This is a genomic window from Pedobacter sp. R-06 (assembly GCF_049913135.1).
Classification (GTDB): domain Bacteria; phylum Bacteroidota; class Bacteroidia; order Sphingobacteriales; family Sphingobacteriaceae; genus Pedobacter.
Genome location: NZ_CP183977.1, coordinates 1,095,755 through 1,211,097, shown reverse-complemented (window position 1 = coordinate 1,211,097; position 115,343 = coordinate 1,095,755). Strand labels below are relative to the sequence as shown.

Genomic DNA, 115,343 nt, shown 5'->3' with positions numbered 1-115,343 from the left:
CAGCCGAACGCTGCCACAGCCCAATGGTTAAAACTGCAACAACAATTACAAAAGCCGACCAATACAGCATATACCAGTTGAATGCGCTGGCATAATATCCAAAACCGTTAAAATAAGAATGTAGTAAATCAGGTACTGTTGCAAATCGGAGAAGATAATGTTCCAGACCGAAGCGCTCCGCATATGAGATTAAGAAAACGACTACCATACTTAGTAACATGCCGAGATATTTGTTCGCACTCAAATTCTGAATAAAAATAATGAGTACCACAAAAAGCAACAAAGGGAATGCACTGTAATAGTACAACGATAAATATAGGGGCAATTCGATCTGGAAATAGCCATGTGTAAGCTGCAGTACAATGCCGATCCCAATATTTAAAGTGACGAGGATGAAAACCAGCGCAAAAAGACTCATGCTTTTCGCCATCCAAAATGCTGAATTCTGAACAGGTGTACTGTAAATTAACGAATGAATATTTACTGCTTTTTCTCTGCTAATGGTTTCTGCTGCGTAAAAAATAATCAGGATCAGTCCGAATTTCATTGAACGTATTTTTTCGATGATAATACCTGTTGCCGGATAGCTGTGAATACCATAAACACCACTGAATAGCTCGTCTTTTAACTCTACCCCGAATATAAAAACCCACAACAAGAGCATTACCATAATAGAGATGTTTTTAAACAGGAATATCATTTCGAGTTTAAACTGCGCAAAGAACGTGTTCAGATGATAACGAAAGCCATTTGACAATACGGCTAAAGCACGATAAGGGATTAATTTAATCTGTTCTACTTTAACTGTCTTAATTTTTACCTGTCGTGGCTGATGCAAACGAAAATTGAATAAACGATAGGTAATCATCATTAGAAAGGCAGTAAAACCAAGCCACAGCAGCCTGTTGAGTAAAAATGCACCATCTAATGGGAATAATTGTTGATTGCGCTGTAGATCGGTCCAGGTTCTGGTTTCGCCAAAAAACGAGGCTAAAGCAAAAGGATCTAAAAGTATAGGTAAAATATCCGGGCTACTTGCTTTCATTGTCGAAGTGGCCAACAATGGCGAATTGCCAAATATCGAAGCGAGCATATACAAAATGTAAATTAACACACCTACCACATAAATTGCCCGTACATTTTTGGTTAATATGGCAGTACAGAATAAAATACCTGCAGCGAATAGCACATTAGGTAAGGCAAAAATTAAAAGCGGCTGTAAAAAATAAGTAATATGAAACCCACCTAAACGATCGGCATCGATAAATAAAGTGCCTGCATAAATACCCAGGGCAACCAGCAGCAATAAGCTAAAAACCGCAATCAGCAAGCCCAAAAGCCTTATAACAAAATAAGGAAGTTTTTTGATCGAAGTAGTAAAAACAACTGCTTCCATTTTATACATACTATCTCTCAGTACCACATTAGCACTAAATAAGGTGCCCGAAAAGATAGAGAAAAGTGAAAGCAGGGCGATGATATTGGTGATGACATAAGGTGAATTTTTATGCACCTCTTCAGAACCAAATCCACCCTGTACTACACAGAAATACCCCAGAATAAAAAACAAAAGCGCAGCCACTTTGAACGATATCTGCCCGAAATGGTATTTCAGTTCAAATTTTAGTAAATCTATAATCATAACCCAACCTCCGGATTTTGATTGGCAGAGCCAAATAATGAAGAAAAATATACCTCTTCAAGGCTAGGATAAACCGCTTCGAAAACGTGTGCAGGACATTCATCAGCCAGCACGAAAATGTGGAACTTACCCGAAATAATTTTCGTAGAAATTACATTAAAAACGGATGAATATTGTGCCAGATCTGCCTTATCGATTACCCTTCGCCAGATTTTCCCATTTAACTTTTGAGTTAAATCTGAAGGTTTACCTTGTAAAATCAACTTGCCATTGGCCATTACGGCCATTTCAGCGCAAAGGTCGTTCACATCCTCTACAATGTGAGTGGATAAGATAACCACACGGTTGGCACCGATTTCACTTAACAGATCGTGGAACCTGTTCCTTTCCTGTGGATCAAGACCTGCGGTGGGCTCATCAACAATAATTAACTGCGGGTTGCCCAATAAAGCTTGCGCAATGCCGAAACGCTGTCGCATACCACCAGAAAAAGTGCTGACAGACCTTTTTCTTACTTCAAATAAATTGGTCTGTTGCAGAAGAGAAGTCACCTGTTCTTTTCTTTCATTTTTATGCTGCAGGCCTTTTAAAACGGCCAGGTGGTTTAACAGATCAAGCGCTGAAATTTTAGGATAAACACCAAAATCCTGCGGTAAATAACCCAGTTTATTCCGCATTTCCTGAGGATTTTGCAGCACATCATGTCCATCAAAATGAACCTGACCAGCGTCTGGTAGCTGTAAGGTTGCAAGTGTGCGCATAAGCGACGATTTACCTGCGCCATTCGGCCCCAATAAGCCAAACATGCCATTTGCAATGTTCAGGGTAACATCATCAAGGACCTTTACCCCATTTTGATAAGATTTCGTAAGTTGCCGTATTTTAAGCCGTACCATGTTAAATAATTAAGATGGATGCAAATTAGACAGGCAAAACCACAGCAAATAATTTAAGTGACCAACGCATTTAAAATGATGATGAATGCATAAAACAGGATTAGAATTCCTTTCATCATCAAAAACATGCCTTTCATCATCTAAATTTTACGCGGACTTCAAACTTTCATACCTTTAAATATTGTTTAAAAGATTAGTCACGCTGAGATTGTCAGGCTAAGTGGAGTCGGAGTCCCATACAATTAGATCAATCAAAAAAAGCTTATCCTTCGACTACGCTCACCACAGGAGTCCTTTGGACAGGATGACATCTTTTTAAATAACATTATCCTATTTAACAAAATGCTCAGTACAAAAAACTTTAGCTACAACTATAAATACCAGGATTTTTTCATATTTATTGGCCTTTTGTTGTGGATAGCCATTTTTAACACTTACAGCGTAACCACTAATATTTGGCGTACCTATGCCAGCTGTATTTTGGCTTTGGGTTTCTGTTTGCTCCCTGTTCTTATTTTTTCTTTTCTTAAAACCAGACTAAAAAACGTCCTCAGTCGAAATCGATATGTTGCTCACTGGTGCACTTGCTTCTTTATCCTGCTTCCGCTTTTTACTGACATTGCATTTTACCTGCAAATTGCGAAGCTTGACAATGCTGTTTTTATTTCAACAGCTTTGGCGGCAGTCGCCCTCGAAATCATGTTGATTGCCAATCAGTATTACCAGAAAAAAGTACAGCACATTAAATGGATCAAAAAAATCGGTCTGGAAAATGCCGTCCTCATTACCATCATTTTACTCGCTGCAACCATTTCGGTAATGGCTGTTTCGAGCCTGGACAATCCGATCTACCAAAGGAAGGGTTTCCGTTTGGTTGGTTTCGAATTCAACATTAAAATGCTATTGTTCAATTTTGGAACATTTTTAGGCTTCTTTTCACAATTCCTGATCATGTATTTATGCGGATACCTGCTTTTCCTGATCAATAGCTGTTTACTCGTATCTAAAATCCTTAAAGAGAAGGGTTTGTTCATTTACCTTTTAACACTTTCAGCCACCATTGCTGTTCTATATCCCTTATTGGCCCAATTGTTAATTTCGTTACCCATTAACACGGTTTTTGGCCGAAGTATATTCGTACCCAACCCTTTCGAATTGGAAAATGCTTTTGGCGCCTTTGCCATCATGCTCATCAGCTTGCCGGTGGTTTTGGCGTTGCAATGGGGAAAACAGAACAACAGGATTCTCTCTTTAGAAAAGGAAAAATCGCAAACTGAACTCGATTTATTAAAACAACAGCTTAATCCACATTTTTTCTTTAATACCCTTAACAACCTTTATGCATTAAGCTTGCAAAAATCGGATAAAACACCAGAAAGTATTTTGCAACTATCAGAACTGATGCGGTATACGATTTACAAGGGGCAGGAAAAAACAGTTAAACTTTCGCAGGAGTTAAATTATATTGATGATTATATTCAATTGCAACAAATCCGCTTGCAAAAAACCTTACATTTTGAATTTGATAAACAGGTTAAAAATGATCAGGTAGATATTGCGCCCCTCTTGCTAATTGTGCTTATCGAAAATGCTTTTAAACATGGTATAGAACCTGCGGATGATACTGCCAGTTTGAAACTATCATTAATCAGCAATGATACCACGCTTATTTTCAGTTGCGAGAACTCCTTCGACCCTGAAGAAGTAAACGGAATTAAAGGAATTGGGATTGATAATTTAAGAAAGAGACTAGAATTGCTTTATCCTAATCGTTATACATTGGAAATGACCGCCATTGCTAATATCTTTAGGGCAGAACTCAAACTCCAGTTAACATGAGCTTACGTTGCTTAATAGTAGATGATGAACCTCTTGCACATGGCGTAATAACCGAATATGCGAAAGATATTCCTTTTATTAACATTGTTGGTGATTGTTACCGCGCTACAGCGGCTTTAGATTTTTTGAATAAACAGCAGGTAGATTTAATTTTCCTGGATATCCGGATGCCCAAACTAAACGGCCTGGATTTTTTGAGGACCTTACCGCATAAGCCGCTTGTAATTATTACTTCGGCATACGAAGAATACGCTTTAGAGAGTTTTGATCTGGCGGTTTGCGATTACCTGTTAAAACCCTTCCGGTTCGACCGTTTTTTAAAAGCCGTTAACCGGGCGCTGGAATTGTACAACCTTAAAAAACAAACTGCAGGCCCCATTGAAACCGAAAAAACAGAACCCAAAAGTTATGGGCAAATCGCTATTAAAGCAGACAAAAAACACATCCTGGTAAAAACCGAAGAAATACAATATTTAGAAAGCCTGGGTAATTATGTAAAGGTTTGGAAAAACGGTGATTTCCTGCTAACGCCCAGAACATTGGCCAGTTTTGAAGATCAGTTACCAGCCGATTATTTTATCCGAATTCATAAATCTTTTATTCTCAACAAAAAATATGTCGACTATTTAGAGGGCAACACCATTGTGCTCAAAAACGGTCAGGAGGTTCCTGTCGGTAAAAATTATAAAGGGATGATCAAACAGTTGCTCGATATTGAGGATTGAATTAACCAATCTTTAGCCAGCCCGTAATGCTCATCCTCTGTTTATTGGTAAGTAATACTTCGTGTGCCAGGTCTGAACTTTTAAAGAAAACACTTTTACCGTTATTAGGCGAGATATTCTGCTCCTCATTAACATGATAAATGCGTAGCTCTCCCCCATCTCCTACTTTCCAGTCGCTGTTCAGATACATAATCATCGAGTATTGCCGGCTTCCGTTGTTCTGAAACTGATCGATATGTTTTTTGTAGAACGTGCCCGATTCGTAAAGTGTATAATGAAATTCGTAGCCGGTAATGCCCGTATAACAGGTGCGGTTTAAATAAACTACAAATTCGTCCATCAGATCGAAGAAATCATTTTCGTGTTGGTTGTTATGCTTTCTATCCAACCAGTAAATCACGTCGCTTCTAATCAACTTATTTTGATTCACAACCTGATCGTTTCCTACACCAGCATTTAAAAGTTTTTTGTTTTCAAATAACCCGATCAGGTTATCTTTAAGGTGCGTTGCTAAAGAAACACTTAAAAAGTTCTCGGCTATCCCTACTTTATCTTTGATAAAACTATCGATAAGGCAATCAAATATTTTTTCCAACAGATTAGATTAATCTTAAAACAGCTCGCCTAAGGGGTGTAAGATAGCCTTATTTAATGGTTAAGATCTCATTTCTAAAATTTATATTTGAAATCCCAAGGCGCTACTTATGAACATTTTCCCTGCACAATACTCCACTTTATCTGCCACTGCTTTAAAAGATTATTTAATTGATGCATATCAGTTAGATCCATCTACAACATGCCGTTTACTCATCAGAAATGTAAGCGATACTTATATTCTGGAAAACAAAAGCCAGAAATATATTTTCAAAATCTACCGCGATGCACACCGTAAACGCAATGAAATTGAAGCTGAAGTAGAATTGCTCAATATTTTAAAAGCAAATGAAAATTCGGTTTCTTACCCTATAACCGATGTAAATGGGAAACAAATTCAACAGTTTAATGCCATTGAAGGCTTAAGAAACGGCGTACTGTTTTCTTTTGCTGAAGGAAAAGTGATTTTGGATCTTGAAAATGTACACCTTATCCAATTGGGACTAGACGTTGCTAAATTACACCAAACTACTGCTTCAATTAAGCTCAGTAATCCACGTCCTGCATTTAACTTTGAAACAACGTTATTTGAACCTTTGCGCGATTTAAAACCTCATTTTGCAGAAATGCCTGAGGAATTTGAATACCTGACGAACATCGCCGATAAAGTGGCAAAAAAGTTCGAAGGATTTGATACCTCAAAATTCAGTTATGGTTATTGCCACTATGATTTCTTTCCTAAAAACTTCCATTTTGATGAAGCAGGAAAAATTACCTTTTTTGATTTCGATTTTGCAGGTGAGGGATTTCTGATCAACGATTTAATGTCGTTCCTTAACCATTATTTCTTCCATCAACTCAATAATTTAATCTCAAAGGAACAGGCAGCAGAAGATTTTAATACCTTTTTAAATGCTTACCAGGAAGTTAGGCCCTTAACTGACGATGAATTAAAAGCCATTCCTTATCTGGGGATCGCCTTTCATATTTTCTTCCTGAAATTCTTTTATGATAATTACGATGATTGGTCTAATACTTTCTTGACCCCTCGATATACGAAACACCGTGTAACACTGATTAAAAAATGGGAAGAAATGTATTGTAACTTTTAGGCAATGCTACCTCAAATCTCGACATCCTTGTTTATCTTGTATGGTAATTCAAAATCAATAAGATGGATCAGAAAATAATCAACCTGTACGATGAATATACCCACAGTCAGGTAAGCAGAAAAGATTTTATGAGAAAACTGGCTATCCTGGCAGGCAGCACGGCATTGGCCATGACTATTCTACCCATGCTAGAGAATAATTATGCCGCTGCAGCAGATTTTAACAGTGATGATATCGAAGTTGAAAATATTACCTACGCTGGCGTTGATGGTGAAATGAAAGCTGTTCTGGCCAAGCCAAAAGGCAAAAAGAACTTAGGCTGCGTACTGGTTATTCATGAAAACAGAGGTCTGAATCCACACATTATTGATGTAACCAAACGTGTTGCCGCCGAAGGTTTCCTGGCCCTTGGTGTTGATGCGCTTTCGCCACTTGGTGGAACCCCAACTGATGAAGATAAGGGACGCGAACTAATCGGCAAATTAGATCCCGAAAAAAATCTACAGAACTACTTAAAAGGATTGGACTATTTGCGCAATAGAAAAGACGGCAATGGTAAAGTAGGCTGTGTTGGTTTTTGCTGGGGAGGTGGGATGGCCAATAAATTAGCAGTTAACGATCCTAAATTGCAGGCAGCTGTTGCATATTATGGGGCCCAGGCCAATGTGGCAGATGTTCCTAAAATCAAAGCGAGTTTAATGCTGCATTATGGCGGCCTGGATGAACGCATCAATGCCGGGATTCCAGCTTATGAGCAAGCTTTAAAAGACAATAAAATTGATTACAGAATTTACATCTACGATGGTGTAAACCATGCCTTTAACAACAATACCTCACCTACGAGGTATAACGAAGCCGCAGCAAAACTGGCCTGGAGCAGAACAATTGATCTTTTTAAACAGAAACTGGCGGTGTTAACGCGGTAAATCCGTTATTGCAGACTGAACTCCCACTAGTTTCGTCATTTCGAGCGCAGCGCAGCGAAGTCGAGAAATCTTTTAAAGGCGCTATAAAACAACTCCAAGGATTTCTCGACCACGGTCGAAATAAAGATTTTTCTTCTTAAATTCAGTATATGGAACGCGGAGGGTGCATCTACATCATGACCAATTATCAAAAAACAACTTTATATATTGGTGTTACTTCTGATTTAAGAAGCCGTATTTACGAACATCAGAATAAAATTTACCCCAAATCCTTTACGGCAAAGTATAATCTCATTCTTTGTGTTTATTACGAAGTTTATATATCTATAGAAGAAGCTATTGATCGGGAAAAGCAACTAAAAAGGTGGAATAGAGCGAAAAAAGATGCGCTAATTAATAGTTTTAATGAAAACTGGGATGATTTGACAAAAATTATAAATGAGTGGGATGAGTAAGGATTATAGCTCGTCATTTCGAGCGCAGCGCAGCGAAGCCGAGAAATCTTTTAAAGATGCTATAAAGCTGTGGACACAGATTTCTCCACTACGGTCGAAATGACGATACCCATAGAGATTTCTCCATCCAATCATCCGTCATTTCGAGCGGAGCGCAGCGAAGTCGAGAAGTCTTTTAAAGATGCTATAAGCTGTGGACACAGATTTCTCCACTACGGTCGAAATGACGATTTATCTATAGAGATTTACGTAGAATGGAAAACCAATCTAAAACAAATCCGTCTTCAACATGGTCTTCAAAATATTCGATTGTACATCGAAATTATTGAGGTGGTTCAAGAAATTGATGTCAGATATTTTACTGTAACTATCTTCTAACAAATTAACAATCTCATTAGGAATTGCCGTTTTTAAAACCGCAGCATTACTTTTTAACTTATCGTTTTTATATTGCAGTTCTTGTACAATCCGTTCCCGTTCTGAAAGATTATTAGACATATCCAAATCTTTCAAAATGGTTAAATCGCAGAACAAAAACAGGTTTCGGCTTGGAAAAAACAGGTAATAACTGTCTATATCCAAAAATTTATATACTTCAATTACCAGCTCACCCGATTTTAAACCAATATAAAATTCAGTCCGAAAATCGTACTTGCACAATTTGCCCATCAGTTTTTTCTCGATGGTTGCGTAAACATTGGTATAAACCTGCTTACTTTGAAAATCAATCAGTTTAGCAAATTGATCCGGTTTGAGATCGAAATAAAAATCGTTCGCGTATCTGGAGCTAAAAACGTTAATGTTTTTGGAGAAAGGAAAATCGGAACTGAGATCAGAAAGCACACTGAATAGTTTCCTCAGCGATAGATTTACTTTTAACGATTGCTTTTGTTTATCCTGCTGAAAACTTTTCTGATCAATAAGCGCACTTACCATCCGGTCGATCAGCTCTTCATTCAGGTCAATTTCATCGTAAATAAGCGATACGTTTTTCTCATTGCTCTTTTTAATCTTTTTGAGCAGTTCGATCACGCTATCGGTAAACTGAAGATGGAAAAGATCTAATTTTTCGATCTCTAATTCTTCGTTGTTGGCAAAAAGTTGATGAATAACCTGGCTTCTTAAATAAATTTTATAAATCACCTCATCATCAAAAAACACAGAGAGCAACTGTAAACGGTTGATCTCTGCGCTTGATTTTTTGATAATATTTAAACGGTATTCATCCATATTTTAATTAACTCACCCTCGTCACGTTCTTTTTCAACTCTGTTTCCAAAGTTTTAAGTTCGCCATCCAGCACTCTTCTGCTCTGAGCACCCGCTTCATGGATCTGTTTAACCTCATTAAGCGTTTCAATCAACGATGAAGTGGTTCGTTTCAAGGTTTCCAAAGATACTACTGTTTTTTCATTCTCTTTGGCTACATCGATACTGTTTTGTTTCAGCATCTCTGCATTTTTCTGCAAAATGGTATTGGTGGTATCCGAAATCTTCTTCTGCATCTCTACGTTGGCTTTTTGCCTTTGTAAAGCAACAGCAATGGTCAATTGGTTTTTCCACACCGGAATGGTTGTAGATACAATCGATTGTGCTTTTTCTGCAATTGAAGTATTGTTGTTCTGCACTACACGGATCTGCGCTAAAGATTGCAACATAATGAAACGAACAATTTTCATGTCGGCCAGTCTTTTATCCAAGCGGCTTATGAAATCCCTTAAATCGGCAATTTCATAATCCTGGTAATCGGCAGGCCGGCCTTCCATCTCAGCAAGTTTGATGTTCAGCTCGTTGTATTTCATCTGTCCGGCAATAATCAGTTCTTCCATTTGGTGGATGTAACCAACATTGCTATCGAACATGGTTTGCAGCGAACTGTTGTCTTTAATTGAATTTAGTCTTCCAGCTTTAATTTTATTGGTGATTTTATCAATATTATTCACCACAACATCATACTTCTGGAAAAGTTTTTTCACATCAACAACCAGGCTCTTTAAAAACGGAATTTTAGAAATAAAGTTTTTAAACGCACTTTGCTCCAATTCTGAAACATCAATATAATTCAGTTCGGTAAGCAGTTCGTTAATTAAACCGCCAACTTCCCCACTGTTATAGGTCCGTACAGACGATAAAAATTCGTTACTGTATTTCTCCATTGAGTTTTGGGCATCGCTTCCGTAATTCAGGATAGAATTTACATCTGATGGTTCTAACGATTTTCCAATCTCATTGTATTTAAGTGCCTCCTCTGAGGTTATTTTCTCGAGATCCACATTGCCATCTTTATCCAGTTTAACCGGAGTAAGGGCTTGGGTAACGTTTGGGTTGGTTTCCATAGTTTGATTTATTACCAGCTTTACGGCCTATAAATGGTTTTGAGTTACGGTTTTAACGGTATCTTCTAATTTTTTATCTTTGGTTGGCTCGCCAATGGCATTAAATTTCCATTCGCCGTTTTTCTTGTAGAAAACGCCCATTACCATCGATACGTGACCAGCAAAGTTGGCTCCGTTAGCAATATCGAATTTAGCAAAAACCTCGTTAACACGTTTTGTTGTGCCTTCATAAATGCGGATTGAAGCAAAAGGGATCGTACCAAAATCATGACCTCTAAAACTATTCAATACAAAGGCAACATAGTTTACATTGGCATCCAACTGAGAGAAATCAAGCGTGATGATCTCGTTATCTAAGCCATCATCGCCGCCCATATCGCCGGTTAAATCATCGCCGCTATGTTTTACAGAACCATTTTTTGATTTTAGGTTACCAAAATAAACTACCTCTAAAAGTTGTTTGTTTTCATTATATAATGCACAACTTCCATCTAAATCTACCGCTTCTTTTGATGATCCGAAACCGAAAAGGCCTTTCTTTTCAATGGCACCCCAGTTAATACCTACACAAACATTCTGAAGTTTACTACCATTACTTTTTTCCAGACTGATACGCTGTCCTTTTTGAAGATTGATTGCCATAATATTATTGATATTTGTTTAAATAATCCTGTAAACCGCCTTTCATACCTACGCCAACGGCTTCAAATTTCCATTTGCCTTCGCGTTTGTAAATTCTTCCAAATTCTACTGCTGTTTCAATAGAGAAATCTTCTTCCAATTCGTATTTTAAGATCACCTCATTGGTTACGGCATCAAAAATACGGATGAACGAATTTCTAACCTGTCCAAAATTCTGTCTCCTGTTGTCAGCATCATGGATGGTCACCACAATACAGATCTCGTTTACTTTAGCATCAGCTTTGGTTAAATCAATTTTGATCTGCTCATCATCGCCATCTCCATCACCGGTTAAGTTATCGCCCGTATGTTCTACCGAACCATCTGGAGAAACCAAATTGTTGTAGAATACAAAGTTTTCATCTGAAATCAGTTTTTTCTGATCGTTTAGTATAAAAATTGAAGCATCTAAATCGAATGCAGAACCAGTTGAAGAGCTGTTGGTATCCCAACCTAAACCTATTGTAAATTTAGGAGCATCGATATTTTCTCTTTGCCCCTTTTGCAAATTAATAGCCATATTTAAATTAATTTATAATTATTGTTTTTGATATAGTCTTTTATAAGATGTAAATTTTTAGAATACGCCTCTATGGTATGGTAGTTATTCCCCAGGGATAGATCGTAAAGCTGATTGATAAAATCGGTACTTCTACGTTCTAAAAATAGATTAAAACTGTTCGAAGTCGTATTTAAAATGTATTTTACAATACGGGTATTAAACCTGAAATTGCCGCTATCGATAATTTCTTCCAGATCAAAAATAGATTTTATCTGATGGTAATTCAGGAAATTTTCTACATTGGGATGGATATTTTTATTCACGAGTTCGGCGAAATAAAGCATATACATTTCGTTCTTTAAACCGTATTCCTTAGCCATTTTTAAGATCATCCGCTCATGGCTTCCGGTAATTCTAATATCATCCAGAAATAAAAGTGTTTTACCAGCAAGAAAATCTTTATCGATATGAAATGAATCGTTTCCAATCAGTGAAAGCCTTTCTTCTGCACTTAACTCACCGTAATCTTCCTTATAAGTAATGGTTCTATGCACTTTGGTTTCCTGTACTGCCAAACCACCATTTTCGACCAGCCAACGGTTAAGCTGGCAAACGAAATAGTTTTTCATGGCGAAGGTTGCCGTCGGAATAAAACTATAAGGACTAGAGATAACCACAATCTGATCGGTAATCACATTATCAGCTAAATAATAGCGGATAAAGCCATCGGCAAGGTCTTTTCCGAAAGACCGGGCCACCAGGTCATCGCCAAACTTAAAGCGGCTGTAATCGTCGGCACTAAAGCCAAAATCGACTGTATTGTCTATTTTATGGAGTGAGAAATTATACGGTATCATAGAGTAGGTTTGAGATAGATAGGTGATTGGAATTGATGAGCATGCTGTTAATGCCCATTGCTTCCGCTCCACGAACATCAGCATGCGGGTTATCACCAACATGGATTACATCTTTTAACAATAGTTCAGGATGCTTTTCCCTGTCGATGGTATCTAACATCAACTGGAAAAATCCGGTATTGGGTTTAGACATCCGTACTTCATCAGAATACAGTTGAAAATCGATAAACTGATCGATACCCAAATGGTTGATTACTTTTTTTAAGGTTTTCCCTTTTATAAAACCAGTATTGCTTAAAATATTGGTCGAACTTAAACCTGTTGATTTAAGCTGCTCCAATACGGTTAAGGAACTATCGCTATACAGCAAAGGCATGTGGGTAAAAACCAGTTGCTCCATGTCGTGATCAATCTCCTGCAGATCCACATCATGAAAATTGAAATCGTAATCATTGATCATACCGATGATCATTAAATACATTTCATCAGCATCTACATTTTTCCCTGTCCGCTCATTAATGGCGTTTACCATTAAATCTACCTGGCGAAAAATGACAGCAACTTCTGCTAAATTTTTATGCTTAATATTAAATTTCTGGTAAAAATATTGAGTCCGCTCCTGTTTATACGCTGGATTTGATTTAATCAACGTTAACCAAAGATCGAATGAATAATGTTTGTAAAAAGCCATTGCACCCTGTTTCCTAATCGGTTTATAGATTATAATATTACCAATGTTTAATTTTAAGATTTATCCAATACCTTTTCGGCATCGTCCGAAATGATAATATCACTTTTGTGTTTTTTGGGATAGTTAAACAATAAGGATGTTAATACTGGTATAATGAAAATGGCTACCGTAAAAATAGATACAAAAAGATCTGTTTTTTCACCTTCTATAACGTGAGAAATAGGCGATTCGGGATAAAAATGCGTCACTAATGATGAAGTAAGTTTAATCCCTAAAACACCAATTACAATGAATGCTACCGTTTCTAAAAAAGTAAATTTCTCCATCAGTTTCACAAATGCCTGCGCTACAAAACGCATGGCCAAAATCCCGATAAAAACACCGATATATATTAACCAGATATGATCGGTAAAAGCCACAGCAGCAAAAACATTATCGATAGAGAAGGCTAAATCCATTACTTCTACTAAAGCAACGGTTGCCCAAAAAGTTCCCATTACACCAACAGTAGATCTATATATCCAGCTTTTGCTTTTGTCTACCTGCTCTTCTTCTTCCTTGCCCTTATTGTTCTTTTTTCTAAAATAATCGAAAGCCAGGTACAACAGGTATAGACCGCCAAGTGGTTTCAACCACCAGATTTTAACCAACCATGCAGCCAGGAACAAACAGATCCCTCTAAAAACATAAGCGCCAATAATGCCATATTTTAACGCTTTTTCTCTTTGCGATTTTGGCAGATCCATTACCATCGTTGCCAAAACAGCAGCATTATCAACAGAGAGCAAACTCTCAATCACAATTAAGTTTAAAATAATTAATAATCCGGCCTGTATATCGTCACCTAAAATCGTGTGCAAAAAATCCATTGAGCGAGTGTGTATGTTTTAAATTAAAGTTTTAGTTAACAGCAAAGAAACAAAATTTTATCAATCCCAATGCTTCAATCTTTTTTATTTATTGAATCGTTTTACTGATTAGATACTTAATCAATAAAACTGTTACGTAATAGAGCTGAAATTTTATTAATGGGTTTTCTACAAATTCCACGACCTATCGTCACCCTGAATTTATTTCAGGGGCTTTCTTGCTAAAAAGATGCTGACCACGAAGTAGCTATTAGGCCTTTAAAACAATAAAAACTGCTAATAAAACAAGTTCAGCAGGACGATGAGGTAAGATAAAAATGAAATTTGTCATGCATCCTTTATCAATTTGTAGTTAACTGATAAATCGCACCCTTTTCTCCAGCCAGGATAATCAGTTTCCCTTTTTTGGATTTTTGAACAGCATTAAAACTTTTATCGGAAATATGTTTCCAGTTTTGGCCACCATCAGTAGAAATATCTGTACCTGAAGTGCCCGTAGCAATTAAGGTTTTAGTATTAATATAGGTTACGCCCGAACGGAAGCCTAAAACCGGGCTAGCTGGCTTTTGCCAGGTTTTGCCGCCATCATTGGTTAAAAGAATATTATTGGTGTTTTCTTTATCTTTTACATAGTTTCCACCAACTGTTACACCAATTTTTTCATTCAAAAAATCGATAGAGAAAGGACCTGTACTATTCTCTCCCTGTAAAATCGGGCATTTAAATACCTGCCAGGTCTCGCCATAATCTGGAGAAAAGTAAATGTTAGATACTGTTCCGCCTGATGCAATCCAGGTTTTACCACCGGGCAGTGCTTTAATAGTTGTACCGCTGGCCGCAAAACTCGCTTCGCCTTTTGTTAATTTAGTTTTAAGGTTTGCAGATATATCCTGCCAGGTCTTGCCTGCATCCTGGGTTTTAAGCAACTGCATATGATCATTAATAGGATCACCAAAAACGAGCCCTTTATTTTTATCCCAGAAACTTAGCCCGTCCAAAAATATGGCAGAATCTACATTTTTATAATTTTCGGTCCAGGTTTCACCACCATCTACAGTTTTCAGAATGTATGCCGGCGATGCAATGCCCACTGTAATGGCCTGCTTATCGTCGAAAGCTTCAATATCCCTGAAATCGATTTTTTCGTAACCTTTTGGTTTTAACCATTTCCAGGTTATACCACCATCAGTAGTTTTACCTACCGATCCATTACTACCACTAACCCAGATAACCCGATCTGATACGACACTTAAACCCCGTAAACTGGTTTTGGTATTCTCGTTTAAGGGTTTAAACGAATACGACTGCGCAGCGCAAAAAAAAGGTGCCATTAAAAGGCACCATATTAATTTTTTCATCTATTAATTATTTTACTCGTCTAAAAGTTTCTGATCTTCCTAAAAGAGAAATACCTACATAACCACGAACATTTAACACATCGTTACTTTTTAAAGACATATTACAACTGTATGTTTTGCCGCTTTTTGGATCGTAAATCGTTCCATCAGTCCACTTACCATCATCGTAAACAAAATCCTTTAATATTTCCAGATTCAATAAAGCACGCTTCTGTAGCTTTTCGTCAGGATTTTTAGCATCTAACTTAGGCTTACCATTTAAATTGGGTTCCTTCATCCAGGCTAATTTCCCATAATATTTATCGCCTTTTTTATAAATTTCTATTTGCCCCTCACCCGATGGATTAAGCCATTTGCCCACAATAGCATCTTTGTTCTGTGCAAATGCAGAAAACGATACTGCAACAAAAAGCAGCATTAAAAATGGTAACTTTCTCATATTTTTTATTTCTAGTTAGTTTTTAAAGATAATAATTACACCTTATATCGAAACACTAAATAAAGAGAAAAAGTATGAGAATTGTTGAAAATCCTAAAATTTACTTTGAAACGATTGGTAGATACTTGGCACGATACGTATAAAGCAGGAACAAATTAAACAATAACATCACTGCTGACATCGGAAGATCTTTAGGCTGCGCCAAAAACGCGGTATACAAAAAGATATTCAAGGTAACAGGAAAAATGATGATTGAAGCGAGCGGCGCAGTTCTGCCAATCAATAACATTACACCACATATCAGTTCCGTGATCTTGATTAAAGGAAAAAGATACACTGAGGCCATTATACCCGTCATAAAGCTGGTTTGTGCCGCTGTCATTTCTGGCGCCTTAGGCATTATATTAAGAAAATAGCTTACAGAAGCAAAAAGATACATAGCGGCTAGAAGCACGCGTACAATAATAACTGCAATTTTCATAGTGTTTTAATTTTTGGTTTCTATATTTAAAAATAATAATAATAATTTATAGTTCATTAGTCATTGGTACATTGGTGTAATAATAAGTTAACCTATTTTGGTTGATGGTTTTATGGTCAATAGCCATAATCCATTAACCATGCGCTATTAATCAGGATCTAACCAGACTCTAAAGATGCAGAAACGGGTTCATCATTACATTGCGGGAGAATTTTCGTTAGTTTGATATCCATCCATGGAATCCAGTTTTTACCATCAAACTGTTCCCACAATCCTTCGATGGTATTGGTTTTGAAATTCCCTTTAAATCTTTCTGTATCGGCAAATATTAAAATAATATCATCGTAAATTTTAAGGGTAGATATTGAAATATTGCCTTCATTATCGAAAGATTGCGACCGAAAAACATCCTCCATATCATCATAGTGTGTAATTTCTAACGATCGGATCTTTTTATCGCCAAACATAACATCTACCTGATGCACTAAGAAAAAACCGCCATCAACCCACTCGTAGGTATCAGTCCCAGTGATTATATCACCTGATTTTGTTAAACCTTCTGTTTTCCATTTGCCGATATAGGGATTTAGCAGATTAAGCCTGTTGTTTCTCATAAATTTAATTAAAAATCAATTGCTATCCAGCTCATTGTAAATATTCTTTAACTGGTAAACATGTCTCTGTGTATGATAAATCACGAAATAAATTGCCTCCAACCGGGTTAGAAAGCCATATCCGGGCAGCTCATAAGCAGTACATGTTTTAGTTAAATCTAAACCAATTATCGCATCTGATACCCCCTGTCTGATCTGCTTTAAACTTTTTAATAATTCAGGTTGATTATATGTCCTGTCTTCAGGATAGATCTCTTTAGGAGAATCGTACTTCACATTGAAATTCAAAAAATCTTTTCTAATTTCTGTTACCATTAAATCTGCCGGTTTATCTGTTTCGGCTACCGGCCCATTAATTACTTCGAGGAAACCCGAATTAGACAAAACCAGGTGCTCAGCCAATTGACCTGCAGTCCAGCTTCCTTCAAAAGGCACTTCATTAATCTGTGGGGTATCAAATTTTGAAAACTCATGTTCCAATGCTGTTAAAGTTTCATTGGCTTCTCTAATTATCTTTTCCATAGTTTACATATAATTCATTCCAGGATAGTTTAATAATCTGCGCCATAGGGCAATCTGCCCGATGCAATTGGCTTCCCGATAACTGCTGAAGCTGATCATTTCAAACAGTGTGATCTCCATTCCCGGGATATTGAGTTTCTCTTCCAGTTTCTCGTCAGTAGCCTGGGTTAAAGCCTCCTGTAACTTTGGAGAAATTGCTGCCCAATCTTTAATAAAATCTTCAAGCAATGGATAAGTGGCATCATCCACAATTCCTTTGTTATCGGCAAAAAGTTCGTCAGTGACAGATGGAAGATCGATACCGAATGATTTGGCCAGAAAATAGCGGCCATGCACCACACTCCCGGTAATCCAGGCAATGTGATTTGCTTTCGTATCCAATCTTTTCTGTGCGTCCTTTTGGTCTATCCCATCTAAAGCCCTTAGTAAAAAATCTGTTTGCATTTCGTACAGCACTATAAAGCCGTACATTCTGCTACTCTTTGGGGTGGTTTTCATATGTTTATTAATTAGTTGATTAACTGGAATAAAGTTAATTGTTAATTCAACCGGACACCGTTGCCGTAAAAGTCAATCTTAAGGGGCATTTCAGACAATTTTTATATATTTACGATACTTAAATTTTTAACCAAATGATACAAGTAGGTGTTTTACTGCCCCAAAATTTCAGATTATTAAGCATAGCGGCTATTTTGGATGTATTTGATACTGTTAATGGATTTTATCGGAAAGATGAGCTCGAAACCCCGTTTAATATTAGTTTAATTACACTGGACGATAAAAATTACAATTTTAGTGAACATCCTTGTGTGCCCTTACAAAAAGCTGCACATCTTGATCTCATTTTAGTGCCTTCATTTGCAACCAATGATATTAAAGATTGTATCGGAGCCAATAAAGGCTATATCCCATGGTTAAACAAACAGCATGCAGCAGGCGCAGAAATTGCTACTTTCTGTACTGGCGCATTTTTACTTGCAGCATCGGGACTGTTGGATGGTAAAGCTGCTACCACACATGTTGACGCCTGTTCTGCCTTTTCTACGGCATTCCCCTTGGTTCATTTAAAGGCTGATAAAACCGTAACACAGGATGGGAAGTTATTTACAAGTGGTGGTGCAACTTCTACTTTTCATTTATTGTTGCACCTTTTACAGCTTCATTGTGGAAAAGATATGGCTGTTAAGGTGGCCAAGATTTTTGCAATCGATATGGACCGGGTAAACCAATCGTACTTTAGCACCTTCCGGCCTATACGTCATCACAACGATGATATTGTTGCCTCTGCACAAGAAAAAATTGAAAATAATTATCAGGATGTAGCTACCATCGAAGAGATGATTAAAGATATTCCTTCCAGTAGAAGAAATATTGTGCGGCGCTTTAAACAGGTAATCGGCATTACCCCTATCGAATATCTTCAACAAACCCGTATCGAGGCAGCTAAAAAATTATTAGAGCAAACTGCCCAGCAAATGACAGAGGTAATTTATAACTCTGGCTACAATGACCCTAAAGCATTTAGGAAAGTTTTCAGAAAATCAGTTGGGATGACGCCGACTCAATACCGCGATAAATTCCAAGCAAGGTAAGCAGATAACTGAGCAACAGCAGGATAGTAAACCGGCATTACAAAACAAACTAAATAAATAGTTTTCAACACAAAAAAATAATTATGTTAATAATTAATATAAAATAAATGCATCGCCCTATATAATTTAAGATAACTTAACGTTATAATTACACTAACCAAATAACTATTTATATGAGCACATTCCTTTTAATCACAGCGGTATTTTATATTGTTTCCTTTGGATTAATGTTGTACTGCTATTTCTCCGCTGAGCAGATTCCCAGCGATGATGAAAAATTTTAATCAGTTCTTTTCCCGTCATCAAAATTAACGTCTCCCTTTAAGCCAATACATGGAACTTTCTCACAGAAAGACAATGAAATGTTATGGTCAAACCAACTTCTTTAAAAACATCTTTTCTATTTATTGGCGATCCACTTAATTAAGTAAGGAGCGGCTCCTGTATACCATAAAACTGCAGAAATTAAAAATATAGCTATCAGGATCCATAAAATCGGCCATCCTTCAAATTTATGCTTTGAACCAGGGGTGTAAGGCTCATTAAGGTTATTATGGTCATTGTCCATCCTATCGCCCTTTTTCACCGGTTTCGGATTAGAGATATTGCTCATAAAATATTCAGTTAGAAATACAAACTTAAGCTATAAACCTATAAATCAAAAATTAGTTTTAACATTCTTGTGTTTTAAAATAGATAAATGATAAAAGTCATTAAAACTTCAGCTATTTATATTTGGTTTAAACAAAAAAAATAGAAAAACTTAAATAAATCGGCAAATGTTGTAGAATTAGGAAGTCAGATTTTAAAAATAGAATTCATTCGCTATAACTATTGTTTAGAAAAGGCTTGTTGATATTTTAGTGGGGTTTTTCCCGTTATTTCTCTAAAATATTTATGGAAGCTGGTGAAATTATAAAATCCGCAGTCGTAGCAGATTTCTTTAACGGTTAGATCATTTTCGATCAATAATTTACAGGCCTGCCCTACCCTAATCTCGTTCAGAAACTGTGTATAGGTTTTTCTACTTTTAGTTTTAAAGAATTTACAGAAAGAATTGGGGCTAATTTTAGCTACCGCAGCAATTTCCTTTAGCTCTATTTTATTTTTGTAATTGCTGATGGTATAGTTATAAATAGATTGGATCCTGTCTTTTTCGTTCTTCAGAAAGTTTGGCTTAAAGCCTAGCGAAACCAATATGTTTTTTTCTTCACAATTGGCTATTTCAGTTAACACTTCGAGTATTTTTATGATCCTCATGGTGCCTGTAGCCTCAATAATCTGTGGCATCAAACCGGCAATTCTCTCTTTTGAAGTTCCTTGTAACTGAATTCCCTGTCGCGATTGAAGTAAGGCTTTTTTGATTTCCTGATTTTCGGGAAGGTCGAGAAAATCCTTACCCAAAAAATCCTCCTTAAAATGAATCGCATAAACATCAACCGGTTCACCAGCGGTTTCATCAAAAAATTCTGGGTCAAAGCGCCAGTAGTGCGGCAAATTGCTTCCAAGTAAAACAACATCTCCATCCTTAAAATTTTTGATGCTATCGCCAATAAACTGCGTTCCCCTGCCTCTTTTAACGTAGATCAGTTCTAATGCAGAGTGGTAATGCCAACGGTTGTTTATATCGGGCATAATGTCTCGTCGAGCGCTAAAAGAGTCTACCGAATTAGTAGATACATTAAGTAAATGCGGTTTCATAAAATCTTAAAAAATCAATCTAATATGCAAAATTATTTTGCAATGTAAAAAATCGGGCTAATATCATTTAATAATTAGATCATAAAGTTAAATTTTTATTAATGCTTAAGGGTTTAATTTGTAATACAACAACTAACCAAAAAGAACCTGCTTAAACCATTATAACCAAACAAAACATGAGTCACACGCCATCAACGAACTTTCAGGTATCCGATACGCCAAAAAACGGTAAGGGATATTTATTTCCATTAATTTTGGTCACCAGCCTCTTTTTCTTCTGGGGTTTCGTCCACAATCTCGATCCTGTATTAATTCCACATCTACGCAAAGCTTTTCAACTAAATGTTTTCGAATCTACCCTGGTCGATTCTTCGGTTTTTATCGCCTATTTTCTATTGGCTTTACCTGCAGGCTACATTATGCGCAAGTATGGGTATAAAAGCGGTATTATATTAGGTCTTGTTTTATTCGCCATCGGCTGTTTACTATTTATACCCGCAGCCAATACTGCACAATATATATTTTTCTTAGGCGCGCTTTTTATTATCGCCTGTGGTTTAACCTTCCTGGAAACAGCAGCAAATCCTTATGTTACCGTACTGGGGCCACCAGAAACCGCTACACAACGTTTAAATTTCTCCCAGTCTTTTAATGGTTTAGCTGCATTTTTAGCGCCAATACTTGGCGGTAAATTTATTTTTACCGAAGTAAAATATACCGATGCCCAATTGACCAAAATGTTGCCTTTAGAAAAACAAGCTTATATGCTCGAAGAGGCATCAACAGTAAAAGCACCTTACCTAATTTTGGGTATCCTGATTATAGTAGTAGCCATCCTGTTTATTTTCACCAAACTACCTGACATTAAAGAGGAAGAAAATGCTCAGGAAAAAAGCAGTTTTGGGCATGTGTTGAGCCATAGCCATTTGCGCTGGGCAATTATTGGACAGTTTTTTTATGTAGGCGCACAGGTTTGCGTATTGAGTTTATTCATCAGCTTTGTCACCTCATCAGCAAATATCAGCCAGGATCAGGCAGCATGGTATTCGGGCGCCGCAGGTTTAGCTTTTATGGTTGGCCGGTTCGCCGGAACTTTCTTTATGAGATACGTAGCTGCCCATAAACTATTGATGCTTTACGCCTTAATTAGTGCTGCTCTTACCCTCGTATCTATTTTTGCAAGCGGCATGATTACCGTTTATGCTTTAATCGGTGTTGCCTTTTTTATGTCGATCATGTTCCCAACCATATTCTCATTGGGTATAGCAGGTTTGGGTAAAGATACAAAACTGGGCTCATCGTTAATTGTGATGTCTATTGTTGGCGGTGCCTTTTTACCACCGGTATTAGGTTTGATATCAGACGCCACACACAATATACAATATGGGTATTTAGTACCATTTATATGCTTTTTAGTGGTTTTCTACTTCGGATGGAAAGGATGGAAACCCAATCACATTGAAAAAGAAATTAGTTTAGATTATAAAATTGACAATGAAAAAATTAGTCATCAAGATTAACAATGCTGATAATGTTTTGGTTGCGTTACAAGATTTACCTAAAGATACCAAAATAGTGCATGAAGGAAATACCTACGTTACTGTTGATGAAATCCCTGCCAAGCATAAATTTTTTATGCAGGATATGAAAGCTGGCGATGAGGTAATGATGTACGGTGTTTTGGTTGGAAAGGTACAGTTTGATGTAAAAGCGGGGATGAGAATGAGTGTGGAGAATACCAAACATGCTGCAGAGCCATTTGCCTATCGCAATGTTAATTACAAATGGGAAGCACCCGATGTAAGTAAATACGCCAACCGCACTTTTAATGGTTATCACCGTAAAAATGGTGAAGTGGGCACTGCAAACTATTGGTTGTTTATCCCGACTGTATTTTGCGAAAACAGAAATCTTGATATTATTAAAGAATCACTTTATAGTGAGTTGGGTTATGCGGTAGATGATAAATATAAATCTTACACCCACAAACTGGTTCAGGCCTTTGAAAAGGGAGAAGACATTAATAATATTAGTTTTGAACCTAAAGTAGATAAAGCCAGCCGCACCTTTAAAAATGTAGATGGAATTAAGTTCCTCAATCACAACGGTGGTTGTGGTGGAACACGTCAGGATTCGGATACCTTAAGCAAATTATTGGCGGCTTATGCCCATCACCCCAATGTGGCCGGTATAACGGTTTTAAGTTTGGGTTGCCAACATTTGCAGGTAGAAGATTTTAAACGCGATTTATTTGCCCTTGATCCTGATTTTGATAAACCACTTTTAATTTTCGAGCAGCAAAAAGCACAAAGCGAAGAACAACTGATCCAAAATTCGATCCGCAGTACTTTTGAAGGATTGATGTTCATTAATAAACAAGAACGTGCAGCAGCCCCGCTAAGCAAAATGTGTGTGGGTGTAAAATGTGGTGGTAGCGATGGTTTTAGCGGTATCTCAGCTAATCCGGCTGTTGGTTATTGTGCCGATTTATTGGTAGCCTTAGGCGCCAAGGTCTTATTGGCCGAGTTCCCCGAGCTTTGTGGCGTAGAACAAGAAATGATCGATAGATCCGTTGATCAGCCAACTGCCGAAAAATTTATCCGTTTAATGACAGAATATGATGATCTGGCGCATAAAGTTGGCTCTGGTTTTTACATGAATCCTTCTCCAGGCAATATTAAAGATGGTTTAATTACCGATGCAATTAAGTCGGCTGGTGCTGCACGTAAAGCGGGCTCCTCTCCTGTTGTAGACGTTTTAGATTATACCGAACCCGCTACTAAACCTGGCTTAAGCTTGGTATGTACCCCAGGGAATGATGTAGAAGCGACTACAGGTAAAGCAGCTGCCGGAGCAACCTTAATTTTATTCACTACCGGTCTGGGCACGCCAACAGGAAATCCAGTTTGCCCTACCATTAAAGTAGCTACCAATTCTACCCTGGCCAAACGCATGAGTGATATTATTGATATCGACACAGGAGCAGTGATCAATGGCGAAAAAACCATTAACGAAATGGGCGAAGATATATTGGAATACTGTATTAAAGTAGCCAGTGGCGAAGAAATCCCTAAAGCGGTACAGCTTAATCAGGATGATTTTATCCCATGGAAAAGAGGGGTTAGCCTTTAGCCCATGGAAGATGGACAATCGATCCGTCATTTCGACTGAAGCGCAGTCCCGAACTTTCGGGAGAGAAAGCTATAGAAGCAAGGCTTAATACCCCCTCTATGTTCTCTGAGGCCATAATAACAAAACAAAAATATTAACCAAATATGAATTTAAATTTAGACGACAAAATAATCCTGGTAAGTGGTGGGGCAAAAGGTATTGGTGCCGCAATTGTGAAAGCTTTGGCTATTGAGCATGCTTTCCCCATTATTATTGGCCGTAATGAAAATGATAACCTGAAAATGCTGCAGGAAATAACAGATTTAGGCTTAAAAGCAGCTTATTTTACTGCAGAACTCACTGCACCTGAAAGCTGTAAAACCATTGTTGATGCGATATTGGCAAAATACGGCAGAATAGATGGCTTAGTAAACAATGCGGGTGTTAACGATGGTGTTGGTCTCGAAAACGGCACTTACGAAGGCTTTATGGAATCGCTGCATAAAAACGTGGTGCACTATTACCTTTTAGCCAAACATGCCCTGCCAGCGCTTAAATTGAGCAAGGGTTCGATTTTAAATATTGGCAGTAAAACTGCAGAAACGGGACAAGGTGGAACATCTGGTTATGCAGCGTCTAACGGTGCCAGAAATGCTTTAACCCGCGAGTGGGCAGTAGAGTTATTGCCTTTTAGCATCCGTGTTAATGCGATTATTGTTGCCGAAGCCTGGACGCCGCTATACGAGAAATGGATCAATTCTTTTGAAAACCGTGATGAAAAACTTAAAAACATTACCGATAAAATCCCTTTCGAAAACAGAATGACCAGCGTGGATGAAATCGCCAGTATGGCCGTATTCTTATTGTCTGATAAATCGAGTCATACCACGGGCCAACTGATCCATGTTGATGGCGGTTACGTGCACCTGGATAGGGCTTTGTTGTAAAATATTTATACTCAATTCAGCAAGATGCATCACTCCCGCGCACGCGGGAATCTTAAAGCACTGGTATTCGGCATTAACACGCTTAACTAAGCTATTTCTTTTTCCTTCCTTCCAAGTAAGCATGCCATAACAACATTGTAGCAATGGTGCGGTAAGGTCTAAACTGATCTGCCGCCGCCAATACCTGTTCTTTACCTACTTCAGCTGCCAGACCTTTTATTTTCTTTAAGGAGTTTACAGCAGCCAGATCACCCACCGGGAAAATATCCGTATGGTGCAGCATAAAAATCAGGTAAATATCTACCGTCCAATCACCGATACCTTTAATACTTTTAAGCCGGTTTCTAATAGTTACATCGTCCATTGTTTCCATTTTGCTTAAAGACAATGTTCCACTGATCAGGCTTTCGGCCAAATGACGGACATAAATTGTTTTTTGCCGGCTAAAATAACAATCTCTTAATTCCTGATCGGTAAGTAACAAAAAGCGTTCAGGCCTAACTTCCCCTATTTTTTCTTTCAGTTTATTTAAGGCAGCCAATGCCGAAGCCAAAGAAACCTGTTGTTCTAAAATAATATGCACCAATGATTCAAAGGTATTTGGTCTCGACCAAAAAGGCGGATAATCATATTGATCTAAAATCAACTGTAAATCTGGGTGACGGCTACCCAGTAAATCACAAAGTTGATGATAATTGGTCTGATCAAATTTTTCGAACATAGACATGTTTTTATTCAAATATAATAAGGATGGTTCGATCGTACCGGAAAAAATACATTGAGGGATGGATAATAAAAAATATAAGATGGATGATAACTTATCCATAAAATAACGTCATTTCTAGCCGATGCAACAAAGTCTGGAAACATGCAATAATCAGTGAAGCTAAACCTGTTTAGGCAGATCTCTCCGCTATGCTTCGGCCGGGATGATGATTTCAGCCCCCCCACGCTTCTGCTTAATTGCGGTTAGAAAGCCCCGGCTACTTAAGCCCACTGATATACTTTTTGATCAACGCCACCCCGTCCTTATCAATAACAGTTGTTCCTAACTTGGGCATATGGAATTCGCCCATCTGGTTTGTTCTGATAATGATATTGCTTTTATTAAATTTGATTCCGGTATGTTCTAAATCCGTCCTGTAATCGAGGTTTAATGTGGTATTCCCAGCAAACCCACCTGCTTGATGGCAGTGCGCACAATTAATATCCATATAAGCTCTTGCCCTTTGCTGAACAGGCAATGAGGTATCATGATAATCCGGAAGGTGGTTTAAAGAATCAACTTTAATCTTTTTTATCGCACCTCTTTTCATCAGGTAACTTAACTGGTTAATATTTCCATCACGCCTTTCAACGCTGAAATTCAGATTTCTTGCTTTCGGGCCAATTGGAATGATTAGGTCGTTTTGCCTGTGGCAACTGGCACATTCCTGTTTGGTGGGAATATGATAGGAAATTTTTCTCCTTTCACCATCCAAACCCGTAAAATCAATCGGAACATCTGCACCGCCGGTAATCAGCTCTGCTTCGTTTTGTAGTACATTCCAGCGGAAAGTAGCCACGTTCCAGTTTGATTGATGCAGGACCAGTAAACGTGTTTCTATAATCTCCCTACCCTTTTTAGCAACTTTTGAATAATAAAAGGTTTTGGCTATAATAGTTCCTTCAGGGAAAACGGGCAAACCTTCTCCATTTAACACCATTTGTTTTCCCTCCGGTAATTTAATCAGCCGTTGCTTTTCTGCATAATCCGTAAAAAGTGTAGAAGCAAGTTCAAACATTTCTACACCGTCATTCGGTTTAAGCTCAGCCATTTTCCCTTTAAAAAGCTGGTAAGAAGATAGTTTAGTTTTAAAACTGATCCCGTTATCAATGTTCCTCCTCCCAAAGCTGTTACAAGACCATACATAAACAATCGGGCAAACCAAAACAGCAATAATGATGCTGTACTTTTTATATTTCATGCGATACCATTAACTCAAGTTATCTTCTCCTTCATGCATGAGCGATTGTGGGATCAGGATATATTTATCAATATAAAAAGTACCAAAAGGGATAATGCAGGCTAAAAGCACTTTCCAGGTTATTTTAGAAAATGCCCATTTATAAACAACACTTACACTGAAAGCAATAAAAACAAAAAGACAAAAAAGTAGCCCGTGGATTGGTCCCATCAGTTTTACCAGTTCGGGTCTGTGCATAATGTATTTTAGCGGTACCGCAACAAATACCAGTACCAATAATGAGGTTCCTTCCAGAAAACCGATAATCCTTAATCTTCCGATTGGCGTTTTTAACAGATTTAACATAATGATTCGATAATTTTAAAATGATCTTAAAAATGGACGATTAGCAAAGGGCGAAAATGGCCACGGAATTGCAACAAGTATGACCAAAAGGGCCAGGCAAAACCAAAATAGCATGGTAGAAAATTTTTGGGTATCGGTTTCCATCCTTTTTGCCTTTGCCGACCCAAGCGTAACCAACACCACCGCCGTGGCCATAAGCCAGATATGGATATACTTAAAAAATACATGTTCGGAAACCAAATGGCTGGTATCGCTTTCCGCCATGGCATACTTTACCACCGGACTGATCATGTACAAACTTAATCCCAGCAAGAGCTGAACCTGGGAAACGGTGGCCGTAGTATGCCGCATAAAATTGGCATGAGCCGTAAATTTAAGGTGCTGCAAACGCCCCCTTGCAGCAAGGTAAATGCTGTAGAGCAATGATAAAAGTACAAGCCACCGGTTAATTGAATGTAGGCTTAAAAGAGTCTGGTGCATATTGAAAAAAATTAAACATACTAATTAGTATGTTATGGTATAAAAAAAACTAAAGATTTGTTAAATAGGTTTTAAGCCCTTTTAAGTAGGTTTTGTAACTCGATTTCCCTAAAGCCTTGCCGATATTTCTCACACCGCCATAACCTGAAATCACTACCATGGCCACTTCTTCCGGTACAAAAGTATCTGCTAAGATATGGCTTGTTTTCCCCTTATTAAGTGCAGCTACAATTGCATTTTGCCACTGTATAATCAATTTGGAAAGTGCTTTTTTAAATGCCGGATTCATCGGCGACATCTCTTCGATCAGGTTAATGGCCGGGCAGCCATAATCAGGATTAAAAAAAACAAAATCGTTCAGCAGGTTTTCCAATACCTCGTAAATATCCTTTACGGGATCCTTTCCTTCTTCCAAAGGCTTAATCATTACTTTATACATGCCAGGGTAAAGCAATTCGTTGATCAGGCTTAATCCCATATCATCTTTAGTTTTAAAATGATAATAAAAGGCCCCTTTTGTTACTTGTGTGGTGGCAATAATTTCATCAATACTGGTCGACTGGTAGCCCTTTCGGTAAATCAGTTCGAAAGATTTCTGTAAAATCATCATCCGGGTATCGGCTGCCTTAGACATAACATACTAATTGGTATGTTGGCAAATATAGAACGATTGAGGACTAAGAATTTAATTGATATGTCATATTTTAAGTATAAAAAATGATCTCGTGGAAGTCTATATTGGTATTTTCTCATTTTGGCTACAAAAGCACCCGATTAGGCTACAAATAACACGTTAACCTTGCCCACATTTGATCCATCATTTATTCAGATAAAAATTATGGAACATCAACAAAAAAATCAAGGTACAAATACCCCAATAGCCAATAAGGTCTGGTTTATTACAGGTGCATCGCGTGGATTTGGGCGTGTGTGGGCAACTGCCGCGCTTGAACGTGGCGATAAGGTAGCTGCAACAGCACGGACGCTATCCAGCATTGCCGATCTTCAGGAAAAATACAAAGAAAATGTATTGACACTGGAACTGGACGTGACCAATTATGAGCAGGTAGAAAAAACTGTTCAACAGGCCCACAAACATTTTGGGAGACTGGATATTGTTTTAAATAACGCTGGTTATTCGCTTGTTGGCACTATTGAAGAAGCCACCATTGAACAGGTGAAAGCCATGTACGACACCAACATTTTTGGAGCGGTGGCTGTTATACAAGCCGCCCTGCCTATATTACGCAAGCAGGGTTACGGACATATTTTAGGTACATCGAGCAACCTCGGCCATGTTGTTTTACCCGTTATCGGTTATTATAGCTCATCAAAATGGGCATTTGAGGCCATCCACGAAAGCCTGGCAGCAGAGGTAAAATCTTTTGGGATCAAAGTAACCATTATCGAACCCGGGGCTTATGCCACTGAATTCGGAAGTCAGGCGTCTTTAAAGTTTGCTGATGGCATGGAGGAGTACACCGGCTTTAAGGCTCAGTTTTTTGAAGGTCTACAAAACATGGAAAGGGGTAATCCGGAGGCTACACCTGCTGCAATTTTTAAAATTGTTGATACGGAAAATCCACCTTTACGTTTATCCCTCGGTAGCCATAACCTAACCTGGGTACGTACGGCTTACGCTGAGCGTATAGCAAGCTGGGAAGAATGGGAAGCAGTATCGAACGCAGCACAGGGTTAATCAAATAGAAAATTATCCATATAACCGATAAACAAAAGCTTATCGGTTATATTTGTATTACATCAATATGAAAAAGGAAGATAACAGCCCTTATAAATTCAATTCTTTATCGGAAGCGCACCGGATAATGGGTCTGCCCCAACCAAAACATCCGCTGATCAGCCTCATCAATAATGAAAATCACCCGGTTGAAATGAGTGGACAGCCCAATTCACACATCCTTAATTTTTATAAAATCTCCTACAAGCCAAAATTAAGCGGCAGGCTAAAATACGGGCAGAGTTATTATGATTTTGATGAAGGTGGTTTGTTGTTCGCTGCTCCGAACCAGATTATCGGTCATGAACAGGATTTAGAATCAAGTGTTTGCTCATTATATACCTTATTGATCCATCCTGATTTTTTATTGTCGTACCCAATCGCCAAAAAAATCAAAAATTATGGTTTCTTTTCTTATTCCGCTAACGAAACATTACACCTATCAGAGAAGGAAAAGGCAACCATTATTGCTATTTTTAAAAATATTGAAGAAGAATTGAACAGCAGAATTGACGATTTTAGTCAGGATGTGATTATTACACAGATCGAATTGCTGTTGAATTACAGCAACCGTTTTTACAAACGCCAGTTTATTACACGCAAAGTGCTTAACAAAGATCTTTTGCAAAAACTGGAAGAACTGTTGGAAGCTTATTTTAATGATCGAACGCCGATGCTAAAGGGTTTACCAACCGTGCAGTATCTTTCCGATCATTTAAACGTTTCGCCAAGTTATTTAAGCGATCTGCTCCGTTCGCTAACCGGACAGAATGCACAACAGCATATCCATCAAAAACTGATAGAGAAAGCAAAGGAAAAGCTATCGGGCACCAGTTTGTCGGTGAGCGAAGTAGCTTACGAACTGGGCTTTGAACATTCGCAATCTTTTAACAAACTCTTTAAGGCAAAAACCAAGATCTCACCATTGGCATTTAGAAAAATGTTTAATTAACAAAAGACAATTCTTAAGTAGCGTTTTTGGTTTCTGTACCGTATAAGCTGTAAATTAAAGCTTTATGAAAAAGGTATTATTGATTCTCCTCTCCCTTGCAAGCATTGTTTATGTATCCTGCAAAAAAAACAACAACAACGGCAGTAATAACGATGGGCCGGGTGAAGTTTACGGCAAATGGAAACTGACTGAGGTGATGGAGGATCCTGGTAATGGAAGTATCGGAAAATACCAAAAAGTATCCGGGCAGGTTAAATACCTCACTTTAGATAAATCAGGTAAATTTGAAGGTGATGCTATGCCGGAATTATTGACCTATAAAATTTTGGATAGTGTAAAAATGGAAGTAACCAATAAAAATTATAACCAAACACTTATTTATCGCTATAAAGTTTCGGCAAAATCGCTCCAAATTAACCCACCTTGTTTCGAAGGCTGTGGATACAGGTTTGTACGGGAGTAATAATTTTAAGATCAAGGTTAGAAAGGTATAAGTATAATTTACTCAAAAAATCGTCATTGCGAGAAGGAACAACGAAGCAGTCTTTACAGCAAAAATTATTAGCATGAAAGATTGCTTCCCCGAATAGTCGGGACAGGCTGTCGGCTGAAAAAACCTTTAATGTCGACATTCCTTAGACATCGGTCAATGTTAGCATGTCGAAAGACAAATATTTTTTGTTTTCGGCTTGTAAAAGTCTTCGACAGGCTACCATTGACGTTATTTGCAAATCATTATTAATCAAAACTTTAGCTGCTTTAGTATTTCCATCCAGCTAGGCCATAGCACGATATCCCCGTTCTGCTTAAATCCGGCCTAACAAATTTTTCGGGCTGCACTGTCCAAGCCAACCTACTAGCTTCGAAAGAAAAATTTTCAGCCGGCAGTTTTTGTTTCTTTTTGATGCCAAAAAGAAAGAGCCCTTCGGCGGCGGCGAGCCGAGGCAAGACCGAGCAGTAGGAAAAGGGAAACGATTGTACGTCACTCATATTGATTTTTATACAATAAATTACCCCTCAGACTGACAACGTTCATCCTAACTCCTCGGTTTGTGTCCGCACAGACCGAAACACAAAATAAACTTAAAGTGATCTGTGGAGACACAGAACACGGATTAGAAAGAATTACACTCAAAAGAATAATCCTGCTTATCTGATAAATTGATTTGAGTAAATAGCTTTGAGATCAACTTAACCGACTAAACTATCCCAAATCAGCTGATAAACATCTGGTGCATATAAGATTTTATCAACTGCTTTCGAGGTCACCAGAACAGGTTTAAATTTATCGGCTACATTGATGCTGCCATGCGATCCTTTAACCAGCGTAGCATCGAGCGGAATTACATCCATTACATAACGGAAGCCGGCTTTTTTCCTTAAAAGTTTATACCCTGCCCTTAATTTAGAGGTCATGAACATTTCAACAGGATCGTAGCCCGGTTTTTTATGGATATCAACCACCCTTGCATAATCGGGTGCTTTAGCATCATCCAGCCAGAAATAATAGGTAAACCAGCTATTTTCTTTCGCAGTAAGAACCAGATCACCAGAACGTTCGTGATTAATATGGTGTTTCTCCTGTTCTGTCTTATCAAGCACCAATTCAATTTCAGGTACATTTTTCAACAAGGCTTTTACCTGCTCGGTTACACTTTTATCGTTGATATAAACATGCGCTACCTGGTGGTCGGCCACTACAAAAGCTTTCGAGGCACCGGGATCGAGTAATTCCAGTCCTCTTTCTGCCCGGATCTGGATTAAACCGTTTTCCCTGAACAAACGGTTAAGGTGGATTGGCTTATTTACAGGCGCAATACCATATTCGGAAAGCAGAATGATGCGTGCGCCCCTGCTTTCATAAAAACGAACCAATTCTTCGACCACCTGGTCGATTTCTTTCAGTTCTGTACTGATTTTATCAAGCTCAGGGCCAAACTTTTGTAGACAATAGTCTAAATGGGGCAAATAAATTAAGGTAAGCGTAGGGTTGTGGAGTTTTTCAGTTTCCATCGACGCATCTGCAATCCATCTGGTTGATTTAATATTTGCGCCAGGGCCCCAGAACTGAAACAAAGGAAACTGCCCCAGTTTATTTTGTAAATGATCGCGTAATTCGGCGGGTTGGGAATAACAGTCGGGCAATTTACGGCCATCGGCAAGATAATTTGGCCGTGGTGTTACCGAAAAATCGACTGTTGAATACATGTTATACCACCAGAACATATTGGCACAGGTAAAATCCGGATCTGCCTTTTTAGCCTGATCCCATATTTTTTCAGCATTCACCAGTTTGTTAGACTGTTTCCAGAATTTAATTTCAGCATCAGCATGATCGTACCATCCATTGCCAACAATACCATTTTCTGAAGGATATTTACCTGTAAGATAACTCGACTGCACCGCCGTTGTAACTGCAGGCAATAAAGGTTCTATGGTTGTTAAATGGTTCTCAGCAATATATTTCTGAAGAAATGGTGTATGCACCCCAATTACGGAAGCAGATAGGGCTACGATATCGATAACAACGGTTTTATGCATGTTCTTATTTATAATAAATTTTTAACCCAGGCCAGTTCCCTGATAATTGAATCGTTCAAAGGCGCTTTTAAAGCTGTTGGTAAAACTTCCCAGGTATAGGTCTCCACTTCTAAATGAGCGGTAAAAGGGTTATTTTTTTGCAAATTTAATACCTCGGTAATATCCGATTGTGTCGATTGGATTAAACCCATATCTTCAACAAAAATAGGTACATGAAAATGTGCCCGCCACTCCTCTACTTCAGGGTTTTCACCCGCTGTAAGTGCATCAGAGAGGTCGGGATATCGCAACAACGAACCATCATTTTTTCGTGCAATTACCTGATGGAGATAAGTAGGTTCATCAAAACGGCTTAATTGATCCAACACTGAAGTTCTTTCTGAAACAGATGCCGGCAATTTAGCTTTTAGCGCGGCACTGATCTGGATTTTTCCAATCTGAATACCTTTCTCCTGCAATTCATTGATGATGGCGGTATGAGGCTCGTAACCAATTGCGAAATGGCAAACATCATAACATAAACGGATATGTGTTTTAATCAAATCTTCTGCATCGATCGCATTTAAACCTGATTGCGCTGCAAAATAGGTTTTTCCGATCGGTAAAAGTTCGTTTTCAAACCAGTTTATAAATTCTGGACCGGATTCGAGAAAACCATCAGGTTCTGGTTCAATATCGAGATGGATGATTTTACCTGTCTTTTTATATATTTTTGCTAGGCCTTCGGCGACTTCTAAAATATGTGTAGTCGCAGTAACTGTAGCTTTTTCTCTTTCTAAAGCATCTTTAAACCAGGGTTTGTAACTCAATGGCGAGGTTGAAATACCTCCATCCATATTTGCAGGTAATAACTGCGAAAGAATAGCTGCTAAACGGAGTGTATATTCAACGCGATCTCTCGTCGTCCAATCGGGTGCGTGTACCTGATCTTTAACCCTGGTATGATGAAAACCACCATATGGAAATCCGTTCATGGTAAAAACATATCCGTCTTCCTGTGCAAGCCACTGCTTAAATATTTCCAGGTGATTTTCTTCCAATAATTCGATACTGGCGAGATTGGAAAGGCGCAAACCTATACCCATCGGTGCCTCTGGCGACAATTGCGCTTTCAATACCGGAAAACTATCTTTCAATACGGCAAAATGTGCCATCCAGTTTTCGCCTGCATAAATATTGGTACAGAAGGTTAAATGTCCGGAAGTTAATTTCATAGCCTAATGTTGAATAATAGCGGTTTGGTTATTTAAAATTTCGGCAGCTTGTTTTAAAATGTCGGCATCAATTTCGTGAACTTCCTCTCCACTGCCCAAACCTGTAAGTAAGGTGATCGTCAGCTCTCCACCAAGATGTTCCCTAAATTCTTCAAGCCCCTGCAAAATTGGGCTATTGCCTTCGGTAACCTGTAACAAAGGATGCGTTAATTCGAAACCAAGCTGCTGAATCAGGGTGATTACCCTTTGTGCATCATCGGCACTGATCCTGCCTGATAAATTGGAATATACGGTATCTAAGGCTATGCCCATGGCAACAGCTTCACCATGCCGCACTTCGAAATTAGTCAGGTATTCTAGTTTGTGTGCGCTCCAGTGGCCAAAATCCAACGGTCGGGCCGAACCGTTTTCAAAAGGATCGGCACTGCGGATATGCTCCATATGGAGTTTTGCACATTTCCAGATCTGGTAGTTCATGGCTGTTATATCCCGCTGTGCAAGCGCAACAGCATTCGCTTCCAGCCATTCAAAAAACTCACGGTCTTTAATCAATGCCACTTTAATTGCTTCAGCAATACCTGAGCGCCAATCGCGATCGGATAAAGTGCTTAAAAATACTTCATCGTTAAAAACTGCAACCGGAGGCGAAAAAGTGCCTAAAAAGTTCTTTTTATTGAAATAATTAATCCCATTTTTTACGCCAACACCCGAATCGTTCTGCGAAAGCACAGTACTTGGAATCCTGATGTGTTTAATACCGCGATGCGCAACCGTAGCCGCATAGCCCACCATATCGAGTACCGCGCCTCCACCAATGGCAGCAACAAACGAATGCCTGTCGATCCCATGAACATTGATGGCTTCTAACACCTGATCAAAATAGCTAGTATCGTTTTTCACCTGTTCTCCCCCCGGGATAATCAGGATATCCTGAACCAGCTGCGTTTGCGGGTATTTTGCAAAATACGTTTTAATCTGGGTATTAAGGTCTTTGTGTGCATTTGCTACACCTTCATCAATTACAAACAAGATTTTCTTTACTGCAACAGCCGGATTCAGGTTAACTAAAAAACTGTTCAACAGTTCGTTTTCAGGCAAAAAAAGCGATGAAGTAAAGAAAACATTATAATTATATTGTACTGTAAAGGATTGATGTAAATGTTCCATATCAATTTGAGAATGTGTGTTTGATGGTTAAGTAACGGCGAATAATTTAGACAGCCACATGGATAACGGCAATAGAGCTGCAATTATAAAAGCCAGAATCAGGGCATCGAAAGTTACGGCCCAAGCTGCATCCATCAAAATAAGTGAAATTACACCAGCTTTTACCGCCCCGCCGATATTTTTACCGATAGGCTCCTTTATTGCTTTTAAAAGTGGCCTGAAAATCATAAAGGTAAATGGAAGCAGAAACAGCAGCGACCACAGCAACCTATCGTTTACAAATGCAAAATAGGCAATAGCGCAGATCACGATTGCATACAGAAAGGCGGCCAAATATAAGTTTTTAGCATGGCCTCCGTGTACTTCGCCACGGCTGGTCATGGTGATGGAGAAAATATAGATTACTGGAATAACCGCTAAATAATAATGGCTTTGAAGCATTTCTGGCACAATACTCAAGCCCAGCAGTAAGTTAAAGCCACGGCATAAGCCCATATTCAAGGGGCCGAAAAAAGAATGGTGTTTACCAAATTTATTATAAAGCAAAGCGAAAACGGCCACCAAAATGGCCAGTAAGCCCGATGTTAAACTATTTAATGCAGCTAAAACAATTCCGGCAAGGAGTAATAAACTTCCCAAAACGGTTGCATTTTTTAAGCTGATCAGCCCACTGGGTATGGCTCTTTCCGGACGTTCTATTTTATCCAGATCGGCATCAAAAACATCGTTAAAAACGATCCCTCCTCCATACAAACAGGCTGTTGATGCGGCCAAAAACACAATAGACAGCCATGGAACAGACAACCCACTACTTAAAACACCGGAAATGGCAATTCCTGCTAAAATATCGGCTACTGAAGTAACAATATTGGCAGGGCGCATCATGCGCAGATAGACAATTATTTTTTTCAATACTTTAGCTAATGATGATCGACGATTTATCTGTTCTTGGCTGTTGTCCGCCACGCAAAATGGTATTGCCTTCGAATTTCTCGGTAAGGTCTACATTTTTTTGCACATTGAAATCGGCTTCATCCAGCTGCCCGCTCTGTGCAAATGCAGTAATTGCATTGCGGTAAGTAACCAGCTCAATATCCTCATCACTTAAACCACGCATTTTCATTAAAGCAGCGGTTTTTGGTACGGCCAAAGGATCGCTGATCCCCCAATCGGCAGCAGAATTTACCATAATACGCTCAGCGCCATATTGTTTTACAATGTCTACCATGCGCTCGTTACCCATTTTAGTAAACGGATAAATGGTAAAAGCAGCCCAAAAGCCTCTATCTAATACCTCTTTTACCGTCTCTTCGTTATTGTGATCGATAATTACGCTATAAGGATCAAGGCCATGCTCCAAAGCAATATCCATACTGCGTTGTGTACCTTTTTTCTTATCGCGGTGTGGTGTATGTACCTGCACAGGCAAACCTGCTTCTTTGGCAAGCTGAAGTTGTAATCGATAATATTTTTCTTCGGCTGCAGTTTGATCGTCGAAGCCGATTTCGCCCACGCCAACTACACCTTCTTTATAGATAAACAATGGCAATATTTCCATTACCTGCTCTGCCAGGCTTTCATTATTGGCTTCTCTTGAGTTAAGACCAATGGTGCAATAATGTTTAATGCCAAATTGAGAAGAGCGGAAGCGCTCCCAACCGATTAAGCTACTGTAATAATCTCTAAAGCTATCTAATCCGGTACGTGGCTGCCCCAACCAAAATGCGGGTTCTATCAAAGCAACAACGCCTGCATCGGCCATCGCCTGGTAATCGTCGGTTGTTCTCGAAGTCATGTGAACATGTGGGTCGAAGAATTTCATTCCCTTTACCGCACTGATATCGAATGCTTCAGGCTCCCCCATCAATGCTTTATCTCTTTCAATTGAACTACTGCAACACATATATTTCTATTTTGAATTTCTAATGGTTAAAATGAATCCCAGTTTAAGTTTCCTTCCGAGAGGACCAACTTAAGTTCAGGAAAAGTGTTAATATAATCTTTTGCCGGCTGATAATCGGACTGTGCAACGGCAAGTGCAATGGCGCGTTGTTCAATCTGGTCGTTATGCTGCAAACCGACTTTAAGGGTCTCAAAAATTTCAGCATTGATAAATTTGCCAACCAGGCGCCAAAGCTGTGGGTTTACCTTTCGTTTGGCAGCCCAGCGTTCTTTTGCATAATCTATCAAAGTTAGTGCAAGTTCCGGATTGGCACGCTTATCTAAACCAACGATGAACTTAATATTTTTTTCTGTAAAGAACGCTTTCAGTACCAATTGGTTCCAGGCAGCCTCATCCAAATTTTCTGAAGGATAAGGATTGTTTTCCATTATCGCTTCCAAAACGGACCCGATATTGCTCCTGATCCCTTCAGCACAACGTTTCACCCAAATTTCAGGATGGGCTAAAAACGGCAAAGCCGAATACAAAGCCACCGCCTCATTCATTTCTGCCGACAGGAATAAGCGATCGATAGTTGCATAAAGTTTCTCCGGGTCTGCTGCATTTAAAGTGCTCAGCAACCAAACGCGACAAAGCCTATCTATAGTCCAGTTACTAATATAACTGATACCTGCCTCTTCTATTAAGGCCTTTTGATCATCATTAAGCTGAATAAGCAATTTCCCGGTTTTGCGCGGCACCATCACAAATGCCTGACTGATTTTATTGCTTTGATCAGCTGATTGTGTGATGCTTTCTAACCAATTTTGGCCATCTGCACCTACATTGCTTTTTACAATAGCTGATAAAGCTTTTTGGATAGCCATCCTATCATCACCTTTCATAATTATCTAAATCTATTAGCTGGCAATACCCGCCGAAACAAAATAATTGATCAACAAGGCCCCCGCAATAATCAACAGGCCAAAAAATTCTCTCGTTTGTTCGATATAAGGTTTAGTGGCCTGCATGCTCTGCACGAGGCTCTCGCGTCTGTATTTGGTAATCCAATCCCGCACACCATCTTTTGCGAAGAATAGGATAGCAGCATAAATTAAATAGAAAGCAGTTAAAAACAGATAAGCGAAAGGATAAAATTTACCCGCCGCAGCCAATCCGCAGCATATTGCGGCACTTAAATAGATAGAAACCCAAAGAAAGGCATCGTTATCATTTAAATTTACATAGGCAAAGCCTAAAAACGAGATGCAAAAAATAATGTTAAGGATAATTAAAAGCATTTTAAATTATTTGGTTTAAAATAAGCTAAATCGATTTCCCGATTTTTTTCATTGAAAAACAAAGTTATTTAAACTGAATGCTTTTTTTGCTTAAAAATTGTAAATTATATACTGCTATAAAAGTTTTTTTTGATTAAAAATGGTATTACCATAAATCTAAAAACAGCTGATTTTGGGTAATGGAAAGCTAACCAATTTTCAAACCAGGTTTTTATCTTTCAGCAGATCCAAAACCATTTTTTCTCATCCATTCGTAGCAACCTATAAACCAGCTATCTTTATTTTCTACATCATAAATACCAAAACCATGCCCCCCTGTCTGCAGAATATGCATCTCAGCTTTAACCTTGGCTTTGAGTAGTGCATCGAAAAACTGCAGACTATTTTTCATCGGGATTACATCATCATCAGCCGCATGAACCAAAAATGTTGGTGGCGTAATATCATTAACAGACTTATTGGTGCTATATAAACTTAACGCTTTTGCCGTAGGTTTTTTTCCGATTAAATTCTCTCTGGTGCGGGGTATATCCGGATCATAAATGATAACAGGATAAAGTAAAATCATAAAATCGGGTCTAAGTGATATATGCGCTTTATTATCTATTACTACCCTGTTTAACTGCGTGCCTGCTGTTGAGACTAAATGCCCCCCTGCCGATAGCCCTATCATCCCTATCTTATTTGGTTTTATATTCCATTCGCCTGCTCGTCTGCGTACCGTTTTAATAGCTGTCTGCGCATCCTGCAATGGACCGATCGTTTTGTCGTTCATAATTTTATCGCTGGGTAAACGATACTTTACAACAAAGGCAGCAACCCCCAGTGCGCTGAATGCCTTAGCAATTTCAATGCATTTTTTGGGGGCAAGAACAAAATAACCACCACCGGGAAAAATGATTACAGCCGTTCCATTGGCTTTATTTTTATCCGGGAGGTAGGCCTGCATGGTCGGGATACTTATATTTTTAATCAGGCCGTTGCTGTCGGTTTCTTCTATATAATCTGCAGGGGTTTTCTTTGCATTTGGTATCTGCTCCTGATAAAGCGGGATCGTAAGATCCTGGGCATAACAAAATGAGGAGGATAAAATGCAAAAGAAAAAAATAAAAGCTCGTTTCAATGTAGTTGGGTTTAATTGCTTAAAATTAAGCCCGCTTTACCAATTAATATGTGCAAAAATGCGCTATTTATGCCTGTATTTTTCTGAACATTAAAGGCTGAAAACCATAAGCTGATTTAAAGGCCCTGCAAAAAGCACTCACGTTTTCGAATCCACAGGACCAGGTTATTTCATGAATGGGTTTATCAGTATTTTTAAGCAAATCAACAGCCTGTTTAAGTTTTATCTGAATCAGGTATTGATGTGGCGTAACCTTAAATACAGATTTAAACTGCCTGATGAGCTGAGGAACTGATAAACAAGCAATACTACCCAGTAATTTTAAATCGGGCTTCTCCATAAAAGTTGAATGAAGAAAATCCTTCGCAATACATAGACGCTTGTAAATTTCGATTTTTGAGCTTGGCTTTATGGCCGAAACGCCTGCAATTTTTTCTGTGTCGGATTTAAGTGTCCTGATCAGATATCTAAGTAAAAAAAACAGCTGTTCTTCAGCACCATCGTCATAACCATTATTTTCGAGGCCCGAAATAAGCGTTGCCAGTTGCAACTGTAATTCAGGATCGATATCATTCAATGTTTGAAAAAACTCCGGTTGTTCATTATTCCTATAAAATGGATTATCCAATAATTCCACTTCACTTTTTAAAGTATCCTGAAATACCTGCGCGGCAAAATCTTTTTGAAAAAAAACCGATAATCCCCTTACCTTATCCATAGTATCAATTTTACAGGAATAATTTTGTTCATCGTTGAGGATCAGGAACTGTCCGGGCCGAATGGCCAGCTTACGTTTATTAATACCATACCACTCCTCTCCTTTTAATATCGTTTTGAAAGAAAGGCAGCCCACATGATCATCACAAAAACTATAACTGCTAACGGTGTTAAAAACAACATTTTGCACTTTAAACCGTCTAAAATGAAGATCCTGATCAAAATCAGGATTGGAATGATCTGGTAATGAAGTTAAATACATCTGCTGATAATATTTTTTCGGTTAAGATTAACACAAGATAATAACTGTTGCATTAAAACGATCATTTTTGAGCAAGTTATTGCTGTGAAACATTTGTTTCTTTCTTGATTCCGGCATATAAAAGCAGCAGTACGAAACCTAAAATACTAAAGGTCGATTCAATAATTAACCATTGTGAACCGAAACTACCTAGAGGTCCATCAACCCAAATCGTGATCAACCTGGAAATAGAATAGGCAGCCCAAAAGAGCAAAAGAAAAAAAAGAGCCTTCCCGATGTCAGTCAACAAAAGGTAAATCAGCAAAAAGGTAATCAGCAAACCAACCCCTCCATATATTCCCCTTATAGAGCTTATAGCATCTGTGTTGGGCAATTGAGTTGATACTAAATCCATGGTTGCCTGCGGATTCCAAATGGATGAGATACTAACATAAGCTAAACTCAGGATAGAAAAACCGATGTAAACCCGACTACTGATTTTAATAATTTTTTGTGCGTTCATAATCAATATTTTTTTATTGGTAATGAGGCAAAGGTGTTTGCTTTTTTATAATTAAATCTTGATTGAAGTCAAGGTTTTTTTAAACGCGATAATGTTTCGGCGCTCATTCTTAAATAATTTGCAATATGTTTAAGCGGAATCTGCTGGAAGAGCTGTGGGCTCCTGCTCAAAACCCTGTTGTACCGTTCTATTGGGGAACTGGTTAAAATATCAATTTCACGTTCAAGCTGTTGCACAACAAGGTTTTCTAAAATTTTCATCCAAAAGAGCTGATTCTTTTCAGTTTCTAAAAAATGATCAACCTGCTGCCGTGGTATAACCCTTATTACTGTTTTTTTAATGGCCTGGATGAAATAATTTGAGGGTTTACCAGTTAAAAAAGAATCCATTGAAACAATTAAATCACCCTGGTATCCAAATCTGATCACCTGCTCTTCATCATTATCCAAAACAAATAACCGTAAACTTCCACTTTCGATATAATATACATTGGTATCGATATTTCCTTTTACGCTTAAAAATTCATTTCTGTTAATGGTAATGGTTTTTACCGAAAGTTCAACAAATTCTTTCATTTTACTTTGTATGCATGGTATTTGACAGCGCCATTATTTTTTACCGGCAATTTAAAAATCGTTTGTATTATTCCCGCACTTCCTACAAGTGAATACTATAATTGAGCATTTCTGCACATACTTAGAAAAACATACACGATAATTTTGATCAGTTTAAAACAGAAATATTAAAAAATCAATCTATGAAATCAGTTAGTAAAAATTTATCATTATTGTTCTTTACATTAGCATTAACCCTCGTATTTTCCTGCAAGGATAAAGATAAAGATGTTCCGCCAAATAATTCGGATGAAGCCGCCGCAACCAGGGTTGTGGGCACCTATAAGGGAACAGTGGATATCACTTCAACCGAATATTTTAACGCAATTATCCAGGTTACAAAAGAGAATGGCAACAAAGTAAAGGTTACAGCAAAACCTGGCGAGCCTTACTCCAATGTAACATCAAAAATTTTCACCATAAAAGCAATTCAGGGTTCAAATGATGCCGAGGCGATTGGGGCTCCGGAAGGAACATTGGTATACGACCACGCAGCAAAAAACATCGTTATTGTTACCCTGCCAACCGCATCGGGCGACATTTCGTTTAATTTCAGAGGTACAAAACAGTAAAACGATATTTAAAGTTCATCCTTGGCGCCCAATTTATTGTTAAAAGCATATCGATCATTGGCGTATTAATTTAACTATAGCTAGGTTATAACAGTAACCTGGCTATTTTTATAAGGGAAAAGTTACAAGTTTACCAGATCGATCAATTAACCAGACAGCTTTATAAACAGGAAATAAGTAGAGGTGACCGTAAAATGGGATGATGTTGTTGGAAGAATAATATGTTAACTATAAAAGCACGGCACCATTGATATTATCCCTAATGATCAAAAACAAGTTTTAGAATATTCGCAAGCACGGGATTATGGTCATCGGCACGCCAGTTAATCAATATATCGGTTTCAAAAGGTAAAGGAATAAACCGTAGACCGGGGCTTTGGTGGTGCATATAAGAATCTGGCAAAATGGCTATTCCCAATCCTTTCCGTACGAGTGCAATAATCGTAGATCCAAATTCGGAATGCAGAAATACATCAGGAACAAAATCGTAAGATTTAAAAAGTGCCTGAATAATCTCGCTATAGCTACTCCCCTCATCCTTGGTCGGCAGAATAAACTTCTGCACTTTAAGGCGCTCGGTAGATAAATCTTCAACTTTTTTAAAAGAATGCGCTAAGGGAACCACCAGAGCCAGGTGATCGGAATATATTTTTTTTGATTTAATGCCCTGCTCACTGGTAATATCCCTCGTAATGGCCAGGTCAATCTTATAGTTCTTTAGAAAATCGAGTTGATTTTCATACAAAACCTGCACCAACTTAATTTGAAGCTGTGGAAATGCCTGCGTAATCTTGGCCAAAATATCGGGCATGATAGAAGCTGATATGGAATCAGGATGTGCAATGGTAATGGTTCCGCGCTCGCCTAAATGGATCTGTTTGGCAAATTGATGGATATATTCGAGCTCATTTAATTCGACCGCCCACTTCTCTCTTAAGAATTTACCTGCTGGGGTGAGCTTCACGTTACGTTTATTACGTTCGAAAAGCTGCAGGCCCAATTCATTTTCAAGCGACTGAATTTGGCGGGTTAAGGCCGACTGTGTGATATTTACCTTTTCTGCCGTTTTCCAATAATGAAGCTGTTCTGCCAGGGCCAAAAAATACTTGATTCGCTGAAGATCCATTAATGCAAAATACGCATTAATAAATGAAAAAATAGCATTTTATTACATTTAAAGAGTTGTTACATTCGTGCCATGGAGCACATCATTATCGAAAGGGCAACACTCGCTGATATCAAAAAACTACAGGAAATAGGGAGAACAACATTTTCCGAAGCTTTTGCAGCAGCAAACAGCGCGGAAAACATGAAAGACTACCTCGAAAAAGGCTTTTCTGAAGAAAAACTGACAGCGGAACTGAGCAATCAGGATTCTCAGTTTTATTTTGCGCTGCTTAATGAAAAAGTTATTGGCTATTTAAAAATCAACACAGGGCAGGCCCAAACCGAAAAACTAAATCCTGATGCACTTGAAATTGAGCGTATTTACCTTTTGAAAGCATTTTACGGTCAGAAAGTTGGCCAGTTACTTTATCAAAAAGCCATTGATATTGCACTTGAAATGCAAGCCAGTTATGTATGGCTAGGCGTATGGGAAGAAAATTACAGGGCATTAAGATTTTACGAAAAAAATGGCTTTACACCTTTCGGCAAGCATAAGTTTTGGCTTGGAGATGATGAACAAACAGATTTGATGATGAAAAAAGTATTGGTTAACGATAATGAATTAAAAGTATCCTAATGGAAAAAAGAAACCTCTTTTTGATTTTATTGATCCTGGGTACTGCGTTCTGGGGAATTTCATTTTCTGTTACCAAGCTTGCAATCGGACAGCACCAGCCAGTTCTTTTTCTGTTCTACCGTTTCTTACTCGCCACAATGGTGTTATCGGTTATTTTCTGGAAACACGTAAAGAAACTCGATTTAACAGTAATTAAAACAGGCGCAAGTTTAGCTGTTCCACTGGTACTTGGCATTTATTTGCAAACATTGGGTATTACACATACCTCGGCATCACAATGTTCATTTGTAGCCGGAATAACCGTTGTAATGATTCCGGTGATTAAACTTATTATTTATCGAAAACCTGCAGCACTAAAAATATGGATTGCAGCATTCACAGCGCTAATTGGGCTTTTTGTAATATCTGTTACTGATAAACTCAGCATTGGAACCGGAGATTTATATACGATTATCGGTGCTTTTTGTTTTGCCATATATTTAATCCAGATCGAAAAGGAATCAACGGCAGGTGATATTATCCCTACCATTGTGCCTATGTTTGCCACTTGCGCTTTATTAACTTTTCTATTAACGTTTATCCAGGGAAACGCTACCTGGATCCCTCAACAAGAAACATTTTGGATAGGGATTGTCTTTTGCGCATTATTCTCAACGGCATATATGTACACCATATCGAATATTTCTCAAAAGTACATCAGTGCCGAAAGGGTATCTATCATTTATCTTTTCGAACCTATTTTCGGCGCTTTCGCTGCGCATTTTATTTTGGGAGAAGAAATTACATCGAGGCTATTGATTGGAGGCGGAATGATATTTCTGGCAACACTGATTTCAGAACTGAAGTGGAGAATGCCAAATCCATTTGCAATGCTTAGGATATTGAAGGAGAAAAAATATTAGGCTTAGTTTAAAGCCTATTATATTACCATTCCATTCTGCCTAAACTTACAGTTCCGCTCATATTAACATTGGTTAAGAGGGTGTATGAACAATCTAACTCTTTAAGTTTTCTTAAGCCATATATATCGAGTTCAACCAAAGGGTTATCTCTCAGCGACAATTCTTCAAGATCTTTAAACTTACTAAAATCTAATTTTGCCAACTGATTTTCAGCTAACCTGATCAGCTTTACCGCAGGGCACCCTGTTACTTTAAACTCGGTTAGCCTGTTTTTCTGAAACTCAATACGCACAAGTTTTGGAAGATTTGAAATGCTCACTTTATTAACTGCATTCTGTAGCATGTTTATATCTTCGAGCTTTTGTAGTCCTGTAAAATCTATTACACTGATTTGATTCTGATGAATGTATAAATTTCTGAGGTTTATCAATCCCTTAAGGTTGACCCGCTGAATCTGGTTATTGTAGCCAAAAATATTTTCCAGGTTTTTCATTCCTTCCAGATCCAGTACCTGTACCTGGTTATTCCAAAAGCTTAACTCTTTTAGGTTGGTGAAATTTTTAATACCCTCTAACGAACCAATACCTGCCTGATCTAAACTGAGCTTAGTTGCTTTTTGTGCTTCAACTAGCTGAATTTCGCCATCTCCATTAAGATCAATGCCCAGAATAACCAATTTCTTCTTAAAATTCTGATCCGGAATTTTTATCGTTTGGGCAAAAGCACCAAAAGGTATGATCATCCCTATAATGATGAGGTACCAATAGATATGTTTTTTATTCATTATTTTTCTCATTTTAATTGCTCACCACTACATTTACTACTGCACCAGCTTCTTTAACCTCAACAAACCCACTTACCTCATTTTCAATAAAAACATCGTAATACTGATCCTCATAAATTGGCGACGAGCCTAAAGCATATCCATAAACATTATAAGAAGTGCTTGTGCCGGTTTGAACAGCAACTGTTTTTTGCCTGGCAAAGGCTATCCAGCTAATTGCATAATACTTTCCGGGTTTCAGGTTGGTGAACTGAAACGTTCCCTTATCATCCAAAAACCTGCCTTCTACCCGGTAAGTAAATGCAACGGGACTCATAGAAGCCTGTTTTTTACGGCTATTAAATTTTTTCTTCAACTCCAAAAATTCAGTAAAATAAGGTGTTACCGGGAATAGCAAAATCTGGCTCCCTTTAACGCCAAAATTATCTTTTCCCTTTTTTTTCAGTGTGGCGGTACCTTGGATAACAGCTGTTCCTTTTTCCATCAATTTGGCCGTTTCTGCTTCATTAAAAGGGGTAGTAGGAAGAACCCATTCTGGGGTTTTCTGCGCATAGACCATCATACTACAATATAAAAGCAACATTTTAACCAACAGTATTTTTGGTATTCTTTTGTTCATCATTTTTTCAAAGTTTTATTTGGCCTCATTATAACCTTAAGATCCTGATAATAAATACAATATATCGATTCATTAAGCAAAAAACCCGGATAACTTGCTAAAATTTATCCAGGTTTTTACCTTGGGCGATTAAGAGACAGTTATTAATTTAATTCTATGCTTTTTACTCCATTAAACCTGGACTACCGTTTTATAGATAAACTCATGTTTTGTTTTTCTTAAATCAACAGCTTTGCAGTTTTTTAAAATTTCTAATCATCTTATAATATAATACCCAAAGTTAAACCGGAACATGTTTGTATTTATCCCTGATTTCGGGGATATTTGATTTTATTGCCACACCCATACTATGTGCTTTTAATGAAAAAAACCGCTCTATCCTGTTTGTTTATGGTTTGTGCTTACCTATCATTTGCGCAATTGCCCATAACTGATGCACACTACCCGGATAGTTTGTTAAAACTTTCGGCAAATACCAAATCTGATAGCCTAAAAGCGCGTTCACTATTCCTTTTATCAGATTATTGGTCGGACAAGGATACCTTAAAATCTAAAAGCTTCCTCGCAAAAGGTTTAAAATATGGAGATAAATATCCTTATGTTAAGGCACTTTATTATTATTATCTGGGCGGATATTATTTTTTGACCAATAGTTCAAAAAGCGAAACAAACTATTTGGAGGCCGACAGACAGTTATCGAAATTTAACAGTAAAGAGGCATTTCTTTTCAGAAGTAAATGTTGGACGAATTATGCCATTTTAGAATTCAGTATAAAAGATAACTCCATTACTTCTATCGATATTTTCATAAACAAAGTTATTCCCCTCGTAAAAAAAACAGGCAATATTCAACATCTGGCAGTAAATTATCACAATATAGGGATGATATTTATGGACTGCCAACAATACAGCAAAGCAGCGGAATATCTTCGATTGTCTATTTCGTTATTAGAAAAACAACCCAACATATATATTAATGACTTGTACCAAAATCACATCAGTCTTAGTCGAAATTATTTATATCAAAACAATGTATTACTTGCAAAAAAAGAATTAGACAAGGCTAAAACCTTTCTTATTAAAACTACAGACCCCGTAAATTTTATGAAATTCTACATAGTGGAAGGAACATATTATACAACTACCAAAGCATATAGCAAAGCATTACAGGCTTTAAAAAAAGGGGAAGCGCTCGCTGTACAGTCAAAAGACTATAATATGGAGCGAAATTTATCTTTAGAGATGTACCGGCTATTCATCAAGCAAAAAGCATATCAAAAAGCCTTAGCAGTTTTAAAAAGAAATGTAGAAGGCCTTGTTATGTATAAGCACTCGTCGGACGATTTGATTTATTATTTTGAACTATCAGAAACCTATAGCAAATTAGGCAACAGTAAAATGGCCTATACCTGGCTTAAAAAATACAGCAGATTAAAAGATAGTTTAAATGCCCAGGAGGTTGAACACAAAATAAGTGCACTTGAAGTAAAATTTAAAACAGCAGAAAAAGAGAAAAAAATAATTGCCCTTAATGCTGAAAATGAAAAAGCAAACCTATCGGCAAAAAACAGCAAGCTAATAAGCTGGCTATTTGGTATAGCTTGTTTGTTTTTATTGATCGTTGCCATTTTGGGCTGGCTTTTTTATCGGAGCAGTAAAAAATTAACGGTACAAAAAGATTTAAACCACCAGCAACAAATAGAAGATTTTGACCGCAGGCAGAAAATAAAAATTGTTCAGGCCATGTTAAATGCCAAAGAAGAGGAACAAGGCAGGGTTGCCCGCGATTTGCACGATGGATTGGGCGGAACGCTTGCGGGAATCAAGATCAATCTTTCGCATTACGCCACAAAAAAGGAAAGCAATGGAGATCCTGAACTGTACCAAATCATGGATCAGATGGAAGGTTCGATAAATGACCTGCGCCGGATAGCACATGACATGATGCCAGAAATGCTGCTCAAATTTGGACTGGAGGAATCATTAAGGGACTTGTGTGCATCGTTAACATCTGAGAAACTGAACATTGATTTTAAATACCTGGGCGCTAAACATGTATTTTTGCCACAACAGCAAATTAGCATATACCGCATTATACAAGAGGCCATACACAATGCCGTTAAGCACGCAGCGGCAAAAAACATTTTGTTGCAGTGCTCGCAAAACGATAACAGATTTTACATCACCATAGAAGATGATGGCAAGGGTTTTGACCCCTCCTATTTAACTAAGGGTATGGGCATTCAGAATATGAAAAACAGGGTAGCCTATTTAGATGGTGAAATGGAAATTTTATCAGCTGAAAATAAACCGGGTACTTCTATTAATATAGAATTGAATGTTACTACGTAACGGGTATTTGCTTAAATCTTTAACCAGGCAAATAGTAGTTATTATCTATCTTATGGATTATCAATAAGAAGATTTTTTCATTATATCAACCCATACTTTATAGCTAGGTTTACCACTGCCGACATACTGGCTACTTCAAATTTTTCGATCAGATTTTTACGGTGGCTCTCTACCGTATGAGGGCTGACAAACAAGTGCGTGGCTATTTGCCCTGTGGTTAGCCCTTTGCCTACCAGCTGCAATACTTCTTTTTCTCTACGGGTAATGTGTGGTATTTCTACCAAATTGCCTTTTTGGTAGCTGTACATAATCTCTTTCGATTTGCTGCACAGGTATTTTTGGCCACTTAAAATGGTCTGAATGGCAGATATGATCTCCTGACCCACTGAATTTTTGAGAACATAACCATTTGCACCGCTTTGTAAAACACTTTTAATTACGGGCCGTTCATTATGCATGCTCAGCGCAATAATACCAACCTGGTTATCGGTTTTTCTTAGCTGTTTGCATATTTCTACGCCGCTTATATCTGGCAGGCTGATATCAAGCAATACCACATTTGGCTTTAAATTGTTTATCCCCTCTAAACCTGCCTGCCCGGTATCGTAACAGGCTATTACCTCCATATCATCGCGGCTAGTAAGCAGGTTTTTCAATCCGTCAGATACAATAGGATGGTCGTCTATAATAATTACTTTAATCATTTCAAATCAATTGCTAATACCATTAAGTAACCACGCTAGAAGTTATATTCTTTGTCATCTAATATCATCAACTAAAATATCAGAAATATACCAATAAGCACGAATTAAAAGTATTGCATTTTTCAACCTTTACAACCCTTCTGCAACCGGTTCCGGATTTAGAACAAACCGTTTGTTCTTGATATTAAAATTCACGTTAAGGTATCCGCCAACCCTGCCGATCTGGTTGGAAATCAGAAAATCATTGCCTTTACCTGTTGTAATGTTATCGTAAATAATGGTCATGACATTGCCTGTGGGCGTTTCGATAGGTTCAAAATTAAGTGTCTGAAAGGTTTTATTAGTTTCCTTATTGATGATCTGTAATTCGCGCATGTGCGCTTCGGCAGATTTGCTCTTTTTAGCATAAACACCGATAAAATAGTAATCCTTCAAAGAAGGAAACTGAAGGATCTGGATGTTATCGAACGCCTCATCTGAGAGATCACTGAGTCTGTTTACAAGCCGGAGGTCTACCTTCAGTTTACTTTTACCACCGCTCCAGGTACCTGTGAGTTGCTGAGGCGAAAAATTAAGGTGAAAAGTGGCAGAAATCCTGTCGTTAGTTCCAATTTCATAAATTTTAATCTCCTGGGTACTTTGGTTAAAAACACCCTCAAGCCTGATAGGATGATTAAGTTTATCGTATTTATAGACCCCAATAACATTATAGTGTTTTTTTGCAGGCTCACCAAAATAGCCTTCTTTTACCTGAAAAGATAAAGTAACCGGATACCTGTCGATTAAACCCGTGTAATTGTAAGTATTGTACCAACCTGCAAAGGTTTTCACCGATGTTAAAATGAGAATGGTTACCAATACAATAAGCTTCGCTTTCATGTTTAATTATTTGATTTTTTTTAACGCTGCCGCAATGCCTTGCAAAAGCGCTCTATTTCTATTCGATGACATAAAAGATCGTTGAAGATTAAGTCTGTTTTGGTTCCTGTATACTCAGGTATTTAGACCTGAAGCCAGATGGAGGCTCGCCGGTCTTGATAAAAAACAATCTGCTGAAATAGGCAGGATCGTCATAACCGAGGGAATAGGCAATCTCCTTTGCCGTTCTGTCTGTATGTACAAGCAATCTTTTAGCCTCCAGGATAATCCTGTTCTTGATGATTTCGTTCGGCTGAGGGAGCTTAAGCCGCTTGAACCTATGGGTAAGGGTTTTGGGGGCTATCATCAGCAGATCGGCGTAATCGGCAACATGATGTTTTTCTTTAAAGTTTGCTTCGACCAATTGGGTAAACTTCCTAAAGAACTCAAGGTCGTTGTTCGGCCTGGCAGCCATCACCCCTTCCAGGTGCTGCACCTTCCATAGTCGGGTAGACTTGATCAAAAGCTGTTTAAGGTAAGTCCTGATCATTTCTTCCAGCGATCCGTCTTTCAGTTCAAATTCATCCTCGATCCTGGAAAACAGGTATTCTATAAATGTGGCATCGTGCTGGGGTATCACCGTCATTGGCATATTATTGATGTTATTGAACAGGAGCCCATCGCAGGCAACTTCTTCATCATGCAACTGTATACAATAGAAATCGCGGTTATAGAACACCAGACGACCGGATTGCTCACCAAGTTTTTCGATGCTGAGTACCTGATTTGGACTGATAAAGAACAGCGTTGGACTGGTGGTATGGTAAACGTTAAAGTCTACTTTTATTTCAAATCCCTCATTAAGATAAAGCACCTTGATATAGGATTTGTATGCTTCGGCATTGATGGCCTCAATACTTTCTAAATCAACATTTACCATGCCGATGGTTTTAAGGTTTACATCAAAAATGCTTTGTTTCATGAAAAGGTTAATAAAATGAATTAAAAAATAAAATTACCATTATTGGTAACGATTGCAATATTTGGTTAAAGCAAAAATTACTTGCGGGCATTTAAACCCGCAAGTAATCTTATCTTATAATTATTTTTTCGCAAACTGCTCAAGCTCCGAGTTGAATTTATCCATCTCCTCTACAAAAAGTGCATGTCCGCTGTTCTCGAATTTCACGATGTATGAGTTTTTTAAGCCTTTATGCAATTGTTCAGCTAAGGAAAAATCAATCAGTTGATCTTTTGTACCCTGAAATATGGCTACAGGGATGGTTATGTTCTTAAGTACTGGGCGCAAATCCAGATCGCCAAGGGCACTGATAGATTCGGTAACTACATATGGGCTTGCAGATAAGTTGATATTTTCAAGCCATTTCTCTGTATTTTTTTGAAGTGTGGTACCTTTGGCCGCAAATGCTGCACCTAACCCATCTATCAGCTCTTCCCTGTTGGTCATGGTTTGCTTGATCAGTGCGGCAGCACCTTCCTGAGTTATTCCGTAATTGTAATCCGCACGTTGTTTCCATGATGGGGCAGCTGCTGCAAATAGTGCAAGTTTGCTTACATGTGCAGATTTATACTTGTTTACATAATGAATGGTAACAGCACCGCCCATAGAAAAACCACCCAATACAGCATTCTCTATTTTTAAGGTATGGAGAACAGCATAAATATCATCAGAAAAAACATCGAAATTGTACTTTCCATAAGGTTTATCAGATTTACCAAAACCACGTAGTGAAATGCCGATTACCCTGAAACCTTTCCTTACCAGATATTGATACTGATATTGGTACATTTCATCGCTCAATGGCCATCCGTGGATCAATACGATGGGTTGACCTTCGCCAAGATCAGTTACGTGAAGTTTTACACCTGGCTCAACTTCGATATATTCCGACCTTCCGGCTGAAGCGGGGACTCTTTTGCTTTGTGAAAAGGCGAATTGGCTGGTTAATAAAGTGATGATCAGACTTGCGATTAAGATTAGATTTTTCATTGTTATTTTTTTTAAATTAATGTTTGAAATATTTGTTGTTTGTTGACAATACAAAGATGGGGAGAACGCCAGGCCCAGGGAATGGACAAACGGACAACAATATTGTACATTTTTCCCTAAAAGGATATTTATGATGCTTATTCTAAATCATTATCAACGAACGATTGGATTTTTATCCTATTCCACATGGCATGCTTAATAATACCAAAGCAAATGTCCCGGGAACATTTAATTATAGCAATTAGGGAAATACCAATCGCATAGGGATAAATTTTACGCGATCTGAATCGTAATACCGTTCTTACAGGAAACTGGAGTATAACTGATTTTGTATGTATAACGGAAAAGAATTTAACTTTAATAGCGAATGATCGGGCAAGATTGCCTTGGTAACAGGTGGAACCAAAGGCACCAGGGCTAATTCCTATCAATTTTCATCAAAAATTCGATAACATTTTATTAACTGTTAATGCGGTTTTCATTATCTTGGTACTCAAATTACACATCTCATTAATGCTTTCATTTCTTCAGTTTAACAACACCCGCCCGAGCATTTTGCTCCGTACGTTTGGTTTATTCTTTTTATTGGTATACGGAGTGGCCTGTAAAAAAGCAGCAGCACCTATCCCTACTCCACCAGTTGTTGATAATCTCCCAAAGGCTAACGACATAACCGCTGTAAGCATCGATCAGATTAACTTTACGGTATCCTATACCTTGAACTTCACTACCTCTGCAACCGGGGTTACCTATGCTACAGATTCTATTTCGCTGGTAAAAAATGCCGGTACCGATGTAAAGAGTTTCGTTAATACACTGTCATATCTGGCAAAAATTACGTTAAAAGCTTACCCGACCGATAATAAAGTTTGGTATCAGGTATATTTTTTTAACAGCAGTGGTATCAAGGTATATTCAAAAATTTATCGCCAGGAATTCTCACTCTGGCAGGTACAGAATAAATATATTGTAAATGGACTTGCCATTGATAATAACCATTCGAAAGATGGACTGGTTACCTATGATCAAACTCCTTACACAGGTTTAGACAATTCGTTAACGGTATCCATTTACATGACGGACTATGATTACAAAGGCTATAAGGCAAAGATTAACGGCATTAATGCCCCTTTAGGCAAATTTATAGACAGTTGGGGCGTTACTGAAATTAAAAAACTCGTGTTCGATGTGCCTGAAAATATTCCGACAGGCAATGCCAAATTTGAATTGTACAACTACGACAAGCTGGTATACAGTGCGGATGTTGTGGTGGTAAGTGGTGGTTTATTAAACAAGGTGTTGCACCCCATAGGCAACAATCAGGGCGGCGATTATATTGTTCACAATAACGAACTTTACACTTATATTAATAGATGGACAGGATCAGGTACCGAACAACCACAGTTTCATAAATGGTCGCCAGCTACCTATACCTGGACCAAACTTCCTAACCCGCCGGAAACCCGGTATTCCGAATACAATGGCGGCCAAAGCATAAACGGACTCATTTATTTTTGTCCCAATATAAGAGATTATGGTAATACCTATCCCTTTTTATATGAAGAATGGTTATGGACATTTAATCCAGGTAATAATGTATGGAAAAAGACCATTCTATCCAGTAACGGTCCATCAAACCAAACAAAAATTGATGAACAATTTTTTGGTTGTTTTAGCCATGGCGGCAAATTATATTGCCTTTTAAGCTATAAATCTTACGGCACTTATTATTACGAAATGCATGTTTATGATCCTGCAGATAACAGTTGGAAGAAGTTTATGGATTTACCAAACGACAAGGGCTCAATTACGGTTTACAAAACAGTTATTAATAACGGGAAAGTTTATTTGCTGGTATCTAAGAGGGTGAGCTCGCCATATTCGGGTACAGTAACTAAAAACCAGTTCTTTGAAATGGATATGAATACCAAGACTTTAATACCTAGGAGCTGGATTACCGACCCAGGCAAAAACTGGGTAATTACTAACGACAATGAGTTTGCCATTGCTGCCCCGAATCTGGCCAGTTACAGGGGAAAAATATATGTATATGGTGGAGGGAATACCATTTTTAGTTCTATTTATTCTTCTGTTTTTGCTGTTTATGATCCTGATGCCAATACCTGGAGCAGCGTAAGTGGCTATAGCTATTACACAGGTTGGGTAAGTAATAATTATGGTTACTTCGGAACAATAAACGATAAATTATATGTTGGTTTTGGTTACGACCGACAGTATATCGGGTCAGCTGCGCTATACAATGTAGTTATTAAATAGGCTTAGTCTTTGTAGCTTATTGAAAATAAAAAAAGGTTGCTTTTTAAAGAGCAACCCTTTAAAAAATTAACCATGAATCTGTTTAGTACCGTTGAGCAGGACTACTTTGAGCATTTAAATCGTTTTTTATTACTTATAGAGCCTATAATTGAGGATTTGGAGAGAAGAAATTCATTTAGTTTTTCTATAAAACAAGCTCTTATCAGAACATGTATACCTTGACAAGACTATTTTAGAACAAAAAATTAGCAAATGTGAGAGATTGTAGTTTTGGTTTATATTGAAGTTTATATAACCTCAAGGTTCACATAATAAAACTAATACTTTATTTGAATTAACTATTGAAAACAAGATCAAAGCGTCTTCAAAACACCACCGTCAGCCCTCAAGCTAGCTCCATTTGTAGCTAAAGACAACGGACTGGAAAGATAAGCAGCCAGGTTGGCAATTTCTGCCGGGTCAATAAAGCGTCCTAATAGTGAATGAGGGTTAGTTTGCTGCATAATGCCATCTTTTAACTGCTCCACACTCATATTTTGTATACCTGCAATATGTTCAACGGTTTTAGCTACGCCATCAGAATAAGTCGGCCCGCCTAAAATAGTATTTACCGTAACCTCTGTGCCTTTGGTTAATTTTGATAAGCCATTGCTCACGGACATCATTGCAGCTTTGGTCATTCCGTAATGTATCATATTATCAGGAACATTAACACCCGACTCACTGCTGATAAAAATGACCCTTCCGCTGTTCTTGCTGAGCATCTTCGGCAATAATGCCCTTGATAATCTTACGCTGCTCATGACATTGATCTCAAACATGTGATACCAATCGTTATCGGTAGTTTGCGCAAAATCTTTCAGGTCAAAAATCCCGACATTGTTAATCAGAATATCGATATCATTTAATTGACTTAACAGGGCTTCTATCTGTGCTTTAACAGAAAAATCAGCTGCGATCCCAGATACAATCGCATTTGGAAATTGTTTTTGTAACGCCGCAACTGCAGCATTCATTTTTGTCTCTTCACGACCGTTTATGATGACCTCAGCCTCTTCAGCCAGTAATTGCTGCGCAATGGCAAATCCAATTCCCTGTGTCGCGCCACTGATAAACGCCCTTTTTCCTTTTAATTTTAAATCCATCTTATTTTTATTTTTGTATCGATCAATACATAATTGGTCAAAAAAATTTAACTTATAATATCCAGCTGCATTTCTACCTGCACTGCGAGTACTTTTTCATCAGGATAAATTCTTCTGAGGGTATTAAGGCCGCACCAGAAAGTGATCAGGTATCTACCCAAAATCTGCGATGATAATGGGTTTTGCAGGTGACCGAATTCCTTTTCTCTTTCAATTGCGTTCACAAACATCTGCTCAACATCTTTTAGTATTCGAATGGCATCTGTCTCCAGCTCATCATCAATAAAAGTCATTTCTACAACTGTGTTTGCTATGATACAACCCCTAAAATGGTCTGTTTGGTTTGCTTTAGCTATACTCCTGAAAAAGTCTTTTATCAAGGCCAGCGGAAACTCGCTTCTTTCCAGTATTTTTCTGAAATCATTAAATGCTTCCCTCCGCTGTTGAATTGCGGCGCTGAAAACTTCCTTCTTCCCTCCTTTAAAGCTGTTGTAAAAGCTACCGGAACCTACTCCGGTAGCGGTCAACAAATCGTTTAGCGAGGTTGCCGTATATCCTTTTTCCCAGAAAATCTGTTGCGCTTTGCTCACCAACTCGGTATTATCAAATAATGTAGGTCTTCCTTTCATTGATATAATCACTTTTGTATTGATCAATACAAAAATAGAAAGTTCAACTGGTTATCCAAAAAATGGGCTGAATTAATTAAATGATTGCCGATACTGCAAAGGAGTTTGCATGGTTTTTTTCTTAAATAACTTATTAAAGGACTGAGGATACTCAAATCCAAAGCGGTAAGCAATTTCGCTAATATTAAGGCTTGTTGTAGAAAGTAAAACTTTTGCTGCCTCGATGATATGATTGTGGATATACTGCAGGGTGCTTTGTCCGGTGAGGCTGCGCAACATATCACTTAAGTAATTGGCAGAAAGGTTAAGCTCATCGGCAAGTATTTTGACACTGGGAAGCGTAAGCACAAGCTTTTTATCGTTTTCAAAATAGCCCGTAAGAATTTCTTCTAACCTTGTTAAAAGATCGTGATGTACAGCCTTTCTGGTAATGAACTGCCTGTTGTAAAAGCGATTTGAGTAACTAAGTAGTAGCTCTACATGAGAAACCATCACATCCTGGCTATATTGATCGATACTGTTTTTTAGCTCCTGCTGCATTTGTTTCAGGAGGGAGAAAATAACTTCTTCTTCTTTTACCGACAAATGGAGTGCCTCTGCAACCGAATATGAGAAAAAACCGTAATCTTTAATACGCTTCGCTAAGGGATAATTCTGGATGAGCGCTGGCTTAAATACCAGCATGTGGCCATTAACCTGTTTCCCGTCTGTTTCTCGTACCGAGAACACCTGTCCTGGTTTAGTGAATGTCATGATCCCTTCTTCAAAATCGTAATCCTGCTGCCCATAACGGAATTTGCCGTTTGTACCAGTTTTTATGGCTATGCAGTAGAAATCATTCGTAAAATGCCTCCATACATCACTGTGTTTGTAGCTCAGCAGTGCAAAATCAATCACACTTATCAAAGGATGATCGGGCTTTGAAAGTGCAAATAAACGGTGCAGTTCAGAAATCGAACTGATCTGGTAAGGTGATTGATCTGTCTTCTTCATTTCCTCAAATTTAACCAATTAATCGAAGTTAGTGGAAAGTGACAGGTGTTTCCATTGTTCCATTTCAGCTTGCTCCTTTTTCCGGTGTTCCAGGATAGAGCTGTAGCTATCTGGTCCAAGAACAAGGTGAACGGGAGGTTCTTCTGCTTTTACAATTGCATTCAGTGCTTTTGCCAGTTTTTTCGGATCGCCTGGCTGGTGTCCGTTAAAACTGCTTAACATGGCTGCATGTTCTTTTTTACCGTAACCGATCACATTTTTTTTGGCCACAACCAGCGTATGATCAGACATGAAATTAGTACGGAACATACCTGGAGCCACCACAGTAACCTTAATGCCAAAGGGTTTGACTTCCTGTGCCAATGCTTCTGAAAGACCTACAACAGCAAATTTGGCCGCGTTGTAACTTCCGGTACTGGCGTAACCTATGTAACCCATATTTGAAGCAATGTTAATGATGTGTCCAGATTGCTGTTTTCGGAGGTACGGTAGCACATGACGAATAATGTTCACTGTTCCAAAAACGTTAACCTCCTGCGTTTTACGGAATTCTTCTTCAGAAATTTCTTCCAAACTCCCCACCAGATAATAGCCGGCATTATTTAATACCACGTCCAGCTTTCCAAAATGCACAATGCTTTTGAATATGGCATCGCTAACGGCTCCGTCGTTGGTAATATCTAATGCCAGAGGAAGAAAGTTTTCGCTAGCTTCGCCGAGGCTGCTCATGAGTTCGTTAACATTCCGTGAAGTAGCTACCAATTTGTCGCCGTTTGCCAATACGAGTTTGGCAGTTTCAAGCCCCATCCCTTTGGATGCACCTGTGATAAACCATACTTTTTGTGTATTCATTTTTTTAATTTTGATTGTGACACAAAATTCGGCGAACACGGACTGGTAAAAGTATCCATTTTACTGACATATGTATCCAATTTCAGGATCAATGAATTCAGGGTGAATGACTGAATTTTAGCTGAGCACTACAACCATCCATTGTTAGTCATCTAACTATAGCCTATTATAAAACGAGAAGTTTCTAATGCAATATTCTGCACCTGCTATCTTGAATAAGAAATGTTCAAACTTAATCTTCTACCCACCGTAGTTGTAAAAACCTTTAAAAGGAATACTTTTAACAATGCTGAGATAGCATAGAAGACTGATTTGACATTAAAAAACCGTACTTTGATTTGTTCAAAGTACAGTTGTACCCAAGAGGAGATCAGATAGCTATCGGATCGAACTCCCACACCCATACTGGCGCCAGCCCCTCAAGCTGGTGCGTCTACCACCCCGATAGCTATCGGGGCCGCCACCGTTATCTATACAGCATAATAAGCCTGGTTTGAATATCTTCGTATTTTTTTAGGTTTTTTATGTAAGTTATACTTTTCATTTTTTTAATATGTAGTTCAATCAGCCTAGCTTGCTGGTATGCCAAATCATTGATATGAAGAAAAAGTTCCCAGTCGGTAGCTTTACTGGTAAAACTATCAGTATAAACACCTTGTAAATGTTCATCTAATCGTTGGGATAAATCTAAACAACTACCAGTATAAAAACGGTTCAATTTTTTTGAAAAAAGAATATAAACTGATGCCATATAACGAAAAAGAGTTTGGTTTAACCAAACTCTTCGTACCCAAGAGGAGATTCGAACTCCCACACCCATACAGGCGCCAGCCCCTCAAGCTGGTGCGTCTACCAATTTCGCCACCTGGGTATTTACTATTTAATCATTCCCGAATGCGTCTATCATCCCGATAGCTATCGGGACCGCCACCTGGGTTTGAAGTTTGCAAATATATAAATTAACCATAGTGCGATGCAACATTCATCAAATATTTTTTGAACTGAAATTCCGGAAAGCAAATCTTAGCATGGTAAATCATATACAGTAACACTTAATTCAATTATAAACAGTAACACAACTTACTATAGTAACCCGTATAATACAGATATAACAGTGTAACTTTTTAGCCGGACTTTCGTCGCACTTAAGTCGGGGTTTCGTCGGACTTATGACAATTGAAACCGAATAAAACCCGACGTAAATCAGCAGCAAATACAAATTATTTGTTTAGTAATCAGCAATTTGCTATCTTGTTTTACACATAAATTAACGCAATCATGGGAAAAATAGAAAGTGGAATTAACGGTGGATTTACCGGAACAGTAGGTGCCGTAACTGGCTATTACCTAAATGGGAAATGGATCATCAGAAGCAAGCGCAGAAAATCGATCAAAAACAAAATAGGCAGCGCAGATCAAAAGGCCTGCAGGTCGCGTTTTACAATGATGCAAACCTTTTTAAGTCCGATTGTGGATTTTATCCGGATTGGTTTTAACATGGAGTCGAAAAAGCGAATGATGACTGCACATAATGCTGCAAAATCTTATAACATGTTAAACGCACAAAATGCAACTGGCGAAATCGACTATGAAGCCCTGCGTTTGACCTTTGGAAATATCAGCGGTGCAACGAACGTTAAACTTGAACAGGATGATATGGGTGTGCATTTTAGCTGGTCGGATAATTCCAATGGCGATTATAACAGGAAACATGACCAGGTGATGTTAATGGTTTATGATTTGGAGAACAAAACGGCCATCTATGAAACAGGTGGTGCCAGGCGGTCAAAAGAAAGGGAAAGCCTGGAAATTCCTTCCTTTTATAAAGGAAAGGCATTTCATACCTGGATTGCTTTTATTTCAGATGACAGAACGGAAATATCAATGAGTACCTATTGTGGCACTTTTATTTTTTAATAGTAGCGCAATTAACCGCTATACGATATGATTTTAACATTCAAAAGATAGTCCATCGTAAGCCAGATGGATATGCTCAGGTAAATTCTTTTCTACATCGGCATGTTTACCCAGATTATGACTGATGTGTGTAAGATAAGTAGTGTCCGCACCTACCCTTTCAGCAAAGGCGATGGCCTCGCTTAAAGTAAAATGAGAAATATGTGGTTCTTTTTGTAAGGCATTCAATACCAATATTTTTGTTCCCTTAATTTTTTCAAAACTTTGCTCCGATATGGTTTTGGCATCCGTGATGTACGTAAAATCACCAATTCTGTACCCTGTAATGGGCAGCAAATGGTGCATCACTTCAAAAGGAATGATGGTTGTTTTACCAATTTTAAAATCTTCGCCATTGGTTACCGTATGTAAATTAATCTGCGGCAAACCATGGTATTTAGTCTCGGCAAAGATATAATAGAACTCTCTTTTTAAAGCTGTTTGAACCCTATCTGTCGCATAAACATCGATTACCTTATGCAGCAGGTAATTAAACGGTCTGATATCATCTAAACCGGCAATATGATCCTTGTGTTCGTGGGTAAACAACACCGCATCAAGATCTTTTACTTTTTCGCGTAAAAGCTGGTACCGGAAATCAGGCCCGCTATCTACCACAATGGTTTTATCAGCTGTTTCAATTAATATTGAAGTCCGTAAGCGGTTATCTCTTTTATCAGCAGATAAACAAACTTCGCAATTACAAGCAATTACAGGAACGCCTTGTGATGTACCAGTACCTAAAAAAGTAACCTTCATCTGTTTAAACTTTCCTTTCTATAATTGTAATGCTGGAGTTGTATCTTCATTAAAATAATTCGGTTTGCTGTAAGGATAGGTAGAATTGGCGCTGTTTTTCTTCTAACAGGTTTTCATCTGTATTGGTTTGCTTAACCAAAGTTACCAATGCAGCAATTTTTCCTTCCAGATTTGAAAATTTGTTTACCACAACAACCTTATTGTGCTCGAGCAGGCAAGAACCCGTTTTAAAGTTCCCTTTCTCATAACGAACCTTATAGCCCATAGCAAAAAGCAGGCTTTCTAGTTTCTCTAAGGTATGGTTTGTTAGTGGCAATGACATTGGAAACAAACTTAGATAAATCTGCGCAGCATTCATAAATACATGATGAAAAATTTATCAACCAGTGTGTTCATTTCCATCCTGAACAATGTCCTATCAAGTACAATTACTAAAGCGATCGTCATGCTGAACTTGTTTCAGCATCTTTCCTGCTATTACTTATCTTGATTACTTAACAAATAATTTTAAAGCAAAGTTCATTTTCCCGCTCTTGCCGCGGGGGCATGATACTTTGGAGCGCCAAAGTACCCAAAGCGCTTTGTCAATCCAGCAATGAGCCCTTTGCACAATCCCATCCAAATCAAAAAAACAGCGGCACTTCGTTTTGTGTTCAATATTTTTTAAACTTCAAATCATCGCTCATGAACACAAAACCACTGCGTTTCAGGTTTGTTAGTGCCAATTTACCTGAACTGCACCTGTTTTTTTGATTTCTCCGGCTCTTGGGATTGACGGCGTTCTTCGGTAAAACCTGTGTGTTATTAAAGCAAGTTAGCATGATGCCTAAACTAGTCTCAAAAAAGATGTGCTCCACATAGCAGAATAAATCGGTGCCATAACGAATGGCGGGAATGGTGTAACCTAAGAATTACCGCAAATACTTTTCAAAAAAGGCCATATGGCCTACGATACACCTAAAAATCTGACTTCAATAAAACAAAAAAAGGTTCAGCTGTTTCCAGCTGAACCTCCAGGTTTCATCCCGCCGAGACGGTAATAAATTATTATCTTAAATCTACCACTTCAACACCAGGGTATTTTTTGGCATCGAAAGCAAAAGTAGTTTCTGGTACATTTACATTAGGCGAAAATGTTTTCACATTGTAAGTGTATTTATTTCCGTTTTTATCGAACAACACCACGTTGGCAATTTGTTTAGCTGCTTTATCGATACTTAAACGTACTTTAAAAATCGATTTTTTAGCGTCAACAGGTGTTAAATCAATCATTTGGTAAGTTTTGGCACCAGCCTTTTCTTCACCTGTGTACACATATTTAAATCCTTTTTCGTAAACCGTAAAAATCTTTGCAGGGTTAATGGCATCGCCACTGTTATCTACATTGCTTACCTGCACCTCTTTGTCTTTTTTCAAATAAGTCCATTGGCTTTTACCATCGCTAAACAATTCTTGATTCGTCATCGCTACTTTATACTTATTAGAATTGGCTTTAACATACAAAGTACCTTGCTGGGTTTCTTTTACTTTTGCCTTTGGATTATCCAAAGTGAAGGTAAAATCTGTTTTTACAATATTATACGATTTGTATTTTTTACTCACCTCAGCTAAAATGGCTTTAGCTTTCGCATCAGTTTGAGCATAAGTTGAAGTTGTAAAAGCAACTACAACCATTAATGCTGAAATTAATTTCTTCATCTTTTCTTTTTTAAATTTTTCCTTTGAAACGTTAGAGTAGATTTTTTGGTATTGGTTTAATCTAATCTTTGTCATCCATACTATTCAAGAACTGTTCCAAAGAATATTCATCCGGATACAAGACTTCGCGCGCCTTACTTCCTTCAAAGGGACCAACGATTCCCGCAGCTTCCAATTGATCGATAATCCGGCCGGCCCTGTTGTAGCCTAATTTTAATTTACGCTGTATTAATGACGTAGAACCCTGCTGATGCATCACAATCAGCCTGGCTGCATCTTCAAAGAACTTATCACGTTCATTAGGATCAAAATCGGCCTTACTTCCCTCCCCGGCTTCATCTATATATTCTGGCAGTTGATAAGCATCGGCATAACCGCGTTGGTTACCGATATATTCAGAAATCCGGTCTACCTCAGGTGTATCAACGAAAGCACACTGTAGCCTGATTAAGTCGCTACCTGTAGATAAAAGCATATCACCACGGCCAATTAACTGATCGGCGCCTCCACTATCCAAAATGGTTCTCGAATCGATTTTCGACAATACCCTAAAGGCTAACCTGGCCGGGAAGTTGGCTTTAATGGTACCGGTAATAATATTTACCGATGGGCGCTGGGTAGCCAGAACCAGGTGGATCCCGATCGCCCTGGCTAATTGTGCCAAACGTGCAATTGGTGCCTCTACCTCTTTACCAGCCGTCATCATTAAATCGGCAAACTCATCTACCACTAAAACAATGAATGGTAAAAAGCGGTGACCGTTATTCGGATTAAGCTTGCGTTTAACAAACTTATCATTGTATTCTTTTAAATTCCTAACCTGTGCATCTTTCAGTAAATCGTAACGCTGATCCATTTCGATACAAAGTGAGTTTAACGTATTGACTACTTTTTTGGTATCGGTAATAATGGCATCGGCCTCTCCCGGCAGTTTAGCTAAAAAGTGCCTTTCAATTCTATTGAATAAAGTTAACTCTACTTTTTTCGGATCGACCAGTACAAATTTCAGTTGTGCAGGATGTTTTTTAAACAACAGCGAAACCAGAATGGCGTTAATACCGACAGATTTACCCTGACCAGTTGCCCCTGCCACCAGTAAGTGGGGCATTTTAGCTAAATCGGCTATAAAAACTTCATTGCTAATGGTTTTACCCAGTGCAATAGGCAGATCCATAGTGGTTTGGCTCCATTTTTCGGTATTTAGAATACTGCGCATCGGCACCATTTCCGGGTGCTGGTTTGGTACCTCGATACCGATGGTCCCCTTGCCTGGCATTGGTGCGATAATACGGATACCTAAAGCCGCTAACGAAAGCGCAATATCATCCTCCAGGTTTTTAATCTTCGAAATCCTAACCCCAGGGGCCGGAATAATTTCGTAAAGGGTAACCGTTGGACCAATGGTTGCCTTAATCTTATCAATTTCGATATTGTAATGATTAAGGGTTTCGACAATTTTATTTTTATTGGCTTCCAGTTCTTCGGCATTTACCGAAATTTTATTGGTGCCATAATTTTCGAGCAGATCTATTGTTGGGTACTTATAACCGGATAAATCTAGTTTTTCATCATAATTACCAAACTGTTCAACCAGATCATCCGATTTTTTATCTTCTTCCGTTTTTTCGATTGTAAAAGCAGGTTCCTTCTCGGTTTCAATTGGTGGTTCTACCGTTAAGGGAAGTGTTGTTGCCGCAGCAGTAGCAAGCGGCAAATTGGTAGCCAAAGGCGATAGCACAACAGGAGCAACAGCTTCTTCTTCCTCTTCTTTTTCTTCATAACGGCTCGGCTGTAATACCACATTTTGTGGCTTACGCTCGTTACCTGCTGGTTTATCGCGTACCGGAAATTCAATGGGTGCTGATGGTTCGTCGAAAGTTTTGTTCTTTACGGCCTGCTCCCTAATATCATTCACATAATCTGGCGTTTCGTTATCCAGGTAAACCTCTTTCTCTTTGCGCTCCGGAAATTTGAAATCGATGTTATATGCGATGATTAAAATGGTTAATCCCGCAAAGGCGATCAATCCGGCAACACCCGCTGCGCCAATTTGGGCACTTAATAATTTATTGCTCCAATACCCAAACTCACCTTCTAAATAATGCGGCGATTCTGACCAGAAGCTATGTGCAAAACCTAAGGTTAAGGATATGAACAGTAAAAAGAAAAAGCTATAACCTAATGTTTTAGAGATAGAAAGGATTTTAACTTTAAATAATAAGCGGTAGCCAATAATAAAAAAGGCCAAAACGAACAAGAAAGATGCAATACCGAACCATTCGTAAATAAACTGGTGCGATAACAAGGCGCCAAACTTGCCTAACCAGTTTTGAACTACCGGTATAGAAACACCAGCTTCTTTTAGTTCTTCTGTTGTTTTAAAAAGATTGCCCCAACCGCCATTTGCATCGATTACATAACTCTGGTCATCTTGCCAGGTAAATAAATACGAGGTAAAAGCAATTAAAAAGTATAACGACAATATCACAAAAAACAGACCTACAATTTTAACTGCACGGCCATCTGCCAGATCGAAGCTTGGCAAAAAATCTCTTTTTTCTTTCGGCTGCCGACCTGATGATGATCTGCCGGGTGCACTTTCTGCACCTTTATCTCTGAATGTATTGGTTTTAAACTGGTTACCCCTTACCGACATTTTCTATCCTAAATAATTTAATATTGAACAAACTTAGATAAAACTGCGCAGCATTAACGAAAGCCTAACAAAAAAAATAATCACAAATTGTAAGCATTACTGTTAGGACTTTAATCATACCACTCACTATTTTCAAGATGCGCTAAATTTGCACCGCTATCTATTGGTTTTATAATCTGCCTTAAATTAAATAAAAATATTCATCGGGCATTAAACCTTAAACAGAAATTATTGTCTATTATTTTAACAACACACAAGTTGTTACGTTTTTGTCAAATGAAACGGATTTTGTTTTAGGTTTTATCCCGTTTTGCCTGGAGAGGTTAAACGGGATTTTTTATTCGCAAAACCTTATAGTTTTTTAAACCTGGAAGGTCTGAAATACTAGGTGACTTAGGTGGTCCATATTATTTTTGAAAAGCAGGGTTCGGCTCATTTCGGTTATGATAGTCCTGCTATCACTTCTCCCGACTTCTTTACGTCGGGATTGTTCTATCAGGTTTATTTAACCTGCGTCTGTAATGCTGGGTTTTGCGTTAGGGATTGTAAGGGTTCAGTACCGATCCTTCATCGGTACCGGAGCGAAGCGCAGCCCTGCAAAGCCCGACCCTTGCGCAGCTTGGGTAACGCCCATATTAATTAATGGTAACCAATGCTTAAATGAACTCAGGTGAAAGCTGGTTCATATTACTTTGAAAAGCAGGGTTCGGCTCATTTCGGTTATGATAGTCCTGCTATCACTTCTCCCGACTTCTTTACGTCGGGATTGTTCTATCAGGTTTATTTAACCTGCGTCTGTAATGCTGGGGTTTGCGAAACCTCACAGGTTTTAAAAACCTGTGAGGTTTGATTCTTGCTAATTTGCCTTACACTATATATATTTAGGCATTAAAGTTTACAATTTCTTAATTTTTGTTAATTTAAAGCGATTTTTGAAACAATATTATGGGCATAACGCAACTCGAAGAACAAATTGAAGCTGGAAATTTACAAGCAGTAAAAGAAATTTTGGTTGAAAATCCAAAATTGGCAAATGTTGACACTTCTCATCACATTTCGCCGTTGTTATTGGCCTGTTATTATAAAAAACAGGAGATTGCTGATTTAATTGTCGAATTTGTAGATGACCTAACCTTGTTCGAAGCTTGTGCAGTAGGAAAATTCGATGCAGCGTCGCAATTAATATTTCAAAATCCTAATAGTATAAATGAATTTTCGGAAGATGGATTTACACCGCTAGGTTTAGCCTGTTATTTCGGCCATGAAGATCTTGCCCGTTTTTTAGTTTTGAAAGGTGCGGATGTTAACCTGCCATCAAAAAATGGATTTAATGTATTTCCGATCCACTCGGCAGTTGCAGCTAATAATTTCAATATCACTAAAATCCTGTTAGATGCTGGCGCCTATCCGAATGTTTGTCAGAAGGCAGGCCTGGCACCCTTACATACCGCCGCACAATTGGGAAATATAGAATTGATCATTTTATTGTTAGAACACGGAGCAGAGGTTTCTTTGCGCATGGAAGGCGGAAAACTACCCGCAGATTTAGCCGCAGAAAAAGGCTTTAATGAAATTGCAGAGATTTTAAGAGACGATGACTAGACAGTTTCAGTTGGAAGTTTTCAGTTCTCAGTTTAATCAATTGCAAACCGGATACTGTTAATTGCCTATTAAACAGTTTTCAGTTCATATACTACAAACTCGTACTGTTAACTGAAATCATTCCCAAATCCTCGACCGCATTCTTTTCATATAGGTCCTGATATCGAGCACAACAGCTGCTAAAAAATAAAATAGTATTGGAAAACCTACCGCTAAAAACGACGAATAAATAAAAAACAAACGGACTTTCGCTGTGCTCATGTTCAGCTTGTTAGCCAAATAAGTAGAAACGCCAAAACTCTGTTGTTCAAAATAGGTTATAATTCTCTGGAACATTTTAAGCTTATTTTAAAAATCTTAATAACAATACCACAAGATAAAATCATTGGAAACCGAAATCATAATTTGATTCCAAACTCTAATTTAGCAATAATAATCGGTTAAATTTTCAATAGCATATCCGATCTCAATTATTCCAAAACCAATTTTTCGAAATCCTGTTTATCCTCGTGTTTAATAAAAAGCGTTTGTTGTTCTTCCAGTCCTGAAAACTTTTTGATCAGTTCTGCCTTAAATTTATGGATATCGACATCTTTGTTTAAAATAACAGTTAAGGCATCGGCATTACCCCTAACCTCGATAATCTGATTAGGATATAGTTCTTTTAGCTCATGTGGAAATTCCATAATTTAAAAACAGATTATAAGGTAGAAAGTTTTGTTTGAAATCAGCATCTGGTTAGGCTTGCTTTAAAATTTTAATTCCAATACCACAATATAGACATTTTTTCTCATCGCAGTATTGCTTTTTAAGCTGCAAAATTCCTTGCGAAGCAAATGCATGATCCATCTTCACCCCTGCCCCGGTAAATTTATCTGTAATGGCATTTTGCTCAGCTGGCAAACGCTCCAACAATTTTATTGCCCTGCTAATAAAGTATTGTGTAGCCGTGTGTTTACCATAGGCGAATAAAAACAAAGCCACGGTATTTAACAAAACATTATCAACGGATGTTTTCCCAATTTGTGTATTTACACCAGAAGTTTCTTTTTTAAAATGATAATGTGTTTTCCAGTAATCGTTTACGGGCAGGTTTTCGAACAAAGCATGCAATTGGGCTATATCTTTGATCTCCATAATTTTAGAAAAAAGATGATTGGCTTTTACAATTAATGCTGCAAATTGCGCCAATCTGATCGTAGGAAAGTTTTGTGGCCTCATCCGCATAAATTTCCACATCGAAACTTCTATAGGTTTAATATTGTATTTCTTTCGAAGAAACTGGAATTCGGCCTTTAGTTTTTTAGGGTATTCCTCTTCAAACTGGTCATTTAAAAAACCAGCGGCACCAAAAACCAGTGCTTCTATTTGGTTTGGGTTATTTTTGTGTTTGGCATAAATTTGTTGCGAAACCGCTTTAGCAAACAGCTCAAAAGGCAGGGCGTTTATTTTAAAGCCAAAATTACGCGCCAGGAAACGGTAGAAAGTCTCATCCCAATTTCCATTTAATTCGTTTAAGGTTTCTGTAACGGCTTTCGTTTTCTGCTCAAAGCGCTCAATTAGGGTTCTCGATAAAAAGGAATCGACAATTAATGGATCTACTGTTCCAATTTGTGCAATGCAAGGAAAATCAGTTAGTGTGAGAAATAGGTTTTCATATTTTTTGATGAGATCGGCAGAGATACGGTGTTTTAATTCCAAAACGGGCAAAACAGTATTGTCTATTCTTTTTATTTCCGCATCATGCTCATAAACAACATGTAACACTACATTTTCGTAGGCGGGATTAATCTGATGGTTGTGTTTTAACCAATCTGACGACCTGAGGTGAATTTCTACATTACCAGCCCATGTGGTATCGCCAATTTCGATTTTCGCGTTAAAAAAATCCGGACCAGCATTTTTGTTTAGCAAGCCTGGATTTATAATTTTCAAGTTTTCTCCAGCAGTGGTTTGCAGCCCGCTATAATCAAACGACCTGAATTGCCATACATAATGAAGAAAATCTTCTGAAAATTCATTTTTGAAGATAATGAATTTATTTAGCTATAACTAACTTATAAGTTTAAATTTTGAGCTTCTTTGGAGTAGTTGTTAAAAACATAGGTAACCAAATAACGATCCTCACTTTTTTCGAATACAAAGTACCAGGTTGTTTTCTGACTGATATTAAAATGGATAAGCCAACTGCCATGATGAGAAATAGCCTTAGGAGCACTGTAGTTGCTTCTTCACAATTTTACTTTCAGCAATATCAATCAATCTGATAACATAATCTATAGCACTTTCGCGGATAATGAAATAGTTTTCGTAAAAAAGCACATCAACCAGTTCATTAAGATAAAGCAAAACCGGGGGACTGAAACGTACTATTTCCAAGGCAAGGTATTAATATGCTCAATGGCTGCTGCTTTAAATTCAGAAGCCGATAAACTTTCCTCCCACTTCGCATCAAAAGAAGTATGCGTTGCGGGTGTCTTTACATAAGCTACCTTCTCTTCATTAAGCACCGGAAGCTGGCCCTGATTTAAAACCTGCATCAGTTCTTTTTTTTCGGCAGCTGAAAGGTTTTTTACATGCTCAAGTAAGGACTTAAAGTCTATATTATCAAAAGGGTTAGTCATAGGCCAGATTTAAACAATTAAATTTAAGGATTTTTACGCAAAGAAAAAGCAATTAACCTAATCAATATTAGCTACATCATAGGCAAAATAATCAATTATATACGTCATTAATATTGGACTGCATACGATAAAATTATTTCTAAAAGTAACAACCGCAATATTAAGTTTTTTATACTAGGCCAGCTTTAAGCAAAATCTGCTCCATTTCTTTTTGAAGTTTTAACGCCTCTTCCCTGGCTTTTTCTGCAAAGTCCTCCCCCTGGCTGGCGTAGATTATTCCTCTCGAAGAATTAATCAGCAACCCGCATTGCGAATTTAGGCCATACCTGCACACCTCATTTAAATCTCCTCCCTGTGCGCCAACACCCGGCACCAAAAGAAAGTGATTTGGCGCTAATTTACGTACATCACCAAAAGCAGCGCCACGGGTTGCGCCTACCACATACATCATCTGTTCATCTGTAGCCCAGGTTTGCGATGTTTTAAGTACTTTTTCGAAAAGTTTATCTTCGCCAATTTCCTGCAATTGAAAATCGGCATGACCAGCATTCGAGGTTAAAGCCAAAAGAATTACCCATTTATCTTTAAAAGTTAAAAAAGGTGTTACCGAATCGCTACCCATATAAGGTGCTACGGTAACCGAATCGAAACTCATATCTGATGATGCGGCATTGAAAAACGTTTCGGCATACATGGCAGAAGTATTGCCGATATCGCCACGTTTGGCATCAGCAATAGAAAAAATATCCTGCGGAATATATTTCCAGGTTTCAATTAAGGTTTCCCACCCCTTCTTTCCATAGCACTCATAAAACGCAGTATTAGGTTTATAAGCTACGCACAAATCTTTGGTTGCATCAATAATCTGTTTATTGAATTCGAGAATCGGATTTTCATATTTCAATAAGTGTTTTGGTATCTTATCTAACGAAGAATCTAATCCGACACATAAAAATGAACGTTTTTTTTGTATCTGCTCGAAAAGTTGTTGCTTTGTCATATATGGGCTTATTTGCTGCAAATATGAAGATTTTTAAGTTTTCTGAGCGACAAAATAATGCTCACATTAATTATTTTTATAAACATTTTAAACTTTTGCTTGCAGATTACGTTTCAAATACATACAATTGCAACATAATTTCTCAACCGTTTATCTGAATATCCCAGAAAAATTTATCAAGACTTGTTTTTTGTTACCATTTTTTAAAAGCACATTTTGCTTTTTATTCAGCTTATAAACAATTATGAAACAATTTGAGCATTTTCCATAATGAACTCATTTAATGTTTTATAGCCTTAAGAATTTATACACAATGAAACTGCCAGGCCTACACTAACACAAATATATTTAAGCCTGTGTAGATTTATAACAGAAAACATCCGTTATAAACAAATGAAAAATTTCTTGAAACATATATATTTAGAATGTTTAGTAAAACAGAATTAAATGATAAGCTCACAACAGAATTACGTGAGCTAGCAAAAAGCTATGGCATTGAAGGTGCCGACTCCCTAAGAAAAATCGACCTTGTTGAAGTACTTTTACACCAACAAGAAATTATAAATGCTGCTAAAGCCGGCGCAGACCCTTATAGCGAAATCGAACCTATTGCAGCTACTCCTGCACCTAAAACCAAAGCTGCAAAAGCACCAAAAGTTGCCGCAGCTGCTGCAGCTGCTTCTACAGTGGTAGCCGATAAGCCTGCTGCTACTACAACCGACAAGCCTGTTAAAAAAAGAGCAAGGTTAACGAAAGATGAGCCTGTAGCGCCAATTGAAAGAAGAAGAGATGCTGTAACGTTATTTGACGAGCCTCAGCATCAACAACAGCCGGAAAGACAACCAGACAGAATTATTGAAGCCGAAGAAAGTGTAAAACCAATTTCAGCTTTAATAGAAGAAAGTGCAGAAGTACTTCCGGTAGCTCCGAAACAAAAACAAGAGCCTAAAGAAAAGCAGGAAAAACCACAACGCGATGAAAACCGCCAGCAAAAACAACCGGGCGGTGGCAATCACCACAAAAACGAAAACAGTTATTCTAACTTAGATTTCGATAATGTAATTACAAATGAGGGTGTTTTAGAAATTATGCCTGATGGTTACGGTTTCTTACGCTCAGCAGATTACAACTATTTAACTTCTCCTGATGATATTTATGTATCTCAGTCTCAAATAAAACTTTTTGGCTTAAAAACCGGTGACACTGTAAAAGGTAGCATCCGTCCGCCAAAAGAAGGCGAAAAATATTTCCCATTGGTTCGCGTAGAAACCATTAACGGCAGAATCCCTGCAGAAGTTCGCGACCGTGTTCCTTTCGATTATCTGACGCCACTTTTCCCAACCGAAAGATTAAACCTATTTACGGATACCAACAACTATTCTACCCGTATTATGGATTTATTTACTCCGATTGGTAAAGGACAGCGTGGTTTAATTGTAGCACAGCCTAAAACGGGTAAAACCAACTTATTGAAAGAGGTTGCCAATGCAATTGCTAAAAACCACCCGGAAGTTTATTTAATTATCTTATTAATTGATGAGCGCCCGGAAGAGGTTACTGATATGGCACGTAGCGTAAGGGCTGAGGTAATTGCCTCAACTTTCGATGAGCCAGCTGAACGCCACGTTAAAATTGCCAACATTGTTTTAGAGAAATCGAAACGTTTGGTAGAAAGTGGACACGACGTAGTAATCCTTTTGGATTCGATCACCCGTTTGGCCAGAGCCTACAATACAACGGCACCAGCATCTGGTAAAATATTATCAGGTGGTGTTGATGCAAATGCTTTACACAAACCAAAACGTTTCTTTGGTGCGGCACGTAACATCGAAAATGGTGGCTCATTAACCATTTTAGCTACCGCTTTAACAGATACAGGTTCTAAAATGGATGAGGTAATTTTCGAAGAATTTAAAGGAACGGGTAACATGGAGCTTCAGTTAGACCGTAAATTATCTAACAAACGTATTTTCCCTGCTATTGATATCACAGCATCAAGTACACGTCGCGACGATTTATTGCACGACAGAGATACGTTACAGCGCGTATGGATTTTACGTAACCACCTTGCCGATATGAACAGTCAAGAAGCGATGGAATTTGTTCAATCTCAAATAAAAGGAACAAAAAGTAACGAAGAGTTCTTAATTTCGATGAACAGCTAATTTAAGGCTGGAAGGTAAAGGGTGTAAGGCTTAAGGTTCCTATTCGGATCTAAACCTTACACCGTAAACCTTATACCCTATACCTCATGAAAAAGCTTCTCCCTAATGCGATTACCTGTGCAAACCTTTTTTCAGGCTGTATCGGAATCGTTTTTGCATTTAAAGGCAATTTAGAAACCGCAGCATATTTCGTTATTTTCTCTGGAATTTTCGATTTTTTTGACGGTATGGTTGCGCGTTTATTAAATGTAAAATCGGCAATTGGAAAAGATCTTGATTCTTTGGCAGATATGGTAAGTTTTGGGTTCTTGCCCGGGGTAATCATGTTTCAGTTATTAAAGGCAAGCGATTATTCATCTGAATACCTTCCTTACCTTGGGTTTATCATTACTGTTTTTTCGGCACTTAGACTGGCCAAATTTAACAACGATGCAAGGCAAACAGAAGATTTTATTGGTTTGAATACGCCTATGAATACTTTGTTTATCTGTTCTCTGCCTTTTATTGCCAACGATTATCCACAGGTTATTGCTTCCAGTATTTTATTGATTGCCATTACAGCAATTACAAGTTTTTTACTGGTGAGCGAAATCAAAATATTCTCTTTAAAATTCAGCGATTTAAGCTGGGCGAAAAACAAAATAAAATTCATCTTCCTCACCCTATCGGCTATATTAATTGCTTTTCTAAAATTTGCAGCAATTCCTTTTGTCCTGGTATTGTATATTGCTTTATCGGTATTGCATTTTAGGGGTGCGACTCCAAATAAGTTACCCTGAGGCTAGTACAAGGATATCTGTGTTTTGATTTATAAAGCTTTAGTAATCTTCGACTGCGCCTATCAATGACAGAGATTCCAATACAAGTTCGTCATCTCGACTGGAGTGCAACGGAATGGAGAGATCTTTGAAGCAAATTATTGAAGCCAAATTAAAAGATTTCTCCACTACGGTCGAAACGACGATCCTTCGAGACTGTTATCTTCTTAAAATTCACTATTATTTGTATCAAGTTTATAAAATAAATTATCCCTCAGGGTGACAACGATACGCTTAACTTAATAGCATTGATAAGGAAAGAAAAGCCCACAGAACCTTGGTCGCCTCGGTAGACATTAGAAACTTGATACATTAAAGCTTTTTAACCTCAAGCGGATCTGTAATATTTCTGCAAATATCGAGCATCGTTTCTCCCAGTACAGGATGCACCACTTCGGGCGCAATCTCGGCCAGGGGCTCCATTACAAATTTTCTATCCTGCATATGTGGGTGAGGTACCTGAAGTTTATCCGGAATATTGATAATTTCATTTCCAAAAAGAATCAGATCGATATCAATTAACCGTTCTCCCCATTTATCTTTCCTTACCCTGCCCAATTCCTGTTCGATACTTAATGCACGTTCTAAAACTTCAAGTGCTGGTAAACGGGTTTGTAAACTTACAGCTTGATTTAAAAAAGCAGGCTGGTTGGTTTTGCCCCATGCAGCGGTTTCATAAAGAGATGAGATGGCTATCACATTACCAACTTTATCGTTCAATAGTTCGATGGCTTTTTTTAAATTCGCCTCCCTATCACCTAAATTTCCACCCAGTAACAAATAAGCTGTGCTGTACTCTAAAGCTTTATTAAGCATCATGTATTTTTATATCTTTACAACACAAAATTAAAACATTTAAATGAGAGAATTCTTTAAGTATTTATTTGCCTCTATGTTGGGCTTTTTCTTATCAATAATAATTGTATTTGTGATCTGCTTCGTAGTTGTTGTGGGTTTAATATCTTCTATTGATAGCGACAAAACCGTTGTGGTGTCTAACAATTCGGTACTATTCTTAAATCTAGACCAGGCTATTACAGAACGTACACCCAAAAATCCATTCGGAAACCTGCCAATTGTTGGTGGTGAAGAAAAAGATGGGATTGGCTTAAACGATTTTTTAAAAGCAGTACAAAAAGCCAAAACAGATGATAATATTAAATGTATTTACCTGAATGTGAGCAGTCCGAATGCAGGTTTTGCAACGTTGCGCGAGGTTAGGAATGCGTTGATCGATTTCAAAAAATCTCACAAAAAAATCATTGCATACAGCGAAGTGTATACGCAAGGCGCTTATTACTTAGCTTCTGTAGCTGATAAAGTATATTTAAATCCCGAAGGTGCTTTAGAATTTAAAGGCTTTAGCTCTGAATTAACTTTCTTTAAAGGAACATTAGAAAAAGTTGGTGTAGAAATGCAGGTTATCCGCGTGGGGAACTACAAAAGCGCTGTAGAGCCATTTATTTTAGATAAAATGAGCGATTACAACCGCAAACAGGTTACAGCTTATGTTGGTGGTTTGTACAATACTTTTTTAACCGATATTGCGCAAAGCAGAAATATCCAAAAAGATAGTCTTTTTAACATAGCTGATAATTACAAAGTGCAGCAGCCACAAGATGCAGTAAACTTTAAAATGATCGATGCCCTGAAGTATAAAGATCAGATTTTAGAAGAACTGAAGGGATTATCTGGAAGAACAAGGGGTGAAAATATCCGTTCCGTTACGATTAACGATTATGCCAAAAACAATACAGATACTGGAGAAGGAAAAGATAAAGTGGCCGTAATTTATGCCAATGGCGAAATTAGTGGCGGCGAAGGTTCAGATAATCAGATCGGTTCGGAACGTATTTCCAGGGCAATTAGAAAAGCACGCTTAGACGATGATATTAAAGCAGTTGTGATACGTGTAAACTCTCCTGGCGGTAGCGCCCTGGCTTCGGATGTGATCTGGAGAGAAATTGTATTAACCAAAAAAGAAAAACCGGTTATCGCATCGTTTGGCGATGTTGCCGCATCAGGCGGTTATTATATTGGTTGCGCTGCAGACAGTATCTTTGTGCAGCCGAATACCATTACAGGCTCAATCGGTGTATTCGGTATTATTCCGAACTTCCAAAATTTAATGACCAACAAATTGGGAATTACATTTGATGGCGTTAAAACCGGTAAATACGCAGATATTATGGCCACCAACCGCCCTATGACTGCTGGTGAACGATTCATTATCCAGAATGAATTAAACAGAATTTATAGCGGTTTTGTAAGCCGTGTGGCCGATGGCAGAAAGAAAAGCAAAGCATATATTGATAGCATTGGTGGTGGGCACGTTTGGATCGGTACAGATGCCGTTCAAATTGGTCTGGCTGACAGAATAGGAAGTTTTAACGATGCCATTAAGGCAGCTGCTAAAAAAGCTAAATTAAAGAATTATAAGATTGTAGAATATCCGGATGTAGTTGATCCATGGAAATCGTTAATGGATGAAGGTACAGACAGGATTAAAACCTATTACACCAAACAGGAACTTGGCGATAACTACATGCTTTACCAACAAATGAAAAAGGTGATTGCAAGCTCTGGCATTCAGGCCAGAATGCCATTCGAAGCCGTAATTAAATAATAATTAAACCTCGCAGGTTTTTAAACGGCTTCAGCCCTCAAGGAGCCATTTAAAAACAAATTAAACCTGCGAGGTTTATATAAATTATTCATCTCACGTCTCAAATCTCCGATCTCACATCTTTCCTACTTTATCACCTTCCATTCTGGATGCAAAGTAAGATAAGTTGCATTAACCGGAATATTCACCTGGTGAACTGTTAAGGAAATACTTTTCCCTTTTAAAAATTCAAAGCCGATCCCATCTTTCCTGGCATCGTAAACCGTAACGGTATCTTTATCTTCATTTAAATAGGCAGAAAGTTTTTCAATGGTTGGGAACTTCAATTTCACATCTTCCAAAGTACTCCCAGTGGCCAAGCCATCTTTTGTTTTAAACTTATCGGAGGTAATCCTAACCTGTTTTACATCTTTTACACGCATACTGGTATCCCGATAAGAAGAATATACAGCAATTTCGTTGCGGTGATTACCGGTAGAATCATCACTGTACCAAATCCCCCAGGCTTTCCCCATTGCGGCTTCGCCGGCATTTGGCCTGCCTAATTTTTTACCTACCCCTTCCATATCGTCTCCAAGTGCAATTTCTCCAATCGACCGGCCAGCAACGACCAGGAAGCGCTCATCAACACTTTGCGTTGGCGCTGATGCTAAATTACTTACCGAATCGGTGTTGTGATCTGTTTTACTGGCAGATTGACAAGCAGCTACACTCATACTTAATCCCAAGAGGGCAAATTTTATAGATTTCATGATTGTAAAACAACACATTAATAAATTTGTGTTTTAATTTTATGAGCACAGGAAGGATTTGAGGCATTATTTCCTAATTTTACCCCTTATGGAAAATAAGACCATCGCCCGCACCTTACGCCTTTTATCGCAGCTTATGGAACTGCATGAAGAAAATCCCTTCAAAATTAAATCTGTTGCAAATGCCTATTTTAAGGTAGATAAATTACCCTTTGCTTTAAAAGATAAACCTTTAGATGAGCTGGACAAAATTGAAGGTATCGGTAAAGGACTGGCTTCCAAAATCATTGAACTTCTCCAAACAGGAGAATTAAAAGAGCTTAACGAAATTCTGGAGAAAACGCCTGAGGGCATAGTAGAAATGCTGGCCATAAAGGGCATCGGACCGAAAAAGATATTTATTATCTGGCGTACCTTAGGAATAGAAAGTATTGGTGAATTGTATTATGCCTGTAACGAAAACCGCTTAATTGAAGCCAAGGGCTTTGGTTTAAAAACCCAGGAAGAAATTAAGAATGCCATTGAATTTAAATTAGCGGCCAACGGCCGGTTTTTGTATGCGCAAGTTGAAGGTTTTGCCAAAACTTTATTTACACAGCTTGCTGATTGGACAGCAAAAATTGATAATGCTGCGCTTTTGGGTTTTGCTGGCCAGTACCGCCGCGCCTGTGAGATTATCGATGAACTGGAAATTGTGATCGGTGCTGAACAAATTGATGCCCTTAAACAAAACTTGCCTGCTTTCGAAGCACTCTCGCTGATTGAAGCGGAAAATGCTTTCATCTGCACTACTGAAGCTGGCTTCAGAATAAAAATTTATGCAGTTGAAAAAGCTGAATTTTATTTACAATGGTTTAAACACACAGGAAATACCGAACATGTAGAGCAGGTGTTGGCATTAGCAGGTAATGGTCCTTTTACAAATGAAGAAGAAATTTACAGCAAAGCAGGTTTATCTTTCATCGTTCCTGAACTTCGTGAAGATTTTGATGAAATTGAACTGGCGAAAGCTAATAAACTCCCCGCCTTAATCCAATATGAAGATTTAAAGGGCAGTTTGCACAACCACTCTACCTGGAGCGATGGCGTACACACCCTGGAGCAAATGGCTGTATATTGTAAAGAAAACTTAAATCTTCAGTATTTAGGAATATGCGATCACTCTAAAACTGCCGTTTATGCGAAAGGCTTAAACGAGCAACGTGTTTTTGCACAACACCAGGAAATTGATGAGCTGAATAAAAAACTTGCTCCCTTTAAAATCTTCAAAGGTATTGAGAGCGATATTTTAAGTGATGGCTCATTGGATTATTCGGATGATATTTTAAAAACATTCGATTTTGTAGTGGCTTCCGTGCACAGCAATTTACGCATGGACGAAGCAAAAGCAACCGCACGTTTGTTAAAAGCTATTGAAAATCCATATACCACCATTTTAGGACATCCAACAGGCCGTTTATTGTTAAGCAGAGCCGGATACCCGATAGATTATAAAAAGATTATCGATGCCTGTGCGGCAAATAAGGTGGTGATCGAAATCAATGCGAATCCCTTACGTTTGGATCTCGATTGGCGCTGGCACCGCTATGCTTTAGAAAAAGGCGTTTTACTTTCTGTAAATCCAGATGCCCATCGTACCGAAGGTTTCCATGATATGCATTATGGTATTCTAGTTGCCCGCAAAGGTGGCTTAAGTGCCGATAAATGTTTGAATGCTTTTACTTTAGAGGAGATAACAGCGTATTTTAATAGTAGAAAGGTTTAGGGTTTAGGGTTTAGGGAAAAAGCCCCTGAAGCATCCTGTTTTAAATCTCACAAATAAATCGGTGTAATCTTTAAATCTGTGTAATCAACCCGTCAGGAAAAAATCAATCTATTTAATATCTTTGCCCCATGATAAGTGAAATTGCCAACCGCATATTTAATCAAGTAATTACAGACTACCATAAGTTTGATGATATTGACCATCCGGTTGAAAACCCATATGATGCCGAAAGTTTAGAACATCTCTTTTATGTTAAAAACTGGATCGATACGGCACAATGGCATATGGAAGATGTGGTACGTAACCCTCAAATTGATCCTGTTGAAGGTTTGAGCTGGAAAAGACGTATCGATGCTCAAAACCAGGTACGTACCGATATGGTTGAGTTTATTGATGGTTATTTCTTAAATCTTTATCAGGGAATTTCAGCTTTACCGGATGCTAAAATCAATACAGAAAGCCCTGCATGGGCGATAGACAGGCTTTCTATACTTGCGCTAAAAATTTACCATATGCAGGAAGAGGCTGAACGCGAAAGTGCCTCGGTTGAGCACCGCGCACAATGCCAGGCGAAATTAAATGTATTGTTATCGCAACGCGAAGATCTTTCAACCAGTATTGATGAATTATTGGCAGATATTGAGGCAGGCAAAAAATACATGAAAGTATACAAGCAAATGAAAATGTACAACGACCCGAGTTTAAATCCGGTATTGTATAATAAAGCATAAATAACCAAGCACAAAGACACGAAGAACACAAAGAATGCCTTGATGCTCTTTGCGCCTTCGTGGTAAAACATTATGGCCGCAACCCAAAAAATTATTGTTTTACGCTTTTCGGCAATGGGCGATGTGGCCATGGTTGTCTCTGTTTTACGCGAATTTTCAGAGCAGAACCCCAAGATAGAGATTATCATGGTGAGCAGACCTGCTTTTAGGCCATTTTTTGATCGCATTCCGAACCTGATCTTCCATCCCATCGAGCCTAAAACCGTTCATAAAGGAATTGATGGTTTATACAAACTCTATCAGGAACTCCGCAGTTATAAACCAAATGCAATAGCCGATTTACACGATAATTTAAGGAGCAGGGCAATTTCTACGTTCTTTCGTTTAACCGGAACAAAAATTAGGCGGATAGATAAAGGAAGAGCTGAGAAAAAGAGATTAACACGTAGCAATAACAAAGTTTTCAAGCCCCTCCGTAAAACGGTAGAGCGTTATGCCGATGTTTTTCGCGAATTGGGATTTAGTGTTAAGCTAAGTCATAAATTAGCTAAATCTCCTCAGGAAATTCCAGCAGATGCACAAAATTTATTTACTAATAAAGCCACAAAAAAAATAGGCATCTCCCCTTTTGCACAGCATGTTTATAAAATATATGCTTTAGAAAAAATGGAAAATGTAATTGCCTCATTAAGTGGATCGGGTTATGAACTTTTCATATTTGGTGGTGGTAAAATAGAACAAGAAATAGCCAAAAAATGGGCTGAAACGCATAAAAGAGCTCATAATTTAATCGGTAATTTTAACTTAACGGAAGAACTTGCCATTATTTCAAACCTGGATTTAATGTTAAGTATGGATTCATCAGGCATGCATATGGCATCACTTGTTGGTATACCTGTTGTGTCTATTTGGGGACCAACACATCCGTATGCTGGCTTTTTGGGCTACGGGCAATTGGAAAGCGATTGTATCCAGATTGATCACCCTAACAGGCCAAATTCTATTTATGGAAACAAACCTTGCCTTTGCGGTGTTGAAAACTGTATAGACTTAATTAAGCCTGAAACAATTGTAGATAAAATTAAAGAGAAATTAAATGGCTAAGCAATTACTTTTGGTTCGTCACGGTAAATCGGATTGGGGAAATTTAGATTTAAAAGATTTCGACCGACCGCTGAACAAACGTGGCAAAGAAAATGCACCAGAAATGGCAGAAAGATTGGTTAATAAAGGATTCAAATTAGATCTGATTGTAAGTAGTCCGGCGAAAAGAGCCAAATCTACGGCTAAATACTTTGCAGAAGCCTACAATATAGACCATATCCAATTTGAAGAATCTATTTACGAAGCCAATACCAGAGCCCTGCTTAAAGTGGTTAACGGGTTAAATAATGGCGCAGACCATGTGGTGATGTTTGGTCATAACCCCGGTTTTACAGATTTTGCGAACGAGTTATGCGATGCAGATATTTACAACATTCCTACTGCAGGCATGGTATTAATTTCTTTTCCTTTTGATTCGTGGCAAATGGTAAGCAAAGGTACCGGAGAATTGGTGTTTTTTGATTACCCGAAAAATAGTGACGAGATTTAAGGCTTTTTACCATTAAGGAATTAAGCTCATTAAGACTAAATTCATTACAGTTTGGCTTCAGCCAACTGCATAAATACTTAAAACGGCTTTAGCCCATTGGCGCTGGGAAGGCTTTTCCCGACAAGCACAACCCACAGTTAAATAAACCCGGTAGCAGCGGCAGCCCCCGATCCTTCATCGGGGCTATAGCGAATAACGGGACTGAAGAAGCCAAGTACTACTGAAGGAACATTTCCAAAAAAAATCGCCCACTTAATTATCTTCATTATCTCTAATGAGATAATTTTATTACCTTTGACTATATAAAACGAAAATCTGGCAATAGACATTTCGGTGAATTCATAACCTAAACTCTTCTGGTTATTTCATAATTCGTATCGCCAGAAAATTTATCCATTAATTTATCTGAACATGAGTTTTGACTATAATACTACGCGTAGCCATTTAATTTTATCGGAATATGGCCGTAACGTACAAAATATGGTAAAGTATATCTGCGAATTACCTACCATTGAAGAACGTAATAAATATGCCCAGGCGGTTATCGACCTGATGGGTTTTTTGCAACCACATTTACGTGATGTTGCCGATTTTAAGCATAAACTTTGGGATCACCTGCACATTATTTCTGGCTACCAGATAGACGTAGACAGTCCTTATCCTAAGCCATTAATCGAGAATGCTTACATTAAGCCAGCGCCACTGGCCTATCCTCAGCAAAGAATTACATACAAACACTATGGTAAAACGGTTGAGAATCTGATCGAAAAAGCCATGCGCGAAGAAAATGCCGAAATTAAAAAGGCAATGGTTCAAAGCATCGCAAACTTTATGAAAATGGCTTATGTGACCTGGAATAAAGATAATGTAAGTGATGATACCATTATTAAGGATTTAAAGTATCTTTCAGGTGGATTATTATCACTTGATGAAGGCGTTAACCTGGCCAAAGTAGAATTTAGAGCGCAAAACCCTCGTCAAAGCAATAACAACAACAATAACCGGGGCAGAAGCAACAACAATAACAACAACGGAAAAAACCGTCAAAATAATAACAACAATAATAACCGTCAACGCAACAATAACAATAAACCTAAATATTAAGGTTGAAGGTTAAAGGCAGAAGGCGGAAGGTTAAAACATCCGCCCAATCTTGATACCTGATACTTTATACTTGATACTAAAAATATATGAACGCATTTGAAATAACAGGCGGAATTAAATTAAAAGGCGAAATTACCCCTCAGGGAGCCAAGAATGAGGCTTTACAGATTTTATCGGCTGTATTGCTGACCGAAAAGAAAGTAACCATCAGTAATATTCCCGACATTAAGGATGTTAACAAACTGATTGAATTACTTGGCGATTTAGGTGTTACCGTTGAGCGCATCAATAAAGACACTTATACCTTTGAAGCTAAAAATATTGATTTGAATTTCTTTGAATCTGATACTTTTAAATCGAAAGGTGGTGGCTTACGCGGGTCAATTATGATTGTTGGGCCACTGTTGGCGCGTTTTGGTAAAGCAGCCATTCCGAAACCGGGTGGTGATAAAATTGGCCGCAGAAGGTTAGACACCCACTTTATTGGTTTTGAGAAACTAGGCGCAAAATTCGTTTACGACAGCAAAAAAGCCTTCTTTAATGTAGATGCAACCAATTTACAGGGTGCTTACATTTTGTTGGATGAAGCTTCGGTAACCGGCACAGCAAATATTGTAATGGCGGCTGTTTTAGCAAAAGGCACTACTACGATATACAATGCGGCCTGCGAACCCTATTTACAGCAATTGTGCAAAATGCTTAACCGCATGGGAGCAAAAATATCGGGCATTGGCTCTAACTTGTTAACCATTGAAGGTGTTAAAGTTTTAGGCGGAACAGAACATAGAATGTTACCTGATATGATCGAAATTGGCTCATTTATCGGTATGGCTGCCATGACAGAATCAGAGATTACCATTAAAAATGTTTGTTATGATGAACTGGGTGTAATTCCGGAGGTATTTAAAAAACTGGGCATTAAACTGGAGCGCCGGGGCGACGACATTTATATTCCCTCTCAAAAACATTACGAAATCGATACTTTTATAGATGGCTCGATTTTAACCATTGCCGATTCTCCCTGGCCGGGTTTTACACCTGATTTATTAAGTATTGTTCTGGTTGTAGCTACACAGGCAAAAGGGAATGTTTTAATCCACCAAAAAATGTTCGAAAGCCGTTTATTCTTCGTGGATAAACTGATCGACATGGGAGCTCAGATCATCTTATGCGACCCACACCGCGCTACCGTTAATGGTATTGACAAAAAATATAAACTTCGTGGAATCAGTATGACTTCTCCTGACATTAGGGCTGGAGTTTCATTATTAATTGCAGCTTTATCTGCAGAAGGTAAATCGACCATTTATAACATCGAACAAATTGAACGTGGCTATCAGGATATCGACACCCGTTTGCGTGCCTTAGGTGCGCAGATTAAGCGTGTAAATGCTGATGCGCCGAGCCATTAAGGCAGAAGGTTTAGAGGTGGAGGGTTTAAGGTAAAACCCAAAGCGAAAATAGCATAAATAAAAACGTCCGGGTAATTATTACCCGGACGTTTTTTATTTTGGTCACTTTTTAAGACCCTGAAATAAATTCAGGGTGACGACCTCGGAATACTCCATCTTAGCTCCTACCCTGATATTGCATTAATAATATCGTATTGTGTAATAATTTCGATCTTTCCAGATTCATCTTCTACCAATACAGCCGAGTTTTCTTTATTGATCAATGAAGAAATTTTATCAATTGAGGTGTTCAAATCAACAAATGGAAAAGTAGCGGTCATAATTTCTGAAATCGGCGCCGATTTTAAGCCTGGATTTTCAAGTAACGCACTTAAAATATCACTCTCTGCAATTTTACCTACAATCATTCCCTGTTGCGTTACCGGAATTTGCGAAATATTCATCGATTTAATGGTATTGATGGCCTCAAGCACAGATTTTTGTGCATCGAGCGTTACAATCTCTGTGCTTTCTTTTTTAGCCAGAATAGATTTAGCGGTTAATTTTTCGTCCTGTAAAAATCCGCGTTCACGTAACCAATCTTCATTATACATTTTACCCATGTAGCGGCTGCCATGATCGTGAAAAATAACGACAACAACATCTTCGGGCTTAAGTTTATCTTTTAACTGAATTAATCCGCCAATGGCAGCACCGGCAGAGTTACCTACAAAAATACCTTCCTTACGTGCAATATCGCGTGTCATTAAAGCTGCGTCTTTATCTGTAACCTTTTCAAATAGATCGATCACATCAAAATTTACGTTTGCCGGAAGAAAATCTTCGCCAATACCTTCTGTGATGTAAGGATAAATTTCATCCTTATCAAATATGCCTGTTTCTTTATATTTCTTGAAAACCGAGCCATATGTATCGATTCCCCAGACTTTAATATTTGGATTCTTTTCTTTCAAATATTTCCCGGTGCCGGAAATGGTTCCACCAGTACCCACCCCAACTACTAAATGGGTAATTTTTCCTTCTGTCTGCTCCCATATCTCAGGACCAGTTTGCTCATAATGAGCCTGTGAGTTGGCTAAGTTATCATATTGATTAGGTTTCCATGAATTTGGCACCTCGCGCTCTAAACGCGAAGAAACAGAATAATAAGAACGGGGATCTTCAGGCTCAACGTTTGTAGGACAGACGATTACTTCGGCACCAAAGGCACGTAAAGCATCAACTTTTTCTTTCGATTGTTTATCAGTAGTGGTAAAAATACATTTATAACCTTTAATAATGGCCGCCATCGCCAGGCCCATACCTGTATTTCCGGATGTTCCTTCTATAATTGTTCCACCTGGTTTTAGTTTACCGCTTTTCTCGGCATCTTCGATCATTTTAACCGCCATACGGTCTTTAATTGAATTGCCCGGGTTAGTAGTCTCTATTTTCGCCAGAATTGTTCCTGGAACTCCTTTTGTTATCGTATTTAATTTTACCAATGGCGTGTTGCCAATGGTTTCTAAAATATTATTGTACCACATGTTGCAAAATTAAGCAATGGCATTAAGTATTTTATAAACTATATTTTATTTGAAACATAATTTCGAAAATTAAAATTTTAAAGAATTTAATTCCATAATCTATAATTATGATAGGCATTATAGATTGATTATTGGGCAAAACGCAATTTCGAAAGTAGATTCGTCATTTCGACTGTAGAGAAACGGGATGGAGAAATCTAATATCTGGTCCTCATTACCCCAACTTGTAAATTTTCCCTGGTAGCGAAACAATAATCCCCTGCATCTCTAATGTAAGGATTACGATTGCCAGTTTACTTTGCTGTATATTCAATTGAATGCAAAGCTCATCTATAGAAAGTTGGCCGTTTTGTAATGCATCAACAACCCGCTGCTCGTTAGGGGTAAGGCTAAGGCGTAGCGTGGTTTGCGTTTCCTTTTTCTTTTCTCCAACCTCATCATCCCAACCCAGGTAATAAATCAGATCATGAGCATTATTTATCAATCCGGCTCTATTGGTTTTAATCAGGAAATTACAGCCTTCCGAAAAAACATCATTTGTTCTGCCCGGAAAAGCATAAACATCTTTATTGTAAGAATTTGCGATTTCTGCGGTAATTAAGGCGCCTCCCTTTATTGATGCTTCAACTACAATGGTAGCATCAGCAATCCCTGCAATAATCCGATTTCTTTGTGGAAAATTAGGCCGATCCGGATTGGTTAGGATTGGGAATTCGGTGAGCAGGCTCCCGTTCAAAACCATTTTTTGAGCAATCGTTTTATGAATTTTTGGATACATTCGATCTAAGCCATGACCAAGCACCCCAACGGTAGGAATATTATTTACCAAGCACTCTTTATGCGCAGTTATATCAATACCATAAGCCAAGCCACTCACGATCAAAACATTGTAGGGTGCTAAAACTTCGCACAATTCCTTACAGAGATTTTTTCCGTAGCTTGTTGCATTACGGGTTCCAACAATGCTGATGATGCGCTGGTGGTTAAAATCGACTGTACCCTTGGCGTACAGCAGTATGGGTGAATCGATGCAGTTCTTTAACCTTTTAGGATATTTTTCATCAGCGAAAAACAGTACTTCTATTCCATGTTTTTCGATAAAATCCAATTCTTGCCTGGCCCTTACCAGAGCATCGGTACTACGAATGGCTTCAATTGTTTTCTCTCCAACACCCGGAATTTGCAAAAGCTGCTTTTTGCTTGCAGAAAATACATTTTCGGCGTTTCCACAATAGGCAAGAAGATTTTTGGCCGTTACCGGGCCGATAGATTTAATAAAAGTTAAGGCAATTTTATGGAGCATGCTCATGATCTGTTAAGGTTAAATAAATGCGGGATGATTTATTTCCTTAAAGCAAGCTTAAAAATCAATATCGATTAAACTTTTTAACGGAATATGAATATTATTCTTTAGCTGTATATATTTTTCTGTAACAGCCCAAACTGTAGTATCAACACGTTTTGGACCAATGGTAGTATTAAAAGTAATGACGGCTTTCGATTTAAACTCATTACCCAGCCTTTGCGCTTCATCAAGTTTTGTTTTTAATTCAGTAGTATGATCTTCTTTTGCATTGATGATGTTTAAATAACTAATATGTTCCTTTTCTACAATTTCTATTGGCATGGTGTCTCTTTAACGATTAATGTTAAACAAGCTTATCAATTTTTTATAAAAAAAACAACAATATTTTCTCAAATAATGCAATAATCACGTAGAAAAGGCCAGATTTGAAATACAAAACTGGCCTTTTTAGTATAAAGTCTAAGTTAATTATTTAAACCTCAGCTTTCTAGTTTCAACCATGCCCTTAAATTCATGATCCATCTTGCCTGAAAGATCATCAACCTGTGTTTTAGATAGCGGTGAGGTACTGCTAATGGTATTATCTTTAAGTAAAGATGAAAAACTACCATTGGCAGAATAGTATAAAGCCTGAGCCAGCATTTTTTCTGAGGTATCTCCAAAATCTTTGGTTACATCGTCAGCAATGTCTTTATCAACAGCCATTCCATCAAAATAACCACCTTGATTCAATTGGTTTTTAGTTTCAAACTGTGGAATGTATAAATCATTTTTATCAATACGGATAGAGAAAAAGCCAACAGGTTTTCCATAAGTTTTCTTGCCTACCAATTTAACATCCATTACAGGTTTCAAATTATTAATTAAAAGCTCACTCGCAGATGCAGTGCCTTTGGTAACAATAAAATAAACCCTTGCTAAGCCATTAAGCGAACCACGTTTAGCGAAAACCTCCTGGTTATTTGCAGCTACGGTTGGAACATATGGATAATCGAAATACGAATACAAACGGGTAACATTATCACTGCCCGTAGCATAAAACTTTTGGTTTTGAAGAATTGTAGCTTTATTGTCTTGCATGGTTTGAGTCCAGTAAGTGGTATACATTACTCTACCGTTTTGGGCAGAAGGTGCAATTAGGTTGGTAAAGGCCTCTGATGTTTGTACCGATCCGCCACCATTATACCTTAAATCTACAATTAGTTCGGTAATACCATCTGTAGTAAATTGAGTAAAAGCCTTATCTAATAAAGGTGCAGAATTTGTTGTAAATGTGTTAAATACAATATATCCTACCTTTTTAGCACCAACGGTATATGTTTTACTAAATAATATCGGATTAACATTATATTCGGCCTTAGTTACGGTAACCTCCTGAGTCGTGTTGTCAGGTTTTAAGACCGTTAATGCAACTGTTGTGCTGGAGCCAAAAATGGCATTTACCACATAATTAATACTGGCATCACTGGTATTAATATCTGAACTGCCATTAATTTTTGTAATCTGATATCCTCTTTTTAGTCCCTGACCGGCCGCAGGTGATGCAGCATAAACATATTTAATCCTCAAATCGTTATCTCCTGCAAAAAACACCGAAAATCCAAAATCACCGTTCACCCCTCCCAACTGACCAGCAACAGAACCATCATCTATAAAAGAATATTTAGGAGACGTTGACCGTTCTACATATTCATATGGTTTGTTTGTTTGCGGATTAATTGCAATCTGAGTCATTGCATACAGCAATTTCTCATTGGATGAAAAAGTTCTTGGATTGAAGCTATCGTAACTTGGCAAGCTTTTATTCCAATAATAAGTTTGTTTGGCGTACAGAAAGATAGAGTCTTTAGTGAGCAGTGCCCGATCGCTGGTTGGTGTTTGCAGCAAATTCGATTCACCAGCATCAGTATCAGCATCAGGATTATTATTCGATTTTTTACACGATACCGTAAACCCAACCACAATAAGCAAAGCACACAAAAATGTATTTTGCGAAATAAATTTTCTAAGCATATTTATCTGTAAATTTCTAGTGACACAATATACGGCAAATTAATTAATTTAGATTGTTGCTCATCAAATTTATTTGCTCCAACAACTAACGCCTGGTTAGGCGATAAATTGTTGCTGTTTAATATGTTCTGAAAAATTTCTGCTTTAGTTAAGCCTAACTCCTCAGCAAAATATACGGTAAGATATTGTTCTAATCCATTCCACTCTGTCTGCTTAATTTTATTGAGTTGTTGCTCTGGGTTACCGGCAGTTACAATAAATATTTGTTTGCGGTCTATCACAAGTTCCTGCATAAACTCGAGCATATTTTTATAAAGCAAAAGTTTTAAAGGTAAACGGGCATTCTGGTGTAGAAGATCAAAATTATGCTTGTACATCATATCGATGGCAAACTGATCTGCCGTTTTCTCAAAAAGTTTTTCAGTACCATTACCTTCGTATGTTGCACGCATAAATTCGATAACAGGCTGCGCACTTTTCTGCTCGGTATATTCTATAAACTGTGCAAACAGATAATAAACCTGTAACAAATAATCTTTTTCTGGAAATAGCACATCGTCCAATTCAAAAATTACGATCTGCTTGTCTTTCACATATTGATATGCATCCATATTAAATTGTAAAAAGTTTTAAATCACCAGTACTGTTATAACCAAATACCCCATTTAATTTAGGAGATACATTTGCAGGTATAGAACCTTCTTCGGTTGAAAAAATCCGATCGCCGTGAATAAACACTGCAAAATTTTGGAAAGACTGTTTTTCTTGAGCTACATAATCCGCAATTACATCAGCATCTGGCAGTAAAACCTGAATACCATACTCTCCAAAAAGCACGGCAGATTTAGCCAGTGGCTCAAGCTCATCATGGTGCAAGGGGATAATACAATCTATGGACTCAGTAATACAAAAATTTAATAGAATATGAGCTATACTATCTTTATTTAGCTGACCCAGTGACGAAAAAGCATAATTTTCAGTTACGATCCCTGGAACATCGCCATAATCGGCAAGTAAAACAAAATGACTGGGAAACGCTTTCATCAGCTTCAAAGCCTTGGCATTGTTCCCTCCTGTTATCAGTATTTTCAAGATATAATTATTGAATGAATAAATTAGTGAATGATCAAATGAACATGACCTTATACAATTAAGCCATCTTTCATGCTTACTACACGGTCGCTGGTTTTTGCAAGGTGTTCATTGTGCGTAACAATTACAAAGGTTTGATGGAAATTATCGCGCAAACTTACAAACAGCTGATGTAATCCGGCTGCATTTTCAGAGTCTAAATTCCCTGACGGTTCATCAGCCAATATAATTGAAGGATTATTGATCAGCGCTCTTGCAATGGCTACGCGTTGCTGCTCACCGCCGGAGAGCTGATTGGGTTTATGCTGGGCCCTATCTTTTAGTCCAAACAGATCTAACAGTTCAAATGCCCTGCTTTCGGCTTGTTTTTTATTGGTTTTGGCTATGAATGCCGGAATGCAGATATTTTCAATGGCACTAAATTCTGGCAGCAAATGATGAAACTGAAATACAAAACCGATGTTCTGATTTCTAAAAGTACTCAACAAATCGCCATTCAATCTATTTATAATCGTACCTTTTAATTCTACAGATCCATCATCAGGTTTATCAAGTGTCCCTAAAATATGCAATAAAGTACTTTTACCTGCGCCAGATGGCCCAATAATACTTACAATCTCCCCTTTTTGCACTTCAAAATTTACGCCTTTTAAAATTTGTAGATTTCCGTACGATTTTCTTATTCCAGTGGCTTTTAGCATGCTTCAAATTTAATAAAATGGTTGGTTAGTTCAATAGTTCATGGCCAATGGTTTATTGGTTAATAGTCTAATTGTTCAATAGCCAATAGTATACCAGTTTTTAGTCCATTGATTAGTCCAAATTAATTAGTTCCTAATTTGAGTAGTCCTTTAGCGATAGTTCAACAGGCGATAACCCATTGGCAATTAATTATTGGTAATTCATAAATGTATTTCTTAAACACCCAGGCTATAAACTATCTAACCATGAGCTGTCTGGCCATTAGCATCAACCAATTAAAAACAAAAAAAGATTTGCATATATCAATTTTCTACTTAACTTTGAAAAACAAAGCACTTTTAAAATGAGCACTCAAGAAGAACAATTAAATGCCTTAAAAGATATCAGACAAATGATGGACAGGTCATCGAGATTTATTTCTTTGAGCGGTTTATCTGGTGTTTTTGCAGGCGTTATCGCTTTAATTGGGGCCTACTTTGCCAACGATGAAATTAACAAATTCATTAACAAACGCGGTTACGGTTATGGCGTTGATGGAGAAATGGATCTGGAGTTTAACTTGGTAAAACTTGGTATTTTTGTTTTGGTGATTGCTTTGGCTGGTGGAATTTTATTCACCTATAGAAAAAGTCAGAAAAACAATCTTCCAATCTGGGACAAAACTTCTAAATCACTTTTAATCAACTTATTTATTCCGCTGGCTGCTGGAGGTTTGTTTATTATTGCTTTATTGATTAACCATCCGAATACTTATGCTATTGTTGCACCAAGCTGTTTAATTTTTTATGGTTTGGCACTTATTAATGCCAGTAAATATACTTACAGCGACATTCGCTACCTGGGGCTTTGCGAGGTAATACTTGGATTAATCTGCATGTTTTACGTAGGTTATGGCTTAATTTTTTGGGCTTTTGGCTTTGGTGTATTGCACATTGTTTATGGTCTTTTAATGTATTTTAAATATGAGAGAGGTCAGTAAGGATGAAAAACCCGATAGCAGATTTAAATAAAATATTCGATAGCCGGATCAGGTTGGGCGTAATGTCTATCCTGGTGGTGAACGATGAAATTGGCTTTAACGACCTGAAACAGATGCTCGAATTAACAGATGGAAACCTGGCCTCACACCTGAATACTTTAGAGCAGGCAGAATTTATCAAGGTACACAAAGGTTTTATCGGCAGAAAAACCAGTACCACCTACTCTATCACAGCTTTGGGCAAACAAGCCTTTAAAGCACATTTAGATGCACTTGAAAAAATGATCAAAAAACTATAAGCCATTTTTTTTAAACACATACTTTGAAATTCAAAGCACTTTTAAACATGAAAACAGGACAAATAAAAAGACTTAAACTCGTTGAAATCGGCAAATGGATGGCTGTAATTTCGGCCGCAATAGGCACCCTCATTCTTTTAGCCTACTTCGTACTCAAATTAAACGAACTTATGTTTGCGGGGTTATTCTATATTTATCTTGCTGCTTTAGTAAACGGGGTATTTTTTCTTATTCTCCTTCGCGAGTGCTTCAGGCAGCAAGCCTATTGGCGAAAAATTGCGGCAACTATGTTCTTCATGCTGCTAAACATTCCTTTAAGCTTATTCTACTGCTTTTTAGCCTTAAACTTAACCCTTTAAACAATTCAAAATGAAAACAACATCTAACTTCCTATTGCTTTCTACCTTAATTGGTGGTTTACTTTTTAGCTATATTTTTTGGGAAGAATGGCTGGCATTAAACCAATTGATTTACAGTGTTTTTATCATCACTGTAACCATTTTTAACAACGAGGTAATTAAAAGTAATAAGTTTAAAATTTATGCCATAGCGCACTTGCTTGCAGCTGTATTGGTGGTGGTAAATAATTCTGCCTTAAGTGCTGTAACCTATTATATTAGTCTGGTACTATTTGTCGGTTTTGCGCACTACCAGGCTGTACGTACCATTTATATTGCAGGTATGGCAACTGTTATGCAAATGATTACCGTTCCAGCAACTCTGTTAAAAAGACTATCGGACGTTCAAATTGGTAAATTTAGTTTAAGACCTGTTTTCAGACCGATTAAATACATTATCCTGCCATTAATAATTTTATTTGTATTTACTGCTATTTACAGCGGTGCCAATGAAGTTTTTGCACATTATTTAGATTTAACATTTACTAATATTTCTAATTTTTTCAACAGTATTTTTGGCTTTATATTTCAAGATCTAAGCTTACCTCGCTTTTTTCATTTCTGCCTGGGTATATTGGTAACTGCAGGCCTTATCATTACTTTTTACAATAAAAGCATTGAAAAACTTGAGGCCACTTGCAAAGAAAGGCTTTTAAGGATAAGACGCAGCCAGAAGCCCAAAAGCATCTGGTATGAAGTTGCCCACACCTTTACCAGTCAAATTATCACCAAAAAAATGGCTTTGAAAACAGAATATGTTATCGGGCTCATCTCCTTTATTTCTTTGAATCTCTTGCTGCTGAGTGTAAATCTGATTGATATTTCTACACTTTGGTTTGGATACAAACCTGCTGGTAATTTCTCTGCCGATTTGCACGATGGTACAAATGCCCTAATTTTTAGCATTATATTGGCCATGGCGGTAATTCTATATTTTTTCCGTGGAAACTTAAACTTTTATAGCAAGAGTAAAACCCTTAAAATTTTAGCCATTGGCTGGATGGTTCAGAATTTTATCCTCATTATCTCTGTTTTCATCCGCGATGGATACTACATCGAATTTTACGGTTTAACCCATAAAAGAATTGGCGTATTGGTTTTTGCTGTTCTCTGTATCGTTGGTTTGGTTACCGTATATATTAAAGTAACTAAACAGAAAACCTTATTTTATTTATTTAAAGTAAACGGAAATATCTGGTTTGCTCTTTTACTGGCTTTTAGTTTAATTAACTGGGATGTTTTTATTGTGAAATACAATTTAGCGAAAAGTGATCAGGTGGGAATTGATGTCGATTACCTGTTATCGTTATCAGATAAGACATTGCCTGTTTTAGATAAACACAGGTCAAAATTGCATTATACTCCCGCTAAAAAGGGATATGAAAAAGAAATTGCCAAGCCTCAAACTGCAGATTTTTATAGAGACCAGCTGGACAAACGTATTGGTTATTTCAAAGAGCGGTATCAGGAAGTAAGCTGGCTATCATGGAACCTGCAAGATTGGAATACGGCAGAATATTTTGGATTAAATAAACATGAATAAAATTTTGAAATAGGAACTTTTCGAGATAATAATTATGGATACTTTCATATTTAAACTTTTAATCGGCTTCTTGCTAGTCACATTTTCAATAATCCTTCCACTAGTATTAGTCTATTCCATCCGCAGAAAGAAATCGAGTCCAAAGATGAAATGGATTATAATTTCAATTTTAAGCATTTTACAATTATGGTTTTTTTACTCCATATATACTGCATTTTATCCTCAAGATTCATTTTACTTTGAAGAATACGAAACCGTAGTTAGAAAAACTGTTCCAAAATCAGCTGAAATAATTAGCAAATCAGCTAGTTATCCGGATATTCATGGCAACTATTGCTCTGTTTCGTTAATGAAGTTATCAGACCAGGATTATGGCAACTTGTACCGGCACATATATCAAAACAAAGAATTTGAGAACCCAGAATTAGTTATTTCTGAAACACTTACTGAAATTTTAAACCTGACCACTGCCAAAAATATAGTCTGGCGGCAAAGAAAAAAAACGGGGGAAGATTGGAACCATTATTTCATTGGGTTCTTAAAAGATCGAAAAAGCATCATAATTTATTACATAAACGATTAAATCATCATTTTAAAAATCCTGCATAATTAACCTCTCGCCTTTGCTAAACTTTTGTTGGATTTAGTTTCTCCGGTGCAATTTGCATCGGGGAGCAAAGGTTTTAATTCATTAACAATTTAACTGTACATTATAAATATAAAAATCATGAAAAATCAAGAAACATTGAATTCAGGCAAATTAAGAATTACGATCATTTTAAGTGTAATAACGTCAATATTGGCTATTCCTTTAGTAGCCATGCAGTTTACTAATGAAGTGAATTGGACACTGTCCGATTTTGTAATCGCAGGCATATTATTACTCAGCACAGGTTTGGCTATCGAACTTGTAATCAGAAATTTAAAAACAGGCACCCTAAGAACAGTAATACTCGTTGTTATTTTATTGGCCTTATTCCTTATCTGGGCAGAATTAGCTGTTGGTATATTCGGAACACCTTTTGCAGGAAGTTAATGAACACTATTAACCTTTTTTATTCCCGCAGATTTAAGATGATTAGCACAGCGGAAACATATCTTTTGCATCTTACAGGAACCAACCGCTTTTAAGCCTGATTGTAGCGGTAAGCCCGGAGCGTAGCGAGGACTTATAGCGGAAAGCAGGGCCACTAGCCGCCACGGAGAACCGACCCCTCACTTTCAAATAAAACATATCTGCGAAATCAGCAGACACCATAAAACAGTGCCCATTACCGGCACTAATTTCCCGATTAACATAAAACGTTCATTTTCTGAAAAAATCGGCAATTGCTATTTGTTTAAAGGGTTTGAAATTGTAGCTTTGGGCAAATTTTGTAGCAAATGAACCCGATGCGATTAAAATAATATTTTAATCGTAATAGGCTCCATCTGACAGATAAAGACAAAAATATAAACAGATGAATATTCACGAATACCAGGGTAAACAAATATTAAAAAGTTTCGGTGTTAACGTTCAAGAAGGAATAGTTGCCGATACTCCTGAGCAAGCTGTTGAGGCTGCTAAGCAACTGAAAGTAGATTACAATTCTGACTGGGTTGTAATTAAAGCGCAGATTCACGCTGGTGGTCGCGGTAAAGGTGGCGGTGTTAAATTAGCTAAAAACCTTGAAGAGGTTAAACAACGTGCAACTGATATTATTGGTATGCAATTGGTAACCCCTCAAACCGGTCCGGAAGGTAAAAAAGTGAACAAAATTTTAGTAGCCCAGGATGTTTATTATCCAGGTGCTTCTGAAACCAAAGAATTCTACATCTCTGTATTGTTAGATCGTGCAAAAGGCCGTAACATTATCATGTACAGTACAGAAGGTGGTATGGATATCGAAGAAGTTGCAGAACATACGCCACACTTAATTTTCAAAGAAGAAATCGACCCTAAAGTTGGTTTACAAGGTTTCCAGGCGCGTAAAATTGCCTTTAACCTAGGTGTAAGCGGTAATGCTTTTAAAGAGATGGTTAAATTTGTAACTGCTTTATATAAAGCTTATGAAGCAACCGACTCTTCAATGTTCGAAATCAACCCGGTATTAAAAACTTCTGATGATAAAGTAATTGCAGTTGATGCTAAAGTGAATCTGGATGAAAACGGTTTATTCCGTCACCCTGATTATGCAGCAATGCGCGATGTTACGGAAGAAGACCCGATGGAAGTTGAAGCAAGTGCTTCTAACCTGAACTTTGTTAACCTTGATGGTAACGTAGGTTGTATGGTTAACGGTGCAGGTTTAGCGATGGCTACCATGGATATTATTAAATTGGCCGGTGGTGAGCCTGCTAACTTCTTAGACGTTGGTGGAACTGCTAATGCACAAACGGTTAAGGCGGCTTTCAACATCATTTTGAAAGACCCTAATGTTAAAGCAATTTTAATCAACATTTTCGGTGGTATTGTTCGTTGCGACCGTGTTGCACAAGGTGTAATCGATGCTTATAAAGAAATCGGTAACATTCCGGTGCCAATTATCTGCCGTTTACAAGGTACAAATGCCGAAGAAGCTAAAAAATTAATTGATGAGTCTGGCCTTCAGGTTTACTCAGCAATCGCGCTAAAAGAAGCAGCTGATTTAGTAACTAAAGTATTGGCTGAACAAGCATAGGTTTAAGCTAAAAGTCGAAAGACAAAGCTTAAAGCAATAACATATTCTAAAACCTTTCAGTGCAAACTGGAAGGTTTTTTTTAGTCTATCTTTTCAAAAAAACATAAGAAAGTCGTCATCTCGACTGCAGCATCGCGGAACGGAGAGATCTGTTTAGACTGTTTTTTTTTGAAAATGAACGGTTTTTTTTCAATGGCGGCCTCCTGTCCTGCTATCTCTTCAAGTCCTCGCTGCGCTCCGGGCTTTCCGTTCTATCAGGTTTATTAACAAAGGTTTGTGGTCATTCTGATCACGCTCCCCGAAACTCCAAAATATCCCCCGGCTGGCAATCTAAAGCCTTACAAATCGCCTCTAACGTTTCCAAACGAACAGCCTTTGCTTTACCTGTTTTCAGTATCGATAAATTAGACATCGTAATCCCTACCCGTTCGCTTAATTCGGTTAACGACATTTTACGCCTGGCCAACATTACATCTAAATTTACAATTATGGGCATAAGGTTTATATCGTTAAATCGTTTTCTTGCTGAATTTCTATTCCTCTGTTTACAACCTGTACAATTATAAAAAGCACAACAGCCATAAAGAACCATACATCAGCTCCGTCCATTTTTAACGATCGGAGATTAGCGGCCATAACGCCTTGTTCGGTAAGCCAAACCGTATACTTATAGCCTAAATTGGCAAAAAAACCTATCCCAAGCGCTAAAAAAAACTGTATCAAAATAAAATGCTTCAACTCTATACTGAATGGCTGAGAAATACTAAGTTTTTTATCGATAAACAATTTTACAATTAGATAGAACATAATTGCTTTTAGCACAGCAACAATAATCATAACGAGTGTAATGACCAGGAAATATCCCTGATCAAATTTGTAAACGCTTGACAAATAATCTGCCCCATCCCAAAAGTTACGCACACCCTTCGGGTTTATAAACGTTGTAATAATTGTATTAACAAGTACCCCGCCTGCTTCGACACACAGACCGATAAAAATGATCCACGAAAGTACATGTAAGACTTTCAAAATCTGATTGGTTGTTATTTTAATTTCCATAATTACATACTGTTTAAAATGTAATACCTGAGATTTATTTTAATGCTTAGTAATAGAGTAATTTCTTGTTTTGATTTTTATACATACTAACCTGACAAAAATTACATGATCAAAAACACCTAATAATAATGACTTTTGTTATTTGCTTTAAATCGTTTAAAAATTAAGAAACGTCATATTTATTCAATCATTTGAAGTACAAACATAAATAATAAATTATTATAATTCAAAATATATTTATCGATTTACAATAAATAATATCTGAAAAACAATCATAAAGCAGCTATTCAGACATACCATGTCAGAATTTTGTTTGGAATGATTTTTGCTATAAGTAAAACTGTAAAAAACTTGTGCAAACAGTAACATTTTCAGCATTTTATCCTTTCGGATTGCTATACAATTTCGTAACTTTGCACACTCAATAATTAAAGAGCACACAATTCGTATAAATGAGACAACTCAAGATAACGCAATCCATTACCAACCGTGAAAGTCAGTCATTAGATAAATACCTACACGAAATTGGCAAAGTAGATTTAATAACAGCAGAAGAGGAAGTAATTTTAGCAAGGAAGATTCGTGAGGGCGATCAGGCTGCATTAGAGCGATTGACTAAGACCAACTTGCGTTTCGTTGTATCTGTTGCAAAACAATATCAAAATCAGGGCTTAACTTTAGGCGATTTAATCAATGAAGGTAACTTAGGTTTAATTAAAGCGGCAAAACGTTTTGATGAAACCAAAGGTTTCAAATTCATTTCTTATGCTGTTTGGTGGATCCGTCAATCTATTTTGCAGGCAATTGCCGAGCAAAGCCGTATTGTTCGTTTACCTTTAAACCAGGTAGGCTCGTTAAGCAAAATCAGTAAAGCTTTCTCTAAATTAGAGCAAGAATACGAACGTGAGCCTTCTCCTGAAGAACTTGCCGATATTTTAGAAACTACAGTGGATAAAATTTCGGACACACTTAGTAATTCAGGCCGACACGTATCTATGGATGCTCCTTTTGTTCAGGGTGAAGAAAATACATTATTAGATGTATTGGAAAACCACGAGCCAAATACAGATAGCTCATTGATTAATGAATCTTTATCAGAAGAAATTAAACGTTCTTTATCTACCTTAACCGAAAGAGAAAGAGAAATTATCGTTTTATTCTTCGGCTTAGGTTCCAACCATCCCCTTTCTCTGGAAGAAATTGGAGAGAAATTTAATTTAACCCGTGAACGCGTTCGTCAGATTAAAGATAAAGCGTTACAGCGTTTACGTCATACTTCAAGAAGTAAAATCTTAAAATCTTATTTAGGATAAGAGATTAAGTTCATTGAAACAAAAAAAGATCGGCTATTGGCCGATCTTTTTTTGTTTATTACGTTTTCTCCGCCACGATCGAAATGACGATTATACAGCACCAATCTTTTTGTTTACTCACAACTAAGTTTATCGTTATAATTTTATATCTTTAAGTCATGTCGATTGGTCTACTCAAAAAATCCTTAGCTATATACAAACCCATTTTTTTATGGAATGTGCTGGTCAGCTTGCTCACATCGGTATTTTTCATTTTAAATGGCTTTAAGGAACCAGGGATTTACTCTTTTGCCGTATTCATCAAATTTATCGGCTGGCTATTTTCTGTTGCTATATATTTCATGTTTTATCAATCTACTGGATACTTTTTCAAAAATCAGGGCATAGGCTTTAGAAAAATCATGACAAACCTAGTTTTGTATGATTTAATTATTTTCATCGGAATCTTAATCATTTCATCAATATGCAAAGACTTTTTATCGACAGTGTTAACCAAACTTTTGCAGATAGGGAAGTATTAAGCAGCGTTTACTTAAACTGCGAAGTTGGTGAAGTGGTTGGCTTATTAGGCAGAAATGGATCGGGTAAATCAACTATATTAAAGATCATTTTTGGAAGTGTAAAAGCGAACTTCAAATACCTTAAGATAAATAATAAAGTATATGAAAAAGGCTATCTGTCAAACAATCTATCTTATTTGCCTCAGGATAATTTTATCCCAAACCAGATTAGTATTTTTCAGGCCATTAATATCTTTTGCAAAAACCGACAAGCTGAATTACAGCAAATTGAAGTTATTGCCAATCATTTAAAGGCTAGATTTTACAATCTATCTGGTGGGGAACGCAGGTTTGTAGAATGTTTATTAATGATTTACAGCGATGCACAATACATACTTCTCGATGAGCCATTTTCGCAATTATCGCCACTGTGGATCGAAGAATTGAAAGACCATATCAATCGGATGAAAGCACTCAAAGGTTTTATCATTACCGATCATTACTACGAGTCTATTTTAGCTATTTCCGATCGTATTGTGCTCTTGCACAACAGATGCAATTACAACATCAACAGCGAAGAAGACCTGGTATTGCATGGTTACTTACCAGGATTTACAACATAAAGTCAGGCTGTCCCGAATCTTCGGGACCAGCATCTATCTTACCTTTCAATAACTCAGTTTAAAAGATCCTGAAATAAATTCAGGATGACGAATGCCATAACCCGATGCATCATGCTGAATTTATTTCACATCATTTCCAATTCGCTAAAAAGATTCCGAAACAAGTTCCGACGATTTCATCCTAAAACAACAAATGTTTAACCGTCAATCCGTTATTGATTAACTGTTTCAACGAATCAATACCGATTCTTAAGTGCGTTTCTACATATTTTTCGGTTACACTGCTATCACTTTCAGCAGTTTTAACACCTTCAGGAATCATCGGCTGATCGGAAACTAAAAGCAATGCGCCGGCTGGAATTTTGTTTGCAAAGGCCGTAGTAAAAATTGTAGCAGTTTCCATATCTACAGCCATTGCCCTTAAAGTTTTCAGGTATTTTTTAAACTCTTTGTCGTGCTCCCAAACCCTGCGGTTGGTAGTATAACAGGTTCCGGTCCAATAATCCCTACCATGATCGCGTATGGTTGTAGAAATCGCTTTCTGCAAGGCGAATGCTGGCAATGCAGGTACTTCTGCCGGCAGGTAATCATTTGATGTACCTTCTCCCCTGATTGCGGCAATAGGTAAAATTAAATCGCCTAATTGGTTTTTCTTCTTCAAACCACCACATTTACCTAAAAACAAAACTGCTTTAGGTTTAATGGCCGTCAATAAATCCATCATGGTTGCTGCCAAGGGGCTTCCCATACCAAAATTGATAATCGTAATGCCATTTGCGGTAACACTTTGCATAGGCTTATCTAAACCCATAATCGGTGCATTATCGTTCCATTCCGAAAACATGCTTACATACTTACTGAAATTGGTTAGCAGGATATAATCGCCAAATTGATCTAAGGGCCTACCGGTATAACGTGGCAACCAGTTTTTAACAATTTCATCTTTCGATTTTAACCCAGATTTAACAGGGCTTTCTACTTCTTTTATTTTTTTTGATTTCTCTACAATTTCCTCGTCTTTTTTTACGTCTTTTTCTTCGTTCATATTCTTTTAGTTTTGAGCATAGCGCGTGGCGCTTGGCGTTAACAAATATTATATTAAAAAAAAATCCCCCCGCTTTCGCGAGAGGATTGAATTTTTAGGCGGCCTGCAACTTTTTAAAGTCGGCCTTTTCAAATTTCTCTATCGCGTAATCGAGATTGATGTGCAGTTCCTTGACATCCGTCTGCGTTGGTGTATCAAACATCGCATCCAACATAATCGCTTCACAGATCGATCTTAAACCACGTGCCCCCAGTTTATATTCCATTGCTTTATCTACAATAAAATTTAAAACATCTTCATCAAAAACAAGCTTTACATCTTCATAAGCAAAAAGTTTCACATATTGCTTAATCAATGAATTTTTAGGTGCGGTTAAAATGTTTCTTAAAGATTCTTTATCCAATGGATTTAAGTGAGAAAGAACCGGTATACGACCAATTAATTCTGGAATTAATCCAAAAGATTTCAAATCCTGAGGTGTAATATACTTATAAAGATTTTTAAGATCTAAAACTGTCTCATCTTTCTTTACTTTATAACCCACCGCCTGCGTGCGTAAACGGTTGGCAATTTTACGTTCAATACCATCAAATGCCCCACCACAGATAAATAGAATGTTATTCGTGTTTACCGGGATCATCTTCTGATCCGGGTGCTTACGTCCGCCCTGAGGAGGAACGTTTACAACTGTACCTTCTAAAATTTTCAATAAAGCCTGCTGAACACCTTCTCCCGATACATCACGTGTAATGGATGGGTTATCACTTTTACGTGCTACCTTATCTACTTCATCAATGTAAACGATACCGCGTTCTGCAGCCGTTACATCATAATCAGCAGCCTGAAGCAAGCGCGTTAAAATACTTTCAACATCTTCACCTACATAACCTGCTTCTGTTAAAACAGTTGCATCGCAGATACAGAATGGCACATGCAAAATTTTCGCAATGGTTTTAGCCAAAAGTGTTTTACCAGTACCAGTTTCGCCCACCAACATGATATTCGATTTTTCAATCTCAATCTCGTCTTTATCAACTTTTTGATTTAAACGTTTATAGTGATTGTAAACGGCAACGGATAATACCTTTTTAGCATCGTCCTGGCCAATAACATACTGATCAAGATGTTGTTTAATTTCAAGAGGCTTTAATAAGTTTATCGCCTCCTGAATATTTTTTGTCCCTTTGGTCCCTAATTCTTGCGCGAGCAATTGATTGGCCTGGGTTACACATTTATCGCAGATAAACGCATCCATACCTTCAATCAACATTAATGTTTCATGCTTGCCAGAATGGCAGAATGAACAACGGGATTCTTTATTTTGTTTCGCCATCTTTTTTTGCGTTTCTCGATAACACCTCATCAACCATACCAAATCCTTTTGCCTCGTCAGCTGTCATCCAGTAATCGCGATCTGAAGCTTTCTCTACCCAATCATATGTTTGTCCAGAGTGCTCTGAAATAATATCGTATAATTCTTTTTTCAATTTCAACATCTCTCTCAAGTTAATCTCCATATCAGATGCCACACCCTGTGCGCCTCCTGATGGCTGGTGAATCATTACTCTTGAGTGAGGTAATGCAGCACGTTTTCCTTTTGCACCTGCTACCAATAAAACTGCACCCATTGATGCGGCCATACCTGTACAGATTGTAGCTACGTCTGGCTGTATATATTGCATGGTATCATAAATACCTAAACCTGCATAAACCGAGCCCCCTGGCGAGTTAATGTAGATCTGAATATCTCTATCGGCATCTGTTGATTGCAAAAACAACAACTGAGCCTGAATGATATTTGCATTCTGATCGTAAATCGCATCACCTAAAAAGATAATACGGTCCATCATTAACCTTGAAAAAACATCCATCTGCGCTACATTCAACTGACGTTCTTCAATGATATATGGGGTCATGCTCTTAGGGTTCAGATTAGCCTGAGCAATAAATTTATCTACGTGTAAACCGCCAATTCCCTGATGTTTAACGGCAAATTTTCTGAATTCTTGTGAATCTATGTTCATTATGTGAGTTTTTTAGCAGAGGGCATAGAGTTTTAAGCTCCTGTTCCCCATAGTTTCGTGAATAATAAAAAACCAAAATATAAATAATATTTCAATTATGTATTGCTTAGACAAAGAGTATACCATATCAAAATCTATGACAATATAGCACGCTCATGACTTCAAACTTTTAGAGAGGTTAGAAATCATCCTTGCTAAAATATCTAAATCTTCTAACAAATCTGCCAAATCCTTGTCAGAAACTAGTAATCTTAAATTTAACACTAAAAGAATATTAGCATTCTCAAAAACAGATCAGTGTGCAAAATTTAAGAATCTTCGAAAATCGGGTGTGGAATTAGATCCAAAAATCTTCTGCAATATTATTAGATACGCTAAGAGCAGCTCCTCGAAGCTGCTCTGCAAATCTAAACTTTTTTATTTCTTCTAATTTCTCAGAAATATCAATTAATTTATTACCTACAATTATAGCTCTCTGCCAAATTAGCAAGTCTTGAAATCTAAATTTACCATTAAGCAAAATCAGATTTTATAATCATGATATTAAAATCACCAGGCGTTCTGCCCTATGCTTTTTTATCCAGCGCAATAAATTTATCGTAATCAATATCTTTTTGCTCCAAAGTAACAACAGATTTGATTTGTTCGAAAGTTTTTAATGCTTTTACTTCTTCGAAAACACGGTTTGCATTTTCTTTTTCCTGTAAAAATTGAACTGCATATTGAGCCAATTGATCTTCAGGAAGTGGGCTTGGGCTATACATTCTAAACTGCGCATCTAACTTAGCCTTAGCTGCCTGAACTACATCCTCATATTTAATCTCGATACTGTTATCTTTAATGATTTTGTTTTCGATTAAAGTCCATTTAAGGTTTTTAGCGAAATCATCATAACCTTCTGCCAACTCCTCGTCGGTTAGTTTTTCGTTTGTAGCCTTTAACCAGCGACGTAAAAATTCATCAGGCAATTCGAAATTGTGTTTAGTTAAAAGTGCTTCATAAATATCGTTAGATAATTTACGTTCAGCATCTTGTTTAAACATACTCTCTACTTCTTCAGTAATTTTCGCCCTGAAACCAGCTTCGTCAGTTACCGTACCTTCACCAAATAATTTATCAAAAAACTCCTGGTTTAAATCTGACTCTTCTAAGCGGTTAACGTTTTTAACATGAAGTTTAAAGTTTGCCTTTAACTCAGCAGCTTCTTCTTCCGAAATATTTAAAGCTTTTGCAATTACAGCAGCATCTTCAAATGCTTTTTGGATATCGATGGTTACTTCGTCTTCTTTCTTTAAACCAATTAGCGATTTAAGGATTTTTTTATCTTTTATCTGATCTAAACGAACAGTTGCCGTACTGGTAATACCGCCTTCAACAGCAGTACCATCTGCAGCTACCTGAGTTAATTCAGTGTAAAGTACATCATCATCAGCCGAAACCTCAGGATTAGTCATTTTACCATAGCTACGACGGATATTTTTGATACGGCTTTCTAAAGTTTCCTTATCAGCTTTAATTACATACTCTGTAAATTTATCTTTAGATGAAAGATTTACATCAAAAGCAGGCGCTAAACCTAACTCATAATCAAACTCAAAATCATCTGTATTATCCCATTTAAATTCGCGTTCATCGTCCATTTTAGGAAGTGGTTGACCTAAAATTTCTAATTTTTGCTCCGCGATGTAGTTAGATAAAGTATCGTTCAACAGGTTGTTAACCTCTTCTACCAAGATACTTTTACCATACATTTTTTTAATGTGGGCAGCAGGAACCATTCCTTTACGGAAACCAGGTAATTGTGCTTTTTTAGCTTGATCTTTAATGGCTTTCTCTACTTTTCCAGTGTAATCAGCAGGTGCGATTTTGATTTTTACAACAGCATTTAAGTTGCCGGTTTTTTCCTGTGTAATATTCATTTTTATGAGATATAGTAAGATGTACAGTTAGACGGGAGAATTGAGATATGAGATTTGAGAAAAAATCATATATCGCCACAACCGACACAGCACATCAATTTTTATTAATCAATGTTTTTAAAAACAAAACCGTTCCGATTTTTAAATCGGAACGGCCTTTATCTTGTTGTGCGGAAGAAGGGACTCGAACCCCCACGCCGTGAAGCGCCAGATCCTAAGTCTGGTGCGGCTACCAATTACGCCACTTCCGCAGTTAGGATGTTGTAAGGACTGCAAAGATAGAAACAAGATTGGATAATCAAAAGGCATCGGTAATATTTTATTGATTATTTCGATCAAAAACTGCTAACTCTTTAATTTTTAAGGAGAAAAATTTTAATAACAGGGCTATTAGAAGTTTTTGTAACGATTTGTAGGGGCACACCACTAAGACTTGTAACTTAAAGCAGGATTAACGCAGTAATGAAACAGAGCCTTTGTTTTCAGCATAAATTATAAGCATTTATTTTTTTGGAAAGCAGGTCCGGTAGCGTTTGGGCTAATGCAGCCCTGCTCTCCGTTCTTTCCGATGAAAAAATCGGAACCACTGCGATCAGTTTTAGGTGGCAAGGATAGGTGAAAAATTAATGGTTAAAACACCAAACGTTCCTACGGATAGCTGAGCAGTAACACCAATTACAGAATTAATTACCTATGCCATAAAAAAACCGTTCTGATGTTAAATCGGAACGGTTGATCTTGTTGTGCGGAAGAAGGGACTCGAACCCCCACGCCGTGAAGCGCCAGATCCTAAGTCTGGTGCGGCTACCAATTACGCCACTTCCGCGGTTAGGATGTTTTAAGGATTGCAAAGATAGAAACTAAATTGAATAATCAAATCTTTGGGATACTTTATGAAGAAACAAATTTAGTTATAATGGTCTGTGGGATACAGACCAGGGAGAGGAGAAAAAATCGTCATTGCGAGATACGAAGATAACCGAACGAATGTGAGCTCATGAATGCCTTTAAAAACAACTGCAAAAATGAATAATCTTAATGCGTTCGCTACCAGCGAACGCATTAAGATTACTTCATCAAATGAAAAATTTGGCTTCGCAATTGACGACTTCTTGCGCCATGCCATCTCAACCTAAAACTTTACCAAAGTCACCTCAACCAACTCGGGTCCGCCTTCTAATGGATAGCCAGAAACCTTTTTCCCTTTTATGGTAACCTTCTTATCTAAATAGGTATCAAGATTTATGCTTGCACTTTTTAAGGCATAAGTTTTATTGTCGGCTTTTAATAAATGCGTACCGTACTGAAACGTAGTCATGCCTAATTTTTCAATTGTTCCACTTGCGGTAACGGTACCGGAGTTTCCTCCGTTTTTCATTGAACTGCAACCGGAAATTACGGCTACGAACATGGATAGTATTAATATTTTTCTCATCGAATTATGATTTTTTATTGTAATGGTATAATAACGGGACGTTTTAACCGTATGCTACAAATTATAAAAATTTGCTTTTAAAAGCTAATGATTTGCTTCTGAAACTCAAAAAAGTATTGAACGGCTTTAACCAATCTACTTCCATACCAGCTGAACATTTCTCCATCAACCAGCATAATTTTTGCTTCAGGAATAGCCGCTTGAATCTCTTCAATATGTTTTTCGCCAAAAGGATAAGGCTCTGACGACAGTAGGATCAGTTCGCAATTTAAAGTTTTCAGTTCCTCTAGTGTAACCAAAGGATAACGTTCTTGCGTTACCACATTCGTCATACCGTTGATCAGCAGAATATCATCAATAAAGGTATTTTTTCCAGCAACCATATAGGGTTTACGCCAGATGAGGTAGGCTACCTTTTTATCGATACGATGTTGAAGTGCAAGTGTCTTAAGATCGTTAAATCCTGTTGCAATAAGGTGATTAAGGTAACTAGCCTCTGGTTCGCGATCTACAAGCTCCCCTATCTGGCCAATAGTCTTTATGGCATCATCTAAAGTAAAAATGTCGCTCATCCAAACCGGAAAGTCTGCTGCAAGCTCTTCTATATCACTTTGCGTATTTTCTTCTTTGTTCCCAATAATCAGATCTGGTTTTAAATCTTTGATTAAATCGATGTTAAGTTTTTTTGTTCCACCAACCTTGGTTCTTTCTGCAAATTTTTCTATCGGATGGATACAAAATTTGGTCAATCCTATAATTTCCTTATCCAATCCTAAATCAAATAACAATTCTGTTTGCGAGGGCACAACAGAAATAATCCGTTTAGGTGGGAAATTGATAGAAATTTCCCTGCCCATTTGATCGATAAATGATTTTTGCATGTGGCAAATATAGGTGAAAGAAAAGATTAGTCTGTTTAAAGGAAGTCTTTTCAAGGTTTAATCTTCAGCAAGTTTTTAACTGATCAATCTACAATTAGCATTTTCTTATATTCTTTTGGGGTAACACCTTTTGCCAGCTTAAAAAATTTGTTAAAATTAGAAAGACTATTAAAGCCACATATATAAGCCATTTCGTTTATTTGATGATCACTTTCAGCAATTAATTTGCAGGCATGACCAATTCTTACTTCATTAACAAAGGTTACAAAAGTTTTCTGTGTCCGATTCTTAAAGTATCTGCAAAAAGCCTGCTTATTCATATTGGTCATCTCAGCAGCATCTACCAGCAATATCTCTTTATTAAAATTATCAAAAACATATTTCAAAATCTTGTCCATTCTATCATTATCTTTTAACTGGTAGTTATTGGTATAGCCCGGGCTGGCCAGTAAAACATAATCTTTGTTTTGACAAAGCAAGTTTAAAATTTCCAGCACCCCTATTAAACGGATAATTTCTTCTCTGGCCCGGGCAATTTTTAACAACAAAGGTTTTATCTCCTTTCTGGCCGAAAGGTTAAATTTCATTCCACGTTTAGCCAATTGGAAAAAGTTTTTAAGCTTTTGTATGTTCTCTGGCTCATGGAAAATATCCAGTATTTTTTCGGGGTGGATAAAAAGTGAAATTGAATGTGCATGGGTATTTGGTGTAGAATCGCTAAAATACTGTTGGCTATTGTGCCATACATGAGGCAAATTAGAGCCTACAAAAATCATATCTTCGTTATTAAAATCTTCAATACTATCACCGATCATGCGTCGCCCTTCACTCTCAACGTTATAGGTGAGCTGGCATTCTTCATGAAAATGAAATTCGGTAGAAAAGTAAGGTGCGTCTACAACCTTTATGCCGTAAACATCATTTATTTTCCCATCTAGTATTTTGGCAAAAATCGGTTTCATTTAATACAGATTATTTTCTTTACCATCAGTTTTGGCACTTATGACAGCTATTTGGTTATGAGAAAACTAATTTACCATTTAACACCTTAAATTATCAATTAAAATAAATAAATTTAATAAAGAAGCTAATATAACATCACTATCAGCAAATTATACTTCAGTTTATCTCTTTTTTCCTTAATAAATTAGCTATTACAAATACTAACCGAATTAACCAACATGCTTCATCATAAAATTATTGTACTAACAGGAGGTGCCGATGGCATTGGCTGGGAATGTGCAAAGGCGTATTCAAAAGCTGGTGCTATTGTTTGTATCCTGGATAAAAACCCAATAGCCAAAAACAAACTAAATGAACTCGAAACCGAACAAAAAATAGCCATAACTTGCAACTTGGTTAATGAAAATGAAGTTGAATCTGCTTTTAAAGCCATCATTCAAAAGTTTGGTAATATAGATGCCATCCATAATAATGCGGGGATTGCGCATCCTTCAAAAACGCTTGATCAAACCACAGATGCGGAGTGGGACCTGCTGATGAATGTTAACTTAAAGAGCATTTTATATACCACTCGTTATAGCATCGAGTATCTTAAAAAAACAAAGGGTTGTATTTTAAATACCAGCTCGATGGTAGGTACTATCGGGCAAGACAATCATGCAGCTTATGTAGCTACAAAGGGTGCAATTAATGCACTGACAAAGGCTATGGCTTTAGATTATGCACCATACCAAATACGTGTTAACGCGGTTTCGCCTGCAGCGATTAATACCCCAACCTTACAGTTATGGAGTAAAGAACAATCCAATAAAGAAGAAATACAGCATTACTTAGATAAACTTCAGCCTTTAGGCGGTATACCAGCTGGCGACGTAATTGCAGATGCCTGCTTATTCTTACTGAGCGATGCTGCCAGATTTATAACAGGAACCATTTTACCGGTAAGTGGCGGAGCAGAATTGGGGTACAGAACCATTATATAATCCAGATTACGAACATGATAAACAAAATAGAAATTAGTGACAAACGATTTGAACTATCAACCGGTGCAGGCAGCGATGCCATCCACAAAGACCCTCAATACTCCTATGCAGTTACCAATTTAACCGACGAGAATGGTATTACAGGAACGGGATTAGCCTTTACACTGGGGGCTGGCAACGATTTGGTTTGCAATGCAGCTCAGTTTTATGCCAATACGCTAAAGGGACAAGATATTGAAGAATTGATGAGCGATTTTGGGCAGACTTTTCGCACTTTATCAAACGAACAACAATTTAGATGGTTGGGTCCACACAAAGGTGTTGTGCATTTAGGCTTAGCTTCTGTAACCAATGCCTGTTACGATTTGTGGGCAAAAAAACGTGGTGTACCGCTTTGGAAACTCCTGATTGATTTAAGTCCTGAAGAAATTGTAAATACCCTCGATCTCTCCTACCTGGAAGATGTTCTCACTAAAGAAGACGCAATAGCCATGCTGCAAAGCCAAACTGATTCAAAAAAATCGAGAGAAGGTATTCTCGATATCGGTTATCCAGGTTATGACACTTCTGTAGGCTGGTTTAATTACGACGACGAAAAAGTACGCGAGAACTGCAAAAAAGCTATTGCCAATGGTTTTACCGCAATGAAACTTAAAGTCGGATCAACTGATCCTAAACGTGATATTAGAAGGGCAAACATTGTACGCGAAGTTGCTGGTGAAACCGCTAAAGTAATGTTAGATGCCAACCAACAATGGACACTACCGCAAGCTATTTCAATATGTAATGAGCTTAAAAATATGAATCCTTTTTGGGTTGAAGAACCTACACACCCTGATGATGTATTGGCGCACCAGACTTTGGCCAAAGAAATTGCGCCTGTTAAATTGGCTTTGGGAGAACATGTACCCAACCGCATTATTTTTAAAAACTATCTGCAAACTGGCTGTACGGGTTTTGCCCAGGTAGATGCCGTGCGTGTAGGTGGTGTTAGCGAGTTCATCACGATTAGTTTGTTATGTAAAAAATTTGGCGTACCCGTAGTACCACACGTTGGCGATATGGGACAGTTACATCAGCATCTGGTACTCTTCAACCACATTGCTATGGGACACGAAGCTTTGTTTTTAGAACACATCCCCCATTTAAAACAACACTTTAAAAACCCGATTAAAATTGAAAAGGGAGTTTACATCACCCCGCGAGAGATAGGAAGTAGCTGTGATTTAAAATAACCAAAATCTAACCAAATATGATCAGTACAACCGATATCGTAATTACCATTGCCTATATACTTTTTATTGTAACCATAGGCTTATGGAGCGGAACGCGAAAAAAGAAAAACGAAGAAACCACCAGTGGTGAATACTTTTTGGCAGGCAAAACTTTAAAATGGCCGATGATTGGCCTGGCATTATTTGCAACAAACATTTCGTGCCTCCATTTGGTAAGTTTGGCACAGAGCGGATTCGACAGCGGGCTTTTAAATGGCAATTTTGAATGGATGGCAGCATTTACCCTTATCCTTTTGGCCTTGTTATTTATTCCTTTCTATATCCGTTCTGGCATTTCTACTTTACCCGATTTTTTAGAACGAAGATATAACCGTGCCTGCAGAGATTGGCTGGCACTCATTTCCATTTTATCGGCCATCATCATCCATATTGCCTTTTCTTTTTTAGCGGGCGGCATCGTACTCGAAACCCTATTTGGTATCGACATGTACGTAAGCATAGTGGTAATCGCCTTACTAACCGGACTATATACCATTATTGGTGGCTTAAGGGCAGTAGTAGTTACTGAGACCATACAAAGTTTGGTGCTCATTACCGGAGCCATTATCATTACCTATTTTGCCTGGAATAAAGTTGGCGGATGGGATCATATGACAGCTATACTACAGAAAGAAAATGCGATGGATAAACTCAGTATGGTACGCCCGATTGGAGATAAGAGCGGAATGAGCTGGATAGCCGTATTTTTAGGCTATCCCGTTTTGGGTATCTGGTACTGGTGCGCCGATCAAACTATTGTGCAACGTGTTTTAGGTGCAAAAGACGAAAACCATGCCCGTGTAGGCTCGCTGTTTTGCGGTTTTATCAAAATTTTACCGGTATTTATTTTCGTGCTCCCTGGTTTGTTTTCCTATATCTTATATAAATCGGGCACCATGGATTTATCGAGTTTACAAACTGTTGGCGCCAATGGCGAAACCGTGTTGAACACCAAAGGCATTTATACTTTAATGATTACCCAGCTTTTGCCAAAAGGATTAGTTGGTATTTTGGTAGCCGCATTATTGTCTGGCTTAATGAGTCAAATTGCGGGTGCTTTAAATTCTATTGCCACATTAAGTAGTTATGATTTATACAAAAGATTTAAACCCAAAACCAGCGATAAAAAATTAGTTAGCGTAGGTCGCTGGTCGGCGGGTATCGCCTTAGCCGTTTCAATAGGCCTATTGCCATTACTAAATAGCTATGAAAGTCTTTTCAATGGCATTAACGATGTAATTGCACATATTGCTCCGCCCATTACTTGCGTATTTTTATTGGGTGTATTTTGGAAAAAAGCATCGGCAAAAGGGGCGCAATATACTTTGTTACTGGGGTCTATTATTGGCGCGGGTGTTTTTGCGATAAACAAAGTATATGGAGCAGAAACTTTAATTGGTAAAATCCCCTTCATGATGATGGCTTTTTACCTATTCTGCATCTGTGTGTTGATACAGGTTATATTTTCTTATATCTACCCTGTAAAACACACCGCTCAAAGCGAAACCTTGTATTGGACGTCTATTTGGGAACCGCTCAAAAGCAAAGGCTGGAGGGGCATAGGAAACTACAAATTTCTATCCATGCTCTTATTGGCTATAATGGGCGTGCTATATGTTTATTTTAAATAGCTGGCTAAATGATCAGGAAAAGCTATACCATAATAAGTAAAATCAGACATAGCAGTTAATAAATTAACATTTTAAAAAAAATTAATATATGATACAGATCAAATATCCCTTATCCTACAAAGTCATTAACCGTGTCACTTTAGTATGCGTTTTAGCCTTTACCATAGCTTTACAAGTAGTTGCGCAATCCAAAAACAGTAAACCATCGCCCATAAACGATTTTATGGATAAACGCTTCGGGATGTTCATTCACTGGGGGCCTGTAAGTTTACGGGGCACTGAAATTGGCTGGAGCCGTGGCGAGCAGGTTCCAACCGAAGATTATGACAATCTCTATAAAGAATTCAATCCGGTTCTATTTGATGCCGATGCCATTGTAAAAACAGCAAAAGATGCCGGAATGAAATACCTGACCATTACCGCTCGTCATCACGATGGATTCTGTTTATGGCCAACAGTTTATACCGATTTTAACATCACCAACACGCCATACAAGAAAGATATAGTTGGCGCATTAAATGAAGCTTGTAAAAAACAGGGGATTAAATTCTGTATTTATTATTCAGTATTAGACTGGCACCATCCAGATTATCCAATCCACTCGCCAAAAAAACAAACAATTGATCCCAAATCAGACATGAGCCGTTATGTGGTCTATATGAAAAACCAGCTAAAAGAACTCATTACCAAATATGATCCTTATATGCTCTGGTTTGATGGGCAATGGGAAAAACCCTGGACCGACGAAATGGGTAAAGATCTGTATGCCTATCTCAAAAATTTAAAACCAACTGTCATTATCAATAACCGATTGGGAAAAGAGTTTGCCGCAATGGAAAATAAAAACATTGATGCTTCTAAAATGATAGGCGATTACGACACGCCTGAACAAGTAGTAGGAAAATTAAATATGCAAACTCCCTGGGAAAGCTGTTTTACGATTTGCAACCAATGGGCCTGGAAACCAAATGATAAAATGAAACCGTTGAAACAATGCCTTGAAATTATATCGAAAACGGCAGGTGGCAATGGCAATCTTTTATTAAATGTCGGTCCTATGCCAGATGGCAGAATTGAGGCCCGCCAGATAGAGCGATTAAAAGAAATTGGCGATTGGTTAAAAACGAATGGTGAAGCCATTTATGGTACTTTGGGTGGCCCCTACCAGCCTAATGATGAATATGCCACTACCAGAAAAGGAAATAAAATCTATTTGCATGTATTAAATTCCAGTCTGACTAAGCTTAATTTAAAAAACATCCCAGGTTTAAAAGTTAAAAAAGCATACCTTTTAAATAACCAAACTGTTAACGTGTTGCAAAAGGATGATATTGCAGTGCAACTTCCTGCTAACCAAGCCAGCCAGTCAGATTATATTGTAGTGCTGGAATTAAACGGGAACACCGAAAATATTCCAATTATTTAAATAAACCGATATTTAAAAAAGGCAAATATGAAAATTTTAAAAGCAATGTATTTCCTGACATTAGCCTTGGCGCTAATGGTGTACGCCTGTAACCCTCCTGCAAAAAAAGAAAGCAAATCATCAAAAGCAGCAAACAAAGTGTTGCGTTATAGCAGCATTACGGGCCTAAAATCCGAAAAAATGGCTTATTACAAAAAGTTACATGCTGCAGCGTGGCATGGAGTATTAAAAAAAATAACCGAATGCAACATCCATAATTATTCCATTTATTTAAAAGAAATTGAGGGTAAACTATATCTTTTCAGCTATTTCGAGTATACCGGGACTGATTTTGCTGCCGATATGAAAAAGATGGCAGCTGACACCACTACACAACGTTGGTGGAAAGAAACTGCACCGATTCAAATCCCTTTACCCGATGCCGCCGCAAAAGGCGAAACCTGGAGCCCTATGGAAGAAGTTTTTCACCATGATTAGTAACGGTATACAAACTACATACATTCCACCAATTAAAACAATGAGTTAGTTAGATAAACACAGCCTTTAATATTTCAGGTGTGTTTATATCTCCAAACAAAAGCTTAACTTAATAAAATTGGTTTAACCTACCGCCACATCCTCCTTTACTACACCATCGGCAATGTGCAAAATCCTATTTCCGTATTGTGCATTTTTCTCAGAGTGTGTAACCTGGATAATGGTAATACCATCTTCCTGATTTAATTTTTTAAACAACGTCATAATTTCTTCTGCCTGTGCCGACTGCAAATTACCCGTTGGCTCATCAGCCAGAATTATAGATGGTTGAGCGGCCAATGCCCTTGCTATACCAACCAATTGTTGCTGCCCGCCTGAAAGTTGATTAGGGAATAAATCTTTTTTCGCAACAATATTAAAGCGGTCTAACAGGTCGGCAATTCTACTTGCCCGCTCGGAGCTACCTACTTTTTTGTACAGTAATGGGGCTTCAATATTTTCGTAAACTGTCATTTCATCAATTAAGTGGTAAGCCTGAAAAACAAAACCGATGTGATTTCGGTAAAGTTCAATGCGTTTACGCTCATTCAACGAAGTTACATCTTCGCCCAAAAATTCATACGAACCATAAGTTGGTTCTTCAAGCATGCCAATAATATTGAGCAAAGTAGATTTTCCTGCACCTGATGGCCCCATAATGGAAACAAATTCTCCCTGTTTAATTGTTGTGGTAACCAAACGCAACACGTAGTTTTTAATTCCTTTGTTTGCGTAGTATTTTTCGATGTTATTAAGTTGTATCATATTTTTAGGGTTTAGCGAAAAGTGGTTGGCGGAGATTATCGCTGAGTACCAAACACTGTACGCAGGTTTTATTCGTATTTTAAGGCCTCAACAGCATTTATTTTTGCAGCACGGTAGGTTTGCCAGGTAATTGTTAAAATGGAAATCAACAAAGTAAGTATCGCAGTTAATACAAACATCCATAAACTTAAAGATGTTCTTAATTCGAAATGTTGCAACCAACCGTGCATGATATAGTATGCAATTGGAAGAGATATTACAATTGCTATAAATATTAATTTTATAAAATTTAATGAGAGTAAGGTCATTAGTTCTGTAATTGAAGCACCCAGGATTTTACGAATACTTACTTCTTTTATTCTTTGTGAGGTACTAAAAGATGAAAGACCAAATAAACCCAAGCAGGACACAAAAATGGCTAAACAACCAAACAGATTGGCCAAAGTGCCTAAAATCTTCTCATTCTTTAATTTAATTTCATTTAAGCTATCAATAAATTTTATCTCGACAGGAAAATTTGGGTTTATTTCTTTTACCAGCTTATCAATTACACCAACACTCTCGTTTAAGCTTTTAACAGGATTTAACCGCATCGTAATTACATCGCTGATATCTGCATAGGCAATAACCATCGGTGCCGCCACCTTACTGGGATCTCCCCAAACTATATTTTCAAAAACCCCCACTACATTCCGCTGAGCACCTTGATATAAAATCCTGGCGCCAATTGGATTTTTTAAATGCATTACTTCAACAGCTTTTTTACTTAATAGTAAAGCAGCTGTATCCGATGCAAATTTTTGATTAAAATCTCTCCCAGCCAACAATTTAATATTTGTCGTTTTGATAAAATCATAAGTGGTGTAAATTTGATCGAAATCTACCATTTTGTCACTTTCTGTCATTCCATCCCAACCTAAACCTCTGATGCTGCTGTTTTTATTCGAAATACTGCCTGATGATTGTGTTACGCCAACCACAGCTCCGCTAGATAACAGCCTTGTTTTTAATAGATTGAATTTTTCATACAATAATCCTTCATGAGGTATTTCTAATAACCCGGTTGATCT

Annotated in this window: 119 protein-coding genes and 3 tRNA genes (2 of these 122 running past the window's edge); 42 read left to right on the top strand and 80 right to left on the bottom strand. The window is 37.8% G+C overall.

Going from position 1 to position 115,343, the window contains the following annotated elements:
* Positions 1-1,642, bottom strand: partial view of a M1 family aminopeptidase gene (locus tag ACN9MR_RS05230; protein WP_426328557.1) — the 5' portion only. The gene continues 1,877 nt to the left of window position 1, outside the view; 1,642 of the gene's 3,519 nt are visible here — the first part of the coding sequence; the start codon lies at positions 1,640-1,642; the stop codon falls past the left edge of the window.
* Positions 1,639-2,538, bottom strand: a complete 900-nt coding sequence (locus ACN9MR_RS05225) for an ABC transporter ATP-binding protein (RefSeq protein ID WP_426328556.1) — start codon at positions 2,536-2,538, stop codon at positions 1,639-1,641. Before ACN9MR_RS05225 ends, ACN9MR_RS05230 begins: the two co-directional genes overlap by 4 nt.
* A gap of 342 nt (positions 2,539-2,880) precedes the next feature.
* On the opposite strand from ACN9MR_RS05225, the gene ACN9MR_RS05220 reads away from it, so the two are divergent.
* Together ACN9MR_RS05220 and ACN9MR_RS05215 are read left to right on the top strand one after the other, a co-directional pair.
* Positions 2,881-4,377, top strand: coding sequence for a sensor histidine kinase (locus ACN9MR_RS05220; RefSeq protein WP_426328555.1), 1,497 nt, complete (start codon positions 2,881-2,883; stop codon positions 4,375-4,377).
* Positions 4,374-5,102 (top strand): LytR/AlgR family response regulator transcription factor, encoded by a 729-nt coding sequence (locus ACN9MR_RS05215; RefSeq protein WP_426328554.1) that lies wholly within the window; start codon positions 4,374-4,376, stop codon positions 5,100-5,102. Before ACN9MR_RS05220 ends, ACN9MR_RS05215 begins: the two co-directional genes overlap by 4 nt.
* A gap of 1 nt (position 5,103) precedes the next feature.
* Here ACN9MR_RS05215 and ACN9MR_RS05210 read toward each other — a convergent pair whose 3' ends face one another.
* On the bottom strand, positions 5,104-5,697 hold the full coding sequence (locus ACN9MR_RS05210; protein ID WP_426328553.1) for a 2OG-Fe(II) oxygenase: 594 nt from the start codon (positions 5,695-5,697) through the stop codon (positions 5,104-5,106).
* Positions 5,698-5,806: 109 nt separating this feature from the next.
* On the opposite strand from ACN9MR_RS05210, the gene ACN9MR_RS05205 reads away from it, so the two are divergent.
* The 3 genes from ACN9MR_RS05205 to ACN9MR_RS05195 all read left to right on the top strand — a co-directional run bounded on the left by ACN9MR_RS05205 (position 5,807) and on the right by ACN9MR_RS05195 (position 8,189).
* Positions 5,807-6,808, top strand: a complete 1,002-nt coding sequence (locus ACN9MR_RS05205; protein WP_426328552.1) for a phosphotransferase enzyme family protein — start codon at positions 5,807-5,809, stop codon at positions 6,806-6,808.
* Positions 6,809-6,870: 62 nt separating this feature from the next.
* The gene (locus ACN9MR_RS05200) at positions 6,871-7,734 is read left to right on the top strand and encodes a dienelactone hydrolase family protein (protein WP_426328551.1); all 864 of its coding nucleotides are present in this window, start codon (positions 6,871-6,873) and stop codon (positions 7,732-7,734) included.
* Between the two features lie 149 nt (positions 7,735-7,883).
* Complete coding sequence (locus tag ACN9MR_RS05195) at positions 7,884-8,189, top strand: GIY-YIG nuclease family protein (protein WP_426328550.1); 306 nt, start codon at positions 7,884-7,886, stop codon at positions 8,187-8,189.
* 267 nt (positions 8,190-8,456) lie between these two features.
* On the opposite strand, the gene ACN9MR_RS05190 is transcribed toward ACN9MR_RS05195, so the two are convergent.
* The 13 genes from ACN9MR_RS05190 to ACN9MR_RS05130 all read right to left on the bottom strand — a co-directional run bounded on the left by ACN9MR_RS05190 (position 8,457) and on the right by ACN9MR_RS05130 (position 18,036).
* Positions 8,457-9,419, bottom strand: coding sequence for a hypothetical protein (locus tag ACN9MR_RS05190; protein WP_426328549.1), 963 nt, complete (start codon positions 9,417-9,419; stop codon positions 8,457-8,459).
* Positions 9,420-9,426: 7 nt separating this feature from the next.
* Positions 9,427-10,524: a toxic anion resistance protein gene (locus ACN9MR_RS05185; protein WP_426328548.1), complete on the bottom strand. Its 1,098-nt coding sequence runs from the start codon at positions 10,522-10,524 to the stop codon at positions 9,427-9,429.
* A 27-nt stretch (positions 10,525-10,551) separates the two neighbouring features.
* Positions 10,552-11,166 (bottom strand): TerD family protein, encoded by a 615-nt coding sequence (locus ACN9MR_RS05180; RefSeq protein ID WP_426328547.1) that lies wholly within the window; start codon positions 11,164-11,166, stop codon positions 10,552-10,554.
* Positions 11,167-11,170: 4 nt separating this feature from the next.
* A complete protein-coding gene (locus ACN9MR_RS05175) occupies positions 11,171-11,725 on the bottom strand; it encodes a TerD family protein (protein ID WP_426328546.1) in 555 nt (184 codons plus the stop codon).
* A gap of 2 nt (positions 11,726-11,727) precedes the next feature.
* Positions 11,728-12,564 carry a phosphoribosyltransferase family protein gene (locus ACN9MR_RS05170; protein WP_426328545.1) on the bottom strand — a complete coding sequence of 279 codons (837 nt, stop codon included), beginning with the start codon at positions 12,562-12,564 and terminating at the stop codon, positions 11,728-11,730.
* Positions 12,551-13,255 (bottom strand): HAD family hydrolase, encoded by a 705-nt coding sequence (locus ACN9MR_RS05165; RefSeq protein WP_426328544.1) that lies wholly within the window; start codon positions 13,253-13,255, stop codon positions 12,551-12,553. The genes ACN9MR_RS05170 and ACN9MR_RS05165 overlap by 14 nt, the downstream gene beginning before the upstream one ends.
* A 53-nt stretch (positions 13,256-13,308) precedes the next feature.
* On the bottom strand, positions 13,309-14,124 hold the full coding sequence (locus ACN9MR_RS05160) for a TerC family protein (protein WP_426328543.1): 816 nt from the start codon (positions 14,122-14,124) through the stop codon (positions 13,309-13,311).
* Between the two features lie 341 nt (positions 14,125-14,465).
* A complete protein-coding gene (locus tag ACN9MR_RS05155; protein WP_426328542.1) occupies positions 14,466-15,482 on the bottom strand; it encodes a WD40/YVTN/BNR-like repeat-containing protein in 1,017 nt (338 codons plus the stop codon).
* A 7-nt stretch (positions 15,483-15,489) separates the two neighbouring features.
* A complete protein-coding gene (locus tag ACN9MR_RS05150) occupies positions 15,490-15,921 on the bottom strand; it encodes a DUF2147 domain-containing protein (protein WP_029276960.1) in 432 nt (143 codons plus the stop codon).
* 100 nt (positions 15,922-16,021) lie between these two features.
* Positions 16,022-16,402 carry a DoxX family membrane protein gene (locus tag ACN9MR_RS05145; RefSeq protein ID WP_426328541.1) on the bottom strand — a complete coding sequence of 127 codons (381 nt, stop codon included), beginning with the start codon at positions 16,400-16,402 and terminating at the stop codon, positions 16,022-16,024.
* A 158-nt stretch (positions 16,403-16,560) separates the two neighbouring features.
* A complete protein-coding gene (locus ACN9MR_RS05140) occupies positions 16,561-17,016 on the bottom strand; it encodes a hypothetical protein (RefSeq protein ID WP_426328540.1) in 456 nt (151 codons plus the stop codon).
* A 15-nt stretch (positions 17,017-17,031) separates the two neighbouring features.
* Positions 17,032-17,538: a DinB family protein gene (locus tag ACN9MR_RS05135; RefSeq protein ID WP_426328539.1), complete on the bottom strand. Its 507-nt coding sequence runs from the start codon at positions 17,536-17,538 to the stop codon at positions 17,032-17,034.
* 3 nt (positions 17,539-17,541) lie between these two features.
* Positions 17,542-18,036: a DinB family protein gene (locus ACN9MR_RS05130; protein ID WP_426328538.1), complete on the bottom strand. Its 495-nt coding sequence runs from the start codon at positions 18,034-18,036 to the stop codon at positions 17,542-17,544.
* A gap of 134 nt (positions 18,037-18,170) precedes the next feature.
* On the opposite strand from ACN9MR_RS05130, the gene ACN9MR_RS05125 reads away from it, so the two are divergent.
* Positions 18,171-19,130 (top strand): GlxA family transcriptional regulator, encoded by a 960-nt coding sequence (locus ACN9MR_RS05125; RefSeq protein WP_426328537.1) that lies wholly within the window; start codon positions 18,171-18,173, stop codon positions 19,128-19,130.
* Positions 19,131-19,530: 400 nt separating this feature from the next.
* Here ACN9MR_RS05125 and ACN9MR_RS05120 read toward each other — a convergent pair whose 3' ends face one another.
* Together ACN9MR_RS05120 and ACN9MR_RS05115 are read right to left on the bottom strand one after the other, a co-directional pair.
* On the bottom strand, positions 19,531-19,743 hold the full coding sequence (locus ACN9MR_RS05120; RefSeq protein ID WP_426328536.1) for a hypothetical protein: 213 nt from the start codon (positions 19,741-19,743) through the stop codon (positions 19,531-19,533).
* Positions 19,744-19,961: 218 nt separating this feature from the next.
* Positions 19,962-20,831, bottom strand: coding sequence for an AraC family transcriptional regulator (locus ACN9MR_RS05115; RefSeq protein ID WP_426328535.1), 870 nt, complete (start codon positions 20,829-20,831; stop codon positions 19,962-19,964).
* A 176-nt stretch (positions 20,832-21,007) separates the two neighbouring features.
* Here ACN9MR_RS05115 and fucP point away from each other — a divergent pair, with 176 nt between their 5' ends.
* From fucP to ACN9MR_RS05100, 3 genes are all read left to right on the top strand, one after another.
* Entirely contained in the window at positions 21,008-22,351 is a 1,344-nt protein-coding gene (fucP, locus tag ACN9MR_RS05110; protein WP_426328534.1) for an L-fucose:H+ symporter permease, read from the top strand.
* The gene (locus ACN9MR_RS05105) at positions 22,326-23,963 is read left to right on the top strand and encodes a UxaA family hydrolase (RefSeq protein ID WP_426328533.1); all 1,638 of its coding nucleotides are present in this window, start codon (positions 22,326-22,328) and stop codon (positions 23,961-23,963) included. The genes fucP and ACN9MR_RS05105 overlap by 26 nt, the downstream gene beginning before the upstream one ends.
* 143 nt (positions 23,964-24,106) lie before the next feature.
* A complete protein-coding gene (locus ACN9MR_RS05100; protein WP_426328532.1) occupies positions 24,107-24,889 on the top strand; it encodes an SDR family oxidoreductase in 783 nt (260 codons plus the stop codon).
* A 91-nt stretch (positions 24,890-24,980) separates the two neighbouring features.
* On the opposite strand, the gene ACN9MR_RS05095 is transcribed toward ACN9MR_RS05100, so the two are convergent.
* The 5 genes from ACN9MR_RS05095 to ACN9MR_RS05075 form a co-directional block, all read right to left on the bottom strand.
* The gene (locus tag ACN9MR_RS05095) at positions 24,981-25,610 is read right to left on the bottom strand and encodes a DNA-3-methyladenine glycosylase family protein (RefSeq protein ID WP_426328531.1); all 630 of its coding nucleotides are present in this window, start codon (positions 25,608-25,610) and stop codon (positions 24,981-24,983) included.
* 262 nt (positions 25,611-25,872) lie between these two features.
* Positions 25,873-26,856, bottom strand: coding sequence for a hypothetical protein (locus ACN9MR_RS05090; protein ID WP_426328530.1), 984 nt, complete (start codon positions 26,854-26,856; stop codon positions 25,873-25,875).
* 9 nt (positions 26,857-26,865) lie between these two features.
* The gene (locus ACN9MR_RS05085; protein WP_426328529.1) at positions 26,866-27,201 is read right to left on the bottom strand and encodes a DUF3817 domain-containing protein; all 336 of its coding nucleotides are present in this window, start codon (positions 27,199-27,201) and stop codon (positions 26,866-26,868) included.
* 15 nt (positions 27,202-27,216) lie between these two features.
* Entirely contained in the window at positions 27,217-27,681 is a 465-nt protein-coding gene (locus ACN9MR_RS05080) for a hypothetical protein (protein WP_426328528.1), read from the bottom strand.
* 49 nt (positions 27,682-27,730) lie between these two features.
* Complete coding sequence (locus ACN9MR_RS05075; protein WP_426328527.1) at positions 27,731-28,315, bottom strand: TetR/AcrR family transcriptional regulator; 585 nt, start codon at positions 28,313-28,315, stop codon at positions 27,731-27,733.
* Between the two features lie 204 nt (positions 28,316-28,519).
* On the opposite strand from ACN9MR_RS05075, the gene ACN9MR_RS05070 reads away from it, so the two are divergent.
* The 3 genes from ACN9MR_RS05070 to ACN9MR_RS05060 all read left to right on the top strand — a co-directional run bounded on the left by ACN9MR_RS05070 (position 28,520) and on the right by ACN9MR_RS05060 (position 30,834).
* Positions 28,520-29,380, top strand: coding sequence for an SDR family NAD(P)-dependent oxidoreductase (locus ACN9MR_RS05070; protein ID WP_426328526.1), 861 nt, complete (start codon positions 28,520-28,522; stop codon positions 29,378-29,380).
* A 67-nt stretch (positions 29,381-29,447) separates the two neighbouring features.
* Positions 29,448-30,371 (top strand): helix-turn-helix domain-containing protein, encoded by a 924-nt coding sequence (locus tag ACN9MR_RS05065; protein ID WP_426328525.1) that lies wholly within the window; start codon positions 29,448-29,450, stop codon positions 30,369-30,371.
* Between the two features lie 64 nt (positions 30,372-30,435).
* Entirely contained in the window at positions 30,436-30,834 is a 399-nt protein-coding gene (locus ACN9MR_RS05060) for a hypothetical protein (protein WP_426328524.1), read from the top strand.
* A gap of 728 nt (positions 30,835-31,562) precedes the next feature.
* On the opposite strand, the gene ACN9MR_RS05055 is transcribed toward ACN9MR_RS05060, so the two are convergent.
* From ACN9MR_RS05055 to ACN9MR_RS05005, 11 genes are all read right to left on the bottom strand, one after another.
* Positions 31,563-32,912 carry an alkaline phosphatase family protein gene (locus ACN9MR_RS05055; RefSeq protein ID WP_426328523.1) on the bottom strand — a complete coding sequence of 450 codons (1,350 nt, stop codon included), beginning with the start codon at positions 32,910-32,912 and terminating at the stop codon, positions 31,563-31,565.
* 8 nt (positions 32,913-32,920) lie between these two features.
* On the bottom strand, positions 32,921-34,126 hold the full coding sequence (gene eboE, locus ACN9MR_RS05050; protein WP_426328522.1) for a metabolite traffic protein EboE: 1,206 nt from the start codon (positions 34,124-34,126) through the stop codon (positions 32,921-32,923).
* A 3-nt stretch (positions 34,127-34,129) separates the two neighbouring features.
* Positions 34,130-35,293 carry a 3-dehydroquinate synthase gene (locus ACN9MR_RS05045; protein ID WP_426328521.1) on the bottom strand — a complete coding sequence of 388 codons (1,164 nt, stop codon included), beginning with the start codon at positions 35,291-35,293 and terminating at the stop codon, positions 34,130-34,132.
* A gap of 27 nt (positions 35,294-35,320) precedes the next feature.
* Positions 35,321-36,205: a UbiA-like protein EboC gene (gene eboC / locus ACN9MR_RS05040; RefSeq protein ID WP_426328520.1), complete on the bottom strand. Its 885-nt coding sequence runs from the start codon at positions 36,203-36,205 to the stop codon at positions 35,321-35,323.
* Between the two features lie 4 nt (positions 36,206-36,209).
* Positions 36,210-37,196, bottom strand: a complete 987-nt coding sequence (locus tag ACN9MR_RS05035; RefSeq protein ID WP_426328519.1) for a TatD family hydrolase — start codon at positions 37,194-37,196, stop codon at positions 36,210-36,212.
* Positions 37,197-37,222: 26 nt separating this feature from the next.
* Positions 37,223-38,080, bottom strand: coding sequence for an EboA domain-containing protein (locus tag ACN9MR_RS05030; protein ID WP_426328518.1), 858 nt, complete (start codon positions 38,078-38,080; stop codon positions 37,223-37,225).
* 15 nt (positions 38,081-38,095) lie between these two features.
* Positions 38,096-38,476, bottom strand: a complete 381-nt coding sequence (locus ACN9MR_RS05025) for a transmembrane 220 family protein (protein ID WP_230147913.1) — start codon at positions 38,474-38,476, stop codon at positions 38,096-38,098.
* Between the two features lie 211 nt (positions 38,477-38,687).
* Entirely contained in the window at positions 38,688-39,599 is a 912-nt protein-coding gene (locus ACN9MR_RS05020; RefSeq protein ID WP_426328517.1) for an alpha/beta hydrolase, read from the bottom strand.
* Between the two features lie 67 nt (positions 39,600-39,666).
* Positions 39,667-40,578 carry a helix-turn-helix domain-containing protein gene (locus ACN9MR_RS05015; protein WP_426328516.1) on the bottom strand — a complete coding sequence of 304 codons (912 nt, stop codon included), beginning with the start codon at positions 40,576-40,578 and terminating at the stop codon, positions 39,667-39,669.
* A 76-nt stretch (positions 40,579-40,654) separates the two neighbouring features.
* A complete protein-coding gene (locus tag ACN9MR_RS05010; RefSeq protein ID WP_426328515.1) occupies positions 40,655-41,080 on the bottom strand; it encodes a DUF4345 domain-containing protein in 426 nt (141 codons plus the stop codon).
* Between the two features lie 68 nt (positions 41,081-41,148).
* Positions 41,149-41,655 carry a Crp/Fnr family transcriptional regulator gene (locus ACN9MR_RS05005; RefSeq protein ID WP_426328514.1) on the bottom strand — a complete coding sequence of 169 codons (507 nt, stop codon included), beginning with the start codon at positions 41,653-41,655 and terminating at the stop codon, positions 41,149-41,151.
* Positions 41,656-41,837: 182 nt separating this feature from the next.
* On the opposite strand from ACN9MR_RS05005, the gene ACN9MR_RS05000 reads away from it, so the two are divergent.
* Positions 41,838-42,266, top strand: a complete 429-nt coding sequence (locus ACN9MR_RS05000; RefSeq protein WP_426328513.1) for a hypothetical protein — start codon at positions 41,838-41,840, stop codon at positions 42,264-42,266.
* Positions 42,267-42,525: 259 nt separating this feature from the next.
* On the opposite strand, the gene ACN9MR_RS04995 is transcribed toward ACN9MR_RS05000, so the two are convergent.
* Entirely contained in the window at positions 42,526-43,392 is an 867-nt protein-coding gene (locus tag ACN9MR_RS04995) for a LysR family transcriptional regulator (RefSeq protein ID WP_426328512.1), read from the bottom strand.
* Positions 43,393-43,464: 72 nt separating this feature from the next.
* Here ACN9MR_RS04995 and ACN9MR_RS04990 point away from each other — a divergent pair, with 72 nt between their 5' ends.
* Entirely contained in the window at positions 43,465-44,010 is a 546-nt protein-coding gene (locus ACN9MR_RS04990) for a GNAT family N-acetyltransferase (protein WP_426328511.1), read from the top strand.
* On the top strand, positions 44,010-44,912 hold the full coding sequence (locus ACN9MR_RS04985) for a DMT family transporter (protein ID WP_426328510.1): 903 nt from the start codon (positions 44,010-44,012) through the stop codon (positions 44,910-44,912). Before ACN9MR_RS04990 ends, ACN9MR_RS04985 begins: the two co-directional genes overlap by 1 nt.
* 22 nt (positions 44,913-44,934) lie before the next feature.
* On the opposite strand, the gene ACN9MR_RS04980 is transcribed toward ACN9MR_RS04985, so the two are convergent.
* The gene (locus tag ACN9MR_RS04980) at positions 44,935-45,696 is read right to left on the bottom strand and encodes a leucine-rich repeat domain-containing protein (RefSeq protein ID WP_426328509.1); all 762 of its coding nucleotides are present in this window, start codon (positions 45,694-45,696) and stop codon (positions 44,935-44,937) included.
* A gap of 13 nt (positions 45,697-45,709) precedes the next feature.
* Positions 45,710-46,318 carry a hypothetical protein gene (locus ACN9MR_RS04975; RefSeq protein ID WP_426328508.1) on the bottom strand — a complete coding sequence of 203 codons (609 nt, stop codon included), beginning with the start codon at positions 46,316-46,318 and terminating at the stop codon, positions 45,710-45,712.
* 357 nt (positions 46,319-46,675) lie between these two features.
* On the opposite strand from ACN9MR_RS04975, the gene ACN9MR_RS04970 reads away from it, so the two are divergent.
* Positions 46,676-48,667, top strand: coding sequence for a tetratricopeptide repeat-containing sensor histidine kinase (locus ACN9MR_RS04970; RefSeq protein WP_426328507.1), 1,992 nt, complete (start codon positions 46,676-46,678; stop codon positions 48,665-48,667).
* Positions 48,668-48,747: 80 nt separating this feature from the next.
* On the opposite strand, the gene ACN9MR_RS04965 is transcribed toward ACN9MR_RS04970, so the two are convergent.
* From ACN9MR_RS04965 to ACN9MR_RS04950, 4 genes are all read right to left on the bottom strand, one after another.
* On the bottom strand, positions 48,748-49,371 hold the full coding sequence (locus ACN9MR_RS04965) for a response regulator (RefSeq protein ID WP_426328506.1): 624 nt from the start codon (positions 49,369-49,371) through the stop codon (positions 48,748-48,750).
* A 129-nt stretch (positions 49,372-49,500) separates the two neighbouring features.
* A complete protein-coding gene (locus tag ACN9MR_RS04960) occupies positions 49,501-50,250 on the bottom strand; it encodes a hypothetical protein (RefSeq protein ID WP_426328505.1) in 750 nt (249 codons plus the stop codon).
* An 88-nt stretch (positions 50,251-50,338) separates the two neighbouring features.
* The gene (locus tag ACN9MR_RS04955; protein WP_426328504.1) at positions 50,339-51,211 is read right to left on the bottom strand and encodes a helix-turn-helix domain-containing protein; all 873 of its coding nucleotides are present in this window, start codon (positions 51,209-51,211) and stop codon (positions 50,339-50,341) included.
* A 120-nt stretch (positions 51,212-51,331) separates the two neighbouring features.
* On the bottom strand, positions 51,332-52,240 hold the full coding sequence (locus ACN9MR_RS04950) for an alpha/beta fold hydrolase (RefSeq protein WP_426328503.1): 909 nt from the start codon (positions 52,238-52,240) through the stop codon (positions 51,332-51,334).
* Positions 52,241-52,753: 513 nt separating this feature from the next.
* Between ACN9MR_RS04950 and ACN9MR_RS04945 the strand changes: the two genes are divergently transcribed.
* Positions 52,754-54,517 (top strand): hypothetical protein, encoded by a 1,764-nt coding sequence (locus ACN9MR_RS04945; RefSeq protein ID WP_426328502.1) that lies wholly within the window; start codon positions 52,754-52,756, stop codon positions 54,515-54,517.
* A 353-nt stretch (positions 54,518-54,870) separates the two neighbouring features.
* Here ACN9MR_RS04945 and ACN9MR_RS04940 read toward each other — a convergent pair whose 3' ends face one another.
* The 6 genes from ACN9MR_RS04940 to ACN9MR_RS04915 form a co-directional block, all read right to left on the bottom strand.
* On the bottom strand, positions 54,871-55,662 hold the full coding sequence (locus ACN9MR_RS04940; protein WP_426328501.1) for an SDR family NAD(P)-dependent oxidoreductase: 792 nt from the start codon (positions 55,660-55,662) through the stop codon (positions 54,871-54,873).
* A gap of 47 nt (positions 55,663-55,709) precedes the next feature.
* Complete coding sequence (locus ACN9MR_RS04935; RefSeq protein ID WP_426328500.1) at positions 55,710-56,291, bottom strand: TetR/AcrR family transcriptional regulator; 582 nt, start codon at positions 56,289-56,291, stop codon at positions 55,710-55,712.
* Between the two features lie 72 nt (positions 56,292-56,363).
* Positions 56,364-57,284: a helix-turn-helix domain-containing protein gene (locus tag ACN9MR_RS04930; protein ID WP_426328499.1), complete on the bottom strand. Its 921-nt coding sequence runs from the start codon at positions 57,282-57,284 to the stop codon at positions 56,364-56,366.
* An 18-nt stretch (positions 57,285-57,302) separates the two neighbouring features.
* On the bottom strand, positions 57,303-58,136 hold the full coding sequence (locus ACN9MR_RS04925; RefSeq protein WP_426328498.1) for an SDR family NAD(P)-dependent oxidoreductase: 834 nt from the start codon (positions 58,134-58,136) through the stop codon (positions 57,303-57,305).
* 466 nt (positions 58,137-58,602) lie between these two features.
* Positions 58,603-58,887, bottom strand: a complete 285-nt coding sequence (locus ACN9MR_RS04920; RefSeq protein ID WP_057933025.1) for a GIY-YIG nuclease family protein — start codon at positions 58,885-58,887, stop codon at positions 58,603-58,605.
* Positions 58,888-58,923: 36 nt separating this feature from the next.
* Positions 58,924-59,007, bottom strand: a tRNA-Leu gene (locus ACN9MR_RS04915).
* 407 nt (positions 59,008-59,414) lie between these two features.
* Here ACN9MR_RS04915 and ACN9MR_RS04910 point away from each other — a divergent pair.
* The gene (locus ACN9MR_RS04910; RefSeq protein ID WP_426328497.1) at positions 59,415-60,053 is read left to right on the top strand and encodes a DUF6266 family protein; all 639 of its coding nucleotides are present in this window, start codon (positions 59,415-59,417) and stop codon (positions 60,051-60,053) included.
* Positions 60,054-60,086: 33 nt separating this feature from the next.
* Here the strand turns inward: ACN9MR_RS04910 and ACN9MR_RS04905 are convergent, their stop codons facing one another.
* The 4 genes from ACN9MR_RS04905 to ACN9MR_RS04890 form a co-directional block, all read right to left on the bottom strand.
* Positions 60,087-60,851: an MBL fold metallo-hydrolase gene (locus tag ACN9MR_RS04905; protein WP_426328496.1), complete on the bottom strand. Its 765-nt coding sequence runs from the start codon at positions 60,849-60,851 to the stop codon at positions 60,087-60,089.
* Between the two features lie 49 nt (positions 60,852-60,900).
* The gene (locus tag ACN9MR_RS04900) at positions 60,901-61,173 is read right to left on the bottom strand and encodes a hypothetical protein (RefSeq protein WP_426328495.1); all 273 of its coding nucleotides are present in this window, start codon (positions 61,171-61,173) and stop codon (positions 60,901-60,903) included.
* A gap of 725 nt (positions 61,174-61,898) precedes the next feature.
* A complete protein-coding gene (locus tag ACN9MR_RS04895; protein WP_057933023.1) occupies positions 61,899-62,549 on the bottom strand; it encodes a LolA family protein in 651 nt (216 codons plus the stop codon).
* A 61-nt stretch (positions 62,550-62,610) separates the two neighbouring features.
* Complete coding sequence (locus tag ACN9MR_RS04890; protein WP_426328494.1) at positions 62,611-65,205, bottom strand: DNA translocase FtsK 4TM domain-containing protein; 2,595 nt, start codon at positions 65,203-65,205, stop codon at positions 62,611-62,613.
* A 945-nt stretch (positions 65,206-66,150) separates the two neighbouring features.
* Between ACN9MR_RS04890 and ACN9MR_RS04885 the strand changes: the two genes are divergently transcribed.
* Positions 66,151-66,807: an ankyrin repeat domain-containing protein gene (locus ACN9MR_RS04885; protein ID WP_426328493.1), complete on the top strand. Its 657-nt coding sequence runs from the start codon at positions 66,151-66,153 to the stop codon at positions 66,805-66,807.
* 117 nt (positions 66,808-66,924) lie between these two features.
* Here the strand turns inward: ACN9MR_RS04885 and ACN9MR_RS04880 are convergent, their stop codons facing one another.
* The 6 genes from ACN9MR_RS04880 to pyrF form a co-directional block, all read right to left on the bottom strand.
* A complete protein-coding gene (locus ACN9MR_RS04880; RefSeq protein ID WP_047799560.1) occupies positions 66,925-67,143 on the bottom strand; it encodes a PspC domain-containing protein in 219 nt (72 codons plus the stop codon).
* Positions 67,144-67,277: 134 nt separating this feature from the next.
* On the bottom strand, positions 67,278-67,493 hold the full coding sequence (locus ACN9MR_RS04875; RefSeq protein ID WP_029277138.1) for a hypothetical protein: 216 nt from the start codon (positions 67,491-67,493) through the stop codon (positions 67,278-67,280).
* A 52-nt stretch (positions 67,494-67,545) separates the two neighbouring features.
* Positions 67,546-68,838 (bottom strand): DUF2851 family protein, encoded by a 1,293-nt coding sequence (locus ACN9MR_RS04870; protein ID WP_426330215.1) that lies wholly within the window; start codon positions 68,836-68,838, stop codon positions 67,546-67,548.
* Positions 68,839-69,015: 177 nt separating this feature from the next.
* A complete protein-coding gene (locus ACN9MR_RS04865) occupies positions 69,016-69,186 on the bottom strand; it encodes a hypothetical protein (RefSeq protein WP_426328492.1) in 171 nt (56 codons plus the stop codon).
* The gene (locus tag ACN9MR_RS04860) at positions 69,177-69,431 is read right to left on the bottom strand and encodes a hypothetical protein (protein ID WP_426328491.1); all 255 of its coding nucleotides are present in this window, start codon (positions 69,429-69,431) and stop codon (positions 69,177-69,179) included. Before ACN9MR_RS04860 ends, ACN9MR_RS04865 begins: the two co-directional genes overlap by 10 nt.
* A 169-nt stretch (positions 69,432-69,600) precedes the next feature.
* A complete protein-coding gene (gene pyrF, locus ACN9MR_RS04855) occupies positions 69,601-70,431 on the bottom strand; it encodes an orotidine-5'-phosphate decarboxylase (protein ID WP_426328490.1) in 831 nt (276 codons plus the stop codon).
* 425 nt (positions 70,432-70,856) lie between these two features.
* Here pyrF and rho point away from each other — a divergent pair, with 425 nt between their 5' ends.
* On the top strand, positions 70,857-72,596 hold the full coding sequence (gene rho, locus ACN9MR_RS04850) for a transcription termination factor Rho (RefSeq protein ID WP_426328489.1): 1,740 nt from the start codon (positions 70,857-70,859) through the stop codon (positions 72,594-72,596).
* An 86-nt stretch (positions 72,597-72,682) separates the two neighbouring features.
* Positions 72,683-73,375 (top strand): CDP-diacylglycerol--serine O-phosphatidyltransferase, encoded by a 693-nt coding sequence (pssA, locus tag ACN9MR_RS04845; protein ID WP_426328488.1) that lies wholly within the window; start codon positions 72,683-72,685, stop codon positions 73,373-73,375.
* Positions 73,376-73,726: 351 nt separating this feature from the next.
* Here pssA and folK read toward each other — a convergent pair whose 3' ends face one another.
* Positions 73,727-74,233, bottom strand: coding sequence for a 2-amino-4-hydroxy-6-hydroxymethyldihydropteridine diphosphokinase (folK, locus tag ACN9MR_RS04840; protein ID WP_426328487.1), 507 nt, complete (start codon positions 74,231-74,233; stop codon positions 73,727-73,729).
* A 40-nt stretch (positions 74,234-74,273) separates the two neighbouring features.
* Here folK and sppA point away from each other — a divergent pair, with 40 nt between their 5' ends.
* Positions 74,274-76,040 carry a signal peptide peptidase SppA gene (gene sppA / locus ACN9MR_RS04835; RefSeq protein ID WP_426328486.1) on the top strand — a complete coding sequence of 589 codons (1,767 nt, stop codon included), beginning with the start codon at positions 74,274-74,276 and terminating at the stop codon, positions 76,038-76,040.
* 125 nt (positions 76,041-76,165) lie between these two features.
* Here the strand turns inward: sppA and ACN9MR_RS04830 are convergent, their stop codons facing one another.
* Positions 76,166-76,792: a hypothetical protein gene (locus ACN9MR_RS04830; protein WP_426328485.1), complete on the bottom strand. Its 627-nt coding sequence runs from the start codon at positions 76,790-76,792 to the stop codon at positions 76,166-76,168.
* A gap of 88 nt (positions 76,793-76,880) precedes the next feature.
* Here ACN9MR_RS04830 and ACN9MR_RS04825 point away from each other — a divergent pair, with 88 nt between their 5' ends.
* From ACN9MR_RS04825 to murA, 6 genes are all read left to right on the top strand, one after another.
* A complete protein-coding gene (locus tag ACN9MR_RS04825; protein WP_426328484.1) occupies positions 76,881-78,557 on the top strand; it encodes a helix-hairpin-helix domain-containing protein in 1,677 nt (558 codons plus the stop codon).
* Between the two features lie 128 nt (positions 78,558-78,685).
* The gene (locus ACN9MR_RS04820; RefSeq protein WP_426328483.1) at positions 78,686-79,288 is read left to right on the top strand and encodes a DUF4254 domain-containing protein; all 603 of its coding nucleotides are present in this window, start codon (positions 78,686-78,688) and stop codon (positions 79,286-79,288) included.
* 72 nt (positions 79,289-79,360) lie between these two features.
* A complete protein-coding gene (locus tag ACN9MR_RS04815) occupies positions 79,361-80,392 on the top strand; it encodes a glycosyltransferase family 9 protein (protein ID WP_426328482.1) in 1,032 nt (343 codons plus the stop codon).
* Positions 80,385-80,882, top strand: a complete 498-nt coding sequence (locus ACN9MR_RS04810; protein ID WP_426328481.1) for a SixA phosphatase family protein — start codon at positions 80,385-80,387, stop codon at positions 80,880-80,882. The genes ACN9MR_RS04815 and ACN9MR_RS04810 overlap by 8 nt, the downstream gene beginning before the upstream one ends.
* 411 nt (positions 80,883-81,293) lie before the next feature.
* On the top strand, positions 81,294-81,986 hold the full coding sequence (locus ACN9MR_RS04805) for a DUF4290 domain-containing protein (RefSeq protein ID WP_426328480.1): 693 nt from the start codon (positions 81,294-81,296) through the stop codon (positions 81,984-81,986).
* Between the two features lie 86 nt (positions 81,987-82,072).
* A complete protein-coding gene (murA, locus tag ACN9MR_RS04800; protein WP_426328479.1) occupies positions 82,073-83,398 on the top strand; it encodes a UDP-N-acetylglucosamine 1-carboxyvinyltransferase in 1,326 nt (441 codons plus the stop codon).
* Between the two features lie 164 nt (positions 83,399-83,562).
* On the opposite strand, the gene ACN9MR_RS04795 is transcribed toward murA, so the two are convergent.
* From ACN9MR_RS04795 to ACN9MR_RS04765, 7 genes are all read right to left on the bottom strand, one after another.
* Complete coding sequence (locus ACN9MR_RS04795) at positions 83,563-84,924, bottom strand: pyridoxal-phosphate dependent enzyme (RefSeq protein WP_029277167.1); 1,362 nt, start codon at positions 84,922-84,924, stop codon at positions 83,563-83,565.
* A gap of 214 nt (positions 84,925-85,138) precedes the next feature.
* Positions 85,139-86,233: a DNA-processing protein DprA gene (dprA, locus tag ACN9MR_RS04790; protein WP_426328478.1), complete on the bottom strand. Its 1,095-nt coding sequence runs from the start codon at positions 86,231-86,233 to the stop codon at positions 85,139-85,141.
* 51 nt (positions 86,234-86,284) lie between these two features.
* On the bottom strand, positions 86,285-86,551 hold the full coding sequence (locus ACN9MR_RS04785) for a hypothetical protein (RefSeq protein ID WP_029277171.1): 267 nt from the start codon (positions 86,549-86,551) through the stop codon (positions 86,285-86,287).
* Between the two features lie 147 nt (positions 86,552-86,698).
* Entirely contained in the window at positions 86,699-88,243 is a 1,545-nt protein-coding gene (locus ACN9MR_RS04780) for a S41 family peptidase (protein WP_426328477.1), read from the bottom strand.
* Between the two features lie 2 nt (positions 88,244-88,245).
* A complete protein-coding gene (locus tag ACN9MR_RS04775; protein ID WP_426328476.1) occupies positions 88,246-88,854 on the bottom strand; it encodes an HAD family hydrolase in 609 nt (202 codons plus the stop codon).
* Between the two features lies 1 nt (position 88,855).
* A complete protein-coding gene (locus tag ACN9MR_RS04770) occupies positions 88,856-89,335 on the bottom strand; it encodes a hypothetical protein (RefSeq protein ID WP_426328475.1) in 480 nt (159 codons plus the stop codon).
* Between the two features lie 50 nt (positions 89,336-89,385).
* Positions 89,386-90,036, bottom strand: coding sequence for an ABC transporter ATP-binding protein (locus tag ACN9MR_RS04765; protein ID WP_426328474.1), 651 nt, complete (start codon positions 90,034-90,036; stop codon positions 89,386-89,388).
* A gap of 344 nt (positions 90,037-90,380) precedes the next feature.
* Between ACN9MR_RS04765 and ACN9MR_RS04760 the strand changes: the two genes are divergently transcribed.
* From ACN9MR_RS04760 to sucC, 7 genes are all read left to right on the top strand, one after another.
* Positions 90,381-91,016 (top strand): hypothetical protein, encoded by a 636-nt coding sequence (locus tag ACN9MR_RS04760; RefSeq protein WP_426328473.1) that lies wholly within the window; start codon positions 90,381-90,383, stop codon positions 91,014-91,016.
* A gap of 2 nt (positions 91,017-91,018) precedes the next feature.
* Complete coding sequence (locus ACN9MR_RS04755; RefSeq protein ID WP_057932898.1) at positions 91,019-91,315, top strand: winged helix-turn-helix domain-containing protein; 297 nt, start codon at positions 91,019-91,021, stop codon at positions 91,313-91,315.
* 47 nt (positions 91,316-91,362) lie between these two features.
* Entirely contained in the window at positions 91,363-91,674 is a 312-nt protein-coding gene (locus tag ACN9MR_RS04750; protein ID WP_426328472.1) for a hypothetical protein, read from the top strand.
* Positions 91,675-91,684: 10 nt separating this feature from the next.
* Positions 91,685-93,256: a DUF4173 domain-containing protein gene (locus ACN9MR_RS04745; RefSeq protein WP_426328471.1), complete on the top strand. Its 1,572-nt coding sequence runs from the start codon at positions 91,685-91,687 to the stop codon at positions 93,254-93,256.
* Positions 93,257-93,290: 34 nt separating this feature from the next.
* Positions 93,291-93,839, top strand: a complete 549-nt coding sequence (locus ACN9MR_RS04740; RefSeq protein ID WP_426328470.1) for a hypothetical protein — start codon at positions 93,291-93,293, stop codon at positions 93,837-93,839.
* Between the two features lie 144 nt (positions 93,840-93,983).
* A complete protein-coding gene (locus tag ACN9MR_RS04735) occupies positions 93,984-94,292 on the top strand; it encodes a hypothetical protein (protein ID WP_426328469.1) in 309 nt (102 codons plus the stop codon).
* Between the two features lie 424 nt (positions 94,293-94,716).
* On the top strand, positions 94,717-95,916 hold the full coding sequence (gene sucC / locus ACN9MR_RS04730) for an ADP-forming succinate--CoA ligase subunit beta (RefSeq protein WP_426328468.1): 1,200 nt from the start codon (positions 94,717-94,719) through the stop codon (positions 95,914-95,916).
* Positions 95,917-96,205: 289 nt separating this feature from the next.
* Here sucC and ACN9MR_RS04725 read toward each other — a convergent pair whose 3' ends face one another.
* Both ACN9MR_RS04725 and ACN9MR_RS04720 read right to left on the bottom strand, forming a co-directional pair.
* A complete protein-coding gene (locus ACN9MR_RS04725; protein WP_426328467.1) occupies positions 96,206-96,412 on the bottom strand; it encodes a helix-turn-helix domain-containing protein in 207 nt (68 codons plus the stop codon).
* Between the two features lie 5 nt (positions 96,413-96,417).
* Positions 96,418-96,975 (bottom strand): hypothetical protein, encoded by a 558-nt coding sequence (locus tag ACN9MR_RS04720; protein ID WP_426328466.1) that lies wholly within the window; start codon positions 96,973-96,975, stop codon positions 96,418-96,420.
* A 452-nt stretch (positions 96,976-97,427) separates the two neighbouring features.
* Between ACN9MR_RS04720 and ACN9MR_RS04715 the strand changes: the two genes are divergently transcribed.
* The gene (locus ACN9MR_RS04715) at positions 97,428-98,288 is read left to right on the top strand and encodes a sigma-70 family RNA polymerase sigma factor (protein WP_010601359.1); all 861 of its coding nucleotides are present in this window, start codon (positions 97,428-97,430) and stop codon (positions 98,286-98,288) included.
* A gap of 463 nt (positions 98,289-98,751) precedes the next feature.
* Positions 98,752-99,411, top strand: a complete 660-nt coding sequence (locus tag ACN9MR_RS04710) for an ATP-binding cassette domain-containing protein (protein WP_426328465.1) — start codon at positions 98,752-98,754, stop codon at positions 99,409-99,411.
* A 181-nt stretch (positions 99,412-99,592) separates the two neighbouring features.
* On the opposite strand, the gene ACN9MR_RS04705 is transcribed toward ACN9MR_RS04710, so the two are convergent.
* From ACN9MR_RS04705 to ACN9MR_RS04660, 10 genes are all read right to left on the bottom strand, one after another.
* A complete protein-coding gene (locus ACN9MR_RS04705; protein WP_426328464.1) occupies positions 99,593-100,456 on the bottom strand; it encodes an AMP nucleosidase in 864 nt (287 codons plus the stop codon).
* A 94-nt stretch (positions 100,457-100,550) separates the two neighbouring features.
* Complete coding sequence (gene clpX / locus ACN9MR_RS04700) at positions 100,551-101,789, bottom strand: ATP-dependent Clp protease ATP-binding subunit ClpX (RefSeq protein WP_057932890.1); 1,239 nt, start codon at positions 101,787-101,789, stop codon at positions 100,551-100,553.
* Positions 101,773-102,480 carry an ATP-dependent Clp endopeptidase proteolytic subunit ClpP gene (clpP, locus tag ACN9MR_RS04695; RefSeq protein ID WP_057932889.1) on the bottom strand — a complete coding sequence of 236 codons (708 nt, stop codon included), beginning with the start codon at positions 102,478-102,480 and terminating at the stop codon, positions 101,773-101,775. The genes clpX and clpP overlap by 17 nt, the downstream gene beginning before the upstream one ends.
* A 337-nt stretch (positions 102,481-102,817) precedes the next feature.
* A complete protein-coding gene (locus tag ACN9MR_RS04690; protein WP_426328463.1) occupies positions 102,818-103,000 on the bottom strand; it encodes a four helix bundle protein in 183 nt (60 codons plus the stop codon).
* Positions 103,001-103,046: 46 nt separating this feature from the next.
* Positions 103,047-104,399, bottom strand: coding sequence for a trigger factor (gene tig / locus ACN9MR_RS04685; RefSeq protein ID WP_426328462.1), 1,353 nt, complete (start codon positions 104,397-104,399; stop codon positions 103,047-103,049).
* Positions 104,400-104,568: 169 nt separating this feature from the next.
* Positions 104,569-104,650: transfer RNA gene (locus tag ACN9MR_RS04680), tRNA-Leu, on the bottom strand.
* A 493-nt stretch (positions 104,651-105,143) separates the two neighbouring features.
* Positions 105,144-105,225, bottom strand: a tRNA-Leu gene (locus tag ACN9MR_RS04675).
* A gap of 306 nt (positions 105,226-105,531) precedes the next feature.
* Complete coding sequence (locus ACN9MR_RS04670) at positions 105,532-105,834, bottom strand: hypothetical protein (RefSeq protein WP_426328461.1); 303 nt, start codon at positions 105,832-105,834, stop codon at positions 105,532-105,534.
* 77 nt (positions 105,835-105,911) lie between these two features.
* The gene (locus tag ACN9MR_RS04665; RefSeq protein ID WP_426328460.1) at positions 105,912-106,715 is read right to left on the bottom strand and encodes a helical backbone metal receptor; all 804 of its coding nucleotides are present in this window, start codon (positions 106,713-106,715) and stop codon (positions 105,912-105,914) included.
* An 83-nt stretch (positions 106,716-106,798) separates the two neighbouring features.
* Positions 106,799-107,677, bottom strand: a complete 879-nt coding sequence (locus ACN9MR_RS04660; protein ID WP_426328459.1) for a helix-turn-helix domain-containing protein — start codon at positions 107,675-107,677, stop codon at positions 106,799-106,801.
* Positions 107,678-107,896: 219 nt separating this feature from the next.
* Here ACN9MR_RS04660 and ACN9MR_RS04655 point away from each other — a divergent pair, with 219 nt between their 5' ends.
* From ACN9MR_RS04655 to ACN9MR_RS04635, 5 genes are all read left to right on the top strand, one after another.
* Positions 107,897-108,661 carry an SDR family NAD(P)-dependent oxidoreductase gene (locus ACN9MR_RS04655; protein WP_426328458.1) on the top strand — a complete coding sequence of 255 codons (765 nt, stop codon included), beginning with the start codon at positions 107,897-107,899 and terminating at the stop codon, positions 108,659-108,661.
* Positions 108,662-108,675: 14 nt separating this feature from the next.
* Positions 108,676-109,896: an enolase C-terminal domain-like protein gene (locus ACN9MR_RS04650; RefSeq protein WP_426328457.1), complete on the top strand. Its 1,221-nt coding sequence runs from the start codon at positions 108,676-108,678 to the stop codon at positions 109,894-109,896.
* A gap of 17 nt (positions 109,897-109,913) precedes the next feature.
* A complete protein-coding gene (locus ACN9MR_RS04645; RefSeq protein ID WP_426328456.1) occupies positions 109,914-111,566 on the top strand; it encodes a sodium:solute symporter in 1,653 nt (550 codons plus the stop codon).
* A gap of 88 nt (positions 111,567-111,654) precedes the next feature.
* Complete coding sequence (locus ACN9MR_RS04640) at positions 111,655-112,992, top strand: alpha-L-fucosidase (RefSeq protein ID WP_426328455.1); 1,338 nt, start codon at positions 111,655-111,657, stop codon at positions 112,990-112,992.
* Positions 112,993-113,019: 27 nt separating this feature from the next.
* Positions 113,020-113,469, top strand: a complete 450-nt coding sequence (locus tag ACN9MR_RS04635) for an L-rhamnose mutarotase (protein ID WP_426328454.1) — start codon at positions 113,020-113,022, stop codon at positions 113,467-113,469.
* A gap of 123 nt (positions 113,470-113,592) precedes the next feature.
* On the opposite strand, the gene ACN9MR_RS04630 is transcribed toward ACN9MR_RS04635, so the two are convergent.
* Together ACN9MR_RS04630 and ACN9MR_RS04625 are read right to left on the bottom strand one after the other, a co-directional pair.
* On the bottom strand, positions 113,593-114,273 hold the full coding sequence (locus ACN9MR_RS04630) for an ABC transporter ATP-binding protein (protein WP_215128636.1): 681 nt from the start codon (positions 114,271-114,273) through the stop codon (positions 113,593-113,595).
* Between the two features lie 68 nt (positions 114,274-114,341).
* Positions 114,342-115,343 carry the end of an ABC transporter permease gene (locus ACN9MR_RS04625; RefSeq protein WP_426328453.1) on the bottom strand. It continues 1,368 nt past the right edge of the window, so 1,002 of the gene's 2,370 nt are visible here — the last part of the coding sequence; its start codon lies off the right edge, out of view — the gene reads right to left on this strand; its stop codon occupies positions 114,342-114,344.

Excerpts from the sequence above, each read along its gene's own strand:
- ACN9MR_RS05225 (WP_426328556.1), bottom strand. The coding sequence starts at position 2,538 with ATGGTACGGCTTAAAATACGGCAACTTACGAAATCTTATCAAAATGGG.
- ACN9MR_RS05220 (WP_426328555.1), top strand. The coding sequence starts at position 2,881 with ATGCTCAGTACAAAAAACTTTAGCTACAACTATAAATACCAGGATTTT.
- ACN9MR_RS05215 (WP_426328554.1), top strand. The coding sequence starts at position 4,374 with ATGAGCTTACGTTGCTTAATAGTAGATGATGAACCTCTTGCACATGGC.
- ACN9MR_RS05205 (WP_426328552.1), top strand. The coding sequence starts at position 5,807 with ATGAACATTTTCCCTGCACAATACTCCACTTTATCTGCCACTGCTTTA.
- ACN9MR_RS05200 (WP_426328551.1), top strand. The coding sequence starts at position 6,871 with ATGGATCAGAAAATAATCAACCTGTACGATGAATATACCCACAGTCAG.
- ACN9MR_RS05195 (WP_426328550.1), top strand. The coding sequence starts at position 7,884 with ATGGAACGCGGAGGGTGCATCTACATCATGACCAATTATCAAAAAACA.
- ACN9MR_RS05190 (WP_426328549.1), bottom strand. The coding sequence starts at position 9,419 with ATGGATGAATACCGTTTAAATATTATCAAAAAATCAAGCGCAGAGATC.
- ACN9MR_RS05185 (WP_426328548.1), bottom strand. The coding sequence starts at position 10,524 with ATGGAAACCAACCCAAACGTTACCCAAGCCCTTACTCCGGTTAAACTG.
- ACN9MR_RS05180 (WP_426328547.1), bottom strand. The coding sequence starts at position 11,166 with ATGGCAATCAATCTTCAAAAAGGACAGCGTATCAGTCTGGAAAAAAGT.
- ACN9MR_RS05175 (WP_426328546.1), bottom strand. The coding sequence starts at position 11,725 with ATGGCTATTAATTTGCAAAAGGGGCAAAGAGAAAATATCGATGCTCCT.
- ACN9MR_RS05170 (WP_426328545.1), bottom strand. The coding sequence starts at position 12,564 with ATGATACCGTATAATTTCTCACTCCATAAAATAGACAATACAGTCGAT.
- ACN9MR_RS05165 (WP_426328544.1), bottom strand. The coding sequence starts at position 13,255 with ATGGCTTTTTACAAACATTATTCATTCGATCTTTGGTTAACGTTGATT.
- ACN9MR_RS05160 (WP_426328543.1), bottom strand. The coding sequence starts at position 14,124 with ATGGATTTTTTGCACACGATTTTAGGTGACGATATACAGGCCGGATTA.
- ACN9MR_RS05155 (WP_426328542.1), bottom strand. The coding sequence starts at position 15,482 with ATGAAAAAATTAATATGGTGCCTTTTAATGGCACCTTTTTTTTGCGCT.
- ACN9MR_RS05150 (WP_029276960.1), bottom strand. The coding sequence starts at position 15,921 with ATGAGAAAGTTACCATTTTTAATGCTGCTTTTTGTTGCAGTATCGTTT.
- ACN9MR_RS05145 (WP_426328541.1), bottom strand. The coding sequence starts at position 16,402 with ATGAAAATTGCAGTTATTATTGTACGCGTGCTTCTAGCCGCTATGTAT.
- ACN9MR_RS05140 (WP_426328540.1), bottom strand. The coding sequence starts at position 17,016 with ATGAGAAACAACAGGCTTAATCTGCTAAATCCCTATATCGGCAAATGG.
- ACN9MR_RS05135 (WP_426328539.1), bottom strand. The coding sequence starts at position 17,538 with ATGGAAAAGATAATTAGAGAAGCCAATGAAACTTTAACAGCATTGGAA.
- ACN9MR_RS05130 (WP_426328538.1), bottom strand. The coding sequence starts at position 18,036 with ATGAAAACCACCCCAAAGAGTAGCAGAATGTACGGCTTTATAGTGCTG.
- ACN9MR_RS05125 (WP_426328537.1), top strand. The coding sequence starts at position 18,171 with ATGATACAAGTAGGTGTTTTACTGCCCCAAAATTTCAGATTATTAAGC.
- ACN9MR_RS05120 (WP_426328536.1), bottom strand. The coding sequence starts at position 19,743 with ATGAGCAATATCTCTAATCCGAAACCGGTGAAAAAGGGCGATAGGATG.
- ACN9MR_RS05115 (WP_426328535.1), bottom strand. The coding sequence starts at position 20,831 with ATGAAACCGCATTTACTTAATGTATCTACTAATTCGGTAGACTCTTTT.
- fucP (WP_426328534.1), top strand. The coding sequence starts at position 21,008 with ATGAGTCACACGCCATCAACGAACTTTCAGGTATCCGATACGCCAAAA.
- ACN9MR_RS05105 (WP_426328533.1), top strand. The coding sequence starts at position 22,326 with ATGAAAAAATTAGTCATCAAGATTAACAATGCTGATAATGTTTTGGTT.
- ACN9MR_RS05100 (WP_426328532.1), top strand. The coding sequence starts at position 24,107 with ATGAATTTAAATTTAGACGACAAAATAATCCTGGTAAGTGGTGGGGCA.
- ACN9MR_RS05095 (WP_426328531.1), bottom strand. The coding sequence starts at position 25,610 with ATGTTCGAAAAATTTGATCAGACCAATTATCATCAACTTTGTGATTTA.
- ACN9MR_RS05090 (WP_426328530.1), bottom strand. The coding sequence starts at position 26,856 with ATGAAATATAAAAAGTACAGCATCATTATTGCTGTTTTGGTTTGCCCG.
- ACN9MR_RS05085 (WP_426328529.1), bottom strand. The coding sequence starts at position 27,201 with ATGTTAAATCTGTTAAAAACGCCAATCGGAAGATTAAGGATTATCGGT.
- ACN9MR_RS05080 (WP_426328528.1), bottom strand. The coding sequence starts at position 27,681 with ATGCACCAGACTCTTTTAAGCCTACATTCAATTAACCGGTGGCTTGTA.
- ACN9MR_RS05075 (WP_426328527.1), bottom strand. The coding sequence starts at position 28,315 with ATGTCTAAGGCAGCCGATACCCGGATGATGATTTTACAGAAATCTTTC.
- ACN9MR_RS05070 (WP_426328526.1), top strand. The coding sequence starts at position 28,520 with ATGGAACATCAACAAAAAAATCAAGGTACAAATACCCCAATAGCCAAT.
- ACN9MR_RS05065 (WP_426328525.1), top strand. The coding sequence starts at position 29,448 with ATGAAAAAGGAAGATAACAGCCCTTATAAATTCAATTCTTTATCGGAA.
- ACN9MR_RS05060 (WP_426328524.1), top strand. The coding sequence starts at position 30,436 with ATGAAAAAGGTATTATTGATTCTCCTCTCCCTTGCAAGCATTGTTTAT.
- ACN9MR_RS05055 (WP_426328523.1), bottom strand. The coding sequence starts at position 32,912 with ATGCATAAAACCGTTGTTATCGATATCGTAGCCCTATCTGCTTCCGTA.
- eboE (WP_426328522.1), bottom strand. The coding sequence starts at position 34,126 with ATGAAATTAACTTCCGGACATTTAACCTTCTGTACCAATATTTATGCA.
- ACN9MR_RS05045 (WP_426328521.1), bottom strand. The coding sequence starts at position 35,293 with ATGGAACATTTACATCAATCCTTTACAGTACAATATAATTATAATGTT.
- ACN9MR_RS05035 (WP_426328519.1), bottom strand. The coding sequence starts at position 37,196 with ATGTGTTGCAGTAGTTCAATTGAAAGAGATAAAGCATTGATGGGGGAG.
- ACN9MR_RS05030 (WP_426328518.1), bottom strand. The coding sequence starts at position 38,080 with ATGAAAGGTGATGATAGGATGGCTATCCAAAAAGCTTTATCAGCTATT.
- ACN9MR_RS05025 (WP_230147913.1), bottom strand. The coding sequence starts at position 38,476 with ATGCTTTTAATTATCCTTAACATTATTTTTTGCATCTCGTTTTTAGGC.
- ACN9MR_RS05015 (WP_426328516.1), bottom strand. The coding sequence starts at position 40,578 with ATGTATTTAACTTCATTACCAGATCATTCCAATCCTGATTTTGATCAG.
- ACN9MR_RS05010 (WP_426328515.1), bottom strand. The coding sequence starts at position 41,080 with ATGAACGCACAAAAAATTATTAAAATCAGTAGTCGGGTTTACATCGGT.
- ACN9MR_RS05005 (WP_426328514.1), bottom strand. The coding sequence starts at position 41,655 with ATGAAAGAATTTGTTGAACTTTCGGTAAAAACCATTACCATTAACAGA.
- ACN9MR_RS05000 (WP_426328513.1), top strand. The coding sequence starts at position 41,838 with ATGAAATCAGTTAGTAAAAATTTATCATTATTGTTCTTTACATTAGCA.
- ACN9MR_RS04995 (WP_426328512.1), bottom strand. The coding sequence starts at position 43,392 with ATGGATCTTCAGCGAATCAAGTATTTTTTGGCCCTGGCAGAACAGCTT.
- ACN9MR_RS04990 (WP_426328511.1), top strand. The coding sequence starts at position 43,465 with ATGGAGCACATCATTATCGAAAGGGCAACACTCGCTGATATCAAAAAA.
- ACN9MR_RS04985 (WP_426328510.1), top strand. The coding sequence starts at position 44,010 with ATGGAAAAAAGAAACCTCTTTTTGATTTTATTGATCCTGGGTACTGCG.
- ACN9MR_RS04980 (WP_426328509.1), bottom strand. The coding sequence starts at position 45,696 with ATGAATAAAAAACATATCTATTGGTACCTCATCATTATAGGGATGATC.
- ACN9MR_RS04975 (WP_426328508.1), bottom strand. The coding sequence starts at position 46,318 with ATGATGAACAAAAGAATACCAAAAATACTGTTGGTTAAAATGTTGCTT.
- ACN9MR_RS04970 (WP_426328507.1), top strand. The coding sequence starts at position 46,676 with ATGAAAAAAACCGCTCTATCCTGTTTGTTTATGGTTTGTGCTTACCTA.
- ACN9MR_RS04965 (WP_426328506.1), bottom strand. The coding sequence starts at position 49,371 with ATGATTAAAGTAATTATTATAGACGACCATCCTATTGTATCTGACGGA.
- ACN9MR_RS04960 (WP_426328505.1), bottom strand. The coding sequence starts at position 50,250 with ATGAAAGCGAAGCTTATTGTATTGGTAACCATTCTCATTTTAACATCG.
- ACN9MR_RS04955 (WP_426328504.1), bottom strand. The coding sequence starts at position 51,211 with ATGAAACAAAGCATTTTTGATGTAAACCTTAAAACCATCGGCATGGTA.
- ACN9MR_RS04950 (WP_426328503.1), bottom strand. The coding sequence starts at position 52,240 with ATGAAAAATCTAATCTTAATCGCAAGTCTGATCATCACTTTATTAACC.
- ACN9MR_RS04945 (WP_426328502.1), top strand. The coding sequence starts at position 52,754 with ATGCTTTCATTTCTTCAGTTTAACAACACCCGCCCGAGCATTTTGCTC.
- ACN9MR_RS04940 (WP_426328501.1), bottom strand. The coding sequence starts at position 55,662 with ATGGATTTAAAATTAAAAGGAAAAAGGGCGTTTATCAGTGGCGCGACA.
- ACN9MR_RS04935 (WP_426328500.1), bottom strand. The coding sequence starts at position 56,291 with ATGAAAGGAAGACCTACATTATTTGATAATACCGAGTTGGTGAGCAAA.
- ACN9MR_RS04930 (WP_426328499.1), bottom strand. The coding sequence starts at position 57,284 with ATGAAGAAGACAGATCAATCACCTTACCAGATCAGTTCGATTTCTGAA.
- ACN9MR_RS04925 (WP_426328498.1), bottom strand. The coding sequence starts at position 58,136 with ATGAATACACAAAAAGTATGGTTTATCACAGGTGCATCCAAAGGGATG.
- ACN9MR_RS04920 (WP_057933025.1), bottom strand. The coding sequence starts at position 58,887 with ATGGCATCAGTTTATATTCTTTTTTCAAAAAAATTGAACCGTTTTTAT.
- ACN9MR_RS04910 (WP_426328497.1), top strand. The coding sequence starts at position 59,415 with ATGGGAAAAATAGAAAGTGGAATTAACGGTGGATTTACCGGAACAGTA.
- ACN9MR_RS04905 (WP_426328496.1), bottom strand. The coding sequence starts at position 60,851 with ATGAAGGTTACTTTTTTAGGTACTGGTACATCACAAGGCGTTCCTGTA.
- ACN9MR_RS04900 (WP_426328495.1), bottom strand. The coding sequence starts at position 61,173 with ATGTCATTGCCACTAACAAACCATACCTTAGAGAAACTAGAAAGCCTG.
- ACN9MR_RS04895 (WP_057933023.1), bottom strand. The coding sequence starts at position 62,549 with ATGAAGAAATTAATTTCAGCATTAATGGTTGTAGTTGCTTTTACAACT.
- ACN9MR_RS04890 (WP_426328494.1), bottom strand. The coding sequence starts at position 65,205 with ATGTCGGTAAGGGGTAACCAGTTTAAAACCAATACATTCAGAGATAAA.
- ACN9MR_RS04885 (WP_426328493.1), top strand. The coding sequence starts at position 66,151 with ATGGGCATAACGCAACTCGAAGAACAAATTGAAGCTGGAAATTTACAA.
- ACN9MR_RS04880 (WP_047799560.1), bottom strand. The coding sequence starts at position 67,143 with ATGTTCCAGAGAATTATAACCTATTTTGAACAACAGAGTTTTGGCGTT.
- ACN9MR_RS04875 (WP_029277138.1), bottom strand. The coding sequence starts at position 67,493 with ATGGAATTTCCACATGAGCTAAAAGAACTATATCCTAATCAGATTATC.
- ACN9MR_RS04860 (WP_426328491.1), bottom strand. The coding sequence starts at position 69,431 with ATGACTAACCCTTTTGATAATATAGACTTTAAGTCCTTACTTGAGCAT.
- pyrF (WP_426328490.1), bottom strand. The coding sequence starts at position 70,431 with ATGACAAAGCAACAACTTTTCGAGCAGATACAAAAAAAACGTTCATTT.
- rho (WP_426328489.1), top strand. The coding sequence starts at position 70,857 with ATGTTTAGTAAAACAGAATTAAATGATAAGCTCACAACAGAATTACGT.
- pssA (WP_426328488.1), top strand. The coding sequence starts at position 72,683 with ATGAAAAAGCTTCTCCCTAATGCGATTACCTGTGCAAACCTTTTTTCA.
- folK (WP_426328487.1), bottom strand. The coding sequence starts at position 74,233 with ATGATGCTTAATAAAGCTTTAGAGTACAGCACAGCTTATTTGTTACTG.
- sppA (WP_426328486.1), top strand. The coding sequence starts at position 74,274 with ATGAGAGAATTCTTTAAGTATTTATTTGCCTCTATGTTGGGCTTTTTC.
- ACN9MR_RS04830 (WP_426328485.1), bottom strand. The coding sequence starts at position 76,792 with ATGAAATCTATAAAATTTGCCCTCTTGGGATTAAGTATGAGTGTAGCT.
- ACN9MR_RS04825 (WP_426328484.1), top strand. The coding sequence starts at position 76,881 with ATGGAAAATAAGACCATCGCCCGCACCTTACGCCTTTTATCGCAGCTT.
- ACN9MR_RS04820 (WP_426328483.1), top strand. The coding sequence starts at position 78,686 with ATGATAAGTGAAATTGCCAACCGCATATTTAATCAAGTAATTACAGAC.
- ACN9MR_RS04815 (WP_426328482.1), top strand. The coding sequence starts at position 79,361 with ATGGCCGCAACCCAAAAAATTATTGTTTTACGCTTTTCGGCAATGGGC.
- ACN9MR_RS04810 (WP_426328481.1), top strand. The coding sequence starts at position 80,385 with ATGGCTAAGCAATTACTTTTGGTTCGTCACGGTAAATCGGATTGGGGA.
- ACN9MR_RS04805 (WP_426328480.1), top strand. The coding sequence starts at position 81,294 with ATGAGTTTTGACTATAATACTACGCGTAGCCATTTAATTTTATCGGAA.
- murA (WP_426328479.1), top strand. The coding sequence starts at position 82,073 with ATGAACGCATTTGAAATAACAGGCGGAATTAAATTAAAAGGCGAAATT.
- ACN9MR_RS04795 (WP_029277167.1), bottom strand. The coding sequence starts at position 84,924 with ATGTGGTACAATAATATTTTAGAAACCATTGGCAACACGCCATTGGTA.
- dprA (WP_426328478.1), bottom strand. The coding sequence starts at position 86,233 with ATGAGCATGCTCCATAAAATTGCCTTAACTTTTATTAAATCTATCGGC.
- ACN9MR_RS04785 (WP_029277171.1), bottom strand. The coding sequence starts at position 86,551 with ATGCCAATAGAAATTGTAGAAAAGGAACATATTAGTTATTTAAACATC.
- ACN9MR_RS04780 (WP_426328477.1), bottom strand. The coding sequence starts at position 88,243 with ATGCTTAGAAAATTTATTTCGCAAAATACATTTTTGTGTGCTTTGCTT.
- ACN9MR_RS04775 (WP_426328476.1), bottom strand. The coding sequence starts at position 88,854 with ATGGATGCATATCAATATGTGAAAGACAAGCAGATCGTAATTTTTGAA.
- ACN9MR_RS04765 (WP_426328474.1), bottom strand. The coding sequence starts at position 90,036 with ATGCTAAAAGCCACTGGAATAAGAAAATCGTACGGAAATCTACAAATT.
- ACN9MR_RS04760 (WP_426328473.1), top strand. The coding sequence starts at position 90,381 with ATGAGCACTCAAGAAGAACAATTAAATGCCTTAAAAGATATCAGACAA.
- ACN9MR_RS04755 (WP_057932898.1), top strand. The coding sequence starts at position 91,019 with ATGAAAAACCCGATAGCAGATTTAAATAAAATATTCGATAGCCGGATC.
- ACN9MR_RS04750 (WP_426328472.1), top strand. The coding sequence starts at position 91,363 with ATGAAAACAGGACAAATAAAAAGACTTAAACTCGTTGAAATCGGCAAA.
- ACN9MR_RS04745 (WP_426328471.1), top strand. The coding sequence starts at position 91,685 with ATGAAAACAACATCTAACTTCCTATTGCTTTCTACCTTAATTGGTGGT.
- ACN9MR_RS04740 (WP_426328470.1), top strand. The coding sequence starts at position 93,291 with ATGGATACTTTCATATTTAAACTTTTAATCGGCTTCTTGCTAGTCACA.
- ACN9MR_RS04735 (WP_426328469.1), top strand. The coding sequence starts at position 93,984 with ATGAAAAATCAAGAAACATTGAATTCAGGCAAATTAAGAATTACGATC.
- sucC (WP_426328468.1), top strand. The coding sequence starts at position 94,717 with ATGAATATTCACGAATACCAGGGTAAACAAATATTAAAAAGTTTCGGT.
- ACN9MR_RS04725 (WP_426328467.1), bottom strand. The coding sequence starts at position 96,412 with ATGCCCATAATTGTAAATTTAGATGTAATGTTGGCCAGGCGTAAAATG.
- ACN9MR_RS04720 (WP_426328466.1), bottom strand. The coding sequence starts at position 96,975 with ATGGAAATTAAAATAACAACCAATCAGATTTTGAAAGTCTTACATGTA.
- ACN9MR_RS04715 (WP_010601359.1), top strand. The coding sequence starts at position 97,428 with ATGAGACAACTCAAGATAACGCAATCCATTACCAACCGTGAAAGTCAG.
- ACN9MR_RS04710 (WP_426328465.1), top strand. The coding sequence starts at position 98,752 with ATGCAAAGACTTTTTATCGACAGTGTTAACCAAACTTTTGCAGATAGG.
- ACN9MR_RS04705 (WP_426328464.1), bottom strand. The coding sequence starts at position 100,456 with ATGAACGAAGAAAAAGACGTAAAAAAAGACGAGGAAATTGTAGAGAAA.
- clpX (WP_057932890.1), bottom strand. The coding sequence starts at position 101,789 with ATGGCGAAACAAAATAAAGAATCCCGTTGTTCATTCTGCCATTCTGGC.
- clpP (WP_057932889.1), bottom strand. The coding sequence starts at position 102,480 with ATGAACATAGATTCACAAGAATTCAGAAAATTTGCCGTTAAACATCAG.
- tig (WP_426328462.1), bottom strand. The coding sequence starts at position 104,399 with ATGAATATTACACAGGAAAAAACCGGCAACTTAAATGCTGTTGTAAAA.
- ACN9MR_RS04670 (WP_426328461.1), bottom strand. The coding sequence starts at position 105,834 with ATGAGAAAAATATTAATACTATCCATGTTCGTAGCCGTAATTTCCGGT.
- ACN9MR_RS04665 (WP_426328460.1), bottom strand. The coding sequence starts at position 106,715 with ATGCAAAAATCATTTATCGATCAAATGGGCAGGGAAATTTCTATCAAT.
- ACN9MR_RS04660 (WP_426328459.1), bottom strand. The coding sequence starts at position 107,677 with ATGAAACCGATTTTTGCCAAAATACTAGATGGGAAAATAAATGATGTT.
- ACN9MR_RS04655 (WP_426328458.1), top strand. The coding sequence starts at position 107,897 with ATGCTTCATCATAAAATTATTGTACTAACAGGAGGTGCCGATGGCATT.
- ACN9MR_RS04650 (WP_426328457.1), top strand. The coding sequence starts at position 108,676 with ATGATAAACAAAATAGAAATTAGTGACAAACGATTTGAACTATCAACC.
- ACN9MR_RS04645 (WP_426328456.1), top strand. The coding sequence starts at position 109,914 with ATGATCAGTACAACCGATATCGTAATTACCATTGCCTATATACTTTTT.
- ACN9MR_RS04640 (WP_426328455.1), top strand. The coding sequence starts at position 111,655 with ATGATACAGATCAAATATCCCTTATCCTACAAAGTCATTAACCGTGTC.
- ACN9MR_RS04635 (WP_426328454.1), top strand. The coding sequence starts at position 113,020 with ATGAAAATTTTAAAAGCAATGTATTTCCTGACATTAGCCTTGGCGCTA.
- ACN9MR_RS04630 (WP_215128636.1), bottom strand. The coding sequence starts at position 114,273 with ATGATACAACTTAATAACATCGAAAAATACTACGCAAACAAAGGAATT.